The organism is Fictibacillus arsenicus (assembly GCF_001999465.1).
Taxonomy (GTDB): domain Bacteria; phylum Bacillota; class Bacilli; order Bacillales; family Fictibacillaceae; genus Fictibacillus; species Fictibacillus arsenicus.
In genome coordinates this window covers 1-115,343 of the sequence record NZ_MQMF01000003.1, presented here as the reverse complement: position 1 = coordinate 115,343, position 115,343 = coordinate 1, and the positions used below count along the sequence as shown (strand labels likewise).

The window sequence follows — 115,343 nt, the reverse complement described above, 5'->3', positions numbered from 1 at the left end:
ATCTAAAGGGCGCTCAATAATATACCGCATAGCTCGCCTCCTTTTATCTCTTTAAGACAAGCTATGATTCTATTATAAAATATATGATAAAAGGAGGATTATTTCTAAAGGCTGTTTTCGCAAACTTTGTTGCTCTGGAAAGTAGTTGATTTCCGCTCCAGGTTGCTTCGCTTTCCGCGGAGCGTGCGGTGAGCCCCTTGCCGCTTTGCGCCATTAAGGGTCTCACCTGACCGCTCGTCCCGCAGGAGTCTCACACCTTCCACTCCAATCAACTAGTCCATGTAGAAAAAACAAAATAACCAAATACAACAACCCTAAGAAAAGAGCTTTAAATAAAATGAGGAAAAATAAACAAAAAAAGTCCTGACATGTAAGCGTTGTCAGGAAAGAATAATATGGATAGGAGTGGAGAGAAACCATATTAACTACATTATAAATAGAGTATTCTGAAAATGCAACACTTTTTTGAAAATTATGAAAATAACCCGAGTGTCTGATCGACACCGGGCTATAAATCAGTTCAAACTTTCTACGAGGGATTCTATATATGCTTCAAGATGTCCTATTATTTCTTTGTTATGTTCTTCTTCACCAATCGTGATTCGAATCATCCTTGGAAAGCCAAGCGCATTTCCTGAACGGACAATGTAGCCTTTCTTCAATAAATAATTAAATGCTGAATCCGCGTCAGATTTTACATCAAGTAATATAAAGTTAGCCTCAGACGGGTAGTAAAGAAGGTCTTTTCTTTCACAGAAAGAATAGAAGAGTTCTAGCCCCTCCCTGTTCTTTTGTTTACACTCAGTGATAAAGCCCTCATCCTCTAATGCTCCTATTGCAGCTGCTTGAGCAAGTCTCGATGTATTAAATGGTTCTCGAGCAGGCTCAATACCTTTAATAATAGATCTATCGGCTATACCGTATCCAATACGCAGCGCAGCTAGTCCATGTGCTTTAGAAAACGTACGCAAAATTACAAGATTAGTATAATCTTTTAAATAATCAATGGTATTCGGATAATCATTTGCCGAAACATATTCAAAGTATGCTTCATCACTAACCACTATGACATCAGATGGGACCTTTTTCATAAATTGAACAAAATCATTTTCGGGTATATAGTTCCCCGTAGGATTGTTTGGATTACAGAGCCAGACAATCTTTGTCTTGTGGTCAATTTCATTAAGCATTGAATCTAAATCATGATTACCGTTAATTAACGGCACCTCTCGAATTTCTGCTCCTTCAATAACTGCATTGTGACGGTATTGAGGAAAAGTGGGAGCAGCCATTACGGTGTTCGTTTCAGGAGATAAATAAGCTCGGCATAGAATTTGAACAACTTCATCTGAACCATTTCCAAAAATAAGCTGTTCTTGTTTAACCCCTAAATAACCAGATAATTTTTCTCTAATCTCAGCTGCATATCCATCCGGATAAACTTGAAGATTTGAAAGTTCTTCAGTTATCTTTTCCTTGGCTAATTTAGAACACCCATATGGATTCTCATTGGAAGCGAGTTTGACTATTTTTTCTAAACCTAACTCACGCTTCACTTCCTCTACGGGTTTACCTGGTTTGTATGGCTGTAGTGATAACAACTGTTCTTTCGGCTGCATTTTCCCACTCCTTTTCTAACTGCTATAAACAGGCAGCATCGATTCTACAAACTGCTTAAATTCTCTAATCGCTTCTTCTCTGTTATTAATAAGTTCATTCTCCAAAGATTCAATCTTCTGAACAATAGCGCTTCCTATGATAAATCCATCACTTGTTCCTTCAAATTGTTCGATTTGATTTCTTTTTGACAATCCAAATCCTACTAAGACAGGAACAGCTGCATTTTCTTTAGCAGCTCTTAAGAAATCGTTCAATCCATCACGGAAGTCACTTCTAACTCCAGTCACCCCAAGTGAAGAAATGCAATAAAGAAAACCTTCTGCTTCTTTTGATAGTTTATTAAGCTTTTCTTTATGTGTAGTTGGAGCTACTAATGAGATTAAAGCGAGGTGATAAACTGAGCACATTTCTTTTAAGTAAGAGCTTTCTTCATAAGGAAGATCCGGGACCAAGAGACCATCAACGCCATTTTCTTCTGCAAGTGACATGAAGCGATTTTCTCCTAATTGTAACAAAAGATTATAATAAGTAAAGATGATTACGGGAATCTTTAAGCCTCTTTCCCTCAGCTTTGAAACAAGTTTAATCGTTTTCTCAAGGTTCATTTGCTGCTTTAATCCCCTCATGCCTGCCCGTTGGATAACCGGTCCGTCAGCTAGAGGATCCGAATAGGGCACACCAAGTTCCAGGGCAGCTGCACCGCAATCTTCTAATGCTAAAGAAAGTTCTATTGTAGCCTCTTCACACGGGTCTCCTGCCATAATATAAGGAACAAATCGATAATCAGCCGAATTATGAAAAGCTCTCCATCTCTTATTCATGCTGATTCCCTCCTTCGGCTTTTTCCATAAGTGTATGAACATCCTTATCTCCTCTGCCCGATAGACAGACGACCACTGCTTCATCTTTGCTCATATTCTTTGCAAGTTTAAGGCTATACGCCACCGCATGGGCACTCTCTAGCGCACATAGGATACCTTCGTTCAAGCATAGAGACTGTAATGCTTCTAAGGACTCCTGATCGGTTACAGCTTCATATTTTACTCTTCCGGTTTCATGAAGATAAGCATGTTCGGGTCCGATTCCAGGGTAGTCCAATCCTGCAGAAATCGAATAAGGCTCTGTAATCTGACCTTCTTCCGTTTGCAGAAGTTTTGTCAGGGATCCATGTATCACGCCGTTTGTACCCTTTGATAGGGTAGCTGCATGCTCATTCGTTTCAACTCCTTTGCCTGCAGCTTCTACACCGTAAAGCGGAACATCTTTTTCGATGAACGGAGCAAACATGCCGATCGCATTGCTTCCGCCGCCAACACACGCAACAACAGCGTCTGGTAATCCCCCTTCATTTTCCCGGATAAACTGATCTTTCGTTTCAAAACCGATTACCTGCTGAAAATTCTTCACCATTTTAGGATAAGGATGGGGGCCGACAGCTGAACCGATAAGATAAAACGTATCTTCAACAGATGCCACCCATTCTCTTATTGCTTCATTCGTAGCGTCTTTTAGCGTTTGACTTCCGCTCGTTACCTCGATTACCTCTGCCCCCAGAAGTTTCATACGAAAAACATTCAACGCTTGTCTTCTTATATCCTCTTTGCCCATATAGACTTTGCATGAAAGGCCATATTTCGCGGCTACGGTCGCTGCTGCAACTCCATGCTGTCCTGCTCCAGTTTCAGCAATAATTTTTTTCTTGCCCATCCTTACAGCTAAGAGTGCCTGTCCGATCGCATTATTTATTTTATGAGCCCCTGTGTGATTAAGATCCTCACGCTTCAAATAGATCTTGGCACCTCCATTAACCTCACTTAATCGTTCAGCTAAGGTTAGAGGCGTTGGTCTTCCTGAATACACCGCAAGTTCATTTTGAAACTGCTTCTGAAACTCCTTGTCGTTTATAGCTTCTTCAAATGATTTTTCAAGTTCTTCAAGGGCAAACATGATTGTTTCAGGCACATATTTTCCGCCAAAATCACCATATCTTCCTCGATGATCAGGTACGATCGCTGTTGGCATGTAAAATCATCCTTTCTAGTTTTTTTATCCGATCACTGCTTTTTTTTCCTTCGTATTCTATGCCACCGCTAAGGTCCACTCCGTATGGATCATAATCAAGCAAAGTATTTATGTTTTCCGGATTGATTCCACCCGCTATGAAACATGGAACATTTTCTTTTTTTGCTTCTTTTAAAATTGCCGGCACCTGATTCCAAGAAAACGAAATTCCAGTACCGCCAAATTGCCCTTTCGATTCAGAGTCAACCACAATTGCATCTGCGTATTTTGCATATACTGAAATCTGTTCAGAGATTGTATCATTATAAGGAATTGCTTTAAAGATTAGCTTTTTTGTAAGTTTCTTCAGATTGATAATGGTACTAACCGATTCATTTCCGTGACATTGAATAATATCGAGGGGAACTTTCTCTGCCGCAGAAACCATCTCTTCTATTGAACTGTTCTGAAATACACCTGCTATCAGTTTTCGTTTCTCGTGAGAACCAACCCATGACGAGACTTCCTCAATCGTTACCTTTCTTTTGCTATCAGCAAAAATAAAACCGATAATATCAGCTCTGGATGTAGAAAGAAGCAGGTAGTCATCCTCTGTCTGGCAGCCGCAATATTTAACGTACATACCCATAAAGCTCCGATAATTTCTTTTCGATAGAATCAGCACGCATAAGTGATTCCCCTATCAGCATTCCGTTCACACCATGCTCTAAGAGACTTTTCACATCAGCACCCGATTTAATTCCGCTTTCACTAATCACTATGGTTTCTTTTTTTATGAAAGGAAGCAGCGAAAAAGTATGATTGATGCTCGTTGTAAAGTTTTTTAAGTCACGGTTGTTTATTCCGATCATAGAAGGATTACAAACTTCATAGACTTGATCGATTTCCTTTTTCGAGTGGACTTCTACTAAGCACTCAAGACCGCATTCCTCAGCAAATTTATAAAGTGATTTAAACTTTTCTTTCGTTAAACAAGCTGCAATCAGCAATATTGCATCTGCTCCATGTTCAACACTCTCAACAATTTGCCTTTCATCGATTATAAAATCTTTTCTCAGCAACGGAATGGAAACGTGCTTTCGAATTTCTTTTAAATATTTTAGGCTTCCTTGAAAGAATTCAGTATCTGTTAAAACCGATAAGCAAGCTGCTCCAGCTTCTTCATATTCTTTAGCAATACTTACAGGATCAAAATTTTCCTTAATAATACCTTTAGATGGAGATGCTTTCTTCACTTCTGCAATCAATGCTGGCTTATTTTCAGATTTAAGCAGATTCAAGGCAAATGGACGATGGTCTTTTTCAGTAAAATCTATATTTCTTGATCTTGTGATCGGAGGAAGAACATCAATCTCTTTTTCTTTTTGCTGGATGATTTTAGTTAACAAGAGCTTTCTCCTCCTCTTTATTAATCGATAAGAGATGTTTATATGCTGTGCCCGAGCTCAGGCAGTTCTCTATCACTTCTACACCTTCTTTGATCCTGTGAACACGGTTTGAGGCAAATAATGCTGCTGCAGCATTTAGTATGACGATATTTCTTGCTGATTCATTTCCTTGGCCTTTTAATATAGAAATAATTAATTCTGCACTTTCTTTTTTATCATTTACAGTAATATCTTTTAATGAGCCTCTTTTCAGTCCTGCTTCTTCAGGTGTAAATGTAAACTCAGTAATTTCTCCGTTTTCAACTAAAAACATTTTTGTTTCGCCTGTAATCGAACATTCATCCAGCCCATCTTTTCCTGTAACTAAAAGTGCTTTCTTAATACCGAGTTTTTTAATAGCTTCTGCCATCGCTGCAGCGGCATTTTCATCACTTACACCAATCAGCTGATAAGCTGGGGACATCGGGTTTACTAACGGACCGATTATATTAAAAATAGTCCTAAAAGATAGCTGCCGTCTTAAGTGTGCGACTTTTTTCAAAGATGGATGAAAATAAGGTGCATGCAAAAATGCAATGTCATAATTATCTAACTGGGAATTTGCTTCGTAACTGTTTGTAGCCACATTAATGCCGAGAGCTTCTAATACGTCAGAACTGCCGCTTTTAGATGTGACTGCTTTATTGCCATGCTTTGCTACTTTAATGCCAAGAGAGGACAAGATGATGCTTACCGCGGTAGAAATATTAAAGGTGGATGCTCCATCACCGCCCGTACCGCAAGTATCCATTATTTCTTCGGTGGACTTTCTGCTGACCTGTTTTGAAAGTTTTCTTATCGCCTTTACAAAACCTGTGATTTCTTCAGCAGTCTCACCTCGATAGCTCATTATACTAAGAATAGAAATGGCTTCAGCGTCAGTTACACTCCCATTAACGAGACTTTCCATAAAATAAAAAGCTTCATTCTCTGTCATCGTTTCATTTTTTACTAATTTTTTATTGAGTGATTGAATCATAAGAACGCCCCTTTAAACGTATTGTTTTATTCTGCACTGTGAAAAAACAATCGTTCAAGGCGGGTTATGAAAGGAAAAAAACATAAAGTACACCTCCGCAGATTACGGAGAGTGAGGGGTAAATAAGAGGACGATTCTTCTATGGACCATGTACTCCTTAATAAAAAAGGATACAAAAAAGCCATGCAGAAATAACCCGCATGGCATATGTACATTTCCATTCTCGGCTCTGCTCCACTCAAACTCTCTCAACTTGTCTCAACTAAGCTCTAAATACTCTAAACTATTGCTCTAAACTTATCAGTTACATTAAACCATTCATATTAATCTGTCAACCATTAGAAAGTAAAATCCATATAATAAATTTTATTATTTTTTTCTGTAAAAGAATGGTTCTTCTGATTCTAATGCGTACAAACCAGGATTAAAGATCTGTTCTGTGCTTCCAACAAATAATACTCCTCCTGGACGCAGTGCTTTACTGAATTTTTCATATAAAACCGTTTTTGCCTCTTCTGTAAAATAAATCATTACATTCCGGCAAACGATTAAATCAAAATCATTTCCGAATGGATCGGAAAGAAGGTTCTGCTTTCTAAATGTTACATGTTTTTTTATATCATCACTTACTTTTAGACCTAATTCCTGCTTTGAAAAATATCGCTTCTTTTTCACAACAGGGACATCTTGAACTGCTTTTTCAAAATAAAAACCGTTTTTAGCGTGTTCAATAACTTGTTCATCTAAATCTGTCGCCAAAACAGAAAAGTTGGTGATCCCTTTAAATTCTGATAGCATTATCGAAAGCGTATATGGCTCTTCCCCTGTCGAACATGCTGCACTCCATACTTTTATAGAGGAACGTTCAGTTAAGAGTCTTGGTAAGATCTTTTGTTCAAGCACTTCCCATCGAGAAGGATTTCGATAGAACTCAGAAACATTAATCGTCATTCTATCTAAAAATTCATCCAGCATATTCCTGTCATTTGATAATGCTTGATAATAGTCAGAGAAGGAACCGAAAGCTCTTTTTTCTCTTAACGCGATAAGCCGCCGTTTCATTTGAGCTTCTTTATATTTTGAAAGATCAATTCCCGTTTTTAGCAAAATATTCTTTTTAAATCCTTCATAGTCCAAATCCATAAATTTCTCTCCCGTTAGTCATATGCTGCTTTGTTCATGATTCATATCCCTTATATCGGCGGACTTTAAACTTTTTTCATAAAAGGACATTTCTAAAAGATTGCTGCCTAAGATTATTTTTCATTCACTTCATTAATAAGTAAATTGAATTGAAAGGTGCGTGCCTTATACATGAAAAGCTTCTCGCTAGGCATGCGACGAGGAAGCTCACTTCGGTAGCATTTACTCTGTAGACGCAGGAACAAGAATCTTCTCTGAAACGACAGCGAGTACCTGAAGAAGAAAGCAACGACTTCTAATAACTACTGGGGTTTGTGACAAAAGTCTAATAAATAAAAAACCGGCACAACGGCCGGCTAAAACGCTTTCATTTTTAAAAAAATTAGATCCAAACAGAAACAGCTTTATCGTAAGAAACTAGTTCTTCTTCTTTAAAGAATAAACCGATTTCGCGCTCTGCACTTTCAGCAGAATCTGAACCATGGATGATATTGTTGCTTACTTGTACAGCATAGTCACCGCGGATTGAACCAGGAGCTGCTTCAGCAGGGTTCGTTTTGCCCATCATGTTGCGAGCAGTTAAGATAACGTCTTTACCTTCCCAAACCATTGCAAATACAGGTCCAGAAGTAATAAAGTCTACAAGCTCTCCGAAGAACGGACGCTCTTTGTGCTCACCGTAATGTTCTTTAGCAAGATCCTCAGAAATGTTCATTAATTTCGCACCAACTAATTGAAAACCTTTCTTTTCAAAACGGGATACGATTTCTCCGATTAACGCACGTTGAACGCCATCTGGTTTAACCATTAAAAACGTTTTTTCCATGTATTCCCTCTCCTATCATCTATGTATAGTATATGCGGGACAAGTTCCCCAGAGAAATCGTACCAAAAATTTTAAAAATTAGCAATGGTTCAAAATTTCCGGCCAGCAATATAATCCGCTACTTTCAGCAAGCTGTCCCTTGCATCCGTTTCAGGTAATGATCGTGCAGCATTTTTAGCACGATTCAGGTACTTTTCGGAGATTTGAGATGCATACTCAATCCCGCCAAGGGTTTTAATATCTTTTAATAGCTCTCTAAGCAGTTCAGAATTTTCATTTTGATAGTAGAGGTTCAGCTTCTCTTTCACTTCAGGATAATTGCGGATCGTGAATAGCGCCGGAAGTGTAATGTTCCCTTGCTTCAAATCACTTCCTGCAGGTTTTCCAAGCTGCTTTTCTGATGATGTAAAATCTAAGATATCATCCGTAATCTGAAAAGCCATGCCGACACAATAGCCAAACTCATAAAGCAGCTTCTGAAGGGAAACATCCGCTTTTGATGTGATCGCTCCTAATTGACAGCTTAAAGCAATCAGCAAAGCGGTCTTACGCTTGATCCGCTTAAAATACTTTCTTATGTTCTGATCAGTATCAAATTGTTCGTTTATCTGTTCGATCTCGCCGAGGCACATCTCTTTCATTCCTTGCGCCAGAATCTGATGTGCACGCGGAATTTCAATATCTGTCATTAACTTTAGAGCAGAAGCAAAAATATAATCACCCGTGTACATGGCGATCTTATTGTCATACTTTGCCTTAACAGTCTCTCTTCCTCTTCTCATGTCAGCATCATCTACGACATCATCATGGACAAGCGAGGCCATGTGGATTAATTCTAACGCTGCTGCAGGCTTTTTAACTTGGTGGATGTTATATGTACCAAACTGAGCAGAAAGCAGAACAAATACAGGGCGGATTCTTTTTCCCCCTGCTTTTAATAACTCCATGCCTGCTGTATGAATCATAGGCTGGTCAGAACTAACCGACACTGCGAGTTGATCTTCTATTTGCTGTAAATCTTTCTTTAAAAATGAGTATAAGTCTTTTAACTTCACTTTTATTTCACCCTATCGCCTGTTACTTATACGAAAACTTTAAGATAGAGGGTATTGTCTGCAACAATCCACACTCTTTAGCAAGCTGAAAATAAACACTAAGTCCTTTTTCATGTTCGCCATTAAATCCGTAATTTAACCCGTTAAAATATGATTCCCAAAATGCAGAAGTGCCGCCATGCTCAATGACTGAACGTTCAACAACAGGTGCAAAATTTTCTCGCAGACAGCGTTCTTTGCTTTCTGTCATACTTTGACCAACATAAGAGAGCAATTCTCTCTTTTCTGTTTCCATTTCTTTACGATAGGCCATCACAGCAAAAACCATCGGAAGTCCTGTCTCTTTATACCAGATTTCTCCTAAGTCATACACATGATAGCTTCTGTTCTTTCTTTTGGCTGAAATTGCATCATCACCAATCAGGAGACATGCATCATACAGCTCTATCATTTTTTCGAAATTCGGTGTTTCTACTTCGAAAGAAGGCTCAATTCTGTAAAATTGCTGCATGATGATCTTCAACAAGGCAACAGACGTTTCAGAACTGGACGTTAAAGCGATCTTTTTTCCGCCCAACTCTTCTAACCGGTATTTCGAAAACAAAAAAATAGAATTTACTTTTCCGAAAGCTGAAACCGATAAGTCTGGGATAAGACTATAACGGTCTGCATTTTTTCCAAAAGAAAAAGAGGAGATCCCTCCTATGTCTAACTTTTTTTCTTCCATAAGCCGGTTAATTCTAGAAGGAACAGCATCTGTTATTGATACACCGTTCTCCTTTAATCGTTCTCTGTCTAAATAAAAGTATAGGGGTATGATGTTTGTATAGCTTATTTCCCCAATGTTCATAGTCTATCAGTCTCCCCAGCGTGTAAACAATTCATGATGAACACCTAAGTTATCCAAGACTTTTCCTACGAGGAAATTTACTAAATCGTCGATCGACTTAGGCAGATGATAAAAGCCAGGCATTGCGGGTACGATCTTACCCCCAGCGTCAGTAACTTTGATCATATTTTCCAGGTGGATCTTATGAAGAGGTGTTTCTCTTGGAACTAAGATGAGTTTTCTGCTTTCCTTCAGCATAACATCTGCCGTACGCTCCAGCAGATTTCCAGAGGCTCCATGCGCGATACCAGACAAAGTACCCATCGAACAAGGTATGATAACCATTCCGTCATTCTGATAAGAACCACTCGCGATAGGTGCATTAAAATCGCGGAGTGTATGGTAATGGAAACGTTCACTGCCAAATGAAGCAAAGTGTTCTTCCAGACAAGCTTCCCGGTCCTCTGTATTCCAAAGAAGCTCTTCTCTAAATACTTGCCATCCTGCTTCAGTCACAACAAGATGCACTTTGTGTCCGCTCTTCAGAATTTCCTGTACAAGTCTAATACCATATACAGCGCCGCTTGCCCCGGTAATCCCTATTGTAAAAGTTTTCATAATAAAAGGTCCCCTATTGAAAAAATAAACATAACTACACTTAAAACACCGTTCATCGTAAAGAAAGCAACATCTAGCTTTGATAGATCATGTGGCTTTACCAATGAATGTTCATATATCATAATAGCGCCTGAAATAAAGACGCCGAGATAATAAATCCACCCCATACCTGATACTGCACCAAGTGTAATGAAAGCTATGAAACTAGCAGCATGAAGCCATCTGGCAGTTATCAGTCCTTTTGCAATGCCAAATGCAGACGGAATAGAATATAAACCATGTGACTTGTCATATTCCGCATCTTGGGTTGCATAAATCACATCAAAACCTGCCGTCCAAAAAAGCACGCCGAAGAATAATAGAAACGCTTCCTGACTTAATGTACCAGTTGCACCAACCCATCCGCCGAGCGGTGCGAGTGCAATTGTAATCCCCAGGACAATGTGGCACAGGTAAGTAAAACGCTTCGTATAAGAATAAATTACAAGAAAAAAGACAGCCAGCGGAAGCAGTTTTACAGAAAGTATATTAAGCTGGTACGCACTAACAAACAATAACGCTAGAGACACTGCTATAAATAAGTATACTTCACCTATTTTTAAGAGTTTTGCTGGAATTGCGCGTGTCTTTGTTCTCGGATTTGCTCCATCAATCTCTGAATCTATCGCCCGGTTTAGGGCCATTGCAGAACTTCTTGCACCTACCATTGCTAACGTAATCCATACCCATTCGAACAATGATGGCATGGTTCCTTCTTCAACAATGTTCCCCATTATTGCACCTAAATAGGCAAAAGGCAGAGCAAAAATGGTATGTTCAAACTTAATCATTTCTAAAATAATCTTAAATTTTTTCCACACACTTCAACGCTCTCTTCTATTGCGGTTTTTTGCCTGTATGCATAGCAGCTGCACCTAATGCATATGATTTTACTTCTACTTCGGTCAAACCTGATTTTTGAAAAAGATCTTTCAGTTCTTCCTTAGTCAAAAAAGCTTCAGTTGACTCTTGCAGCCAAGAGTATTCTTGATAGCTTTTTGCGAAAAGTTTACCAAAGACAGGCATGATATACGTAAAATAAAATTTGAAAACCTGTTTGAAAATTGGAACTGTCGGATGTGACGTTTCCAGACAAACTACTCTTCCTCCAGGCTTCACTACTCTTGCCATTTCTTTTAGCGCCTGAAAATAGTCAGGTACGTTTCTGAGGCCAAAACCAATTGTTACAACATCAAAGGTGTTATCTCCAAAAGGCAGCTCCATTGCATTTCCATGTAAAAACGTTATGTTGGGAAAAGAGCGTTTCTTCAATTTTTCCTGTCCGACCTTCAACATGTTCTCGCTAAAGTCCAGTCCTGTCACATTACCTTTTTCACCTGCAGCTTCCGCAAGCGCAAATGTCCATTCTCCAGTTCCGCAGCAGACGTCCAAACAATTGTCGCCCGGTTTAACACTGATTCGTTTCATTGTGTCATTTCGCCATCTGTTATGCTGTTTGAAGCTGATAAGATCATTCATATAATCATATTGATCTGATATCTTTTCAAAAACAGAGTGAACCCGTTCTTCTTTACTCAACATCGGATTAACCCTCTCCTAACATTAAGTCATTTTCAATACATTTATAAATGCTGCAGTCTTCCCGCTGAAAGACGTGAGGCATATCTATCCTTTTTTCTCGCAAATCTGTTTCACACGAATTTAAAAATTCTAATTGATCTTCGTTCAGCGACATTCTCTTTTCTTTGCTCTGATAGAGGGATATGAGAAGATAGCGTTCTATAAACGGAATATATTTTTGCATACCAAATGATTCAGCAGCTTTTATATACAATAAGCTTTCAATTTGGCCTGTGGTTTTTATGTATTCCACATTGCTTTTTTCGATTTGATGATGCATATAAGATTTATGTTCATTTATTTTTTGGACCGCATTTGAGAGCTTTGATATCAAATTTAAATTTTCGCACCTGGATAATAACAGATAGTAGAGGCTGCTAAAATAGTCGCCGGATAAAACAACGAGCTGCCTTCTCTTTTTATGTGAAACGATGTCTTCATCGAGGATATCTTCATGCCGGTCAAGTGCAGACTGTATCAAAAGTATTGAACTGAAATATTCTGCTTTAACAGCTTCATCCAATTCAAGTTCACTAAGCAGACAGTATGCTATATACACTTTCGCTTCATCAAAAACTGGAGGTGTCAGAAACTTATTGACATAACTATGCTGCATCAATAAAAGTGTATGCTCTTTTAAACGTTGGATTTTTTCCCTGTTGTTCATCATATACCTCCAAAGATACAGTGAAATGCGCCTCATTATTATAACATAGTCGCCAATTATTTATGGATTCAATCGTTATTTCGGACATAAAGAAAACTAGGCTGACCGCCTAGCCTATCCACCAGCACGTATTTATCAACATTCCTGCCAACGGTAAGTTAATTTCACTTTTAAGCTATTCTTATGATTCTGTATCTACTTCACCGTGCTTAGTGTATATAACTGCTTTGCCTCTTACTTTTACAGCTGAAGTATGCTCGGTAAATTGCGCGATCATCACTTCACCTTTGTCCAATTTTTCTGAGTGGTGAAATCTTGTTTCTGTTCCCCGGGTTAATCCAATTACATTTACACCATTTTCTTTTGCTTTTATAACAAAAAAGTCAAATTCTGATTTCATTATTGGAAACCCTCCTTAGTTTTTAATCAGACTTAATACTTCTGCCCTAGCTGCAGCATCTTTCTCAAAAACACCTCTAACTGCAGAAGTAACTGTCATGGAGCCAGGCTTTTTTACTCCGCGCATCGTCATACACATATGCTCTGCTTCGATAACAACAATTACACCATGCGGTTCAAGTGTTTCAAGCAGGCTGTTTGCAATCGTCGAAGTAATTCTTTCTTGCAGCTGCGGTCTTTTTGTTACAGCTTCCACTGCTCTGGCTAGTTTGCTCAGTCCTGTAACTTTACCGCCTTTTGGTATGTAGCCTATGTGAGCCTTGCCAAAGAAAGGTACAAGGTGATGTTCACACATTGAATAAAAAGGTATATCTTTCACGAGTACTAATTCTTCGTGATCTTCTCCAAAAATAGTTGCAAAGTGCTCTTTTGGATCTTGATTCAATCCTTGAAAGACTTCTTCATACATTTTTGCTACTCGTTTCGGAGTATCTATTAAACCCTCTCTTTCAGGGTCTTCTCCAATAGCTTCAAGTATCATTTTTACTGCGGTTTCAATTTTCTCACGTTGAACTTCTGCCACGCTCTTTGTCCTCCAATTCCAATAACACAATAGCAAAATTTTAGCATACTGCTGAAAGAATAGCAAAAGGAGAAACCCCTTACAGTAAGAGTGGAAGATGAAGAGATTAGCAGTTAGATGTAGTATGATATAAAATGTATAAAAGAGAAATTTCAAATATTAAAATGATTGTTGCTGCTAATAGTAACTCAAGAGACCCAAGCTGAACTCATCATGACATAAAAAAGGCTCTTTTCTAAAAGATTGTTGCTGTTTGGGTATTTTCTTTTTTTCTACCTGTGCAAGTTGATTGAAGCGTAAGGTGCGAGACTCCTATGGGACGAGCGGTCAGGTGGAGTCTCCTAGTGGCGCAAAGCGGCAGGAGGCTCACCGTACGCCCCATGGAAAGCGAGCAACCTGAAGCGGAAATTAACTACTATCGAGAGCAACAATGTATACGAAAACATCGTAAAAAAAAGACCGTGAACGAATCACGGTCTTTTTGCCCTATGTATTGATTATTTTACAGCGTCCTTAAGGGCTTTCCCTGGTTTGAAAGCAGGAACTTTGCTTGCAGAGATTTCGATTTCTTGTCCAGTTTGCGGGTTGCGGCCTTTACGAGCTGCACGCTCACGAACTTCAAAGTTACCAAAACCGATAAGCTGCACCTTGCTTCCGCTTTGAAGAGTGCCAGTGATCGCTTCGAAAACAGCGTCAACTGCTTTAGATGCATCTTTCTTAGAAAGCTGAGCTTGCTCAGATACTGCGTTGATAAGATCAGTCTTGTTCATTCCATTCACCTCCTCTCAAGGAATTCTCTACAGGTATATCGGTAGTGAAATATTTTTTTAAAGTATTAATTTCATATGTAATATACAGGATTTTACTTATTTTATCTGTAACAAGCCTTATATTATACGATTCGTTTAAAGAATTCAATCTTTTTTCGACGTTTTTAGCGTTTCAACCCTTAAATTTCCTTATTTTTTGACCTTTTTTTACAAAAAACGAGTTTTAGAGGTATAAAAGTCTGTCTTTCTTTCCGAATCTTTTTTCTATTTTCATATGAAATAGTCCGTAATGTTTAAGGTATAAAGTGTTACGCATGCAGCAAGTGAGACACGTAATGGCGCAATGTGCTAGGCAGCTCACCGCATGCCTTGCGGAAAGCGAACACCTGGAGCGGAGAACAAATGCTTTTAAATAAAAAAAAGACTCCTGGTTATAGGAGTCTCAAAGTTATAAAATAATAGCAATTAAACCGCCTGATCCCTCATTAATAATACGTTCAAGCGTCTCTTTTAATTTATATCTTGCATTTTCCGGCATTAATGAAATCTTTCCTTGTATTCCTTCTCTTACGATAGAGTTTAAGGAGCGTCCAAAGATATCAGAATTCCAGATTGATAGCGGATCTTCTTCAAAATCCTGCATTAAATATCTTAGCATTTCTTCACTTTGTTTTTCTGTTCCGATGATTGGTGCGAATTCAGATTCCACATCAACTTTGATCATATGAATCGAAGGTGCGATAGCCTTAAGTCTAACCCCGAATCTTGAGCCCTGTCTAATTATTTCCGGCTCATCCAAGCTCATATCGGTGATAGCAGGAGCAGCAATTCCATATCCTGTTTGCTTCACCATTCTTAGCGCATCCGCCACTTGATCATACTCTGTCTTTGCATATGCAAATTCCTGCATAAGTTGAAGAAGATGATCTTTCCCTCGAATTTCGACCCCAACAACCTCTTTTAAGATCTGATCGTACAAGTAATCCGGTGCAAAAAGATCGATTTCTGCAATCCCTTGCCCCATCTCAATCCCAGCGAGTCTTGCATCATCAATAAAGTCATAGTTTGCGAAGAATCCTACCACTTTATCAACATCGCGCAGACGCTTAATATCTTGAACGGTTTCTCTTACTGCTTCTTCATAGCTTTCACGCAGCCAATGATTCTCTCTTAGCACCATAACCCAGCTTGGAAGATTTACATTTACTTCTAATACAGGGAACTCGTATAAAGCTTCACGAAGGACATTGTTAATATCGTGTTCCGTCATCCCCTCAACACTCATAGCAAGTACAGGAATGTCATATTTCTCACATAGTTCATTACGCAGCTGCTGTGTATCCGGATGATGCGGATGAGTTGAATTGATCAGCATAATGAACGGTTTCCCTACCTCTTTTAACTCATTTACAACACGTTCTTCTGAATCTACATAATCATATCTCGGAATTTCTCCGATAGAGCCATCCGTAGTCACGACAACTCCAAGTGTAGAATGTTCCTGGATAACTTTCCTTGTTCCTATCTCGGCCGCTTCATGAAACGGAATCGGCTCGTCATACCAAGGTGTATGAATCATTCTAGGGCCGTTTTCATCCTCGTACCCTTTTGCACTCGGAACAGCGTATCCAACACTGTCTACGAGACGGATATTTACATCAAGACCTTCCCCAACATTAATCTTTACCGCATTGTTTGGAACAAATTTGGGTTCAGTGGTCATAATGGTGCGTCCAGCTGCACTTTGCGGCAATTCATCTTGAGCTCGCTGACGTTCTGCTTCATTTTCAATGTTAGGCAGGACTACTAGCTCCATAAATTTCTTAATGAATGTAGACTTACCCGTTCTTACTGCTCCTACTACTCCTAAGTAGATATCTCCGCCCGTCCTTTCGGCGATATCTTTAAAAATATCGATTTTTTCCATTCGTTTCCCTCCCGATCCAAATAAAGTTCCGGATGCTAGTCTTGGACAATACATCGTATGATTTTGTCCTATTGATTATGACAAAGGAACGGAAATTTTTATTGGAACCTCTTTTTCTCTGTTGTATAGTTCCATTAAAACGGGAGGGCGCACTAAAGTGCCTACCGATGAAACTATAAAGCTTGTTTCGTTATAAGGATTTCCAAAAAAAATCTCTCCGCCTTTTCTATGAATGTATTAGAAAAAGGGAGAGTTCATGCCTATTTTATTAAAAAAACAGGCTCTTTGTTTTCAACTTTATAAGGAACAGAATAGACTGGTACAAAAAAGGAATGTTCTGCTAGCAGATGGCGGATATCTTCGTGCTTGTCCAACTCATCATTATAGCTCTCGATCGCAGGCTTTAAGTCTTTTCTATAATCTATAAAAATTTTCGCATCGCCGTTTACCATCATAGGCAATTTCTTACCTGTAAAAGGACTGGTAACGAAAGGATCCTTTTTAAATCCTAATTTTTTATAATCAAGCGTGTATCTTCCTTGTTCCTCAATCTTCTTAAACGGCGGATAACGGTGTTTATCCATATAGATGTTTAACGCAACCTGTACATCCTGAACTTTATCAGTTAAAACAAGATCTGCCAGTTTAACAGTTGGTTTTGTTTCGACATCTATCAGTACATATTGAAATGTTCCGCCTTTTTCATAAGAATTGCCTGGCGGTTCCTGCATATATTTTGGAATGAGTTTATTAAAATCGATTAAATATTTTTGATAGATATCTGTGTCTGCTTCTTTTGTTTTAATAGGCAATACACCAGTATCTTTCTGAAAGTTGTCAACCGCTGTCTGTACAGCTGTGATCTGATCCTGATAAGGCATGCGGTTTTGCAGCTTTCGTTCTTCAGGATAGAGACATCCTGAGAGAGTAAAAAGGATAAGCAGTAAAGGAATCAGCCATTTTTTTTGCAAATTGATCTCCTCCTCTACCCTTGTACTGGCCCGCTAAAAACGACGATTATAATTAGTATTCCAGCCACTATCATACAGATCCAGGCGAAAAAAGAAACGATTCCCCGAATAACACCAGATAGTTTAGAACGGCTGAACATGATTGAAAAAACTGCAATAAACATTAGACCGATGGCCGCTAATGCCACCCACATTTTCAATAAACCTTCACTCATATGTATCCTCCTTGTCCACAGCGTACATTATAGCATAATTTGTTCAATTTCTTTAAAATTCATTTCGTATAGATATAAAACTGGTTTGATCTCATACACTCGTAATAGTCAGTTGACATAACCCTTGCTTAGAATGCCGTTTCTCCTATTGAAACTGCATTATGCAAGATACCCCTTAGATACCCCTGCAGGTAGTAGAACGAGAATTCCCACGGTAACATACCTTAATCCCACGTTTGTTCATTTTTTTCTCACGTTAATTAAATTAATCCCACGTAAAATGAAAAATAACCACGAACCGACACATCCTGACAATTTCTGCATATATGATACCCTTCACCTTATGGTCAAACGACAAAAAAACACCCGGCTCTGACCGGGTGTTTGACTAAATACTCCCTTAATTACGTTCAGTAACTTATCAAACAGACGCAGAATTAACTGTTAACAGCTTCACTGCTGCCGCCTATTTTCCATCGAACATTTTAGATAGAGTTGCCAGGTCTAGAGGGATGTTATTATTCAAAACAGCCTGAACGATCTGGTCTTCTTTCTGTTTCGTGACAGCTACCCCAGCCATAGAAGATACTTGGGAAATCAGCATTCGAATCGTGCGCTCATCACGTAAATTAGAACCGCTTACGGATTGTGCAAGTTTAAAAATATCGTCCTTTTTAACACTCGTTTTTTTCTCGATCTTGTCAAAAAATTGTTGTTCACGTTCCACCTGAAGTCCTCCTCCCACTTCCTTTTCATCCCTATCGTATGCAGCATTGCAAGAAGGGTGAAAAGAAAAAAGGCGATTGCCTAAATTTATTTAGACACCCGCCTATTCAGACTAGCTTTTTAAGGATGAAACATCCTCAACTTCATGTGTGCGTGAGCGCTGCATCAGCTCATCAACAGCTTGCTTTGCGCCTTTATTGTTGAAGAGAACATCGTAAAGGACTTGTGTGATCGGCATTTCAACTTGCTCCCTCTTGCTTAATTCGAAAGCCGCTTGGGTGGTTCTGACTCCTTCAACGACCATTCCCATATTATCTAGGACATCATCGAGTGCCATCCCTTTTCCAAGCATATTCCCTGCACGCCAGTTTCTGCTATGTACACTCGTACAAGTTACAATTAAATCGCCAATGCCCGTTAAACCTGAAAAAGTAAGAGGATTAGCTCCCATATGCGTTCCGAGCCGTGCAATTTCCGCAAGTCCTCTGGTGATTAATGCTGCCTTAGCGTTATCTCCGTATCCTAATCCATCAGATAGACCTGCCCCTAAAGCGATAATATTCTTTAGTGCACCGCCAAGCTCAACACCGATTACATCAGGGTTTGTGTAGACACGGAAATTTTGGTTAATAAACAAATCTTGGACTTTTTCTGATGCTTCTACCTTTTCAGAAGAAACAGTAACAGTCGTTGGCTGTCTTAAAGATACTTCCTCTGCATGGCTTGGGCCGGAAAGCACAACCACTGCTTCTAGAAGCGACGAAGGCAGCTCCTCTTGAATGATCTCTGAAATTCTCTTATATGTACCAGGTTCAATACCTTTGCTCGCATGAACAATCGTGACTTTTCGAGTTAATGAATTCTTCAGCTGGCCGAGAACATCCCTCATCGCTTTTGTAGGGGTAACGAGAACGATGATATCTGCACCTTCTATACATTCTTCAAGCTTTACAGAAGCATTTATGCTATTCGGAAGCTCAATGCCAGGCAAGTATTTCTCGTTGCGATGCTCTTCGTTAATTTCGGATACTTGTTCTTCTCTCCGTCCCCACAAGCGGACATTGTGACCATTATCAGCTAATACGATAGCAAGAGCTGTTCCCCAGCTTCCAGCACCTAATACAGCAACGTTATCCATATATGTCACACTCCAAATTATTAAATTTTGCGTTCGGTCCCTTTTATCAGCCTTTGTATGTTTCCCCTATGACGCCAGATTGAAACAGCAGAGATACAGCCTCCCGTTAAAATCGCAATAATTGGCAGGCTGTATTGATATAGCATGAAGAAAGGTGTAAGGATTAAAAAAACGATTGATCCTAAAGAAACAAACCGGCTTATCCAAATCGTAAGAATAGCAATTATACCTGCTATTAGAGATGGGAAGAAAGATATAGCTGCAAAAACACCGATTGTTGTTGCAACTCCCTTTCCTCCCTTGAATCCAAAAAAGACTGGATAATTATGACCAATTACAGCTGCAAAACCGCACAGTATTGCGATGTTTGGACTAAATCCTAGCCATAAAGGTACAAAAACAGACAATATCCCTTTCAAACTGTCTAAAAGAAGGACAGCAATGGCAGGTCCCTTTCCAAGCACTCTTAATGTGTTGGTGGCACCTGCATTGCCGCTTCCATGGTTCCTGATATCTTCATTTTTCAACAGCTTTGTAAGCAAATAACTAAAGCTGATAGAACCTAAACAATAAGATAATAAGATGAGGAGGATCCACATCATACTATTACCTTAATCATTTTTCTTTCTTGCAAAAATTTTGATTGGTGTACCTACAAATCCGAATGTTTCACGAATCCTGTTCTCTAAAAATCTCTTATAAGAGAAGTGAAAAAGCTCAGGATCATTAACGAAAATAACAAATGTAGGCGGTTTAGAAGCTACTTGAGTTGCATAGTTTATCTTTAACCGTTTTCCATTATCCATTGGTGCAGGATTCATCGCAACTGCATCCATGATAACCTCATTCAAAATATTTGTTTGAACTCTTAATGAATGGTTTTCAGCAACCTGATTAATCACCGGGAACAAATGATGAAGTCTCTGTTTAGTTAATGCAGATACGAAAACGATCGGTGCATATGATAAGTAGAGGAAATGATCACGAATCTTCTGCTCGAATTTTTGCATCGTTTTATCATCTTTTTCGATGGCATCCCATTTATTCACTACGATAACGACCGCTTTTCCTGCTTCATGAGCAAACCCAGCGACTTTTTTATCCTGCTCGATGATACCTTCTTCTGCATCAATGACCATCAAGACGACATCTGAACGTTCAATTGCTTTCATCGCTCGCATAACGCTGTATTTTTCAGTAGTCTCGTATACTTTTCCGCGCTTGCGCATTCCTGCTGTATCGATAATTACATACTTTTGATCTTCCTTCTCGAAGCTTGAGTCAATAGCATCACGAGTTGTACCTGCAATGTTGCTTACGATTACGCGCTCTTTCCCTAAAATCGCGTTTACTAAAGAAGATTTACCAACATTTGGTCTTCCGATTAAGGAGAAATAGATCGTATCATCGTCTTTTTCTTCTTCAACCGTTTCAGGAAAATGACTGATAACTTGATCCAAAAGATCTCCAAGTCCGATTCCATGAGTACCAGACACTCCGATGGGTTCACCCATTCCTAGGCTGTAAAATTCATATAACAATTCTTTTCTTTCCGGATTATCAATTTTGTTCACACCTAAAACAACAGGCTTTTTTGAACGAAAAAGCATTTTAGCTACTTCTTCATCAGCCGCTGTAATACCATTCATACCATCTACTAAGAACAAGATAACGTCGGCTTCTTCAATAGCCAGTTCTGCTTGTTCCTTCATCTGGCTCATGAACGGTGCATCACTGATTTCTATTCCGCCTGTATCGATTAAGTTAAATTCGGTATTCAGCCATTCCGCTGAACTATAGATGCGGTCACGGGTAACACCTGGCATATCTTCTACAATGGATATGCGGTCTCCGGCAATTCTGTTAAATATAGTAGATTTCCCTACATTTGGTCTTCCTACTATGGCTAAAACTGGTTTAGTCATGTTGACACTTCCCTTTTTTCCTGATCAAATCAATCATTTCTTTATGAATTCATCATTACTTTGTTAAGTTGCAATAAAATTAGACAAGTCCACTTATTTTAGCAAATTCTTGATAGCTTAGACAACTTAATAATAATAGGTTTCCATTATATCGGCTTTGCTGGATTAACCTTTTTATAAGAGACACGCCTTAATTTTTTGAACATATCTACCAATATTACCATACAAAACAGAATCATTGTAGTTGAAGCGAGCAAATCCAATACAAACAAAGAACCTATTTCTAAGTATCCGGTAAGCCTGAAGATCAATAACTGATATAAAGAATCTCCAATAAAAATACCAATTAAGGGAATATAGAATAAATCGATATTTCTTTTTGAAATAAGAAACAGCACAGCTGCAAGAAAGATAATCAGCAAATACTTTTTATCGATAAACAGTTTAGCAGGATCATAAAGTGCAAAAATCTGAAGAACTGCATAGCTTACACCTATAATAAAACTTACAGTTAAAAAATAGTGAAGCTCACCTGTACTTCGAATAACATGGACAAGCCCGATAATTAAAAAGTAGAGAAAAGCTGCATTAACAGTTCCCAATGTAAAAGGAATATTATAACCTGACATGACTATCCCTGGCAGCAAAATGAAAATCACTGCATTTCTAAATGGATTTTTTTTAATTAAAAAGGTTGTTACAACCCAACCGATCCACATGAACCAATAAAAAAGTATGCCATCATTCATGAATTTCACCTCGATAGCATTATGCCACTTTCTTCACGTGCTTAATCGCAGAAAAAAAGCCCCCGATGATAATCGGGAGCTTTCAATAAAAATCACTTGTATTCTTTTAGCTGATCGCCAATCATTTCAGCTAACGAAAATCCTTTTTCTTCTTTCGGAAGGTTTTGTTTAAGATTTTCTTTATCTTTTTCATCTTGAACGGCTTTCATACTTAAGCTCATTCTTTTTTCTTTGCTGTTTACATCAAGTACTTTTACAGATACTTGCTGTCCTTCTTTAACAACTTCACTCGGGTTGCCGATATGGCGGTTTGCCATCTCTGAAATGTGCACAAGGCCTTCAATCCCAGGTGCCACTTCAACAAATGCACCAAAAGCAACGATTCGTTTTACTGTACCTTCAATGACACTTCCGGGTGTAATAGAAGAACTAGCTTCTTCCCACGGTCCAGGCTGTGTTTCTTTAATTGATAGCGAGATTCTGTCATTATCGCGGTCTACAGAAAGAACTTTCACTTTAACTGTTTGGCCTTCACTTAATACTTCAGAAGGGTTATCTACACGATTATGAGAAAGCTGAGATACGTGAACTAATCCGTCGACGCCTCCAATATCAACAAAGGCTCCAAAGTCCGTAAGACGCTGAACTTTACCTTCAATAATTTCTCCTGGAGCGAGGCGGTCTAAAATCTCCTGCTTTCTTCCCGCTTCTTCCTCTTCAGTTACGGCACGGTGTGATAATATTACACGCCCTTTTTCAGTATCAAGCTCAACAATTTTAACCGAAAGCTTCTTGCCTTTATAATCTGAAAAGTCCTCTACAAAATGTGATTCAACCATTGAGGCAGGAATAAATGCGCGTACTCCTAAATCTACAACAAGACCGCCTTTTACTACTTCGTGAACTGTAACTTCAAACGTTTCTTTCGCTTCGTATTTTTCTTGAAGCTCAGACCAGGATTTTTCACTGTCAACCGCTTTTTTTGAAACAAGCAGTTTGTCCTCTGTATGAGAAAGCACTTTAACAGTGATTTGATCTCCTTCATTTAATACATCACTTACCTTTTCAATAAAAAGACTTGAAACCTCATTAATCGGCAAAAATGCGTCTTGTTTAGCGCTGATATCAACTAACGCATGTTTGTCTTCTACTTTCAGAACCGTACCTTTTACGATTTCGCCTGTTTCAGCTTGAGTAGCATTTGTTAAACTTGTGCTCATTTCCTCTGTCATGTTCGTGGCCTCCTCAAAAAATTAAAAAATAATTTATTGAACTTTCACTTTGAAAGAACATTAACATTGTAAAGAACAAACCTATTCGTTATCTTTTTTCAACTGTGCTATATGATTCATTATAAGCTCTGTAGCTTCTTTTGCGGAAGCTTTTTGCTCGCGTAAATGTGTAAAGTCAATCGGCTTGCCAAAGATAATTTTCAAACTTTTTCCTTTTTTATACTGACCGACAATTGCACAAGGGACGATATGAGCTTCAGATTTAAGCGCAAAGAACCCTGCACCCGCCAAACCTTCGCCGATCTCACCTGTTTTGCTTCTGGTCCCTTCTGGGAAAAGGCCGACTACCTTTCCTTCTTTTAAAAGGTTCATACCTGTTTTTAAAGCTGTCTTATCGCTCATTCCCCTTTTTACAGGAAACGCGTTAATTTTAGGCAAAACATGTTTCAATACTGGCACCGAAAAGAGTTCTGCTTTCGCCATGAAGTGAACATCCCTTGGTGAAGCAACACCAACAAGTGGGGGATCATAATTGTGAATATGATTCGTACAGAGCAATACCCCGCCAGTATCTGGCATATTTTCCGCCCCGATTATTTCAGGTTTAAATGAACTCTTAAAATAAGTACCGCAAAGCCATTTTCCGAAAGAATAAAGCTTCATAATTAGCGTGCCCTTTCCTCTGCAAAATTAAGAATGCTTGAGACTACTTCTTCGATGGTCATGCTAGTTGTATCCAGTTCAATAGCATCTTCTGCTTTTCTTAATGGAGCAGCTTCTCTTTCGCTGTCTCTTTTGTCCCGAAGTGAAATTTCACTTTTTAACAATTCAAAATCTGCCGGGAATCCTTTTGCAAGATTTTCTTCATATCTTCTTCGAGCGCGTTCATCTACTGACGCGATCAAGAAGATTTTCAGTTCAGCATTTGGCATCACATGTGTACCGATATCCCGGCCATCCATGACTACTCCGCCTGATTCGGCAAGCTGCTGCTGTCTTTTCACCATTTCAATCCGTACTTCTTTTTGCCGTGCAACAAAAGAAACATTATTTGTTACTTCTGCTGACCTGATTGCTTCTGATACGTCCTTTCCATCAAGATACACTGCTTGACCTGTTTCGATTTTCACCAATTCGATCTTTGTTGTCTGAAGAACTGATTCAAGAGCGATTCCATCATTTAAGTCCGCCCCTAACGAAAGAGCTTTATAAGTTAATGCCCTGTACATGGCACCAGTGTCAATATAAATAAAAGAAAGTCGCTCAGCTACTTGCTTTGCTACCGTGCTTTTTCCTGCACCTGCAGGACCATCAATAGCAATCGATAATAATTTTTTCATGTTTCCTCCTACCCCATACCTATGACAATGAATACATAACAATAAAAGCAGGTAAACTTTCCCCTGCTTTTTCTGTACATAATCTAAAAATGACAGATTAATTCTATATCTATCTTATCACAATTCCTGCTTAACGGTCTATCGTTTCCAAGGCAGGTTCTCTTTCCCCTTTTATGACTCCTTCATAATGAATGCTTTTATTCGTGTACATCTTAAACGAAGGAATCTCTAGAAAAACTTGTGCGATCAATAATAATATAAAATGAGCAATAGCAAGCTGAATTAATAACTTTTCTAGTCTTTTAATCTTCGTCACCTTCTTTTCGGGAGTATTATTCCCCAAAAAAAGATAGCTATTCTAGATGGTTGTTTCCTTTTTTTTCATTAAAAGCTGTTGTTCAAAACAGAATCTTATAATATGCTGTCTTGATTTTTGATCAATCGATTCGAACTGAAGCGGTGCTCTTTGTCTATCCTTCGCATGTCCATCTAAGATCCTCAACACTTTACAATGAAGATCCAGGTAAATTTTCTCACCTGATTGCATAGGAAGAACTGTTAAACATTCCAGTATATCTCCTTTTGACACATTATGTTTTACCGGCAAAGATAAAAGCATTCCCCCAGCACTAAGGTCAAGCACGACAGAATTAAATGGAGGGTAAGAATCATCCATATTTCTCACCGCTGTATCCAATAATGTTTCAACACGGACAAATTCTCTTCGCTGAATCTTATGTATTTCTTCCTCTTTCGGTGAGGCAATGATTAATACTGGAATCTTCTCGATCTTCCTGCCAAGCAGTTCAGTGCGAAATGTAAAAACATTCTTTTCCTTGTCCACAAATGATGCTTTAAACTGGGTGCCATCAAAAAAATATTCTGTACGATTTGTTTTTTCATTACTTGGATAATCGATATAAATGCGATCATCTTTCACTTCACAAATTTTGCACCTGTATTTATCCTTTTTATCTGAAAATAACGGTTGCAAATATAACGGTTCCCCTACAGCAATCATAAAATCTTCCCCCAAAAATTGCGTTTCTGTAGCCTTTACCTTATTATGACAGTTATTTAAAAAAAGAAAAAGCAAAATTTCAAAAAGCGAAATTTTGCTTGTTTTATGCTTTTCTAAAAGATAGTTGGGACAGAGAGATTTTTAAGAAATTCTTCATCGATAGTAAATTGGAGCGAGGGCGAGACCATTCGATGTCGCAAGGTGACGAATTGGCTCACCGCACACCATGCGGAAAGCGAGTCTCATCGAGAGCAACAAAGCTTACGAAAACAGCATTTTATTTAGATCTCATTATAAGAAGGTTCTGCTTCTTTCAGCTTTTTAACTTCTTCTTCGTTTCCGTTCTCTGCATTGATGAACACTTGATATGTTTCATTTCCGAGTACCCCAAGGAATTCATAGCAGAAAACCTCTTCATTAATATCATTTCTAATCAAAGCCCTGCTTACTTCCTTTACTTCAAACTTCGGATTCAGATTAGTTCTTGCTTCTTTCTCCGTAATTTTGAATTCTGGAATACGTCTATCCTGATGAGCCAGCAGGAAGTCAGTACCTTCATAACCCATAATATCACCGTTATCGAGGGCGACTTTTACAGTAACCACTTCTGGATAGATTCGAACATCATCTTCAAGCCTTGCATAGGTGAATACAGCAATATTGTCATATTGATCACTCGATACCATTTCCATCTTGCTCTCCATGTGTTTTTTTAAGAAGTCTTCAGCCTGGAACATGGCATCATTCAGTGATATTTTCGGCTTGCCTACACTGCGGTCATAGAGCACATAAAGCGGGTAACCGCCTTTCTGTGTAATGTCCATATAAGTTGTACCTTTAGTGTCTGGGTTGTAAAGAGTTAGTGAATAGGCATCGTATTTCGCATCTTTACCTGATTTTTCAACTGTTATCTTTACATTTTTCTTAAGATCGAAAAACTCGATAGCAATCTTTTTAGCTTCTTCTTTCGTAATCTTTTTTCCTTTTAACTGGCTTAGATCACGGTTTTTCATCTTCATCATGTTGGATACTTCAGGACCGAAATTCACTTCTGAATATCCTTCAACATTCTTATCTACAGTTTTAAAACCATCGATTATCGTATTATCTTCCTGCGTCTTATTTGTTGCCAGTGCCATCTCTACATCCATCCAGCGGAGATTGTTTTTTTGAGCCAATGATTCTGTTCTTCGCAGTTCATTCTGTATTTCTTTTGCGTTAGCGTACAAGTCCTTCAAAGTCTTATATTCTTTATCAGATAATGGATTTTTATCTAGATCTCGAACTGCTGTTCTGTAACTGAATTCTCCCATTTTAGCTAAGAATTCTTCTGTTTTATTGAATGGAAGCAGCGCTAATGGGAGCTGTCCTACATCATTATGAGCTTCAGATGTTAATCTCCAAACTTGAGCTAATGCAGGTGAAAGCTGATTTCTGGAGTTCATAGCCAGCGTTTCTCCAATCTTGTCATGAAGTGAATCAACATGGAAATTCAGATCATGGAAAGCCCGCTGATAGTTATTTTCTGCCTGCAGAAGAATAGCATTCTTTTCTTGGTGCTCTGTATAGCCCCAATATCCTGTCCCTGCTACAGCAACGAACAACAGTGCAATAAGGATTGTGCGTATCATTATATGTTCACCCCTTTATTAGTTACAAAAAATGTGCTTTCCGATTTTCTTGATTTGAGGACGTCCCCAGATCCAGCCTGAAGTTGCTGTATCAGGGTTAAAGTAATAAATGGCTTCACCCGTTGGATCCCAGCCATTTAAAGCGTCCATTACAGCTTTTTTGGCCTGTTTATTAGGGGTTAGGTAAATTTGTCCGTCAGCAACTGCTGTAAAAGCTCCGGGTTCAAAAATAACACCAGAAACAGTGTTTGGAAAAGCTGAATCTTCAACACGGTTAATGATTACAGCTGCTACTGCTACTTGTCCGATGTAAGGTTCACCGCGTGCTTCGCCATAAACAGCATTTGACATTAAAGCAATGTCATTTTGCGAGTAGCCATCTGGGATGTTTTTAGCAGGTTTTACTTGTGCTGGTTTAGCTGTTGCTTGCCCGCCTCCAGCTTTGCCTTGTGCTGTGCCCTTCGATGTACCTTTTGCAGCCCCGCCTTTGGCACCTCCGCTTTTTGTCTGTTTGCTCTTTTGAACTCCGCCATAGTATGAAAATTTCTTGCCTGAATTAATTTGCTTATTCACCCAGGCTTTATCATACTTAGAAGCTTTCACAAGTTTTTGCTTCGTTGTCGTTCCAGCTAAGCCGTCTATATCCATACCAAATTCATATTGGAAGTTTCGTAATGCCCAATAGGTTCTCCACCCAAAAACACCGTCAATGTTTCCTGTGTAAAAGCCTAAATATTGAAGACGGGATTGAAGTTCAACAACATCGTCTCCAGTTGCTCCTTTTTGTATGACTTGGTTCGAAAACGCATGTGCATTGTTTTGACCAAATCCAGCAAATAACCCAAAACAAAGGGCGATTGCAAAAAACGCTCCCTTTATGTAAGCTGAATTTCTTTTCATGAGAAAGTTAGCCTCCTGTAATTTTAATCTCCATTTCTTGTTATACATGTATCATTTGTAATCCGGTTTTTTTTATTCAATTTCAAAGTCACAGTGTAGAAGAAAACAAAAAAAGACCGGTTAAATACCAGTCTTAGCATCAGCATTTCGATATGGGTTTAATGAAGAATTAGCAATTCTTACTTTTCTTAAAGCGAACCACCATAGGAAAATCATGAACGGGAACATATAGAAGAAGATATATTTAGTGCTTGATAGAAGCAAGGAATTAAAAATTCCATGAAGAAGAACAGGGATGATTAGAGAAAGACTTAAATAAATGACTTTTTTCTTTCCAGTAGAAAATTTCCCTTTTCCTAGATAAAAACCCATGATAACTCCAAACAGAGCATGCCCGCTTACTGGAAGAAGCGCACGAATCAATGCTTCTTCGATCCCGAACGTGTACAGATAAAAAATGTTTTCCAAGGATGCAAAGCCGAGTGATAACGCGGTTGCATAAACGATTCCATCATATGGTTCATTAAATTCTTCATGAAGGTAAGCACCATAAAAAACTAAGAACCATTTTAAAAATTCCTCGAGAGTTCCGCTGACAAAAAAAGCATCAGCAAATAAAGGGACGTCCATCTCTTCCTTAAATCCAAATTGCAGGACCATCACAGGAAAAACGAGAAGAACTCCAAATATATAGACCTTTACTACTAACGATAAAGGTTCAGTTTCATATTTATCCTTAAGGTAAAAAAATGATAATAGAGCAATAGCCGGAGCCACCGCTGCAGAAATTACAGCTAGCATGTCCTGCCTCTTTTCTACTGTTTTTTTCTATCGTAACATGATATTTTAAGAAGTGGAATAGAGAACAATAAGAACAAGGAGGGCGGCAATATTGAAAAAAATATTACTGATTCATACAGGCGGAACAATTGCAATGGAAGAGAATAAGAACACAGGCGGTGTCAACACGAAAGAGACACATCCACTTGAAGCCACAATCTCAGAACTGTCTGATATAGCCGAAATCGTGGTAAAGAACTACGTTAACCTGCCTTCTCCTCATATTACTCCTTTTCACATGCTTGAACTTGCTTCATTCATTAATGAACAGACAGAAGCAGATCAATATGATGGGCTAGTTATCACACATGGTACGGATACATTGGAAGAAACAGCTTACGTTCTTGACCTAATTTTAGAAACTCCGATCCCGGTAATCATTACTGGCGCTATGAGGTCCAGCAATGAACACGGCTCTGATGGACCTTATAATCTTATTTCTTCGGTAAGAGTCGCCTGCGAACAACAATCATTAGGCAAAGGTGTTCTCGTCGTATTTAATGATGAAATCCACGCTGCAAAAAATGTGACAAAAACGCATACGAGCAATATTGCTACTTTTCAAAGCCCGCAGTATGGACCAATCGGAATCGTTACAAAAAGAGGAGTGCTCTTTCATCATACCCCTCTGCGTTCAAGCCGTTTTCAAGTAAAACAATTTTCTAAGAACGTCATATTATTAAAAGCCTATGCAGGAATGGATGGAGAATTGATAAAGGCCGCATCAAAAACTGCTGACGGTGTTGTGATCGAAGCACTTGGACAGGGAAATTTGCCCCCAGCAACTGTTCCTGCCATCCAAGAGCTCATCTCCCGTAAAATTCCTGTCGTGCTTGTGTCCAGATGCTTTAACGGTATTGCACAAGATATCTATTCATATGAAGGCGGCGGAAAACATCTTAAAGAGCTTGGTGTTGTTTTCTCAAACGGTTTAAATGGACAAAAAGCTAGACTGAAACTGATGATTGCACTTGAGCATACAAACTCACCCGAGAGATTGCAGCAGTTGTTTTTGACTTAAACTTTAACTTTAATTTTAGCGTGAATGATCGCGTGTGTTTCTGTCGAATTTTCTATAAATATCAGATTACCGTGGATTAAAACTCGATTACCGTGCATATAACATGAGTCACCGTGCATAAAAAATAAATTACCGTGCATAAAACCTTGCATGTCCAATAAAAATGAACAACCGTACGATAAGTATACCTTTGATGGACGATCTAAGATATCAACCTTGCCATAAATAAAAACCAAGAAAAGATTCTGGTTTTTATACTCAACTATTTAACAAAAAAGCCATAACCCATTTAAGGATTATTGGCTTTTTTCGCGTTTTTCAATGGTGCTGGCTATTATTTCTCCATGAAATCTTCCATTCTCGATGAAGATTTCATTTGCATTGTTGCCAGCAGCAATTACACCTGCAATAAAGAGTCCTTCAACATTTGTTTCCATCGTGTCTTCAGAGAAAAATGGCCGGCCAGTCTCAGAATCAATACTTACACCCATATTTGAGATAAAATCGTGGTCAGGATGGTATCCTGTCATTGCGAAAACTGCTTGAACTGAGAACACAGCTTCTTCTCCATCGATCTCCACAATAATTTCATCTTCATTAATCTCTTTGACACATGATTCAAACGTCATCTTGATCGTGCCTGCTTTGACACACGCTTCAAACTCAGGAAGAACCCATGGTTTGATGCTAGGCGAGTATTCACTTCCCCGATAAAAGACATGAGGACGCGCCCCTGCTTTTTGCAGTTCCAATGCAGCATCGATGGCAGAATTTTTGCCTCCGATCACAGCGACATCCAAATTATAGTAGGGATGTCCTTCATGGAAGTAGTGATAGACATGAGGCAGATCTTCTCCTTTAATATTCATTAAGTTCGGATTATCATAGTACCCAGTTGCGATAATAACGTACTTTGCTTCATAGTTCGTTTCTTCATTTTTTCGGTTCAACGTTCTTACCGAAAATGTACCTTCATTATTCTTTTCAACAGATACAGCTTTTTCTAAAGTGCGCAATTTTAAATTGTTTCTTTTTACAACTTCTCTATAATATGTCAGAGCATGAATTCTCTTTGGTTTTCTTTGTTCATGAACAAAAGGAAAACCTCCGATCTCCAGCTTTTCACTAGTGCTAAAAAACGTTTGATGCGTGGGGTAATTGTAAATGGTGTTAACCACATTTCCCTTTTCAATCACACAATATGTTATGCCCTTATTCTGAAGCGCCAACGCAGCCGCCAAGCCGCATGGTCCTCCTCCAATTATACAAACATCTACTTTCACTTTTTCACCACTCCAAAAAACACGTCATATCTTTATGTTGCCAAATAAAAAAATCTCCTATCATCATATGATAGGAGATTTAGATTTCAATTGCAAAATATTAAATCCAGCCTCTGAATCGGGAAGCCTCAGCCATCTTACGAACACCGACCATATAAGCGGCTAGTCTCATGTTAACTTTTCTGTTCATAGCTGTTGTATAAACCGTATCAAACGATTTAACCATAACTTTTTCAAGCTTCTGTTCAACTTCTTCTTCAGTCCAATAATACCCTTGGTTATTCTGAACCCATTCAAAGTAAGAAACTGTTACTCCACCAGCACTTGCTAGTACGTCAGGAACAAGGAGGACTCCTCTTTCTGATAAGATACGAGTTGCCTCAAGAGTTGTTGGTCCATTTGCAGCTTCAACTACAATTGTAGCTTTAATCTGGTGAGCATTTTTTTCTGTAATCTGATTTTCAATCGCAGCAGGTACTAAAATATCGCAATCAAGTTCTAACAGTTCTTGATTTGTTATTGTGTCTTTAAATAATTTTGTAACCGTACCAAAGCTGTCTCTGCGTTCAAGAAGATAATCGATATCAAGTCCTTCAGGGTCATGAAGACCGCCATAAGCGTCTGAAATCGCGATTACTCTCGCTCCAGCATCGTGCATGAATTTAGCAAGGAAGCTTCCTGCATTACCAAATCCTTGTACAACGACACGAGCGCCTTCAAGCTGAATACCTTTTTTTGCAGCAGCTTCTCGAATACAGATTGTAACACCTTTTGCAGTCGCTGTTTCACGTCCGTGAGATCCACCAAGTACAAGAGGTTTTCCAGTAATGAAACCTGGAGAGTCAAACTCTCTGATTCTGCTGTATTCATCCATCATCCAAGCCATGATCTGCGAATTTGTAAATACATCTGGGGCAGGTATATCTTTTGTAGGTCCTACGAGCTGACTGATAGCTCGTACATATCCGCGGCTTAATCTCTCAAGCTCTCTGAAAGACATCGTACGCGGATCACAGATGATTCCGCCTTTACCGCCGCCGTATGGCAGATCTACAATTCCTGCTTTTAAACTCATCCAAATTGATAGCGCTTTAACTTCTGTTTCTGATACATTCGGATGAAAACGAACGCCGCCCTTTGTTGGACCAACAGCATCATTGTGCTGGGCACGATATCCTGTAAAAATTTTAGTGCTTCCATCATCCATTTTAACCGGTATGCGGACAGTAAGCATACGGATTGGCTCTTTAAGCAACTCAAAAACTTCGGAAGAATATCCTAATTTATCGAGCGCATCCGCTATAACGGATTGCGTGGATTGGAGCACATTGTCATTTTCCTGATGATTGTCGGATTTTTGGTCTGTAGTATTTTGGGCTGTCATTTGTTTACCTCCCATATTTGTCACCTCTAAAGTTTAGTCAAGCTTCAGTGACAGTATACACCTTTGCAAGACTGTTGAGAAGAAAAATTTAGTGAATTTCACCTAAAAAGAAAACGCTTTCTTAATCACATACTGTTACGAAAATACCTAATATTCTGCCAATATACCTATTGTCATTGTTTGTCCAGTTTCGCAGGAATCAACCCCACCATTCATTAACAGATGGGGTATTGATTTTAATCATTATTTTTTTAAAGATAACTCAATTAATTTTTCAATCATAGCAGGATAATCCATGCCTATTTCCTTCGCTGCATCTGGAAAAAGACTTGTCGGTGTCATGCCAGGAAGAGTATTTACTTCCAAAATAACAGGCTCTGTACCATCGTGAGGAACGATAAAATCTACACGGGAGTAAACTTCGCACCCTAGAACTTCATGCGCAGCAACAGCCTGTTTCTGTAATAATGCAGTTGTTTCTTCATCTAGTCTCGCAGGAACATAGTGTATACTTCCACCCTCAGCATATTTCGATTCATAATCATAATAGGCATTTTTAGGCTCAATTTCAACGACCGGCAATGCTTGCATCTTGCCATGCTCACCCATTACAGCAACTGTTACCTCTTTACCGCTTACGAATTGCTCCACTAGGACCGTATCATCATGCATGAATGCCTCAGCGATCCCTTTAAGAAGTTCTTCCCTGTTTTGAGCAATTGTTAACCCAATTGTTGATCCCTCTCTATTCGGCTTAACTACAGCTGGAAAATCGAAAGTTAATTCTGTCTGATCTTCCTTATAAGATTTTTTGTATAATACCTTTTCTTTTGCAATATTGATGCCTGCTTCTTTAAAGAACTGTTTTGATTTTGCTTTATCCATTGCAATTCCTGATGCTAAAGCACCAGATCCGACATATGGAATATTCATCATATCTAAAAGTCCCTGAAGACGTCCGTCCTCTCCATACTTGCCGTGAAGCCCTAAAAAGACAACATCTGCTTCCATATCGAGCAACTCATGTAATCGCGATGGGTGAAAATCGATACCGATAACATCATGTCCCTTGCTTTCAAGAGCAGCAATAATTTGTTTTCCTGTAGATAATGAAACTTCCCTTTCAGCAGATACTCCGCCATATAAGACTGCAATTTTCATTAATGGTCACTCCTAGCCCAAAAGTTTATGTATTTATTATATTCCCTGACTTTTTTACTGTTCAGCAATAAAAAAATATTACTAATCATAACACGATTTTTAAGAAATCAGGTAGGTAAAACATAAATGAGGACGCAGAAATTTTGCGCCCTCCTTCCTGTTTTGTTATTTAAAATAACGATGAAGCTCTTCTACTGCTTCAGTCTTCATTAGTTCTTTTCCATATTCGATTACTCTATAGCTTGTAATAGTTGAGGAACTCCCGAATTCAGCAAGAATTGCAATAAATAAATCCAGATCAAGTGGTTTAACTTCTTCCTCTTCAAATTTTAAGTAAAAATGATTATTAAAAGAGAACAACCTGCCACCCTTTATTTCTAGTGAATAAAGACGGTTCGCTAGGAGGATAACATCTTCAAAGGATGAAAACTCATAAAAAATTTCATCATTCTCGTCCAAAGTTACTTGCATCTCTATATAATCTTCATCATATTCTTCTTCCAGATCATACTCATTGATACCTTTTGTAACAATAACAACCATACCTTGAGCAGGAAGTGAAAATACTTCAACCGCAATAGGACCGTCAGCTTTAAATCCTACCTCATCATCAGCTTCAGTCATCATATCACGGAAAAGCTGATGTACTTTCGGAATGTCTTGCCATATTTCTTCTTTTGAAATACCACGTTCATTCAAATCATCAAAAGTTAGGAAGATCTTTATTTTATTATAGGTTAACCGTTCTACCCGCATCTCTGGTCCCCCTTACGATCGGCGCTATTATGTCTTAATTACAATATATGAGTTTGTGAAAAGTTGGTGATTAACAAACAAGCCAATTATATCTGCCATCATTATTTATTTTTAAGCTTCTTAGAAATCCAGTCTTCCCATTCTGCTTTTGTGCCGCCGATTAACAGCTCGCTGTATGTCTCCTGAACTTCTGAAGACAGATGGCTAACTGCGGATCCCCCCACACCAAAAGAAGTTTCAGGGAATTTCCCATTAAGATCTTTAGCCCATCCTAATGTTTTTATCGCGGGATCCACAATTGTACACGATAAAAATACCATCCTAGGCCCCACTTCCTTTAAAACAACTTCAAAGTCTTTCTCTGGAATTCCATGACCTAAATAGATCACTTCGAATCCTTTACGTCTTAAGAACAATGTAAACATCAAGAGACCTAATTCATGTTCCTCTTCTATACCGCAGCTTGCAATAACCTTAGGCAAATAAGGGTCAGAAGGAAGCCATTGCATAAGTTGTCCAATTTTAGTTCGGAGAAAGGATGAAGTAAAGTGTTCGTGTGCAACTGTTATTTTTTGATCTTCCCAAAGATGGCCTACCTGTACTAATAATGTACCCAAAATATCAATTATGACTTTTTCCAAATTATACATGCTGAATGCCTGACTCAATAGATCGTTAGCTTTCTTTTCCTGAAACGAAAGCAAAGCATCTAAAATCATTTTGGACATTTCAGCAGCACGATCTGTATTTTCAATTGAAAAAGGTGCTGCTTCTTTATAAAGTTCCCCGTTTTGGGCAACATCGACCGCTTGGCTTATTGTGAATCCTTGATTTACTTTATTCACTAGCCATTTTAATATGTATACTTGTTCATCGGTATATAATCGGTGCCCAGCTTCATTTCTATGAGGCTGAACAATAGAATAGCGTCTTTCCCAGGCTCTTAGAGTACCAGCTTGTATACCAAGCATTTTGGAGACCGCTTTAATGTTGTACTTCCCTTCACAAGACATCTGCACTTCCTCCAAAAAATAAGTTAAGAAGAGTATATCTGAAAAAACATTGCACTGTAAACTTTTTACCTTAACCGAGAGTAATCAGATGTGCCTCACAAGGTGCACCCAATCGGAGAGGCATATGTGTTGCACCAAAGCCATTGCTGACTAAAAGCTTGTAATACCCTTCATCATACCATCCGCCTCTTTTAGCGATCCCCAATGGTCCCAGCCTGATTTGGCCGCCGTGTGTATGCCCCGAAAGCACTAAGCGAACTTGATACTCTTCCCTGATTTTTCTTGATATATCTGGATTGTGACTGATGAGGATACGGCATGAAGAACTGCAATTCCTTACCGCATCTTCCAATCTGTCTCTTCCAAAAGAAAGATCGTTTATTCCTGCAATATCAAGAACTTCATTGTTTCTTTTCAAGGAAATATTAGTATTATCTAAAATGATTGCGCCATTATTTAAAATGGTGTTCTTTAACAAAGTAATATCTACGTCGTAATCATTGTTTCCCCATACAAAATGAACAGGTCCAATTTTAGACAGCATTTTTATATTATCTTCCACCCTATCCATCGTAACTCCTTTTTCTACTAAGTCCCCTCCGATTATTACAATGTCAGCTTTTCCTGCTATTTCAATAAGTTTTTTTGAAATTGTTCTTCGATGGATGTCAGAAATGAAAAAGATTTTAAAATTCTTAAAAGAACCAGGGAGTTTGTCTATGTTTATGGTATCTAAACTGACACTATTTCTGTGTGCTTCAATATACATAAATACTGTAAGTGTAAATACAGCTAATAAGAAAATGTAAATCATTACTGCCTCCTGCAATTGTTTAAATGATCATAACACAAAACTGTTTAAAGCTAATAAAATGGATATATACGGGTTAATTTTTTGAATATTTAAAAAGTATTAGTTGAAAAATTTGTAAATTTAACGTATGATAATTAATAAGAATAACAAAAATATAGAGAGGACTAACATCATGACATTAACTAAATTAAAGAACAAATCTCTCGTTACTGACCATGATTTATCATATAGCATGCGACTTGGTTTGCCTATAGAAGTTTATTGCCCAGAATCACACCAAACCATTGCCTTTGGCAGAATAGATCATTTTTGTGAAATGACTGTAAGCATACAAGGTCAGCACCATGATAGAGATTCTGTATTATTTTTCGGATGTCCATGCCAATAACCTTTTATTTATGAAAGATATTAATGTTGTACTCTTTTTTCATAAATTCAAATACGATATGCCTCTGATCCCATTGTTCCTCATCGCTCCACCATTCTTCATTTCGATCAATAAAATCTGAACGGATCGCTTCGAAATCATCATCTGCTTTTTTGTATTTTTTTTTCATCCAAATCATATGAAAACTAGAGAAAATGATAAAGACAGTACAGATCCAAACCATCTCATCGGCGAAAATAAGGGTTAATGGATTTTCAAAGGGTGATGCTTCAGGAAGTTTTAAAAAATATAGATAAACAAACGTGGCAATTACAACAAAAATCATTGACAATCCCCATTGATTAATTGCTTTTTTCCATCTGTCTTTTTCTGCTTTCTTCTCTACGAGCTGTGCTAATACGATACTTGTCAGCTGATTAACAAAAGGCTTTATCCTCCAGTGATTCAATGCGTTCATACACAAAACCTCCTATAGAATAATTATGCCTATACAAAGAGATTCATGCTTTCAAATAAAATAAAGACCGTCAGGAATCAATTGAGTCCCGACGGTCTTTATCGTTCGATCTCCACTTGCTCAACACCCTTTTTATCTTCACTGTGGACTGGCGTGGATACTTTCTGTGACCAATATTTATAAGTCACAGTCACACCAATCAATAAAATAAAAGAAAAAAGCAGCAGTCTTGTCACCCAAAACATAGACATTTTTCTCTGTTTCCGGTGATTCTCTTTCTTTTTTTTGACCTCTTTCTTCTTTCCATGCACTTCACTTCTCGATGGAAGTGTACTTGTTTGAAATCCGCTTATATCTGAGGCTTTCATTCTAAGATTTTCTGCCTGATCTTTCTCCATTTAAGTCACACTCCATTTTCGTTGTCTTTCCTGCCTTTTTTATGTTCTCGGGCAATCCAGCAGCCCGAAATAAAATCAATTAAGAAATGAGCAAGAAACGGAACCCATATTGTTTCAGTCAACTCATATAAAAGGCCAAGCCAAAAACTTAAAAGGGTAACAATACTGAATAATATTGGCTTTCTAATATATCGGACATGAAGAAGTGAAAAAATAAGACTTGTAAGAACTAAACCTAATAAAGATTGTAATACTCCGCGGAATAGCCATTCCTCTGTAAATGCAATTATACCTGTCAAAATAAAGATATGAGGATACGATAAGGAGCTGAAGATTTTTTCATTAATTCCTCCATCGTCCAAATAATGAGGAGGAAGTCTTTTTTTTAATTCTATAGATAAAAAAGGTAAAAACAATCCTGTTGCTCCTGCTAATACTAGATCTTTACTTGTTAGTGTACTATCCATATTCCAGGGAAAAGGAACATCAAAGAAAAAAGCAATAACACAAGCGATAACTAAAAATAAACCTTGCGAGATATAAACATTCAATAATAATTCTTTTGGGGTAAAATCATTTATCAAGTTTCTGTCATGAGAATTGTTCATATTTGTTGTTACACTTCCTGTCTAAATAACCGTTTGAGCTCATCTTCCCATACTTGATAAATATGGGTCTCTTTTTCTTCTTTTCCGTAAAAGCGGGTCAATTCATCTTGACAGCCGCTGCAGCAATAGTCCTTCTCTGCTATTTCTTCTTCTCCGAAATATTTCAGCATCATGCTTCGTTTACAGCCTTCATCCATTATCCACTTTTCAATCATTCTTAATGAATTTAACTTTTCTCTTTTTCTTTCCTCTATCTTTTTCTTAAGTATTTTTTTCAACGATTCTCTTTTCACTTCTGGTACACATTTTTCGTACAATACGCCTGAGTTATTAAGATGGTATTCCATAAATCTTTGCCCTGTTTCAGAGATACCTGCTAACTGCAAACGTTCAGATAAGGTCTGTTCGGCAAGTACATCGTAATCTGATAAAATGTAATCTATTTGATTATCATCAGGAAGCTCATTTTCAATAAAGTGAAATGGAATCTCTAGATCGGATGGATGATAAAGAAGAATCGCTGCTGATGGCTGCAAATCCCTTCCAGCACGTCCTATTTCCTGAACGTACCCTTCTACATTTGCTGGAGCATTATAATGAATCACAAACCTGATATCAGGTTTGTTTATACCCATCCCAAATGCATTTGTGCATACGATCAGCTGCAGCTGCGAATTTAGAAATTGCTTCTGCACTAGCAATCTCTCATCTTGATCCATACCCCCGTGATAATATGAAACATCTTGTATCCCTCTTTCATGAAGTACAGTGACAAGCTGTTCAGCGCCTCTTCTCGTATTTGTATAAACAATTCCAGGACCTTTTAGTTCTGTTATTAGCTCTAAAGCTCTGTCTAGTTTTTGTTCTACATCTGAAAAGGATTCAACAAAAATAGAGATATTCGGTCGATTCACACTATGTATATGAACTTTTGCATCTTTCATTTCCAAATACTTCAGGATATCTTCTTGCACTTTTACTGCAGCTGTTGCCGTTAATGCAAGACATACAGGGTTTCCGAGTTTTTTTCTAATAAATGCTAAATCCAAATAATATGGCCTGAATTCATGTCCCCATTGAGAAATACAATGCGCTTCATCTACGACAAAGAGCGACCAGTTGACTGATAATAAAGCAGATCGTATATATTTGTTTTGCATGATCTCAGGACTTACAAAAACAAACTGGTAATCTTTTAAGTGATTCAAAACCGATTGTTTATCTGAATGATCCAAGAAACTATTTAACGCCACTGTTCTCTTAAAGCCAGTTTGTTTAAACTGATCAACTTGGTCCTGCATAAGAGACACTAGCGGAGAAACAATTAAAGCTCTGCCTTTCAATAAAACGGTTGCCAACTGATAAATCAGTGTTTTCCCCGTTCCAGTGGGAAGCATTCCTAGTACATCATGACCGGAAAGAATATCTTCTAATATTTCTTTTTGTCCCGGTCTGAAATCATCAAAACCGTAGTACTGTTTAAGCGCCGCTTCCAACTGCATTTTTCCCACCCTCTTTTGCTAGAACAAGCCGTATTTGCAAATATGTTAAATGTGGAAATGCTTCTTTTATCGGCCTGAGCTTAAATTTTTTTGTTTTATTATAAAAAAGGATAACTCTTTCTTTTTCTTCCTCGCTTATGTAAGGATGAATCGAAAACTCAGGAATCTCCCGAGCGATTTCTACGAGGTGATCTTCCATTGTACTCAATTTTAAGTTCCTGATTTTCATAATTTCTTTTATGTCTTTTTCTTTTTTCAGCAGATGATACGTCTGCAAAGCGGATTTGGTTAAGGCGGGTACAACTATAAAATCCCCTATAAGTGAATTTAATACAAGATGCCTCTCGGGCTGTTCTCTAATTGACTTGAAAATTTGATGCAGCACGGAACGGAAGCGAAGAACGGTTTCAGTTCTTGTTGATCCCCACTCTCTGGCAGACTGTTCAAATGTATTTCCAATACGTTTGTAACCTGACAATTTTTTAACAAAGATTTCAGCACCACCGGGATCGCATGTTTGCAATACTGTATTTAACTCATTGTACAAAAGAGATGCAATATGGTTTCTTTGCTGTTCAGATCTTGGAAAGAGGATTTTTACTTTTTCAGCTGCTTCACTTTCTCTAATTACTGGAGAAAAATCAAAGTTATTATAAAGAGAGTTTGATAAAGACTGTACAAATAAAGTAATGATCTGCCAGCATTTATGTTCGATCGCAGCATATTTTAGACCATTGAGCTTTCCAATGAATAAATAACGGTCCTTGGTCTCCTCGAGGAACTCTTCGCCTTTTTTAGTTACAACAAAGACATTGTTTTCTTTAGGCATAATCAGTTCTTCCGTATATAGTTGATCAATGATTGAGTTAAAATCGTCTAGCGTTAATCCTTTTAGCGATGCATAATATTGTTCTATCTCAAACCATTGACTATCTGACAATGATTGTGAGGTTTTCTTCCCGGTTACTATGTAATAAATGCCGGAGCATTTTCGGCTGCCATCTACTTTTCGCAGAATGTCCATGATTATGGCAAAATAAATATCCATACTTTATCACCACTCTATTTTCTTATATCTATTTTATCAGATTATAGGGAATTGAGAGTAAAAGTGTTATATTTTGAAGGAAGCTGGGTATAAAAGATAAAATGAGGATACTAATTTTCTATTGAAATGTAGAGGGATACTTATTACAATATGATTAGAAGACCCTTTAATAAAAAATGGTTAAATATGTATGACCGGATTAGTTTTCCAATTCCTTAGGAGGTATTCATTATGCCAAAGTATACGATTGTTGACAAAGAAACTTGTATCGCATGTGGAGCATGCGGAGCTGCAGCACCAGACATTTACGATTATGACGATGAAGGAATTGCATTTGTAACACTAGACGAGAACCAAGGAATCGTTGAAATTCCAGACGTTTTGTTAGAAGATATGCAAGACGCTTTTGAAGGCTGCCCGACTGATTCAATTAAGGTTGCCGATGAGCCTTTTGATGGCGATGCATTAAAATACGAATAGACTAAGTTCCGAGCCCTCTTTTAAGAGGGTTTTTTTATTTATTTTATTAAGGATGATTCTCATTGTCAATTAGTTTCTTTGTTTTATGAAACCGCTATCTTAAAAAACATGGTTGTACCCTTATTCAGAATGTGTTAAATTATCAAAATATTGATGCAACTTATAAAGAACTCGAGGGGTGGAAACGTGACAGCAACCGTATTAGTGTGTGATGGCATTACAAGCGATGGAATCGAACCTTTAGTAAAACTCGAAGGTGTAAAACTCATCTTCGGAAAGGTTGATGATATCGAAGATCCTGAAATGATTGAGGGAATAATGGTAAGAAGCGCGACTAAAATTACCGAATCAGTTCTAGAAAGATTTTCCGGATTAAAGATTATTGCCCGTGCTGGTGTTGGAGTAGATAACATCGACCTTACCGCAGCGACCAAAAAAGGGGTTCTGGTTGTTAATGCTCCTGAAGGCAATACGATTTCAACTGCTGAACATACATGGGCAATGATGATGTCCCTTGTACGTAATATCCCGCAAGCTAACCAGTCTGTTAAGACCGGTGAATGGGATAGAAAAAAATATACCGGCCAGGAACTTTACCAAAAAACCCTTGGAATTATTGGAATGGGCCGCATAGGTTCTGAACTTGCAAAACGTGCTAAAAGTTTTTCTATGAATGTACTTGTTTTCGATCCTTACTTTTCATTAGAAAAACAAAAAGAATTATCTGTTACTTCTGTTGACCTTGATACGCTCATTCAGCAAAGTGATATTATTACTGTTCATACCCCGCTTACCAAAGATACTCGCAAACTGTTAAATTACGATAACCTTAAAAATACTAAAAAAGGAGCTTATATCCTCAACTGTGCCCGAGGGGGAATCATTGATGAAGAAGCTCTCTTGCACTATTTGAACACTGGCCACCTATCAGGCTGTGCACTGGATGTATTTGAACAAGAGCCTCCAGTTAACCGTTCATTGATTGATCACCCTAATGTTATCGTCACTCCCCATATTGCCGCTTCAACCATACAGGCTCAAAAAAATGTAGCTTATATGGCGAGCGATGAGATTAAGTCGTTTATATTAAACAAACCTTTAAAACATGCTGTTAACTTTCCGTCATTATCTAAAGATACTTATGAAAAACTTATAGCCTATTATGACTTTTCACATGTACTTGGGTCGTTTACCACACAATTTTTCAAAGAGCCAGTCACTGAAATTTCCATCGGATATGGCGGTTCACTCTCTGAAACAGATACGACATCACTTACCAGAAGCTTCCTTTGCGGTTTCTTAAAAACGAGACTCGGCAGACCTGTCAACGATGTCAACAGTATGGTGGCTGCCAACGAACGCGGAATTGTAGTAGGAGAAAAACGAGGTACAGATGACTACGGCTACCCAAATATTATTCATGTTAAAGTTACCGGACAAAACAGGACATTCACACTATCCGCTACTTTAGTTAAAGGGTTTGGCGGACGCATTATACAACTGAATGGATATACAGTAGATTTTGTTCCCCAAGGATCTCTTTTATATATTGAACATCGTGATACACCCGGTATTATAGGAAAAGTAGGTGCATTTTTAGGGGAAAGGAAAATAAATATCGCAACGATGCACGTAGGAAGAAAATCAGCAGGCGGTGAAGCAATGATGGTATTAACATTTGATTCACAGCTGCCAGAAGAGATTCAAAAAGAACTAGTCAGTATTGACGATCTGCTCGTCTGTAAACCCCTAGACTTGTAAATTACACTTAAAAAACTTGGCTCTGACGAGCCAAGTTTTTTTATTTATCCCAATTCAACTTCTTTTCGTACTCCATCCTTAAAAGTCATAAGAGTTGTATATCCTGTCTTTTTTGCAAGCTTTATAGAAGATTCATAGTTTTCCCCAACTTGGTGAGGTTCATGAGCATCAGAAGATAATACAATTGGAATACCTTTTTTATAGCATAGTGAGAGAAGCTCAGGTTCAGGGTATAATCTTCCTACAGGCTTGCGCAAACCAGCTGAAGATATTTCCACACATGTTTTTGAATTTTTCAAAGCGTCTGTTACCCTCTCATACTGCTCCATTAAAAATTCCTCGTCTTTTGGAACGTGATTAAAAATTTTCACCAAGTCAATATGTCCTACAATATCAAAAAGATTTGATTGTGCAAGCGTTATGATTTGGTCGTAATAGGCTCTATATGTTTCGTAAAGATCCCTTCGATCCCATTCTTTTCTAAATTCTGCAAGATCGATTCCAAAATCTTCAACCCAGTGAACAGAGCCAATCACGTAATCAAAGGGATAAGATGAAATGAAGGATTCCATCTCTTCGTGGCTGCCTGGGGTATAATCCATTTCAATAGACATCCTTACGTCTAGATCTAACTTTTCAGCTTTCTTAAACAGATTTACATAGTCGTCCATCGCATAATAGCGTCTTTCTTCCATCCAAGGTTTAGAAACAATGTTTTTCGTTTCATAAAAATGATAAGCGTGTTCAGAAATCCCAAATTCTTCTATTCCTTTTTGTTTTGCTGTTTCTACAAATTTCGTTAAGTAATCAATCGTCAAAGTACCTTTTTCGAGATGAGCATGGTAATCCGTCAGCATTTTGATCTCCTTTTAAAAACGTTTTACCATATGTACCACGAATATCTCCCTCAATCAAGCATTTATGCTCCGAGTTTTCCTCCTATAAAAAGTACACTGATACAGAGTGTTAAAAATAACACCGCAAACAAGCGATTAAGATAGTCTCTCATTTTGTCCTCCTATGGTTCCTAGAATCAACTTTACTATCCTATTCAAGTAATCAAATTTTTGAACTCTATTTTTAAAAATTATGGTGTATTATTTTGGCAGAGCGATTTTACACTATATAAAAAACCGCCTTAATAGGCGGCTGTTTTGTTAATATTGTTGTTAAGCTGCTTCTCCATAATATATAGGAGCGGTTTGTATAGCACTACAAAGAATACGGCATTTCCAATCGCATGATTCACATCAAATGGAAGACCTGCCAGATAATAAGGCCAGAATTTTTGTGTAATGACCCCACCCATTATTACCGACATTATGAAACCGAACAAAAAGCCGCAGAAGCATACATATAAGCTCATGACCCACCATGGCATTCTATGTCGGTATTTTCCGAGCAGACCGCTTAAAACTGCGATAATCCCCCAAGCGATCATCTGTCCAAATGACCATAGACCGTGACCTAAAAATAGGTTTGTAGTTAAAGTGCTTAATATAGCTAGAATAAGTCCTTGAACAGGTCCAAGTACAAATGATGCTAATATTAGTATCGTTGTGTTTGGCTGAACGTTTGGAATCATTGCAAATGCGAGGCGTCCTACAGTTAAGATTGCTGCAAGCAAAGCAATGATCGTAATCCTTCTGATCGTCAGTTTATTCATATTTGTGGAAGTCAAATTCAACGGTATCACCAGGTTTCAATGTGATTTCTTTTGCACCTTTCATTGCTTCTTCACCATTAACAGAAAAGAACCATGATGTTTTATCCTGTTCGCTTCCGGCAATCCCTTCAATACTGCTGATAAAAGAATCATCAAACTGAGTTTCAATCTTAAAGTTATCCTTCATAACATCCATAATTGTTGTTTCTTCCGTAATTGCTACTTTCTTTTCTGCTACTTTCTCTTTGCCGTTATCTTTTGTAATTTGAACGGTTACTTGTTCTTTTTTGTTTTCTTCAGTTTTCGGCTGATCAGAAGCCTTCTTTGTCTCAGATGTTCCACACCCAGCCATTAACATCATTAATGCTGCAAATACTAAAATCAGCTTTTTCATCATAAAACCTCTTTCTTGTTGATAATTTTTTTCTTTCAGGCTGTTTTCTAAAAGATTGTTGTTTTTCCCGCTTCATTTGCAAGTTGATAGGGGCGCAAGGTGCGAGACTCCTACTGGACAAGCGGTCAGGTGGAGACTCCTAATGGCGCATAGCGGCAGGAGGCTCACCTCACGCCCCGTGGAAAGCGAGCAGCCTGGAGCGGAAATCAACTTCTTTCAAAAGCAACAAGGGTTACGAAAACAGCTTTCATTTAAATCACCAAACAAAAAAATCCCCTTCGTCTACGAAGGAGATTGATAATTTGGTATACAGGCAGAAAACAGCGGCCTTTTAACGGCACTGCTTTAACACCCCCCTATCCTCGTAGGTCATGTCATGTACAAAACAGGCAGGTCTCCTGGCTCTTGATCATCGTCCCCTAACGCCTTCCCGTTTTCACAGTGGCAGATCAATTAGGTTTCTCACAATTACAGTGGCGGGACCGCAACGGAATTTAACCGTCTTCCCTATTATGCTTGTCCGATTAGGACAGCACCTGTTTAAACACTTATGAAATTTTCTTTTTACAAATCAATTATAACCGACTGGAGAAAATTGTGAAATCATTTTTTCGATCTGTTCGCTGTTCCTTATGGAACAAGATTAATCGGGAAAGTATGATAATTTATTTCACAGTTCGAGGTATTACGAATGAGAATGTCGTACCTTCATTATTTTTACTATGAACATTAATTTGACCGCCATGTGCTTCAACAATGTTTCTGGCGATTGCGAGGCCAAGACCAGTACCTCCTGATTTCCCTCTTGTTCTTGCTTTATCGCCTTTATAAAAACGTTCAAAAACAAACGGAAGATCTTCCTCTTTAATTCCTGACCCGTTATCTTTAATGAAAAACTTAACTGTCTTTTCACTAGATTCTATTGACAGACGAACAAAGCCTCCATGTGAAGTGTGGCGAATCGCATTATCTATTAAGTTCGTTAAAACTTGCTCAATTCGGTCAGGATCGATTTCCATCTCATTCTGGATACCAGAAATTTCGAGTGTTAGCTGTATATCTCTATCTTTAGCAGGGCCTTGAAACTTTCGGACGATACGTTCGGCAAATGGCGGAATAGGTAGATGTGTATAATGGAGCTTCATATGCCCTGCTTCTAATCTGGCAAGATCAAGCAGTTCATTAACAAGCCTTCCCATTCTTTTTGATTCGTCCAAAATAATACCTGCTAATTCTTTCTTTTCTTCTTCTGATTCTGCAACATCATCTACAATAGCTTCACTGTAACCCTGAAGCATCGCTATTGGTGTCTTAAGCTCATGTGAAACGTTTGCAACAAAATCCTCTCGCAATTTGTCCATACGGCGCTCTTCTGTCATGTCACGAAGGACCGCAACCGCACCGCGAATTACCGCGTGATCATATAAAGGTGTCATAACGATAACCCATGAACGTCCCTGAATGTCAATTTCGGTCATCTGCTCGCTTTCAAGTGAAACAACTTGCTGAAAAAGCTGAGTGACAGCTATTGGAACATTTCCTTTAACTTCACTCTTCATTCCTGATTCATAATAAAAGGCTTGTAAAAAGCGGTCAGCCGGAGGATTAGTTACAAGGATATTCATCTTTCTGTCAAACGTAATAACACCATCAGCCATTGAACTCAAGATGCTTGTAAGCTGTTCTTTTTCCTGGTTCAACGCTGTAATATTATTTTTAAGCTGACGTCCCATCCGGTTAAACGTCATTCCTAGTTCACCAATCTCATCATGTGTTAAGATCGGCACTTTCATATCAAATTCACCTTTTGCAACAGATGTGGCTGCTTCTCTCATTTTTCTAAGAGGAGCTGTTATGCGTGTGGATAAAAAGAAAGCAAATATGATCGTAAGTATAATCGCTATACCTGCCGCTAAAAAGATAAGGTATTTCGTATGGTTTGTAGTTTTTGTAATATTCTCGATCGATTGGTAAACATATACGCCGCCTTTACCGTTTTCTGTTTCGTAAGGTTCACCGTAAACGATCATTGTATGGGCAGATTCATTATTATTGGATATGATCGGAAATTCTCCATTTGTATAAATCTTTTTCGCCTCATCCACTACTGAAGATAATTGTTCGTTATCACTAAAAACAGAAACAGGAATGTAAGGAGCATCACTAAAAGATTTTGTATCCATAAATGATTCCTGATTTTCGTCAATAATCATAATAGACATTGAATAAGCTTCTGCCATTTCACTTGTGATCCTAATGGCTTCTTCTTTATTTTCATCGTTCTCCATGATCAGGACAAGCCTGTCTGCCATTTTTGTTAGTTGTTCTCTTGCCTGATTATCATAAAAATTTTCGAAAAACTGGGTAAGCAATATTGTCAGCACAGTCAGTACAACTAAGACCAGCAACAAAATGGTTACCGAAAGTTTGCCTACAACACTTCTCCAAATCATTCATTTCCCGCCTCAAATTTATATCCAACTCCCCAAACCGTTGCAATCATTGAGGCTGCATCTGGAGAGACTTTGTTTAATTTTTCACGAAGTCTTTTAACATGTGTATCTACCGTTCTTAAATCACCAAAAAACTCATAATTCCATACATCCTTCAATAGCTGCTCACGAGCATAAACTTTATCTGGTGTCTTGGCTAAATAGTACAGAAGCTCATATTCTTTAGGTGTTAAGTTTACTTCTTTACCACCTGCTGTAACACGATGAGCGTCATGATCGATTGTTAGATGCTTGAACACAACCACATTTTTTGCAACGGTTTCCGTTTGAAGGAATTTTGTTGGTGAAGATCTTCTTAAAAGTGCTTTAACACGCAGGATGACTTCTCTTGGACTGAATGGTTTAGCGATATAATCATCTGTACCAGCTTCAAATCCTTGGATCCTATTTAGCTCTTCCCCTTTTGCTGTCAGCATAATTACTGGAGTGGCTTTCTTTTCTCTTAGTTTTTCACACACCTCAATACCGTCCATACCCGGAAGCATCAAATCAAGCAGAATAAGATCAAAATTAATGGATACTGCCATTTGAAGTGCTTCTTCTCCATTTTCTGCTTCATGAACTTCATAGTTTTCTCTTTCAAGATACATTGTTAATAATTTGCGAATTCGTTCTTCATCGTCAACCACTAAAATTTTTGCTTCTGTATTCATTTTTCAAGCCTCCACATGAATTCATAGTGAAAAATTTTTCATATCATATCTATCCTGTATCTATCATACATGAATACTTCCTCTTGGAACAAACAGGATACTCTTCATTTACTTTATAAAAAAGCCCCTCTTATATAAAGAGAGACTTTTATGAAACTTCAATTATGCGTATGAGTGCAATCCTACTAATACGAGATTTACTGCAATCAGGTTAAATGTAATGATCCAGAAACCGAGCACACAGAGCCATGCAGACTTTTCACCATGCCAGCCTCTTGAAAGCCTTAGGTGGAGATAAGCAGCATAGAACAAGAAAGTGATTAATGCCCAAACTTCTTTAGGATCCCAGCCCCAAAACCTCGACCATGCCTCCTGAGCCCAAATCATCGCAAAAATCAACGCACCCAATGTAAATATTGGAAATCCGATTGCTACCGCACGATAGCTGATTTCATCAAGAAGATCAGGATTTATTTTCACCTTCGGCTGAAGTGCGGCCGCGATTCTTTTTCTTAATATCAGCCTTAGCAATCCATATAAAATTGCCCCTGAGAGAAGTGACCATATAAACGTGTTTAATTTAATTGATGCATTGGCACCATTCATCCATGATGGTGTGGAAAAAAGCGGATTGAAAGTATCATCCAACTGTTCTCCGTTAGCTGGCCCTGCGATTGCAGGCATATCATAAACAATCTTTTCCGGCTGGTTCTGATCGTTCATGATTTCAAAGCTTGCTTCATAACCTGCACCTTTGAAAGCCAAGGAAATTATTATGAAACCTACTACACTTATTAAACTGTACAAAACGATCTCGATCCACTTTGTCTTTTTAGAAGAAACCGATTGATCGACAGTACGAATTAAATAAATTAAACCTGAAACGAATGAAATAGCGAGTATTCCTTCACCTAGAGCCGCTGTAGTAACATGAATCTTGAGCCAGTCACTTTGAAGAGCTGGAATAAGTGGTGAAATATCTTTCGGAAACATACTTGCATAAGCAATAACAAGCAAAGCCACCGGCATCGCGAAAACACCTAATCCATTCGTACGGTAAATCGCATATAAAATAATAAATGCAAGTACCATCATCATTCCAAAGAAAGTTGTAAATTCAAATAAGTTACTTACGGGAGCATGTCCGCTAGCTATCCATCTAGTAATGAAATACCCAAGCTGCGCTGCAAATCCAACACACGCAGTTATGAATCCTATTTTACCCCATTTTTTTGTATGAGCTGCTTTTTCATTTTTTTTATCTGAAATGGACATTGCAAAAAACAGGGTAGAAAATAAATAAATCATGAATGCGCTATACAAAAGCGTACTGCTAATTTCAGCCATCCTAAACCCTCCTGCTCGAACGGTACTCTTCTTTTGTATCAGATTCCTTATCAACTAAAGCTGCTAAGCTTGTCTTTTCACTAAGGAAATCTAAATCTTTTTTCAAGCCATACCAGTTCTTATTCGTGTGAGCTGCTGCCCACACTCCATCTTGATTTTGTTTAATCCAAATTCTTCTATAGTTCCAATATAAACCTTGCGTAACACCAATCATAAAAATAAATCCGCCAAGAGCAATGATCCAGAGCGTATGGTCTTTCCTAACCGTTAAGGCTGTTAAGTCCTTTGTCTCGATTCCTGCAAACGACATTTTAAATAGATTCTCACCAGCTTCAATGTTCTTTTGAATACCTACAAATGCTTTTTCGCCTTTTGGTGTATCAGGAGAATACATCGAAAATACAAAAGCAGGGTTATCAGGCAAATTGTTTACAGTTGATGGCTGCTTTTGCTCATTAAGAATAAAGTTTGGAAAATACTCTTCGATCTCAACTCTATAGCCATTTCCCAAATCATACTTTTTCTCAGGTTCATGCAGATCAACTGTCAGCTTGCCAAACTTCTTGCCAGTTGCCTTCTCTTCTAATTCAAAACTCATCTTATTGAATTCATTCAGCTTAAAATCAGTCTGATAGAGTGCGAAGGAATCAAATTTAAACGGTTCATTTACACGGATCTCACCGTCTTTTACTTTTACAAGTTCAGGATCCTCACCAATTGTATGATTAGGCTTCGTCTTGTATAGTGTCACGTTGCTTTGATAGTTTTTTGCTACTTCTCCATCCACTGAACTTAGTGCACTATTAAACTTCTTTTCTTCCTTATCATACATTTCGAGAATAAATTCTTTGTTTTCTAAGTAATATTGTCCATCTTCACTCTTAGTACCTGGTATTGACGCTTTTTCTCCTTCTCTGACCCATAGAATTTCATCGACATACATTCCTGGGAAGAATCTAAGCATCGCACCAGTTAAGAAGATGATTAATCCAACATGGTTCACATACGCGCCCCACCTTGAAAACCGTCCTTTTTCTGCAAAAAGATTGCCCTTTTCTTCACGAACTTTATAGCGCAATGATTCAAGTGTATATTTGATCTCTTCTAACTCTGCTTCTTTACTAACCGAGAACAAACGCTGTTTTTTCATAAATTGATCATGTCTTGTAACTCTTTGTGTTTTTAAGGCTTTATAAAGCGGTATTCCCCGATCGAGGCTGGCAATAATAATAGAAAGCCCTAACATTCCAAGCAGAATGATAAACCACCATGACCCATAAAGTTTATGGAAGCCCAACAAATAATAAATTAATCCAAGTGTTCCGTATTCGCTTTCATAATGAGTCGCAGGATCAACATTTGGCGGGATAAACGTTTCTTGAGGAAAAATAGTCCCTATTGCAGCAGCGACCAGTATGATGATTATCAGCCACACTCCAACTCTTACAGACGAAAAGAAGTTCCAGGTACGATCTACAAACGTTTTATTATACGTTTGCGATCGTCTGGCGCTTCCTTCATAACGCATGCTTGATAGCACTTCAACGTCGTTATCCAGTGGCTTCCCACAGGCTTGGCAAAGACTTGTACCGTATGGATTGGAGTGGCCGCATTCACATGTTATTGATTGCATTTTTTCACCCCGTTACGGTTTAATTTTTTCCATAAAGGAAATAATTTTCTCTTCAGACAGTGATTCACTCGTTCGTCCCACTACTTTCCCGTTCTTATCGATTAGAATCGTAGTTGGAATAGGACCAATACCGTATGCTTTCGTTACTTCTCTTTGTTTATCCATCGGTATTTGAAAGGTTAAACGATAGCGATCCACAAAGTTTTTTACTGATACATTTGTTTCACTAACATTTACAGCAAGAATTTCTACATCTTGTTCTTTATAGGTTTCATATTGCCTTTGCATGTAGGGCATTTCCCGTTCACAAGGCTTGCACCATGTTCCCCAAAAATTTAAGAAGACACCTTTACCCCGGTAATCTTCAAGTTCAACCCGGTTGCCATTAAGATCAGTAAGTACAAAATTAGGAGCCGCGTCTCCCTTTTTTATGTAAGTACCACTTTCTTCAAAGATACTATTATAGATTGTATAACCGATCGCTATAACTAAGATGGCAAGCAAAGCAGAGCGAAACCATAATCTTTTTTTCTTCAACGTTATCCGCTCCTTTAGCCGCTTCCATTTTACTATAACTTGAAAAAAAAGCCTATCTACGGCTTTTTTTTGACGTTTGTGTGACAGCCATATTTCTTAGCTGCTTTATTTCATGTGGAGTTAATTCTCTAAACTCACCTGGATTAAGCCCTCTAAGATCAAGAAATCCGTATCTTTCTCGCTTCAGCTTCATAACGGGACATCCGATTGCTTCTAGCATTCGCTTTACCTGACGGTTCTTTCCTTCATGAATCGTTAATTCTACGATGGCAGTTCCTTTTTTCTTATCGATAGAAGTAACTTTCACTTTTGCAGGTGCTGTCATACCATCTTCCAGGCGAATTCCTCGTTCAAGCTGTTTAATCTTTTCTCTTGGAGGAATTCCTTTCACTTTAGCAATATACACTTTATCCAACTGGTAACGTGGATGCATAAGCACATTTGCAAATTCTCCGTCATTGGTCATGATAAGGACACCTGTCGTGTCATAGTCTAATCTACCAACCGGAAAAACTCGCTGTTCAATGATATCTTTAAAATAATCAGCAACTGTTTTACGTCCTTTATCATCAGATACTGCTGTTATTACTCCAGAAGGTTTATACATCAAAAAGTAAACGGGTTGTTCCCGTTGAATTTGAATTTCGTTCACTTCAATTTTATCTTTTGTTCCAACTTTTGTGCCAAGTTCAGTCACTACACTTCCGTTTACTTTTACTTTGCCTTCACGGATTAATTCCTCTGCTTTTCTTCGGGAAGTTATACCGCTCTGAGCAATCACTTTTTGCAATCGTTCCATGATTTCACCTCATGTCTCATCATACCTTCATTATTCGTAATACTCAACCACGATAAACGTAAAAAAGAGCCTAAATGGCTCTTTTTGTTCGTTTTAGGAGTAAAAAAGGAGTGAAATTGCTGCGATGGATGCTAAAAAACCTATTAAGTCTGCTAAAAGTCCAACCTTTAAAGCATATTTCATTTTTTTAATTCCGACCGCTCCAAAATATACTGTCAGTACATAAAATGTCGTATCCGTACTTCCTTGTATCGTTGAAGCCAATCTGCCAATAAAGGAGTCTGGTCCATGAGTTGCAATAAGATCAGAAGTCATACCAAGCGCACCTGTACCAGAAATCGTTCTCATCAATCCAAGCGGAACGACTTCTGCTGGTATATGAAACAATGAAAATAGGGGTCGCATAGCGAGCATAACATAATCCAACGCGCCAGAAGCTCTAAAAACAGATATGGCTACCAGCATACCAACCAAGAATGGAATAATATTAATCGCAATAGAAAACCCTTCTTTCCCTCCTTCTACAAATGTTTCATAAGTGGGAACTTTTTTATAGGTTCCATAGAGCAATATAAAACCAATCAATAGGGGAATAAACCAAATCGAGAATGATTGAACGAAATTCATCTATTTACCTCCCTTTTGCAAGGAGCGGTAGTAGTAATATCTGTCGATTAGGATGGCACCAACTGTTGCAACGGCTGTCGCTAAAAGTGTCGGTGCAACGATATCAGTTGGAGATTGAGAGTTATAGCTCATTCTAATAGCGATGATTGTAGTCGGAATTAATGTAATGCTTGATGTATTTATCGCAAGTAATGTGATCATTGAACGGCTTGCTTCGTTCTTTCCGCCATTGAGGATCTTTAGCTGTTCCATTGCTTTTATACCCATTGGTGTGGCTGCGTTTCCAAGACCCAACAGGTTCGCTGCCATATTTGATAAAATGTATCCTTGTGCTGGATGATCTTTTGGAATATCAGGAAAAAGCCATTTGACAATTGGACGGAAAAGGTATGCAAGCACTTCTAACAGTCCGCCTTTTTCTGCTATTTTCATAATTCCAAGCCAAAACACAAGGATACTTATCATAGCAAAACTCAAAGTTACTGCTTCTTTCGCACTTGTAAAAATTGCTGCATTTACCTTATCCATGTTGCCATTAATAGCTGCAACAAAAAATCCGATCACCATCATACCGACCCAAATGTAATTCACCATGAGCCATTATGCTCCCTTGCGGCAAAGAAAAGCTGGTTCAGCATGTCTTTAAATGTTGTCCAGATGCCCTCTTTGTGAGGCTTTATCAATGCTTTCCCATCATAATAAAGAGGTAAATCTGCTATTCTTAAACCATTTAAATCTATAAAATACCTACCTACTGGCTTAGGAATATCTTCATCCTTCCATTCACCAGATTTGGGCAATTTATATAAATGAATGGAAGAAGAGATCTGCTTAATCTCTTCTTTCATTAACGGATAAGAAAAAGTACGGTTTGCCTCAACTTTCCCTTTATAGCCTTTATCTTTAATGCTGGATACTTTGCCTTCTTTTATAAGCTGGGTCATTTGAAAAGAGTGAAATCCCCACTCGAACATATTTCTGTGATCTTCCCAGTCATCAGGATCATTTAAAGTAACTGCGATAAGCTCCATTCCATCTTTCTCTGCCGTTGAAACCAGTGTTCTTTTCGCACGTTTTGTATATCCTGTTTTTCCGCCGGTGGCATTCTCATAAAACTTCAGCATTTTATTTTTGTTACGCCATACTCTGTCCCACTTTTCACCCGTTTGCTCAGAACGGTATACCTTCGTTGCTGAAATATCTTTAAACATATCGTTGTTCATAGCATACTTAGTCAGAAGTGCCATATCATAGGCGGTTGAATAATGATCTTCGTGCGTATCGAGGCCATGAGGATTTCTAAAGCGAGTATGTTTCATTCCTATTTCTTCTGCTTTTTGATTCATAAGATAGGAAAATCCATCTAAGCTTCCGCCTACATGTTCTGCGATTGCAACTGCAGAATCGTTTCCTGATCTCAGCATCAATCCGTAAACCAGGTCTGTCAAAGGGATTTTCTCACCAGGTTTTAAATAAAGAGAAGATCCTTCAGTTCTCGCAGCATGTTCGGTTATGGTCACACTATCCTGCATCTTTCCTGATTCAATGGCAAGGATAGCTGTCATGATTTTCGTTATACTTGCGATTCTCATGGGACGGTGTTCATTCCGTCCATATAAAACCCTTCCTGATGATTGTTCCATCAGTACAGCTGCTTTTGCTGATACACCAGGTTCAGCTTTAGCTTCTTGCGGGAAAACTGCAAGGATAAGCGAGCATATTACAATATAAATAAGAGGTGAAATGATTTGTTTCATTCAAAATCCCGCCCTTTAGGTGTTTTGTAAAAGTTTATGCAAACAAGGACAGGTTATGAATGGGATTTACTTCCGCTCTATTATTGACTAGGAAAGAAACGCTGTTTTTCACCGTGCCTATATTCATAATCAGTAAGCTCGATTAATGCTTTTTCTTCTGCTGGTATTCGTACACGGAGCATCAAAATATTTAAGATAGTAAAAAGCAACGCGGTAACATAAGCGCCAAAAATAAGCGGAATGACTAGAAGTTCCAAAGATACGACTAAGTAATTAGGATGCCTTATAAAACGATAAGGTCCTTTAGCCACAACTTCAGCACCTGGAAGAAGAATAATTTTTGTATTCCAAAAAACCCCTAAAGAGGTAATCGCCCAAACTCGAATTACTTGTGCAATTAAAAACAAGACAAATGGAATCACCCACCATGAAGGAGAAATAGCACCAAAGAACATTACTTCAGTAAATAAAAAAGAAAAAATGAGGTATGCATAGTTACCATCCATTTATAATGGCTGCTCCCTGCCTCAACGGCTCCCTTGGACAAGAGAATTTCTTCGTTCTTTTTGGCGATTTTTACTTCTGCAAGTCTCTGTATTATTAAAAAAGTCCAAAAAACGAGAAACCAATTCACCGTTATTTCCTCCATTCTACTAACAAGAGTTCTGATGAGAAGCCAGGACCAAGTGCTGCCATAATTCCTAAATCACCTTCATTCTGTTTTAACTCCATAAATTGTTTTAAAACATAGAAGACAGTAGCAGAAGACATGTTGCCATTTGACATAAGCACATCCCGTGAAATATCAGTTTTGGAAAGAGGCAGCCCAAGAGCATCAACATATGCCTGAAGAACTTTCTTACCTCCTGGATGGGCTATAAAATTTTTAATCTGTTCTCCGGTTAAATGATTTCGGTTTAGAAACTCATCAACGTTCGGTTTCAGCCAAGTACGGATCACATTAGGGATATCACGTGAAAAAACAACATAAAGACCTGTATCTTTTACCTCCCATCCCATTACATCTTCTGAATGAGGCTTTAATGTGGACATTGTATCTAAAATATATGGTTTTAGTTCTCCTGATTTACCTGTGTCTGATTCGTCTCCGCAGATAAGTGCACAAGCAACTCCATCAGCAAAAAGGGAAGTCCCTACAAGATTGCTTTTAGAAAAATCCTCATGCTGAAATGTCAGACTGCATAATTCAACACTCAATACGAGCACGTTTGACTTCGGGTATGCCTTACAATAATCAAAAGCTCTCGAAAAGCCGGATGCACCACCTGCACATCCTAAGCCCCAAATAGGTATTCGTTTCGTATGAGAGGAAAACGGAAGCATATTCATGATTCTGGCTTCAATACTTGGTGTTGATAACCCGGAACTAGAAATAAAAAAGATTGCGTCAATATTTTCATAAGGGATTATAGGTCTGTCTGCTGGACCCATGCATTTTTGGATGCATTCTGCTCCGAGATTCGTAGCAAAGTCTATGTATAAATCATTTTTTTCCTGAAAACTTCTTTTTTCTTTGAACCATTCAATGGGCATTACAAAATATCTAGATGATATCTCACCATTCTGAAAAACTTTTAATAATCGTTCTAAATCTGAAAATGCATCCTGAAATAAGTTTCTTGCAAATTCCATCGTTTCTTTTTGCGAAAGTTTGTGCGGGGGATTAACGGTTTCGACTGCTGCTATTTTGGGCAAAAGATCTCTCTCCTTCGACTCGTTATACTTATTTTTTAATTTACCCTTAACCCTCTATTTAAAACAGAACGAGTAAGAAATAAAAGGCTGTTTTCGTAAACTTTGCTGCTTTTGTAAGTGGTTGATTTCCGTTACAGGACTCGCTTTCCGCAGAATGTGCGGTTAGCCCATTCACTCCAATCAACGATTGCTTGAAGAATTTCTTAGTTATCTCTTTGTGGCAACATCTTTAGAAATCTATAAACTATTTACGTAATTCTTGCTGGTCTTGAAGGTAGTTAATTTCCGCTGCAGGGCTCCCTTTCCGCAGGGTGTGCGGTGAGCCCATCCGCCGCTTTGCGGCATTGAATGGTCTCATCTGTCCCACTCATCCTGCTGGAGTCTCGCCCTTCCGCTCCAATTAACTATTCAATGTAGAATTTCGTACGTACTCTTTGGTGCACCCCTTGGAAAGCGAGCATCCTGGAGAGGAAATCATCTGCTAACAAAAGCAACCTTGTATACGAAGGCTTCTTTTGAAAAGGCTTCCTATGCAAATGATTGAAGCGCAAGGTGCGAGACTCCTACGGGACGAGCGGTCAGGTGGAGACTCCTAATGGCGCAAAGCGGCAGGAGGCTCACCGCACGCCCCGTGGAAAGCGAGTATCCTGGAGCGGAAATCATCTACTAACTAAAGCAACTCTGAATAATAAGGCTTCTTTAAGAAAGGCCATTTTCTCCATTTTGAAGTTTTCTTTTTTATTTCTAAAATCGAAAATAGCCAAATAAAAAACAGCCAAAGGCTTGGCTGCTTAAAAAATTATTCAAATGGTTTTAGAAGATTGGTTAATGTTTTTTCATCAGGATTCATAAATAGACTCTTAAAGTCTTCATATTCGTTAATATAAACTCTTTTTCTTTTCAAATATGAATCATTTTTGCTAAGTGCTGCTAATGCAGCTAATTCACGGATTTTATATTTTTGAAGATGCTGTTTCCAGAAATCATGCTGAGTTAATTCTTCTTCAAGTTTTTCTTCAAAGTAACGTACATAGAGAAGATGAAAGGTTTGTTTTACACCATTTATTTCGTAAGATGCTTCTGAACGATTGAAGAAATCCTCTGATGTATTCGGTTTTTCTTTTTCTAATTCAATACCTTCGATATGATGAATCAGCAAAACAGCTACCCCCTTACTTAGTTATCTTCAAAAGATATAGATTCCTGAAACTTTGAAAAGAATAGATCTGCTTCTTGTTCAACACTTTCTTCTTGAATGTTCTCAGGCAGAGGAGGCAGCTCTTTGATCGTCTGAAGGCCAAAATGATCTAAAAACGCTTTGGTAGTACCGTATAAAATAGCTCTCCCAGTCCCTTCTGCCCTTCCTACTTCTTTAACAAGTCCTTTTGCAGACAGAGTTTGAAGAGGCTTTTCTGTCTTCACACCTCTGACTTCTTCAATCTCAGCCCTTGTAATAGGCTGTTTATAGGCAATAATCGCCAAAGTTTCAAGAGCTGCTTGTGAAAGCGTGGAATGACCCGGAGTTTCAACAAGACGTTCGTAATAAACCGCATGATCTGGTTTTGTTACTAACTGAAGTGATCCTGCATATTCAACGATCGTCATCCCTCTGTCGGGTGATAGGTAGCTTTCTTTCAGCTCATTAATGATCTCATCTATTTCTTTGCTGTCTTTTTCAAGCACTTGTGCAATCTGTTTTCGGTCGATGCCTTCGTCTCCGCTGACAAAAAGCAGACCTTCAATAACCGCTTTTATTTCATTTCGTTCCAAATCCACTTACTCCTCTATCATGGTAATATAAATTTCACTAAAATGGTCCTGCTGCTCACAGTTAATACTTTTTACTTTCATTAATTCTAAAATGGCCAAAAACGTAACAACCACATGCTCTTTTGAGCTTTTATCAAATAGATCGGTAAAACGGCGTTTGCCTCCAACCGAAAGAAGTGATTGTTTAATCTGGTCCATTCTGGTCTCAATCGGTATTTCCTGTCGTTCTATCGTTGTTTGTCTTGGTGAACGAGTTACTTTTTCCTGAAAGACTTTCTGCATTGCCTGCAGCATGTCATAAAGGGTTACATTCGTTACCTGCTGAGCTGTTTCTTCTTTTTCGAACTGACTAAGATCGAGCGGTTCTCTCGTATAAACTAAGCTTCTTGCCGCTTCCCTCTCTTTTAATTCGTCTGCTGCAAACTTATATTTCCGGTATTCGATTAACCTTCTCACCAGTTCATCTCTCGGATCTTCTTCAACGTCTAATTCCATCTGCTGATCGAGAAAATCATCCTCGTGCTTCGGCAAAAGCATCTTGCTTTTTATCGCAAGTAAAGTTGCAGCCATGACTAGATATTCACTGGCAACATCCAGTTTAAGCTCTTTCATCGTATGTATATATTGCAAGTACTGCTCAGTAATTATTGCTACAGGTATATCATAAATATCTACTTCGTAAGTTTGAATTAAATGAAGCAGCAAATCAAGCGGACCTTCAAATCCATCGAGCTTCACACTATATTGCATAACATTTCCCCAGTTTTATCAACGTTTTTTGTATTATAAAATTATATCATATTTTCAACATACAAAAGCTGTATTTTTATTAGTCAGCGACCTATGATAAACTAAATCCGTAAAAGCAAAGGGGTGTGGGCACAAGTTGAATTATCCGGACGCATGGATTGACTATTTAATTTATTTCCATACTGATCAAGATTTTTTTGAGTGTCATGAAGTACTCGAGGAGCATTGGAAGAACGAAGGAATGAAAGGAAACCTTTGGCCGGGGCTCATCCAGATTGCTGTAGCTCTCTACCATCAAAGACGCGGTAATTTGAATGGTGCAAAAAGAATGATAACAAGCGGTATTGAAAAACTTTACACAGAAAAAGCGGCATTGAGAGATTTAGGTATTGAACTCGAACCATTTTTTAATGTTGTCGAGAATCGAAAACGTGAGATTGAACAACATAAAGAGTTCCAGCCGTTCTCATTGCCTTTAACATCCGATTTATTTAAAGTATGTCTGTTAAAGACAGCTAAAACTGAAGCAGATTGGAGCATCAAGGACATTCCAGGTGAGAATATAATTCACAAGCATAGATTAAGAGACAGAACTTCTGTAATTGAAGAAAGAAAAAAGCAAAAACTTAACAAAAAAAGATTTAATTAAAATAAAATGCCTAAAACTCTTACCCGTTTGTATGCTGGCAAGTTTTTTTTATAGATTACATACCGTATTTGGATTTATAAACGGTAAATCGATTTTTAGGCACGGTAAATCTAAATTATTTCACGGTAATTTCTTGTTTATTCACGGTAATATAGATTTTATAGAAAATTCGACAAATTGACGTTAAACCCCACTTAAGAAAACAGGCTGATTCCCCTTCAAATAGCGTGAGGTTTCAGTTGACCGCAAAAGTCGAACATCATCATGCATACTAGTTATACCTTCTTAGAATACAAAAAAGCCCCGGGTAACGGGGCTGCTTCATATTACTCTTCCCAAACTTTAACTTCTTTCATTACATCGCCTTGCTTAATGCGCAAAACAGTGTCCATTCCTTCAGTAACTTGTCCGAAAACTGTGTGTACGCCATTCAGATGCGGCTGAGGCTCGTGTACGATAAAGAACTGGCTTCCACCAGTGTCACGGCCAGCGTGAGCCATTGATAGAGATCCTGCTACATGTTTGTGAGGATTCCCTTCTGTTTCACAAGGAATTGAGTAACCAGGACCGCCTGCGCCAGTTCCAGTTGGATCTCCGCCTTGTGCTACGAAACCAGGGATTACACGGTGGAATGTTACTCCGTTATAAAACCCCTCGTTTGCAAGCTTTTCAAAGTTTTCAACAGTTCCAGGTGCTTCTTCTTGATATAGATCAAATAAAATCTTTTCGCCATTTTCAAATTCGATTGAACCTTTTTTCATTCAAATAGGCCTCCTTATGTTTCATTCACCTACCATTGTACGGTGAAATGACTGACTCGTAAACTAATTTACACAAAAACCTTTGATTTTAAGGGTACATCCTGTCTGACTAAGTCTTCGTACGTTTCACGCTTGATAACAAGCTGTTCTTCGCCATTTTCAACAAAAACAACAGCTGGCCGCTGAATTCGGTTATAGTTGTTGGCCATACTGTAACCATATGCTCCTGTACAAGACACAGCGAGATAATCTTGATCCGTCACTTCAGGCAGCTCTAAATCCCAAATGAGCATATCCCCGCTCTCACAGCACTTTCCTGCAATTGATACTTTTTGGGCAGGCTTATCGTTCATCTTGTTTGCTGTGTATGCGTCATATTTTGCCTGATAGAGAGCTGGACGGATATTATCTGTCATACCCCCATCAACAGAAACATAATGTCTAACACCTTCAATCTCTTTTTGAGAGCCGATTGAATAGATCGTAGTTCCAGCATCTCCAACGAGTGATCTTCCTGGTTCAATCCATAATTCAGGCATCGATTTCCCATTGAATTGAGCCATTTTACGATTAACCTCATCGATCATAGCCATAACATACTGCTCTGGCTCAAGAGGTGTGTCATCAGAAGTATATTGAATACCAAAGCCACCGCCTAGATTCACTACGCGAGGAAAATATTGGAATCTTCCCTCCCAAATCTTAAAGTGACTAAAGAGCTTATCAATTGCTAAAGTAAAACCTTCCGTTTCAAAAATCTGAGAGCCTATGTGACAATGTATGCCGAGAACCTCGAAAAACTCTGACTTTAGAACTTCTTGCAATGCTTTATCTGCTTGCCCGCTTCCTAAGTCGAAACCAAATTTAGAATCTTCCTGACCAGTTATGATGTAATCATGTGTATGTGCTTCAATACCAGGTGTAAGGCGCAATAAAATTTTGACTTTCTTATTTAGTTTTCTGCAAAGCGTCTTTAACAGGTTTATTTCATAAAAATTGTCTACTACAATACACCCTACTCCTGCTGTTAGTGCGAATTCTAATTCCTCAGCGCTCTTGTTGTTCCCATGAAAATGGATACGTTCTGCAGGAAATTCTGCTTGGATTGCTGTATAAAGTTCCCCGCCTGAAACAACGTCCAAACTTAGCCCTTCTTGATCCATAAGCTGAATGATCGCAATGGAAGAAAATGCTTTGCTGGCGTATGCTACCTGATATCCAACACCTTTTTCTTCGAATGCTTTCTTGAATCCTCTTGCTCTAGTTCTTATTAATTCAACATCATATAGATATAGCGGTGTGCCATACTTTTTTGCTAGTTCGACCGTATCTGCCCCGCCTATCCAAAGATGATTGTTTTTTCCGATTTTAGCTGTGCCATGTAAATTCACAATTAATCCCCTCTCCATGATGATGGAGAATTCAATCCCGACAATAATAAAAAACAGCCGCAATTAAGGCAGGCTGTCATGACCGTGCCCTCATGTCGGAATAGCTCTCCACTACTGTTGTAGTGACAGTCCGCTGCTTGTTCAGCAACGGCCCAGCATAAAAAGAAATGGATCTCCTTTTACACTTCGGCAAATTGACCTTTCGACATATTTCATCGTCTTCCATGAACTCCATATGCTACTTATTCGTTTTGCGCCTCTACCTCAAATGAGGCATATATTGAATTAGTTATGAATTTTAGCACAATTTTTGTTAATCCACAAGGGACAGATACATTAGTTTGGCTGCTTTTTTCTATTCTGCGGATGTACGATGCTAGGACGCACTTTTGAAAGCGGCACGGCAACCCGTACAAGAATCTGCAAAAACGCTTTTGGATTAAATGGTATGAACGGCCATAGATATGGCGTGTTTAAATTTTTTATGGTGCTTAAGTAAAGAATAAACAACGTTACTCCAATCATGTAGCCTGGGACCTTAAACAGTACCACTAATACTATAAGAACAAGTCTGACTACTTTATTCGCTACACTAAGTTCATAACTTGGGGTCGAGAATCCACCAATTGCTGCTATGGCCACGTACAACATAACCTCAGGAACAAACAAACCAACATCTATCGCAATTTGACCGATCAGAATTGCAGCAATCAGCCCCATTGCCGTTGAAAGTGAGCTTGGAGTATGAATGGCGGCCAGCCTTAGTATATCAATCCCAATTTCAGCAAACAAAATTTGCAGGAACAATGGAATATTCGTTGTTTTATTAGGTCCAATAAAGTCTATAAAGTCAGGCAGCAGCTGTTGTTGCATTGAAAATAAAAGCCACATCGGCACCAAAAAAACGGACATGATTATCCCGCTAAAACGAATCCATCTTAAGAAGGCACCGATAAATGGTGTTTGCCGATATTCTTCTGCGTGCTGGACGTGATGAAAAAGTGTAGTCGGTGTGATCATTACACTTGGTGTAGTATCCGTGATGATTAATACATGCCCTTCCATTAAATGCTGCGCGGCAACATCTGGTCTTTCTGTATACCGTACGAGTGGAAACGGGTTCCAGCCTTGCTTTACGATAAACTCTTCAATGGTCTTGTCCGCCATGGGAATCCCATCTATTTCAATTTTACTTAGTTCTTTTCTGATAAGATCTACCAGACCAGGGTCAGCAACATCCTGGATATATGAAATGCAGATATCCGTCTTTGATCGTTCGCCTACTTGCAGAATTTCATGTCTAAGTCTTTCATCCCGTATTCTTCTTCTCGTAAGAGCTGTATTAATAATGATGTTTTCTGTATAGCCGTCACGAGCTCCCCTTACAACTTTTTCGATATCCGGTTCTTCAGGTGACCTTCCTGGATAGCTTCTCACGTCTACTATGAACGCTTCTTCCTCACCATCAAGAAAAATGACTATCAATCCTGAAAGCATACGGTCTACCGCTTCATCTAGTGATTTTGTAAGCTCAACCTGCTGATGAGCAAGGTGATTATGTACAAGATCTTTTACTTTCCCTGGAGATCTGTGGCCATGGTCCATGTCCATAAGCTCGCGATACAGCATAATGATAAATTCACTGTCACAAAGACCGGTACAATAATATAGCTGAAGCTCTTTTTTGAGTACAAATATTTTTCGGACACCTACATCAAAACTTACCCCGATGCCAAGGCGGTCTTTTAAGAACTTTTCATTCTCTTCTATATTTTTACTGATCGGTGTTTTGTTCTTTGTATTTGCCATGCATTTCGCTCCTTTCTAGAATGAGATTGATTGCCTTTAAGGTTATAGGGGCTCCTTTTTCAACAGAATCGAAACCTGCCATCTTTCCTATATCGCCTACCCCTATAACAAAAGGGAGATTCAGCTCGTCTAATATATAGACTGTATCTCCATTGATCCTTCCAGTTTCCAAATCAGGCAATCCGCTTTTGTCAATCCCAAACTCAGTGAGTTCACCATATCTGTCCATCGAACAATGAACCTTTGTCCATTCTGCAAAATGCGTTTTAGATGCGACTGCTACAGCTCCTATAACATCAAAATCCTCTTGCTTATGAATAATTCTCATAGCCTGCTCCCCAGGACCTTCACCTTTAAAGCCACAATCATCAAACATGACAAGCACAGGATCATGAGGGGTTTTACGGATCATTTCAACAAGTTCTTCTCCGCTTTTTTTCGTCGGATTTCCCCAGGACTGTGAAATACAGCGTCCGCCAATAATTTTGGCAGCATGTTCTACAACCCTAAGCGCATAGAGATCTCCATCCGTTATGAAAATAATCCGTTTTTTCACCCTCAATCACCCCTTTGGTTCGAAGATAACTGCAACTAAAAATCCAAAAAGTATCGCAGAGGATATTCCTGCAGAAGTTAACTCGAAAATTCCCATTGCTATACCGATAAATCCATGTTCATCAGCTGCTGCCATTGCTCCGTGCAGCAATGAGTGTCCGAAGCTGGTAATTGGAACAGTAGCTCCTGCTCCTGCAAATTTAATGAGGTTGTCATAAATACCGAAAGCATCCAGTAAAGCTCCAATTACAACAAATGATGTTGTAACATGGGCAGGTGTCAATTTTAAAATGTCCATCATTAATTGACCAACTACACAAATTAGTCCCCCTACAATAAAGGCCCATAGAAATTCCATCTTACATACCTCCTTCCGCCCGCTCTAAAACTACTGCATGAGCGACAGTTGGAATTGTTTCTTTTTGCTGAACCATCACAGGATTTAACAGAGCACCTGTAGCGACCATCATTACCTTCTTTAAATTCCCTTTTCGTATTTCATCCAGGATATAGCCATAAGTTACGACTGCTGAACATGCACATCCGCTTCCTCCGGCAAACACTTGCTGATCTGACCGATAGACCATTAAGCCGCAGTCACGGTGATTATCAGAAATGTCATATCCCTGTTCTTTAAGAAGCATTTTTAAAATTGGAGCTCCGACACCTGACAAATCTCCCGTAGCAATAAGATCGTACTCGTCAGGAGATACATTCATTTCTTTAAAATGTGCTGCAATTGTATCAGCGGCTGCAGGAGCCATAGCTGAGCCCATATCAAAAGGGTCTTTAATACCTAGATCTACAACTTTCCCGACAGTAGCTGATGTAATCTTTATGTCTGATACCTCTTTACTTACGAGCGCTGCACCTGCTCCAGTTACGGTAAATGTAGCTGTATCTGGTTTTTGTCCTCCATATTCAGTTGGATATCTAAATTGCCTCTCAGCAGTAGCATTATGTGAACTGACCGCAGCAATAACCCGGTTTGCATAACCGCCATCTACCAAGGCGGCTCCTAATGCAAGAGATTCCATCGAGGTTGAACAAGCTCCAAATACCCCTAAAAAAGGAATACCATTTCCTCTGGCTGTGTAATTCGAGGATACTATCTGATTTAAAAGATCTCCTGCAAGCAAAAAATTAATGTCTTCAGGGTTAAGCTTTGACTTCTTTAAACAGAAATCAATTGCATCTTCCATCAGCTGCCTTTCAGCCAGCTCCCAATTTTTTTGTCCGCAATGAAGATTGTTATAAGTTTTATCAAAATAGCTACCGAGAGGACCTTCACTTTCCATAGGACCTACGGCAGTACCTGTAGCGTTCAAATAAATGCTGTTCGCGAATTTCCATGTTTGTCTGCCTAATAAATTCATGAGCTCACTCCTCACATCACATGCTGAAATATATATCTGATCATTCCAAAAACGTAAGCGGCAACCGCTCCAAAAACAATAACGGCTCCGGCCAGTTTAAACAGATTTGTTGCGACTCCCAATACTAGCCCTTCGCTTTTATGTTCCAGAGCAGCACTCGTTACAGCGTTGGCAAAACCAGTTACTGGCACTATAGATCCGGCTCCAGCAAACTGACCGATCTTATCATATACACCAAGACCCGTCAGAAGAGCAGCGATTAAAATGAGCGTTGCTACAGTTGGATTACCTGCAGTTTCTTGTGAAAAGTTAAAGAACGTCATATAAAAATTTTGTATCCCTTGACCGATCAAACAGATTAATCCGCCAACAAAAAATGCTTTTAAACAATTGATTACATATGGCGGTTTTGGCTGTATCGGTTTAATTTTTTCAGCATAAGCTTGTTGTTCCTCTTTTGTTGCCATGTTGTTTCACTCCACTTCTTAATGATTGATATAATAGATCCAATGAAACAAGGACCCCGTAATTTTTCCAAATACAATAGCCATCAAAATAATGATGATTTTTTCCCCAAAGCCCACTCGTTTTGCTAAAATCGGCAAAACATTTAATACTTCTGTTAATGCAGCGGCAAGCATTCCTACAAAAATACCAGCAAACAATCCAACCGGAGCAAGAATAATCGGCGAAAATGAGAATGATGCATTTCTCAAGTTCAGCCATCCGCCTAAAACGGCACCAAGAATTATGCTTATCTCGTAACTTCTTATGAAGCTGTAAGTTTTTGAAAGCTGCATCAGCCTGGGTACAATCCCCAAAACCGTTATCAATGCAACGAGGCCTGAACCGACAGTTATTCCTCCGCCGAATCCAATAAACGCGATAAGCAACACTTTAATTGTCATTGATCTTCTTCTCTGTTTCTTTATTTTCATGGACTATTACATACTGATCGAGGTCTTGCTGGTAATTGAACATTTCTACTTCGAGCGGACTTGGTTCTTCATTAAGCCTTTTTCGAAACAAATGATTAAAAAATAGGATCATTCCTAGCCCCAGGCCAAATGAATAAGGAACCTGCAGCAGCAGCGGCTGCTCCTTATAATGCCCAGTAATCATGTAATAAATTTTCTGATGAACAAGCTGCATGCTGACATCTTCATGAAAATTCATGATAGCAAGAGCCGAGCCCGTAAAGAGAAGAAGCCACACGAGTACAAAATATACAGGAGCCAGTGATTTTTGTTTCATCTGGATTTCCAAGATGGACTGGGCCGGTCCGATCGTCTGAACATCGATTTCCGTATTACTTTTTTGAATCTTGCCTATCACCTTCATTACATCGATTACGATTAAATGTTTATCTTCTGGTGTTACCTCGTGAATGATATATTCTTTAATCTTCCTTTCGTTTTCATCTGATGCGACGATTTGCGCTACATCTCCAATCGTTACTCTCTGATGCTGAAGGACTTGTACGCGTTGCCGCATTCGAAGGTATATGACTTTATCCATCTTACTTCGCCTCTTTTCATCAGCGCATTTGTGTTTAGTATGCGATTTGCTATTTCTAATCATGCTTAACAACAAAAAACATCCAAAAACTACCACCAAAAATTAAAAAACCAGATGGAGACTTATTAAGTCTCCATCTGGTTTTTCATAAATAACAATATTTTCTTTTCTAGCCTTGATACTTGAACTTGCGAAATAGCAAGCCGTTCAGCTACTTCAGATTGCGTCTGGTCTTTAAAATAGCGCAGATACACGATTAGACGCTCACGCTCATCAAGCTTGTCCATAATATCTTTTAAAGCAATTTTATCAAACCACTTACTTTCTGCGTGGTCTGAAATTTGGTCTAAAAGTGTTATTGGGTCACCATCATTTTCATAAACAGTCTCATGAATGGACTGAGGTGCTCTTACAGCGTCTTGTGCCATAATAACATCTTCCACCGCTACCTCTAAATATTGAGCAACTTCATTAATCGTCGGTGTCCGTCCAAGAGATTTAGATAACTCGTCTTTAGCTTTTCGAACCTTGTTGCCAGTCTCTTTCAGAGAACGGCTAACTTTTACTGTTCCGTCGTCACGTATGAAGCGCTGGATCTCGCCGATAATCATCGGAACAGCGTATGTCGAGAATCTTACATCGTATGACAAATCAAATTTATCCACTGATTTTAACAAACCAATACTGCCGATTTGGAAAAGGTCATCTGCCTCATAACCTCTGTTTAAAAAGCGCTGAACCACAGACCAGACAAGCCGCATGTTTTTTTCAACAATCGTATCGCGGGCGTGCTGATCACCTTCCTGGCTTTGTTTAATTAATAATTTTATCTCTTCATCCTTAAGAAACGGTTCGCTTTTGCTGCCTTTCACCTCGACATCCATAGGCATACTCCCTTAATTACACATAGCTTTATTTTTGGTTAAGTATTTTGTCAAATGAATTGTAGTTCCGTACGACGGTTCTGAGATGACTTCAACTTCGTCCATAAAATTCTCCATGATGGTAAAGCCCATTCCTGAACGTTCCAGCTCTGGCTTAGAAGTATATAAAGGCTGTCTCGCCTGATCCAGATCTGGTATCCCTAATCCTTCGTCACGAATCGTTAGGTGGATCGTGTCCTCTTCTATCGCTGCTTCAATGTAAACCATGCCCGTTGCTTTATTTTCATAGCCATGAATAATTGCATTTGTAACGGCTTCAGATACCACAGTTTTGATTTCAGTTAATTCGTCCACTGTAGGATCCACTTGCGCTATAAATGCTGCAACAGTCACACGGGCAAAGGATTCATTCTGACTTAATGCTGAAAACTGAATCTTCATTTCATTTCTCATATTAAGCCACCCCCAAAGCCTGCAGTGCAAGCTCTTCATCTTCTTCCAGCCTGATTATTTTAAATAAGCCTGACATTTCAAAAAGTCTTTTTACAGCAGGCGAAATAGCGCATACCACCATTTCTCCATTCTGATTCTTTATTTGTTTATAACGGCCTAAAATGACACCAAGACCAGAGCTATCCATAAAACTTAATCCTTCTAAATTAAGAACAATGTGGTTTACGGTATGCTTTTTCAAGTAATCTTCCACTTGTGATCTGAGCAAGTCTGCTGTATGGTGATCAAGTTCTCCGTCTAAGCGGATACACAAAACGCTGTGTTTAAGTTCCAGATTGACAGCTAATCCCACGCTATCCTCTCCTTCTTTTTTGGATAACGTGATTTTCTATAAAAATAGACGAATTCCTTCACCGATGACAAAACTAGTGGGAATTCGCCTTTAAATGTCAAGAATTACGATGGTTTATAGGGATTTTGACATTTGTCCTGCTGTACGTTTAAATAATTTCCACCAGGAAGCTTTCTTTATCGTTTCCGAAGCCAATACTGGGCTTACTGTAATAAGATCTTTGCCGTTCCATATCTTTAAAGTTCCAATCTGCTGGCCCTTTTTAACAGGCATTTTCAAATCTTTATCAACAGTGACCTCTGTTTTTATCTTTTTAGCACTTTCTCCTTTTTTCAATAAAAGAGATATATTCTCAGAAGTAACCACTGGAAGTTTAGGTTTGTCCGCCTTTTGAACTTTCACTTCTTTCACGATTTCATGGCGATCAAACAATTTTTTTGTTGAGAATTGAGTAAATGCATAATCAAGCATAGAAGTAACCTGTGCGTTTCTATCTTTCGGTGTCGGTGCTCCCATTACAACAGCTATAACTCTCATTCCATTTTTATTTGCTGTAGCGGTTAAACAATATTTCGCCTCATTCGTAAATCCTGTTTTTAATCCATCCACACCAGGATAAAACTTAACAAGGCGGTTTGTGTTCACAAGCCAAAATTTCTTGTCAGTATCTTCACGCAAATAATCTTCATATAGTCCAGTAAATTTTGTTACCTCTTCATGTTTAAGAAGCTCTTTCCCCATGATCGCCATATCATGTGCAGATGTATAATGACCAGCTGCCGGCAGCCCTGTTGCATTCTTAAAGAAGGTATCTTTTAATCCTAATTTTTTTGCTTTATCGTTCATCAAACCTACGAATGAATCTGCAGATCCCGCAATATGCTCTGCCATTGCAACGGATGCATCGTTGGCACTTCCAATTGCAATTCCTTTAACCATATCCTCTACTCGCATTTCTTCTCCAGGTTCCAGGAATATTTGCGATCCGCCCATGCTTGCAGCATACTCACTTACACGAATTTTATCGTTCCAGCTGATCTTGCCTTTATCAATTGATTCCATAACTAAAATTAACGTCATAATTTTAGTCATACTCGCTGGCGGAAGCTTCTCGTGGCTGTTCTTTTCATACAATACAGTTCCACTGTCTTGTTCCATTAAAATAGCAGAATGACTTTTTTCCGCTAATTTTACTTTTTCTTTTTCTGCAGCATCCGCTTTTGGAACGGAAAATGACGCTAACAGACACAAACTTAATAAACCTGAAATCAAGGCTTTCATACTTTTCCCTCCATTCATATAGTTTTATTTTTTCCATAATTTTTCACTTTATACCGTATTTTCCATCTGTGATAAATAAGAAAAATTAGTTTTTACAGTAACTTTGTCCGGAATAATTATGGACGTTACATCGCTTATCAATTTTGTCGAAAGTTCCATATATTAAAAATAACGTACAATTTTTTTTCAAAAACAAAAAAGAGACCAGAACTCATTGATTTTATTCAATGAGCCAGCCTCTTTTTCTATAATTATTGTTTAATTTCTTTATAAATCAAAGGTGGTGCATCAACAGCGTTTTTCGATATTGTATAGGCGCTGCGGATTCTATTTTTAACATCTTCAACATTTTCCGTGTTGCTGTAGATGGTTACAAGAGAATCACCTTTAGAAACTTGGTCTCCAACTTTTTTGTTCAGCATTAATCCTACTGCTAAATCGATTTCCGATTCTTTCGTTGCTCTTCCGGCACCTAAGATCATCGCTGCAGTTCCAATTTCATCTGCAATGATCTCGGACACATAACCGTCTTCATCTGCTGTTAATTCAAAAGTATGCGCAGCTTGAGGGAGGTTTTCAGGATTATCAACAACTGAATCGTCGCCTCCTTGAGCTTTTAAGAAAACTTTTAATGTTTCAAGCGCTTTTCCTGAAGAGATCGCGTCTTTTAACATTTCTCGTGCTTCTTCAAGTGAGCTTGCTTTTTTAGCCAAGTAAACCATATGAGACCCTAATGTTAAGCAAAGCTCTTCAAGATCCTTAGGGCCTTTACCGTTTAGCGTATCAATCGCTTCCTTGATTTCAAGCGCATTACCAATTGCAAGTCCAAGCGGCTGACTCATGTCTGAAATTACTGCCATTGTATTTCTGCCTACAGCATTTCCGATCTTAACCATTGCATTTGCCAGCTCTTCCGCTTCTTCAGGTGTTTTCATAAAGGCACCCGCACCTGTTTTAACATCAAGTACGATCGCATCTGCACCTGCAGCGATCTTCTTACTCATGATTGAGCTCGCAATAAGCGGGATTGAATTTACAGTTGCAGTTACATCTCGCAGACCGTACAGCTTTTTATCAGCCGGTGTTAAATTTCCGCTTTGACCGATAACAGCCAGTTTGTTTTTATTTACTAATTCAATAAACTGTTTATTATCGATCTCTACGTGAAACCCTGGAACAGCTTCAAGCTTATCGATCGTACCTCCAGTGTGTCCTAACCCGCGGCCTGACATCTTCGCAACCGGTACACCTAGAGCTGCAACTAATGGAGCGAGTACAAGTGTTGTAGTATCGCCAACACCGCCAGTGGAGTGCTTATCAACTTTAATGCCTTCAATTGCAGAAAGGTCGATCTGATCCCCAGACTCTACCATAGCCATTGTGAAGTTAGCACGTTCTTCAGTTGTCATATCTTTAAAATATACAGCCATCGCGAAAGCTGACATTTGATAATCAGGAATTTCACCTTTCGTATAGTTTTGAATAATATGATCGATCTCATCTTTCGTCAGTTCTTTTCCATCACGTTTTTTTTGTATTAAATCAACCATTCTCATGTAAAAACACCACTTTCTTTTTACGATAACATCTGATACATACAAATCATTTAACCAGCTGTATTTAATTAGTTTTGTTTGATTGTTTAAATTTCTTTTACAATTCCTTTAACTAACGAAAGGAAATTAGCTTTTACCATCTCTGTTGTTTCCATTACTTCGTCGTGAGTAAGCGGCTGATCTAAAATTCCAGCTGCCATATTCGAGATACAAGAGATTCCAAGTACCTTCATTCCCGCATGGCGAGCGATGATTACTTCAGGGACTGTAGACATTCCAACTGCATCTGCCCCAAGAACACGAAGCATTCTTACTTCAGCTGGAGTTTCATATGAAGGGCCTGTATTCCCTGCGTATACCCCTTCTTTCAGTTTGATGCTAAGCTCTTTCGATACATTTCTAGCAACGTCCTGCAATGATTTCGTATATGCTTCACTCATATCAGGAAAACGAACGCCAAATGAATGATCGTTTGCTCCTATCAAAGGGTTATCCCCCATGTTGTTGATATGATCAGTAATCAGCATGAGATCACCAGCTTCGAAGTCTTTGTTTACTCCGCCTGCTGCATTTGTAACAACGATTGTTTCTACACCGATGAGCTTCATTACTCGAACAGGAAACGTTACTTTTTCCATGGAATAGCCTTCATAATAATGAAAGCGCCCCTGCATGGCTACTACTTGTTTTCCAGCAAGCTCACCGATCACAAGCTGACCTGCATGTCCTTCAACTGTTGATACAGGGAACTCAGGAATTTCTGAGTAAGGTATTACAACAGGATTTTTAATTTCTTCAGCTAAAATTCCTAATCCCGATCCTAGGATCAGTCCGATTTTAGGTGAAGAATCTAATTTTGATTGAATAAATTCCGCTGATGTTTGTAATTTAGTTGACATTTCTTTTCCCCCTTAAAGCTGGCTTAAAAAGCTTTTTCCAATCTCTGGTTTTTTCACATTATAGTTTTCTGCGATTGTAGCACCAATATCTGCAAATGTATTTCCTGTATTTAGTTCTTTTCCTTTTTTAATTCCATTGTGATAGACCAATAAAGGTACATATTCACGCGTATGATCAGTCCCAGGATGAACCGGATCGTTTCCATGATCCGCTGTAATAATGAGCAGATCATCATCTTTTAATTTATTTAATACTTCAGGCAGCCGAAGGTCGAATTCTTGAAGCGCTTCACCATACCCCTTTGGGTCCCTTCTATGGCCAAACAGTGCATCAAAATCTACTAGATTTAAGAAATTAAGACCCGTGAAATCTTCTTCCATTGATTGAACCAGCTTGTCCATCCCATCCATATTTGATTTCGTACGGATTGCTTTAGTTACACCCTCACCATCAAAGATGTCTGAGATCTTACCTAAGGCGATGCTGTCAAAGCCGCCGTCTTGAAGTTCATTCATAACCGTTCTGCCAAATGGCTTTAATGCATAATCGTGACGGTTTGCCGTTCTTTCAAACGCACCTGGTTTCCCAGTAAAAGGACGAGCAATGATTCGGCCAAGCATATACTTGCCTTCGCGTGTCATTTCTCTCGCTGTTTCGCAAATTTCATATAACTCTTCGATTGGAACAATATCTTCGTGCGCTGCGATCTGCAAAACCGAATCGGCAGATGTATATACGATTAGTTTTCCAGTGTTCATATGTTCTTCTCCAAGCTCAGAAATAATCTCCGTTCCTGAAGCTGCTTTGTTTCCAAGAATGCCTCTTCCCCACTTTTCAGTCAGCTGGTTTATTAGCTCATCAGGGAAACCTTCCGGAAACGTTTGAAATGGTTCCTGAATGTGAAGACCCATGATCTCCCAATGTCCTGTCATTGTATCTTTTCCATTTGATAGTTCAGGAAGTTTTGCAAAATGTGCGAGCGGGTTTTCCGCTTTTTCAATACCTTTCATTGTTGAATCAATATTTCCAAGACCCAATTTTTCTAAATTTGGCACCTGCAGTCCATTCATATGTTCTGCGATATGACCTAGGGTATGAGCCCCTTTATCACCAAACTTGTCAGCATCAGGTGCTTCACCGATACCGACAGAATCCATTACGATTAGAAATGTGCGTTTAAAACGTGATTGTTCCATTTTTTCCTCCTGAAGTTCTTATCTACATTCTATTTACTATTTCCTTTTAAACCGTGCAGCAAACAGATCCTTTATGATGTCAGAAGTCTGACAACTAAAAACAAAAAAGATGCTCACGCCCTTGGATGAAAGGCGGAGTAAACATCTTTTAATCTAGTTTTAGTCACATGAGTATAAATCTGTGTGGTTGAAATGTCAGCGTGTCCGAGCATTTCTTGTACTGCACGCAAATCTGCACCATTCTCTAAGAGATGTGTTGCGAAAGAATGACGAAGAGTATGCGGCGTTAAATCCTTCTCTATTCTAGCCTTTTTCGCTAACTGTTTCAATATTTTCCAAAAGCCTTGTCTGGATAATCGATTACCATGATGGTTCAGAAACAGTGCTTCCGTTTTCTTGCCTTTTAACATTTCCGATCGGCCGCTATTAACATAACGTTCTATCGCTGTTTGAGCCATTTTTCCAAGCGGAATTATTCTCTCTTTGCTTCCTTTACCCATACAGCGTATGAACCCCATATTTAGGTGGATATCACTTATGTTTAATTGAACTAATTCAGAGACCCGAATCCCTGTAGCGTATAGAAGTTCGAGCATTGCTTTATCTCTTTGCGAGAAAGGATCATTCGAAGCTGGCGTCTCGAGCAATGCCTCAACTTCTTGGGGAGACAGCACTTTTGGCAATTTTCTTTCTGTTTTTGGTGTTTCAATATGTACAGAAGGATCTTGAAGCGAAACCTTCTCTCTGAACAAAAACTGATGGAATGAACGTATAGATGCAATATTGCGTGCTAACGTTGTGGAAGCCTTACCATTTTCTTTTAAAAATAAAAGATATCCCATAATATTATTGCGTTCAATCTGATTAATTGTTTCTATAGATTCCACTTTTTCTAAAAAAAGAACATATTGAGTCAAGTCTCTTCTGTAAGAGTCTATCGTATTTTTTGAAAGGGCTCGTTCAACAATGATATATTGAAGAAAATCCTGAACATGATCGTTCACTGTACCCCTCCTTATTCACCCGTTTGATAGAAATAAAAAAGCCGTTTTAGTATATTCGAATCTTTATCCGTACTCAAATTGAAAACTTTAACCGCTTTCCCTTTAGGTTCGTCATATTTATGGTAATTTTCATATTCCTGATTAATCCAAAGCAAACCAAAATAGAAAACAAGCGTGCATAAAGAAAAAACTAAAAAAACTTTCGCCGTATTCCAAACGATTTTCATCCAGGAAACCATCGTGTCCACCCCTGTCCCTCTAATAGTACAGGTTATGCCCACATGTTCCTATATTATACGTAAAAGTTAAAACTACACCTCATACGTTACCTGATTCATAAACTTTTGTAAATATTTCTTTCCATTAGAAAAGTAATGAATAATGATAAAAAAGGAAGCGCTACTCTCCGCTTCCTTCACCTTCATTATTATCGTCTGAGTGACATCTATGACAAATACCATGAAATGTCAGCCTGTGATCTTTGATTTTAAAATTCCAGCCCTCTTCAACAACTTTTTCCACATCGCCAAGAAGGTCTTCTTGTATTTCATCAACAGCTCCACACTCAATACATACCAAATGGTGATGAAAGTGATCCGCACCTTCTGTTCTAAGATCATAACGGGAAACACCGTCACCAAAGTTTATTTTATCCACTACTTTAAGTTCTGTTAAAAGTTCCAGTGTACGGTAGACTGTCGCAAGGCCAATTTCTGGCGCTTTTTCTTTGACAAGTAAATAGACATCTTCCGCACTTAAATGATCTTCTTCATTTTCGAGGAGGACTCTCACGGTCGCCTCACGCTGTGGAGTCAGCTTGTAACTTTGTGAATGCAGCTGTTTTTTGATACGGTCGATTCTGCTTTCCATACCCGTTTCCTCCTTATGTATACACAACATAATTATAAGCATGGAAAAAAAAGTTGTCAATTTAAAGTCATTTTAATTAACGATTTAAACTTATTATCAAAAAATAATTATTATCGCCTATTGAATTGACCACTTTATGACTTGTTCCATTAAAGCCGGCGTAAAAAACGCTTCTAGAGTTGAGGCTAAAAATACCATGATACCAACTCCTGCTACCAGCAAGGAATAACGCAGCAACTGCGGCAAAAAAGGAACATGATGTCTTTTGAAAGCAAGTTGGCGGATCATTTTAATAGAAAAAGAAATCGCTGCTACTGAAACAATAATAAAAGCAGGAATTAATAGTACGTTTTGAGGCAGCACCGAAACAAATGATAATAAAAAACCATACCAGCCCATCTGATTAACAAGGAATCCTACAGTGAACCCGATCACTACACCTTTTAAAAACAGCATGATCAAAATGACAGGCAGCCCGATAACAGATAAACCTAAAAGCCACATAAGCCCCATATATTTTAAATAATGTCCAAAACTTTGAAAGAACATATCTGATCTACTTGTAAACCCGCCTTCTGATGCTTGGATAAAAAAACGGGATAAATACGTATAAAGATCCTGCTTTTGATTAAGGCTTAAGGAATTAACGATGATTGCTCCAAAAATTACTCCCATTAAAAATAAAACGCCAACAAAAGCGTAAAGCGTTTTATTTTCCTGCAAGTGCTGATGCATATAGTAACGAAGATTATCCATGTTGCCTTCCTCCTCTACCAAAACTCTTATTTCTATTCTATGAATCAGCAGAGGAGGTATGTCTCTTTTTTATGAATTAATAGGTTTACCCGTTACAATCTTGCCGTAAGTTCCCCCTCCGCCCATCTGGATAGAAAGTTCTCCAGAACGCGCAGAAAGGATATGAGCTGCAAGTGAAGGTTTTACGATTTTTTTCAGCTGTTCAGCAGGGGCAGCATGAATGATATCCATATCAGTACCGAATGCTTCTCGTAATTTATGAAGTGTCTTAGGACCAAGGCCAGGTATAAACTCTAGTGGAATTTGATGTATATATGGCGGGCGGTTTATAGAAATTTGTTCTGAATTGCCTTTCAGCTCTTGGATTCTGTCATGAACTCCTTTAATAAACCTGCTGCTGCCGCATTTTCCGCAAGTATTCATGTTTTTATAATCGAAAGCATCCAAACATTTTTCACATACTGAGTTATAATACTTTCCCAGGTAAGGATTTAACCCGTAGTTTGCGATGATTCCTCTTCCATCTTTACCTTCTAAAGCCATTTTAAATTCCTTAAAAGAAGGTTCAGCTAGAGAAATCATCTGATACTCACGGGCAATCTTCTCTAAAGAATGAGCATCTGAGTTAGATAAAAACGGATAAGGCGACAGTTCATTTAACCAAGATGCCATTTCTGTGTTTGAGCTTAGTCCCAGCTCAACAGCGTCTATTAAATTCGGATCTAGAATTTCATTGATAGAAGATTTAACCCCTTTTCCATACAAACTTTTAAATGGAGTAAAAATATGAGCGGGGATAAATAATCCTCCTAATTGATGAACTGTATTTTGCAGCTCTTTTGCACTCCCGTACATTCGCTGTGAACTCAAATTAATATTTTTCATCCGAGCACCCAGCCAAGAGCTTAATGATTCCATTTTGTTTAAATCAGGCATATATACTAAGACATGAAGAGGGCCTTGACAGTTTTCATCATTAATTTCAATTTCAGTACCGGGAATGAGAGTGAGTCCGTTCACTTCTAATCCACCGCCCTGGTGTTCATTCAACTGCCCGTTATCCTTCATTTCTTTCAATTCATCTAAAACTTCCGGTGCATGACAATCAATAATTCCGATGATATCCATACCTTTTTTGTATTTTGCTTCATATAAAATATTCAAAAGTGTTAAATTACGAGAACCTGTTATCTTAACAGGTCTTCCTGTTCGTGATGCACCGATATGAATATGCATATCGGCAAAAAATGGACGAAGATTATCTGCCTGCTGCACGAGCAAGCTCCATATACATTACACCGTAGGCCGTTTTTGCATCATGAATTCTTTCGTCTCTTACCATTTGTCTCGCTTCATCAACACTTACTTCCATAACATTTAAAAATTCATCTTCGTCTGTCATCTGTGCACCTTTTTTTATTAGTGAGTCTGTAAAATATAAATGAATCAGCTCATCAGCAAAACCTGGAGAAGTGTAAAATGAACCGATAGCCTCCATCTTTTCGCAGCTGTACCCTGTCTCTTCAAGCAGTTCCCTTTTTGCACATTCCAGCGTATCTTCTCCCATTTCTAGTTTACCTGCAGGAATCTCAATGATGGTCTTCTCTAGAGGTTTGCGGAATTGTTCCACCATGAGGATTTTCCCTTCATCTGTAACAGCCAGTATTGCTACTGCCCCTGGATGCTTAACGATCTCACGTTTTCCGATTTTTTTGTTAGGCAGTTCCACTTCTTCTACAAATAAATCTATAATCTTTCCATTATATATCTGTTTTTTGCTTATCGTTTTCTCTGTCAAATTTTCCATTTCACACACTCCAATGGTCTATTTATTTCTTTTGCTACATAAAGTCTATCATACTTTGGAATACTTCCATTACTAGTAAGTAAAAGGGGGGTAATAATGAAGATCTATTTGCAGCCAAAAGGAATTACTTTAGTAGGGAAAGCATGGCAGATCAAATATATGTTGAGAAACTATATGCGCCAGCACGAGCTTGTCCAAGACTGGATTAATGCAACAGCACCTAAAAAGTAGCTTCCCAGAAATCGGGAAGTTTTTATTTTTGTGTATTTATGTGATACGTTTAATAAACAAAAATTCCGGTAAAATACCATTGGAGGAGAATAAGATGATCGACAAAAGAAGAATAGGCACATCTGAACTTTATGCAAGTGAACTTGGCTTTGGCTGCATGTCCCTTTCTCCTGACCTTGGGAAGGAAAACGAGAACATTGTGAAGACAGCTCTCGATCATGGCATAAATTATTTTGACACCGCTGATTTATATAACTTTGGCTGGAATGAAGAATTAATAGGAAAGCTTTTAAAAGATGTTAGACAAGATGTTATCCTTGCAACCAAAGGCGGTAATGAATGGAATGAATCTAAGGATAGCTGGAATTGGAATCCATCTAAAAAGTACATAAAATCTGCTCTTAAAGAAAGCCTCCGCCGTTTACAAACAGATTACATCGATCTTTATCAGCTGCATGGCGGAACAATCGAAGATCCGATGGATGAAACAATTGAAGCTTTTGAAGAACTAGTGTCTGAAGGATTGATCCGTTATTATGGCATATCGTCCATCCGCCCGAATACGATTTCATATTATGCTGAGCATTCTAACATCCAAAGTGTGATGATGCAGTACAGCCTTTTAGACAGAAGACCCGAAGAACTTTTCCCGTACTTAAAAACTAAAGGAATTAGTGTTGTAGCAAGGGGACCTGTCGCAAAAGGATGGCTTAGCGAGAAGGCGTTTAAGAAGAATCGCAGCGACAAGTTTCTATCTTATACTGGATCCGATATTCAGCAACAGTTAGAAAAGGTTAAGACGCTCATCCCGCAAGACGAAAAACTTACTCAAACAGCATTAAAATTTATTCTAAGTCACTCAATTGTAGCAACCGCTGCAGCTGGAGCGAGTTCTACTGAACAACTCTTAGAAAATATCAATACATTTAATTCACCGAAGCTGACAGAAAGTGAAAGAAAAGAACTTGAGGCTTTGTTTCCAGCAGAAAAGTATGAAACTCACAGGACATAACTTATTAGCAAAAAAAGGATGACACCAATATATTTTGGGTCATCCTTTCTTTTATTTCGCCAGTTTCAAAATCATTGCAATCCCCTGGCCACCGCCGATACAAAGACTCGCAACGCCGTAAGTTTCATTCCTCTTCTTCATTTCGTATGCAAGTGTTAACAAAAGTCTCGCACCGCTTGCTCCAACAGGATGACCTAATGCAATAGCTCCTCCATTTACATTTGTACGGCTGCGGTCAAGCTTTAGCTCTTTTTCTACAGCTAAGTACTGGGAGCTGAATGCTTCATTGATTTCAAACAATCCAATATCACCTATAGACAGGCCTGCTCTTTCCAAAGCCATCCCAACCGCTGGAACAGGACCGATTCCCATGACGTTAGGGTCTACACCTGTAACAGCCCATGAAACAATCTCTGCCAAAGGTTTTAATTTCTTTTCCCGTATGTCATTCTCATGAGCAAGTATTAAAGAAACAGCACCGTCATTAATAGATGAAGAGTTTCCTGCTGTCACTGTTCCATCTTTTTGGAAAGAAGGACGCAGCTGTCCAAGCTTTGAAGAAGATGTTTGCGGTTTAATTCCTTCATCCTCAGTAAAGTGCTCACCATTTCTTAAAGTTACTGGCGTGATTTCATCTTTAAATCGGCCGCTTTCACGTGCTTCTGCAGCTTTTTGATGGCTATGACTTGCATATTCATCTTGTTCTTCTCTTGAGATGTTATACTGTTGTGCTAAATTTTCTGCAGTAATCCCCATCCCGCATCCTATATACTCATCACTTAATGTTTTAAGCAGCATATCTTCAAAAGAGATTGCACCAAACTTTTGATTATGAAACCGGTGAGTAAATGAAGCGTGAGGAGATTGGGACATGTTTTCAATTCCACCGCATAAAGCTATGCCCCCTTCATGATCTCGTAGATTCTGCATGGCAGAGACAACAGCTTGCAGCCCCGATCCGCATAGCCGATTGACCAGCATTGCGGGAACACTTGCAGGGACACCTGCCTTTAGCGCTGTATGACGCGCCACATAAGCTGCATTCTTACTAGAGTGAATAACATTTCCGTATACAACATCTGTTACATCCGAAGGAGTTACATTGGCACGCTTCATCGCTTCAACTGCCGTTGTTTCTCCTAGGTGTGTTGGAGATATATCTGTTAAAGATTTGCCAAAAGAACCAAATGCCGTTCTAGCACCATCAATTAAATAGATAGTCATGTCAACTCTGCACCTCTTTTAAAAGATTAAGAACCCTGCACAAATGATGATCCCGCTGACAATTAGTGCTATTAGGCAGAATCCCATAATATCCTTTGCTTTTAATCCTGCAATCGCAAGCGCAGGAAGTGCCCAGAATGGCTGGATCAGGTTCGTCCAAGCATCACCCCAAGCCACAGCCATTGCAGTCTTGGCTTGAGATACACCAAGTGCATTTGCCGCATCAAGGACTACATGTGCTTGAACAGCCCACTGTCCTCCGCCTGACGGAACAAAAATATTTACAATTCCTGCACTTAAAAACGTAAATAATGGAAGTGTGTATTCGTTTGAAATAGCTACAAACCATTCCGACATTTCAGTAACAAGCCCTGAGCCAACCATCATCCCCATGATACCTGCGTAAAAGGGAAACTGAATGATTATCCCGCTTGCTCCTTTAACGGCCTCTGCAACACTATTAATATAGTTTCTTGGTGTTTTATGAAGAAGAATACCTATAAATAAAAAGAGGAAATTAACAAAATTAATATTTAAATTAAAGCCGCTAGTTGCAAAGAAATAAACCATATAAGCAATACCTAAAATTCCGATAATCATCGAGAGCCACATGCTGTTTTCAAGCTTTTCAGCTGGTGTACCCGCTTCAGCTAACGTTGCAGCTTCAACACTGTCATCCAGCAATGAAGGGTCAATTTGATATGCTGATTCTTTACTCATCATAAGCCTGTTTGTTATCGGTAAAATGATAAACAATGCAGCAACAATAAATAGATTAAAAGGGGCAAATAATGTTTCACTTGTCGAAATGATACCCATCGATTCTTCCATAAAGTGTCCTGGAGTAGCAATCGTAAGCGGGATCGATCCCGACAATCCAGCATGCCATACAACGAATCCGCTGTAAGCACTCGCAATCAGCAGACGATAATCAGTGTTCTTTACCTGCCGTGCTAGCTCTTTAGAAAAAATAGCTCCAATTACTAAACCGAATCCCCAATTGATCCAGCTCGCCAATAGTGCTACAAGTGTAACGCTGATGATGGCCTGTCCTGGAGTGCGTGCGAATGAAGCTAGTTTTCTTAACACCCTTTTAAAGAATGGAGAACTCGCCAATACATACCCAGTAACTAAAATAAGTACCATCTGCATTGAAAATTCTAGAAGCTTCCAAAACCCGTCTCCCCAGAATGAAACCATTTTTACCGGAGACTGACCAGTAATGGCCAGTCCGGGTAAAAATACAACTCCTGTAAGTAAAATAACGAATATAAAAGGGTCGGGTAAGTACCGCTGCATTAATTTATTTGAAGCACGGGTCAATGCTTGGAACATTGTACACCCTCCTTTTAATAGGCGTTTAGTTTAATATCATCTGAGACTGTAAGTTTAGCTTCTGTTGAATTTAAAACATCATCAACAGAGTATCCTTCTGCAACTTCTCTTAAAACAAGACCATTTTCGGATACATCCATTACAGCCCTGTCAGTAATGATTCGCTCAACTACGCCTTTTCCTGTCAAAGGAAGCTGGCAGCTCTTTAAGATTTTGCTTTCTCCTGCTTTATTTACATGTTCCATGATTACGATGATTTTTTTCGCGCCATGAACAAGATCCATCGCTCCGCCCATTCCTTTAATCATCTTGCCTGGAATCATCCAGTTAGCAAGGTCGCCATCCTCTGAAACTTCCATTCCGCCTAAAATGGCAATGTCAATATGACCGCCGCGGATCATAGCAAATGATTCAGAGCTGTCAAAATAAGATGCGCCTTTAATGGCCGTTACTGTCTCTTTCCCAGCATTGATCAGGTCAGGATCTACTTCGCTTTCAAGAGGATACGGTCCAATTCCGAGGAGCCCGTTCTCCGATTGAAGCACAACCTCCTTGTTATCCGAAATGAAGTTAGCTACCATCGTTGGCATTCCTATTCCTAAGTTTACATAAAAGCCTGATTCAATCTCTTTTTCTGCACGCTTCGCGATTCTTTCTCTGATATTCATTACGGTTCCCCTCCTCTAACCTTGTTTTACTGTTAAGCGTTCAATACGCTTTTCTTGAGTTCCCACGATTAACTTTTGCACGTACACACCAGGTGTATGTATGTAGTCGGGATGAAGATCTCCAATTTCAACAATCTCTTCTACCTCTGCAATCGTTACTTTACCTGCAGCAGCGATCATCGGGTTGAAGTTACGAGCTGTTTTGTTATAGATCAGATTTCCTGCTTTGTCTCCTTTTGCAGCACGAATTAAGCTGAAATCTGCAATAATCCCTTCTTCAAGCAGATATTCTTTTCCGTTGAACGTACGTGTTTCTTTTCCTTCAGCGATCGGTGTTCCAACTCCAGCTGGTGTATAGAATGCAGGAATTCCAGCACCGCCTGCGCGAATTCTTTCAGCAAGCGTTCCTTGCGGGATAAGTTCTACTTCAATTTCACCTGATAGCACTTGTCTTTCAAACTCTTTATTCTCACCAACGTATGACCCTATCATTTTCTTAATCTGTTTGTTTTTAAGAAGGAGACCTAAACCCCAGTCATCCACTCCGCAGTTGTTTGAAATCACTGTAAGATCTTTTGTTCCTTTTTCTACTAAAGCAAGAATTAAATTTTCGGGAATGCCGACTAATCCAAAACCGCCTACTAAAAGAGTTGATCCATCTTTAATGTCCGCTACAGCTTCTATAGCTGAATTTAATATTGGTTTCATGACCTATCTCTCCTTTTCTAATGTTTTACAAATGTAGAATCTGTCTTCTTCCTTCGAAAACATTAATTTTCTTCGTTTTCAAAGATAGAGGCTACTCCCTGGCCCCCGCCGATACAAAGCGTTGCTAAACCGCTTTTCGATTTTCTTCTTTTCATCTCGTGAAGCAAAGTAACGACAATTCTTGCACCGCTGGCTCCGATCGGATGTCCAAGGGCAATCGCTCCGCCATTAACGTTTAATTTCTCTTTATCAAAACCAAGATCTTTACCTACAGCAAGTGACTGACTTGCAAAAGCTTCGTTTGCCTCGACAAGATCAATATCATCCATGTTCATATTCGTTTTCTTCAGCACTTTTTGCACTGCTTCTACAGGCCCTATGCCCATTACTTCTGGTGCTACACCCGCACTAGCGTTCGCCTTCACGACAGCAAGTGGTTTTACTCCAAGTTCTTCTGCCTTTTTTCTGCTCATTACAACAAGCGCAGCTGCTCCATCATTGATTCCTGAAGCGTTCCCTGCTGTAACCATTCCGTCTTTTTTGAAGGCAGGTCTTAATTTGGCAAGCTTTTCACTTGTAGAGCCTGCTTTCGGATATTCATCCTTATCTATGATCAATGGATCTCCTTTTCTTTGAGGAATCTCCACTGCTGTAATTTCATCGTTAAACTTTCCTTGTTCTTGAGCTTCAGCACACTTTCTTTGACTTTCAGCTGCGAATTCATCCAGTTCCTCACGGGAAAGCGAATGCGTTTCACATAAATTTTCAGCTGTAATTCCCATATGATAATCGCCAAACGCGCACCATAAGCCGTCATTAATCATAGAATCGACCATAGGGGCATTGCCCATGCGCAATCCATCTCTAGCTCCGTTCAGCAAATAAGGAGCCTGGCTCATATTTTCCATTCCACCGCATACGATTACATCGGCTTCGTCCAGCCAAATTGCCTGGCAAGCAAGATGAAGTGCTTTTAATCCAGAGCCGCATACTTTATTGATTGTCATGCTTGATACACCGATCGGCAGTCCTGCTTTAATCGCTGCTTGACGAGCTGGATTCTGTCCCAACCCGGCTTGGAGAACATTCCCCATGATGACTTCATCTACTGCATCATGCGGGATACCAGCCTTTTTTAAAGAGTCTTTGATTGCAATTGCTCCTAATTCTGTCGCTGCTACCGTTTTTAAACTTCCCATGAAGCTTCCAATCGGCGTTCTGACAGCGCTTACAATGACAGCTTCTCTCTCTCTTGAAACCATTTGTAGTCTCCTCCTCTTTAAAACGTAAAAATTTCTGAAAATTCCTTTATATCATACCATAACAATTCAAAAGTATTGCAACCTGTGATTTTTTACAGTTAAAATATAATAAGAAAACGGTTTCAAGGAGGGGTTTTAACAAAGATGGAATTACCCGAGAGAGTGACTCTGATCGAAGTCGGCCCGCGGGACGGACTTCAAAACGAGAAAAATTTTATAACAGCAAAGGATAAGATTCAATTTATTTCTCTATTAAAAAATGCTGGTTTTCAAGAGATGGAGCTCACCTCTTTCGTTTCGCCAAAGTGGGTTCCTCAGATGCAGGACGCTGGGGCGGTTATTGAACATTGCATGGATGACCTGCGCAACTTTGTTCTCGCACCGAATAAAAAAGGGATTGATATGGCAGTCGAAGCCGGTGTGAAGCATATTGCTGTTTTTGTAGGTGTAAGTGATTCATTTAACAAAAAAAATATCAATAAGACTACAGAAGAAAGCATGAACGAGTTACGACCACTGATCGAGGACCTGAAACGCAGAGGTTATTTTGTAAGAGCTTGTATCTCTACCAGCTTTTATTGTCCATTTGAAGGAAAGATAGATGAGTATGCTGTTCTAAAGGTTTGCCAGGACTTTGAGGAAATGGGTGTTGATGAACTAAGCGTGGCTGATACGATCGGAATGGCAAATCCTGTTGAATGTTTTGAACTGTTTACTTTATTAAAGCATCACCTGCGCTCTACTACACTTATAACAGGACATTTTCATGATACGCGCGGAATGGCACTTGCGAACATTTTTGCGAGTATGCAAGCTGGCATAGATCGCTTTGACACATCTGCAGGAGGACTTGGAGGATGCCCTTTCGCACCTGGCGCCTCAGGAAACGTTGCCTCTGAAGATGTAGTCTACATGCTGTCCCAGATGGGAATCTCTACAGGCATACAGCTTGATAAACTCTTAGAAGCATCTGCGTTTATCTCACCGCTTCTTTCAAAACCAGTATCAAGCAAGCAATTCTGTCTACTTAAGAATGTTCTTCACGGATAATGAACAAATTGTAGCTTTTAGAAGTAGTTGATTTCCGTTTCAGGTGCTCCCTTTCCGCGGGTGTGCGGTGAGCCTCCTTGGCACTATGCACCATTAGGAGTCTCACCTGTCCCACTGATCCCGCAGGAGTCTCGCACCTTACACTCCAATCAACTAGCAATGAAGCGACTTCAATAAAAACTTTTGCAATATCAATGTAAGGATACAAAAAAAACACGGGCTTATTAGCTGCCCGTGTTTTGCTCTGTTTTATCGTAATATTTCATCGCAGGATTTAAGATCTCGCTTGGGCTTTTTAAGGAAAAATGATTGCCAGCAGGTGCATCGATCGTCATCTTTTCATCGAAGAAAACCTCCGTGTTGTAATCCAAATAAAGATCAGGCCCGTTGGTCATGATTCTCGTATCATTATCCTCTGGTTTATCAATCAGCCATAGTGCTGCAACACCGCTCACAACACATCCGCATCCTTCTGTATCATGCTTCAGTTTTACGAATCCCTTTTTGCCTTGTATTCTGTTTTGCAGTCTTTCCAGCCCTGCATCAGTAAACACACATTTCATAAAATTAAAACTCACCTTTCTTTTTTAAAACTTCTATCGCCCACTCACACCAGGACAGCCAGCTCTCCATATACCGAACCCCAAATTCACTCGTTAAATATTCTCCAAGCTCATTTTCTTTATAAGTACCATTTGGGAAATGTTCATCTTGCCATTTTTTCGTCATCATGAGTCCCATCTGGTGATGCTCTTTGCTTTTTTCAAGAAAAGCTATTGCCTGTTCACCCGGTATAAAATGAAACATCGAAACTCTTAAGAGCAAATCATCTTTCAGTTTAGGAACATTTACTGGTTTATTCAGCATCCATTCGAGCAGCTGCTCAAATCCTCTGTCAGTAATTTTATATATTTTCTTATCTGGATAATCAGTTTGTTGAATAACTTTGGATTCTGCCAGCCTCTCTTCTTCCATTTTAAGAAGTTCACGGTAAATCTGAGTATGATGGGCTGTCCAAAAATGGATAACTGTTTCTTTAAATTGCTGTGTAAGCTCATAACCTGTTGCTTCATTTTTTGCTAATAAACCTAACAGCGCATACCTTAACGCCATTTGTTACCCTTCTTTCTAACTATACTGATTTGAATTGTAACATACTTTTCACAAATTCTTTATTCAATTTACTTGATATAAAACTGATACTTTTATTATATTATAGTTAAACATATGTGAAAATACACATATTAATCTAAACGTGGGAGAGGAACCTATGAACTGGCTAACAAAATTTAGTTTAAAAAACCCGGTAGCAATATTTATCTTTTCTTTTTTATTGATTGTGAGCGGTGTTTTTTCGTTCACAAATTTAAAAGTGGATTTGCTTCCTAATGTTGAGTTTCCGCAGCTAACGATCCAGACTGTATACCCTGGAGCTTCACCTGAGGATGTAAATAAGCAAGTAACTGACAAGCTTGAAACTCAATTACAACAAGTAGAAGATGTAAAGACGGTGAAAAGTTCTTCCTTGGAAAGTGTTTCAATCATCAGTATGGATTTTCCTTTTTCTGCAAACATGGATGATGTTGAAGATCAAGTGAAATCCATTATTTCAGAAACTGATCTGCCTGACTCTGTTGAGCCGGACGTTAGCCGCTTTTCTTTTGGTACTATTCCGATCTATAACATCTCCTTGTTCCCTGAAAAAGAAAACGAAGATATTCAAGCCTTTGTTGACAAAGAACTGATACCTGAACTAAAGAAGATTCAAGGTGTAAATAACGTATCTGTCGGCGGTGTAAAAGAAACATTCGTATCCATTACACTCGATCGTGTGAAAGCAAAGCAAGCTGGTGTTTCACTTAACGCTGTCAAAGATGCCATTAAAGGCCGAGATCTATCATTTCCAGCAGGAACCGTTACAGATGATTCTATTACTGTTCCTGTCCGTGTAGAAGAAGTGGTTGATACGATTGCAGAATTAAAACAAATATCGATTCCGGGTGCTGCTGCAGCTCCATCAGGAAGCCAAGGCGGAGCAAACGGTCCTGGAGAAGGCGGCGGACCTCCTGCTACCGGTGGCCAAGGAGCTCCTGCGCAAGCACAGGCATTTGGATCTTCTCCTCGCGTAAAGCTTGGAGATATTGCTGAAATTAAAGAAACCGAAGATATAAATGAAATTACACGCTACAACCAAAAATCTTCTCTATCTATGGCTGTTACTAAAAAACAAGATGCAAATACCGTTGAAGTAGCAGAGAAAGTTATAGAAGTTCTCAACAAAGAAAAATATGACGATAAATTAAATTATGCAATTGGGTTCGGACAGGCAGAAGGCATTAAAGATTCTGTGAATACTCTCGTTAAAGAAGGTCTTTACGGTGCCATATTCGCTTCTCTTGCTGTACTCATCTTCTTAAGAAACTTCCGTGCAACAATAATTGCGATTATATCTATACCGCTCTCATTGTTAGTTTCAGCAATTTTCTTAGACCGTCTTGATATTACGCTTAACATTATGACTCTTGGCGGAATGGCCGTAGCTGTCGGCCGTGTAGTAGATGATAGTATCGTAGTTATCGAAAATATTTTCAGACGAATCAGAAAGGCCGATGGCACATTTGACCGTAATGAATTAATCATTGATTCTACACGGGAAATTTTAAAAGCAATCGTGTCTTCTACCATTACAACAGTAGTAGTTTTCTTACCGCTTGGTCTAGTTGGCGGTGTCACGGGAGAATTCTTCCTTCCATTTGCATTAACCGTTGTTTTTGCTTTATTAGCTTCACTTATTGTAGCCGTTACAATTGTACCTATTCTTGCAAAATATGCTTTTAAAAAGGTAAAGCCTGAAAAAAATGACGGTCCAGTGCAGCGCGTATATGAAAAACTGATTAAAGCATCACTAAATCATAAAATTATCGTTCTGTTAACGTCCTTTATTCTCCTTGGAGGATCATTCTTCCTTGCTACAAAACTTGGAATGGTATTCCTTCCAAACGAAGAGCAGAAAACATTAACAGTCAACGTTGAACTTCCAGCAAGTACGAATGTTTCTAAAACGAATGAAATTTCCTTGGAAGTAGAAGAATATTTAGCTGGACGCGATACGATTAAAGACGTTACTGCAGGTATCGGTTCCCGTGATTTCCAAACCGGTCTTAAACGTCAGAACGTAGCAAACTATTTTATTAATCTTGAAAAAGAAACAAACGTTGAAAAAGAATTGAAAGAATTAGAATCCGGTATAAAAGAAATTACAGACGAAAAATCAAAAGGAACAGTTCTTAGCGTACAAGAAGTTTCTAGCGGAGGACCTCCTTCTAACAATGAAGTCAACATCGATCTTTATTCGAATGATTTAGATGATCTTCAACAAGCAGCAGCTGAAGTTGAAGAATATATGAAGACCCTTGATTCCATAAAATATGTTTCAAATAACTTCAAAGACACACAAAAGCAATGGGCTGTTAATATCGATACTGAAAAGGCAGCTGAAAAGGGTGTCTCAGGATTCGCTGTCCTTGGTGCAGTCTCTGATGTTACGAAGCCAGTTGAAGTCGGAGAATTGACTCTTGATGGCGACGAAAAGAATGTAAGAGTTGAATATGATGAAGCTGTAAAAACTCTTGAGGAAATTAAAGATCTAACTGTGTTTGGAACATCTGGCCCTGTAAAGGTGTCTGAGGTCGCAGATGTATCTGAAAAAGAAACGGTAACTGCTATCCAGAAGCTTGATGGAAAAGTCTATGCCCAAGTTTCTGCACAAGTAAAAGGTGATAATGTTCAAAAAGTAACTCAAGAAGTAATAAAAGGTGTAGAAGATAGTGTTGATCTGCCATCATCTGTATCAACAGAAGTCGGCGGCGGAAGCGAAGAAACAATGGATACGTTTAAAGACCTGGGTCTAGCGATGCTTGTTGCAATCGGTCTCGTATACTTAACGATGCTGATTACGTTTGGCCGTGCACGTATACCGTTTATTATTCTTTCTTCTCTATTATTTGTGCCAATCGGAGCAATCGGCGGATTATTCTTAATCAATGAACCGCTTTCTGTGAGTGCTATGATTGGAATATTGATGCTTATCGGTATCGTAACAACAAACGCGATCGTACTAGTTGACCGTATTGGACAGAACAGAGAAGTCAAGGGCATGCCAGTGCGAGAAGCACTGCTTGAAGCAGGTAAAACTCGTTTAAGACCGATCTTAATGACGGCCTTTGCTACAATTGCAGCACTTATACCGCTCGCATTGACTACTTCTTCTGGAACATTAATCTCAAAAGGACTTGCAATTGTGGTTATCGGAGGACTTACTACTTCCACTCTGCTTACATTAATTATTGTTCCAGTGCTTTACGAACTATTTTTTAGAAGACAGGCAAAACGCGAAAAAGCAAATAATATTGGTTAATTTTAAAAGAGTACCGCCTCTCCCAGAAGAGACGGTACTCTTTTTATATGAGCCTTATTGCTGTTATTTTAGTCAGAAGAAAAAAATTAGGGACTTTAGTCCATGTTTCGCTTTTAAAATTAATGGGAAATATATCAGCAATTCACAACCTCAGGAGGCTATAAAAATGAAACAGATTTGTTCAAAAAAAGTTAAAGTTACAGCTAAATATACCGTAAATAAAGCTCTTGAAATTATGCAGTCTGCTAAATCTATTAACAGTCAGCTTTTTTTGTCCAAAAACGGCCATACCGTTCACGCATCAGGACTTTCCCAGCTCGTATCATTTTTCCTTACTTTAAAAGAAGGCGATTCTTTTCTGTATATCGTTGAAGGAGCAGATGCTGAATCAGCTCTAAATGTCATTACTAAAGATACAGCTTTTTAATCAATTATACTTTTTTATAATCCAATCCTTGCCTTCATCTTCTTTTTGAATATAAGAGGTAATCCCACAATAACAAAAAGCAAGGTTGTTCCGATCCAGATGACTTCCTTGCTTTGAGATGTCATAGAAGTACCAAGATAGGTATAAGCTATCGTTCCGGGAATTATTCCGATTGCTGTTGCAATTGCGTAATCTTTGAATTTCACTTTTGTAATCGAAGTTAAATAGCTTACAAGATCATAATTTAATACAGGAAGCAGCCTCAACAGCAGTACGTAACGAAACCCTTCTCTCTCAATATTGCTGCGTATTTTATTATACCTTTCATTTTTCCATTGCTTACTTTTCTTAAATCGGCCTAACTGGTTAACAGCATAATAAGTGACTAGCCCTCCTCCAAGCGAGCCGAGATATGTATACAAACAACCCCAGTAGAAACCAAACGAAAGACCGCTTGTTATTGCAAATATAGACGATGGAAATAATACAAAAGGTCTCACTGTATAGAGCAGTATAAAAAGAAACGGTGCTACCAGTCCCCATTGCATGATCCAATTTCTAAATTCTTCAGGACTAAATCCTTTATAATTTTTTTGCAGCCACAAAACTAATAAGACTATAATAGCCGCACTTATCATGATGAACAGCCACTTTTTTGTGATTTTCATATTTCCTCCATGAGAAATCTAATTTAGTATGCATTTTTCCTTCTTCTGCACATATCCATACATATGTGTGATGGTAAAGGAGGTTATATTGTGATTGTAAAAGCAACAGCACCCATTTTTGCAGACCGTGCTGCGAAACTTGTAGAGCTTACAGGCAGTTTTCAAGAATCTATTTATATAAAAAAAGGAGACCGCACAGCTGATGGAAAGAGTTTCTTAGGCATTATTGCTCTTTCCATCTATCCAGATGATCCGATTGAAATTATTTGTGATCCGCCCAGTACTTACCTGAAAGAGAAGGTTCTCTCATCAGGGCTTTTTGCTTCCTGTAACGCGTGATATTAAATTTAGCAATTTCTATTATATAATCTTCCCACTCTATTGGCTATTTTTTCCTATAATCAAAAAAAGCCGGGAAATAATCCGGCTTTATATTTCTTTTAGTTGCTTGTCTATTTGATTTACTCTTTCTTGCAAATGTGCTTTTGTTTCATTGAGCATTAATTTATAGATTTCGAGAATCATATTGCTGTAATTTGTACCTGGAACTGCCCACTTCCCGTTTAATTGATTCCATGCCTTTGCGCTACCTCTTTGAACAAGATCGAATCTCGGGTCAACCAAAGGATATTGCGGAGGTAAAGGCTCTGTGGAACTATATGCATATAGATGCTGTATGTGAGCCAATACACCTTCTTCTGGTGTTTTAAACGCTGCTCCTTCTGTCTTCCCGGTTGCGCCAATTCCAGCAAAATTATTTTGAGATGCTTTTACACTGCCCTGAAAGCGGAAATATCCTGTTTCATGAATAGCTTGTGCATATGCCGCGTCTCCTCTAATTCCGTATACTTGTCCGATTTGAACATATAATGCAGCTAATTCTGGCGCATTCGGATTTACTTTACGAACAAATCTTTCTATTTCATCGGCAGCAAGCAATATTGTTCCTTGTATTGTTAGGCCAGCTGGAGGTACTGGTTTTGGAGGTACTGGTTTTGGAGGTTCCGGTTTTGGAGGCTCTGGAGCTGGTCCTTGCCCATTATCTTCTCCTTTTACTATTACATAGGCATCCTTTATTCCTAAAGCGCGTATCTTCATGACGTGAGCTTCAGCATTGTCTCTTTTTTGAAAAGCTCCAGCTTGTACTCTGTAATATTTTTTATTGCTTATTGTCTCTTCATCAATAAATGCTGAAATCTTCTTATCTGCTAAAAAACGAACTCTTGCTTCAGCATTTTCTTTTTGTTCAAAGGCACCAGCTATCGTGATAAAAAGATCTTTCGTTTCTTGCTGTTTTTGTTTTAATGAAAGCCCCGCGGCAACCCCTGATGCAATGGCAGCAGATACTTCATTTTGGAAATCCTGTCTGTTTAATAGAGCAAGGTTCGCAGCGTTATCGATAAATAAAACCTCCAGCAGCACAGCTGGCATCTTTGTTTCACGAAGCACATGAAAATTCGCCTTCTTCTGTCCTCTGTTTCTAGCTCCATATTTATTTATTACTGCTGATGTACGAGCATGTATTGCATTTTGTATTTTTTTTGTTTCAGCTCCAACGTTTATATATACATAACTTTCGAAACCTTCCCCGCCACCACTGTTTTGGTGAATCGATAAATAGAAATCCGCCATTTGCTTGTTAGCATAATCTGTTCTTTCATCTAATGAAACCGTTGCATCTGAGCTGCGGGTCATCAATACTTTCACTTCATAGTTATTCTGCAGATAAGATTGAATTTTCTTGGCGATTGCCAGGTTATATGTTTTTTCAAAACTGTTCTTATTTACCGCTCCCGGATCATTCCCGCCATGGCCCGGATCAATAATAATGACTTTCAAAGTGTCACCTTCTTTTAATCCATTTCAAACGCTTTCGTTGCGCTTACTTCTATTAAAAACGAAAAGAAGGTATACTAAAAGAGCCATATGACTATTTTCATCAAAAATGGATATTTGACTAAGGTGGGTAACTGAATGGAAGCTGCTTTATTGGGAAGTGTTTTATCTGCATTAGCAACCGGCTTTGGTGCATTACCTGTTCTTTTCTGGTCTCAGGTGACACACCGGTTCCGTGATATACTGCTTGCGCTTACCGCAGGTATCATGGTCGCTGCATCAACTTTTAGTTTAATACCTCAAGCGCTTGAACTATCAAACTTAACTGTGCTTACAGTCGGTATTACTCTTGGCACACTGACTCTGATGATCTTAGAAAGATTCGTACCGCATGTAGACTTAGATCATACTAGAATCCTTAAAGGCATTGATGCGAAAGCAGCTTTAGTTATTGCTGCCATTACGCTTCATAACCTTCCCGAAGGGCTATCAGTAGGTGTAAGCTACGCGAGTGATGATGCAGGTCTCGGAGGATTGATCGCTTTTGCGATTGGTTTGCAGAATGCTCCTGAAGGTTTGCTTGTTGCACTCTTTTTAATACATCAAAAGATGAACAGACTAAAAGCATTTTTCATAGCCACTTTAACTGGAGCTGTTGAAATCGTTACGGCTATGATTGGTTATGCTTTAACTTCATACGTTGAAAATCTTGTGCCTTATGGGCTCTCTTTTGCTGCTGGTGCGATGCTGTTTATTGTTTATAAAGAGCTGATTCCTGAAAGCCATGGTGACGGACATGCCCGCTCAGCAACATTATCATTTATTGCCGGACTTTTAATCATGATCTATTTAACACAGATTTTTGGCTGATGCACATAGAAGCTGGCTCAGAGTTTTGAGCCAGCTTCTTTCAATATACGTATTCGATATCCACGATGTCCATCACTTTTAGAAGATGCATCATGTTCATTTTATCCATCACGCGCAGTTCTTTTTTTATTTCGTCCACATAATGAACATGGCCGGCGAGCTCGGCTATCTTTCCTTTTTGATAATACATGAATTTCAGTAGCCGGTTCTCCTCCATCGCCACACAGATGATTTCATTAAATTCTTCATACCTTTGTTCATCAAGCTCTGGTTTTCTTCCGTAATCCAGACCATCCTGATGTTCTCTTAACATTTTCACGTGTTCTGGAAGCATCATAGCAGTCCATTTTATCGTTCCTCTGTCACGAATCACCGTTTCTCCCTCCTATGCCTTATGTCCGCCTAAGAGACGGCTTCTGTATAGTGCAGTCCCTCCCTTTGTATAAGAAACAGCCCGCAAGAGAGAATTCGAACCATATTTTTGCCTGATTTCGTCCATAACATAGCCGATTTGTCTTTTTTTCGGATGATCTAAAGAAAAGAGAGTGAGCTGTGTTTCCGTATCCTCACACACGTTTGACAAAGCAATCGATATTTTCCGTACAGTCTGCCCCTGATAAAAGGTGCGAAACAATTCCAGACAAACTTGATAAAGCTCCATCGTAATATTAGATGGCTGCTCGATCGTCTTAGAGCGGTAAAAACCTCCGCCTCCTTCATCTTTGCTGTATCCTACTCCAAAGCTTATCGTCCTCCCTGCTTTCCCTGCTCTTCTTGCGCGTCTTGCCACCTCTTCACACATCTCTAAAATGACATGTTTGATCTCGGTGATATCTGTATAGTCTCTGAGCAAAATCTGGCTTTTCCCATAGCTGATTTGTCCCTGCATGATAGGAGCACCAATTTCGGATAAATCGATTCCCCATGCATGATAGAAAAGCTGATTTCCCATGATGCCGAATTTTTTCTCTAAAAGTTCGAGCGGATAATGTGCCAGGTCACCCACTGTCACAATCCCCATCCTGTTTAAGGTCCGCTCCACTCTTGACCCGATTCCCCACATTTTGCTTAAGGGAGATAGAGGCCAAAGTTTCGTTTCAACATCTTTATACCCCCACTCGGCAACACCTTTTTTCTTCGCCTCAAGATCTAAGCAAAGCTTTGACATCAGCATGTTCGGTCCAATTCCGATCGCACACGGCAATCCGAACTCTCTCCAGATATCCCGTCGGATTTTTTTAGCTAATTCCTGAGGATTTCCCCATAACTTTTCCGTTCCGTCTGCTTGAAGAAAACTTTCATCCACGCTGTATGTGTGGATGGATTCAGGCGGGACATAACGATGCAGCAGCTTTGTAATTTCCATTGATCTTTCGAGAAAAAAGGACATTTGAGCGTTTACTACAATGATGTCTTTATTTTTAGGAATTTCAAACAAGCGGTTTCCAGTGCGGATACCGAAATCTGCTTTTAATCGCGGAGAGGCAGCAAGAACGACACTTCCCTGCCGTTCTGTATCTCCCACCACTGCTAAATAACATGTGAGCGGGTTTAACCCTAAGCGAACAGCTGCACAGCTTGCGTAAAAGCTTTTCATATCCATACACAAAATGGTACGCTCTGGCATATCTTCATAGTTCATTTGTCACAGACCCCCTTACCAAAATACGAACATCTGTTCTTTATATGTATACCCATTTTAACCGAATATATGTTCTTATCACAATGGTAATTTTTTCAGCAATTTTTGCAGATTGACGTTTTGGGCTCATAAGTCTAGGATTTATAAGGGAAAGGCAGGTGCTAAAAATGAATCGCTCATTGCTTCGCAAAATGATTTTACGGGCATTAAAGGATTATTTATGGGATGAAGAGGATTGCATGCTGACCGAACAAGAATGGAGTCAGCTGGAAATGAAAATAATGAAGCAAATCAAAGAGGAAGATCAGGAAGAAGCGCTGTACGCTATCATTCAGGACGTTGTTTATGACTATTTTACAAATAAATAACAGGCTCTGCTTTAGTAAACAGAACCTGCTACTATGTGAGGAATTCCAGATCGTTTCCCATAGGATTTGGACCCTAATCAACAAGTTTCGGATGCCAATCCAAAAATTTTGGACTACAATCCACGAGTTTTGGTTGTTAATTTACAAATCTTAGTTTTGATCCTGAATCGACATACAATTCATCCATCTAGTTTACATAACAAAATTACGGTAACTTATTTTTGCCGGAATGATTTTCCGCCGAGTCTTTCTACTAATCGCGGCATAACTTGATAAGCTGTACTGCCAATATTCATCCACCATGGCAGATTAATCTCGCGTACAGGTCGCTGCATAGCCTCTAAGATCTTTTGTGAAACGTGAGAAGGCTGAAGCATAAACTTTTGAATATTTTTTACATAATTGCCCGATTTGTCAGCAAGCGTGAAAAAATCTGTAGCGATCGGGCCTGGATTAACTGTTGTTATGTGAACACCTTTATGCGCTACTTCAAGCCGCAGCCCGTTGGAGAACCCAAGAACAGCATGTTTTGTTGCTGCATACACACTTGATTTTGGTGTTGAAATCTTTCCGGCCTGTGATGCGATATTGATGATGTGCCCGCTCCCTCTTTCGAGCATATGCGGCAAAACCGCACGAGTACAGGCCATCAAGCCTAAGACATTTGTAGAGAACATCCCCTCAATATTTTTCCAAGGAGCATCTGCAAATTCTTCAAAGACTCCAAAGCCAGCATTATTCACTAAAATATGTACGTTCTTTTGATCATTTAAAACTTGGGTAAAAACTTGCTCAACGCTATCAGGATTTGAAACATCCAATGTATAGAAAGGGGCTTTTATTCCAGTTTCATTAAGGATTGTGTCTTGAACAATTTTCAGCTGGTCTTCCCTTCTTGCGAACAATACCGGCAAAGCCCCCTTCTTTGCAGCATCCATCGCAAGGTGTGCTCCGAGTCCGCCTGAAGCTCCTGTAATTGCAACCACTTTATTTTTAAGTATACTCATCGAACTGCCCCTGTCTGTCTAAAATAAAATAGCCCTTCTTCTTCCACTTTTATAATTCTTCCCTCTTCTTGAAGAAGGTCAAGATGTCCTGATACTTCAGATACGACTAAACCAAGCTGCTTTTCATACAGTTTTGGAAAAAGACGGATACACAATTCAAATACAGTTAATGGCTCATCACTTAACAGCTTTTCAATTGCCTTAGCGCGCTCGTTCTGATCGTGCAGCCTTTTACGTATCAATTCATGCGCATTTTTAAAGGGCTCTCCATGCCCAGGATAAACGGTTTCGAGATTTAAAGTTAATAGATTTTGAAGTGTCTCACGGTACTGAAGCAAAGTTTTTGGCCGTTCCTTTTCATGAAGTGGCGGCGGCTCCAGGAGTGCATTTGATGAAATATGCGGCAAAAGAACATCTCCCCCGATAAAAACTCCTTGCACCTCATTGTAAAGCGACAAATGATCAGGAGCATGTCCCGGCGTTTTTAAAAAAATAAAACCTTCATGTCCTGGAACACCTTCCCCTGGCAATGGTGTCAGATCAGGCATGAAAGGAGAAATAAACTCCCGGTATTTTTTCAGTTTCAATAGTTCCAGTCTTCCTAATGAATCTGGCACACCGAAAGAACGATAAAGGTCTATATAAAATGAATCAGCCCATTTCAAAAAATCGCTGTCGCCGCTGACATAAGGTACAGCTTCTTTGAGCATCAGTGTATCCACACCTGCCTGCTGAATTTCTTTAGAGAGACCAGCATGATCAGGATGATAATGTGTGCATATGTATTGATCCAGATCTTTTAATGAGAGTCTGTTTTCTTTTAAAAAAGATAGGAGGACCTCTCTTGCTTCATCAGTTTTTGGACCAGAATCGATAAGAGTAACCGCATCACCTATAAGGAGGCAGCAATTGACAGGACCTACATCAAATGGTGTAGGCAGGGTAATCGGAATAATAGTTGCAGCTTTTGTCATGATTTCCTCCAAATAATTACTTGTTGACATACATATAGAAATCATAGCATAATGTTTTTTAAAATATAAAAGATTTGGATAATATAATTTGCGTTGAAAGGGATCAGTAAGTATTCTCCCCCGCTCAGAGAGTGAAATCCAAAGGCTGCAAGATTTCACCGGAAAAGGAAATACTGAACCTGCCCTCAGAGCATCTGGAGAAATCCAGCGCAGTTCTGCGATACAGGCGTTTCGAGCGGGCAAGAACTTTTTGCCAATAAAGGTGGTACCACGGATCACTCCCATCCGTCCTTTAAACAGGACTTGGGAGTTTTTTTATACTCAAAAAATTGAGGGAGGGATCTGTCGTGAAAAAAGAAAAAATCACATTTATTGGTGCAGGAGCTATGGCGGAAGCGATTATGGAAGGGCTTATTAAAACAAATAAATGGCAGGCAAATCTTATCACGATTAAAAACCGCAGCAATTCTGAGAGGCTAAAAGAGCTTCAGACAAAGTACGGTGTAATCCCTGCTCCAACTTTAAAGGAAGCAGTATCAGAGGCTGACATTATCCTTTTAGCAGTTAAGCCTAAGGATGCTTCGCAAGCTGTTAAAAGTCTTGAACCTTTTATTCAGAAAGAGCAGCTCATTATTTCTGTTATGGCTGGAATATCAACAAGCACTATTACAGAATGGACGAATAAGAATAATCCTGTACTTCGAGCGATGCCAAATACATCAGCATCAATCGGATACTCTGCAACCGCTCTTTCCAAAGGTTTATTTGCTGCAGATGTTCATGTACAAAAAGCAGTTGAACTTTTTGAAACGATCGGAACCGTAACACTTGTGCCAGAAGATAAGCTTCATATCGTCACAGGGCTTTCCGGCAGCGGACCAGCTTATATTTATTATATTGCAGAAGCGATGCAAAAAGCGGCTGAAGAATTAAGTCTGTCCCATGAAGAAGCCAAAACATTAATTTCTCAAACACTCCTCGGCGCTTCTCTAATGCTGAAGAACACATCAGAATCTCCAATAGAGCTTCGAAAAAAAGTAACAAGCCCCGGCGGAACGACTGAAGCGGGTATAGGAAAGCTGGACCAATATCAAGTACAAGATGCTTTTTTAGCTTGTATTAAAAAAGCAGTAAGTCGATCCGAAGAATTAGGCAATGTTAAGTAATTTAACGGTCCGTTTCTTGAAAGGCTATTGTTTTAAATACACCATTAGGAGTCAGTGTAATCGTTATAATAACTCCTTTTTCAGAGGAACCTTTTTTGAGCCACAGCTTAAACTTTTCGACAATATCTTCATTTTGAGCTAAATTTCGACCCAAATATAAATAATCAACAATATCGTAATCTGGATAGCGCTTCCCCGTTTCGAAAACAGCCAGTCTCCCCCATTTTGCATAGGCTGGCTCCTGCATGCCAGGATATGCCGCGTGTACAGCGGGTGGAATATAAGTAGATACTATGACCGCGGCTAACAGCAGCGGAAATAATTTAAGAAATATTTTCATTTCGAATCAGCTCCTTTCGTTTATTTTGTTCAAAATTCCTTATTTTCCTGCGAAAATTGCCGATTAGAAAAAATTGACAAGCCCAGTCCCTGACTCTTATCATTTAAAGAAGAGCTAGATTTAGGGAGGGATTTATGTGGTAGAAACGGAAATTTCCCAAAGATACCTTGAATTGCGCATTCAGTTTGAAAAATTTACGAAACGATCTCTTACAGAGAAAGAGCTGGTTTTTATCCGCTGGCTTACTGAAAAAGGTGCTAAAGTTGAAGAACATAAAAGACAAGAACCAAAAAAGCGGTCAAAACGCCGAAAATAATTATTCCCCCTCCTTGCGACAGGAGGGGTTTATTTTATTTCACTTGCCAATTATTTTCGCCTATACTATCAATAACAAAAATGAACTGTCGAGGAAGGAGCTCATTTAAATGACTTATATTTTTGCCCATAGAGGCTCATGCAAAGATTGTCCTGAGAATACGATGGCAGCATTTAAAAAAGCTTTTGAAGACGGCGCAGATGGCATCGAGCTCGATGTACAGCTCTCAAAAGACGGTGTTCCTGTTATTATCCATGATGAGAAACTCGATCGAACTACAAATACAAAGGGCAATGTTGCAGATTTTTCATATGAAGAACTTACAAAAATTGATGCGGGCAGCTGGTTTTCAAAGAAGTTTAGCAATGAACATGTTCCATCACTGCAAATGTTCTTAGAATGGATCGCTCCCCTGCCTATGCTTCTTAATATAGAATTAAAAAACAACGTGATAGAATACAGCGGTCTTGAAGAAAAGACATTGCAGCTCTTATACCAATATGGAATGGAAAAGCAGACGGTCATTTCATCGTTTAATCATTACAGCCTGGTAAATATCAGGAAAATGAACCCGTACATAGAAACTGCACCGCTTTATTCTTCAGGTATTTTTGAACCTTGGGAGTATGTAAAAGCTGTATGTTCACAATCCGCTCATCCAAACTACAAGTCTTTACATCCATATATTTTGGAAGGATTTAAACGACATAATATACCGATACGTCCTTATACGGTAAACAGCCAAAAATGGATGGCATATCTGTTTGAATGGGGGATCGAAGCAATTATTACGGATTATCCGATAATCGCAAGAAATGTACGAAATGGCGATGGACCAGCTCCAAAAGGCAGATTTCTTCAAAAATGGTGGTAATTCGTTTTACAATGTATGAAACTAAAGTTTCATTTTAGCAGATAAAGGAGATGTTTATTATTCAACCGTTATTATTTGAACCCTATTCGATCCGGGGTGTCACTTTAAAAAACCGTATCGTTATGTCACCTATGTGCATGTATTCATGCTATGAACAAGATGGAATAGTAACACCATGGCATTTGACACATTACACGTCCAGAGCAGTTGGACAGACTGGTCTGATCATGACAGAAGCAGCAGCGGTAAGTCCTCAAGGAAGAATCAGTCCAGAAGACCTCGGTATCTGGGATGACAGTCATATTGAAGGGCTGTCTTCTCTTGTAAAATCTATTCACGAAAATGGCTCTAAAGCTGCCATTCAGATTGCGCATGCTGGCCGTAAAGCAATGATTGACGGACCGATTATCGCTCCTTCAGCAATTGCGTTTTCGGATAAAATGAAAACTCCAGAAGAAATGACTTTGGAGCAAATTGAAGAAACTGTAAATCAATTTAGAGCTGCAGCAAAAAGAGCCAAGACTGCAGGATTTGATGTTATAGAGATCCACGGAGCTCACGGATATTTGATTAACGAATTCCTGTCTCCGCTATCAAATAGAAGAACAGATTCTTATGGCGGGAATCAGCAAAAAAGATACCGTTTCCTGCAGGAGATTATTGCAGCAATGAGACTTGAATGGGACGGACCGCTATTTGTAAGGATTTCAGCAAATGACTATCATCCTGAAGGAAACTCTCCAGAAGACTTTGTAATCTATGCTTCCTGGATGAAAGAGGATGGAATCGATTTGATCGACTGCAGCTCCGGCGCAGTTGTTCCGGCAAAGATTAATGTATACCCTGGCTATCAAGTACCTTTTGCAGAAAAGATTAGGAGTGCAGCAGATATCCCCACAGCTGCTGTTGGACTAATTACAACAGGACGCCAAGCAGAAGAAATTCTGCAGAACCAGAGGGCCGACTTAATCTTTATCGCACGTGCGTTTTTAAGAGATCCTTATTGGCCTCGATCAGCAGCCGAAGAGCTAGGAGTAGACATCCAGAGCCCGAAACAGTATGAGCGCGGCTGGTAAATGAGTGTAAGAAGATAAGAAAACTGGCATCCACACCAATTTAGTAGGTGAAGAGATGCCAGTTTTTTTGTGTAAGCTATTATCTAATGCAGCGCAGCAAGGAGATTCACCGTACGCCCCGCGGAAAGCGAGCATCCTGAAACGGAGATCAACTACCTTCAATCTCTAAGATGCCTTCAATTTAAATAATCCCACGGTTATCGCAAATAATCCCACGTTAATTTAAATAATTCCACGAAAGGTAAACAAAATCCCACGATAAATCACTAAAAAACCACGAGTCGACAAAGTGGCAGCATAATGCTCTCTTCAACTTCAGACGCTCCATCTCATCTTTAACCATTTATAGATGAGTACACATACAAGCAGCCAAGTCCCACCTGCAAGATAACCCCCAAACACATCCGTTGGATAGTGTACACCTAAATAAACACGGCTGAATCCCACCATAAAAATAAATAAACCCGTAATGATATAGATTATTATTTTATAGGATTGCAGAAAAGTATAATTTTGAACAAGTAAGTATGATAGCATTCCAAAAAAAGCAAGGGAGATCATCGCATGGCCGCTCGGGAAGCTATAGCCTGTTATTTCGATCACACGGTCAAATTCGGGTCTGATCCTCTCAAACGATACCTTAAACCAATGGTTTCCGTATCTTACTCCGATCAAACATATCCATAAAACTAGCGGTTCTCTCCATTTCCTTTCAGCTATTAGCCAAAAAACAGAAAAGAAAATCAAGATTCCATATTGATACGGCCGGGAAGCTGCATCAGTAATAAATATAAAGAATGAGTTTAATCGTGCCTGATGCAAGTCTGATACGTTTTTCATCGACCACACATCCACGGCTTCTATAAAGGGCTTATGATACAGATAGGCGAACATCATAAAGAAAGCCATAAAGATTGTAATTAAAATGAATGTTCTTTTAACGCTGTTTTTTAGAGTCATTAAAGTCTCCAGCTCCTATTTATTTTTTCCCCTTTTTATTATTCCTTCACCATGTTTTCTTTCGATCGATGATAGCACGTCATGCAGTAAAGCTTGTTTTTCATTTTTCTCAACAGAAAATAGATCGAGCTGATAAGTAGCATTCTCTCTTTCTACAACTTCTGTTGCTGTTATTCCTAGAAGTCTTACCGGTTCTCTGTTCCAGTGTTGCTTAAACAATTGTAAGGCTGTTTTTGAAATGTCATGTTGATCCTGAGTAGCATTTAGAAGCATCTTGCTGCGTGTAATTGTTTTCCTGTCACTGTATCTAATTGTAATAGCAATAGTTAAAGCCACATAGCCTTTTGTCTTTAGACGAGTCACAACTTTTTCAGCCAATCTTTTAAAAACCGGTTCTGCTTCACCTGTGCTTATAATATCCTCACTTAATGTTGTGGAACTTCCGATTGAACGATAATCACTTGCAGAACTTGGATCGACGGGACGCGGATCAATGCCGTTGGCCCTTTCTTTCATTTTAAGACCATTGATGCCAAAACGCTGTTTAATTTCATAATCTGCCGCTTCCGCTAAGTCTTTAACCGTAATGATTCCGTATTTATTTAGTTTTTCTTCTGTTTTCTTTCCAATGCCATGCAGATCTCCTACATTTAGCGGCCATAGTTTTTGAGCAAGATCTCTTTTTCTTAGAACGGTTATACCTAACGGCTTCTTCATATCGGAAGCCATCTTGGCCAGAAATTTATTAGGTCCGATACCAATCGAACAAGGCAGATTCAACTCATTCAAAAGCCTGTTCTGAATTTCTTCAGCTGTCTCCAACGGCAGTTTGCATTCCGTAACATCCATATAGCCTTCATCAATTGAAACAGGTTCAACCCATTCTGTGTATTCTTGCAGAAGCTGAAACATTCTTGAAGAATAACTTTTATATGTTTCAAAGTCAGGTGGAACAACAATCAGGTTTGGACATAGCTTTCTAGCCTGCCACAGCGGCATCGTCGTCTTGACTCCTTTTTCTCTTGCTTCATAGCTGCAGGTTACGATGATTCCTTTACGTTCCTCCACATTACCTGCCACAGCAAGCGGTTTTCCTCGCAGATCTGGATTTTCTGCCATTTCAACAGAGGCATAGAAGCTGTTCATGTCAACATGAAAAATGATTCTTCTTTTTGACGCGGGGGTTTGATACAACATGAAAACTCCTTTTTTCGAAACTATGTTTATTAGTATATGTTAGCGAATGAGCTTTAAAAACAAAAGAAAAAGACAAGGTATCTACCTTGCCTCATGCAGTCTTTTTCCCGTATCCTGAACCCATTCAACAAATTCTTCGCCATGAAAATGTTTATTTAAATCCTTATGTAATTGAATAAGATCCCGATAAAATTCACGTTTGTCTCCATCTTCGAGCCACTTTTGCAGGAAACCATATATTTTGCAATTAAAGCTTGTTGATTCCTTATGCTTTTCAACACCTTTTTCAGTTAAATAAACATAAGAGATACGGCGGTCGTCATTCTTTTTCTCTAGTGTAACGAGACCTTTGTCTTTTAACCGTTTTATCACCTGCATTACAGTAGAAACATCCCATAATCCATAATAGGCGATTTTAGAGATTGTAATATCCTCTTCAAGAGAAACAATCCATAAAATATGCTGTTCTGCTTGTGTTAATCCGATTGCTTTTGCATTTTTTTGCCAGTCCTCTTCAAGGACTTTATACACACCACGCATATAATTAACCATCATATGCATGTCCGATAACTGACTCATCCCATTTCCTCCCCCGAAATAAGATTTTAAAATAATTACCAATATTTTCTTTTACATGATAAAAACATCTTACATAATGCTTAATTAGACTGTCAACTTTAAAAGATAAATTTGTTAATTTTTATGACAAAAACAGGCATCCTGACCTATATAAAAACAAAAACTTGACGAAAATTCGCCAAGTTTCGTCATTGTTATTTATTTTCCAGAAGCAACTTCAATTACTGCGAGAACCATTTCTGCCGTTTTTGTCAGTTCTTCAAGAGGCATTCTTTCATTGGTTGTATGAATTTCCTCATAGCCTACAGCAAGGTTTACTGTCGGAATCCCGTGACCGGCAATTATGTTAGCATCACTGCCGCCACCGCTATGAAGAAGTCTGTGCGGACGTCCAATTTTTTCAGCTGCTTTTTTAGCAATCTCGACAACATGGTCTCCATCACTAAACTTAAATCCAGGGTACATGACTTCAACCTTAACATCAGCTCGTCCGCCCATTTCAGCCGCAGCAGATTCATAAGCTTCCTTCATCTTTTGAGTTTGCGCTTCCATCTTTTCATGAATCAAAGAGCGCGCTTCTGCTAAAACAAATACTGTGTCGCAAACGATATTTGTTTGTTCACCGTGACCTCCGCCATGGAAGTGGCCGATGTTTGCTGTTGTTTCCTCATCAATTCTGCCTAAAGGCATGCGTGAGATCGCCTTGGCTGCGATTGTTATAGCCGAGACACCTTTTTCAGGTGCAACACCAGCATGTGCAGATTTACCGTAGATCGTGGCTCGTACTTTTGCCTGAGTAGGAGCGGCTACTATAATATCGCCAACAGGTCCGTCGCTATCTAGAGCAAACCCGTATTTTGCTGTGATTTTGGAAGCGTCCATTGCTTTTGCTCCGACTAAACCGGATTCTTCACCAACTGTGATGATGAACTGTATATCACCATGTGAAATATTGTTTTCTTTTAGAACTTTAATCGCTTCAAACATAGCAGCAAGACCCGCTTTATCATCTGCGCCGAGGATCGTTGTACCGTCTGTTACAACGTAGCCGTCTTTAATAGAAGGCTTAATTCCTTTACCTGGAGTTACGGTGTCCATATGAGAAGTGAAATAAATGGTATCCACTCCCTCTTTGTTTCCTTTTAACGTACAGATTAAATTCCCTGCCGCATGATCTGTTTTAGATTCAGCGTCATCTTCATATACTTCGACTCCAAGCTCTTCAAACTTTTTCTTAAGTACGATTGATATTTCTTTTTCATATCTTGTTTCAGAATCAATTTGAACAAGCTCTAAAAACTCGTTTAATAAACGATCCGCGTTTACCATATGTATTCCCTCGTTTCTTATAGTGGTATGTTTCCATGCTTTTTGTAAGGTCTGTCTTCTTTCTTGTTGCGCAGCATGTCCAACGCCTGAATACACTTGATTCTTGTTTCTCTTGGATCAATTACATCATCAACCATCCCATTTGCAGCTGCAATATAAGGATTAGCAAACTTCGTGCGATACTCTTCAATTTTTGCTGCTCTCGTTTCCTCAGGGTCTTCACTGTTTTCTATTTCTCTAGCGAAGATAATATTAGCAGCTCCCTGAGGTCCCATTACTGCAATCTCAGCGTTCGGCCAAGCGAAAACCAAATCTGCACCGATAGATTTACTATTGAGTGCAACATATGCTCCGCCATATGCTTTACGAAGAATAATCGTGATCTTCGGTACAGTAGCTTCCGAATACGCGTATAAAATCTTTGCTCCATGCCGTATAATTCCACCGTGTTCTTGTTTAACTCCAGGGAAAAATCCGGTCACATCTTCAAATGTGATGATCGGAATGTTAAATGAATCACATAACCGTATAAAACGGGATGCTTTATCAGATGAATCAATATCAAGTCCTCCAGCCATGACTTTTGGCTGATTACATACTAATCCTATCACTTCGCCCTTGATTCTTGCAAAACCTACAACTATATTTTTTGCGAATTGAGCATGCACTTCCATAAATGAATCTTTATCTACAACTTCATTTATAACCGTTCTGACATCATAAGGTCTTGTTGAATCAAAAGGAATGATCTCAGTAAGTTCAGGACGGTAATCTTTTTCATCGCCCCAAGGAAGTACAGGCGTCTTCTCTTTATTATTCTGCGGAAGATATGAAATTAATCTTCTAACATCTTCTAGTACTTCAGCTTCAGATGGTGCTGTAAAGTGCGCGTTCCCGCTTTTAGATCCATGGACTTCAGCCCCTCCTAAATCCTCAGAAGAGATCTTCTCTCCTGTTACCGTTTCAATTACTTTTGGACCGGTGATAAACATTTGACTTGTCTTTTCAACCATAAAAACAAAATCGGTGATCGCCGGAGAATATACGGCTCCCCCTGCACAAGGTCCCATAATAACAGAGATCTGCGGAATTACTCCTGAATAGATGCTGTTCCTATAAAAGATATGCCCATAGCCATCAAGCGACATAACACCTTCCTGAATTCGCGCACCGCCCGAATCATTAAGCCCTATAAAAGGAGTACCGTTCTTAGCGGCAAGGTCCATTACAGCAGCGATTTTTTTTGCATGCATCTCACCTAGCGCACCGCCAAACACTGTGAAATCCTGTGCGAATAAGTAAACAGGACGGCCATGTATTTTTCCATAGCCTGTTACAACCCCTTCGCCTGGTGCTTTCATACCCGAAAGCCCGAAGTCATGAGTACGGTGTTCCATAAAAGGATTAAGTTCAACAAAGGTATCTTCATCCAATAAAAGGTCGATTCGTTCACGTGCCGTCAGTTTTCCCCGTTCATGCTGTTTATCAATGCGGTCATCTCCGCCGCCTAGTTCAATCTCAGTCTTTTTGTCGTAAAGTTCATTTATCTTTTCATAGATGTCCATTTTTAAGCCTCCTCCTTTTTACTCTTTTCACAAAGTTCGAACAGCACTTTATGGGAAGAAGAAGGATGCATAAATGCAACTTGAGCCCCTCCTGCACCGATAACTGGAGTTTCATTAATCATTTTGATGCCATTAGATTTCAATTCCTCTATACGGTTTTGAATATTGGAAACTCCTAACGCGACATGATGTACTCCCTGACCCCTCTTCTCAATGAATTGAGCAATCGGGCTGTCATCAGACATTGCTTCTAATAATTCAAGGCGTGTTTCCCCAATTTTAATAAAAGCCACCTTTACTCTTTGTGAAGGAACCTCTTCGATCGCTTCAAGAGTAAGTCCTAATTGGTTCACATAAAAAGGCAAAGTTTCGTCTAGTGAAGATACAGCAATGCCTATATGATCGATTTTTTCAGGAGGTTGTGCGGAAACTTTAGAAGAAGAAATCCCATCGCGTTCAAACACCGTTTTCTCAATAAATTTAGCCGTTTCTATAGTCGGTGTTCCAGGGGTGAATACTTTTTTAATTCCTTTTGACTCTAAAAAAGGTATATCTTCCCATGGAATGACACCTCCGCCCACGACAATGATATCATCTGCTCCTCTCTCTTGTAGAAGACGCATCACTTCTGGAAAGAGTTCGTTATGTGCTCCAGAAAGACAAGACAGCCCAATCGCATCCACATCTTCTTGTATGGCTGCTGCTGCAATCTGTTCTGGTGTTTGTCTTAAGCCTGTATAGATAACTTCCATTCCATAATCTCTAAGTGCCTGTGATATTACAAGGGCACCTCGGTCATGACCATCCAGTCCTGGTTTCGCAATTAAAACACGGATTGTTTTTTTCATCTCTCTCCACTCCTCCTATTTCTTAGACGCCGGTATATTCTCCAAATTCCTCACGAAGTACACCACATATTTCTCCCACTGTACAATAGGATTTTACACACTCTAAAATGACAGGCATTAAGTTGTCTTGACCTTTTGCGGCCGATCGCAGCATTTCCAACTGAGCGCTCACTCGGTCCTGGTCTCTAGTAAACTTTAATGCTTTAAGTTTTTCTTTCTGTTTTTCACCTAATTCAGGATCTACTCTTAAAAGCTCTGGCTGATGCTCATTATCTATCGTAAATTTGTTCATGCCAACGATAATTTCTTGGCCATTTTCAATTTTTTTCTGTGTTTCATAAGAAGTATGGTGAATCTCACGCTGCATATATCCTTGTTCAACAGCCGAAACTGCTCCGCCCATCTGCTCAATCTTATTCAGATACTCGTTTGCTTTACTCTCTAGTTCATCTGTAAGACTTTCTACATAATACGACCCAGCAAGAGGATCTACCGTATCAGCTACTCCCGTTTCATGTGCTAGAATCTGCTGTGTCCGAAGAGCTATTCTTGCTGATTCTTCTGTAGGAAGGGCAAGTGCCTCATCTCTTGAATTTGTATGCAGACTTTGCGTTCCTCCAAGTATGGCTGACAATGCTTGTGTCGTCACTCTGACAATATTGTTATCGGGCTGCTGTGCTGTAAGAGTAGAGCCGCCAGTTTGTGTATGAAAACGAAGCTGCCATGATTTTTGATTTTTTGCCCCATAGCGCTCTTTCATTAATTTTGCCCACATTCTTCGTGCTGCTCTGAATTTAGCAGCCTCTTCAAAAAATTGATTATGAGCATTAAAGAAAAATGCTAAACGCGGTGCAAAGTCATCGATCTTTAGACCAGCTTCCAGTGCCGCGTCAACATATGCAAGACCATTAGCGATCGTGAAAGCCAGCTCCTGAGCCGCATTGGCTCCTGCTTCTCGTATGTGATAGCCAGATATGCTGATCGTGTTCCATTTTGGGACATGTGACTGGCAATACGCGAAAATGTCAGTAATTAAACGCATTGACGGCTTTGGCGGAAATATGTAAGTACCGCGGGCGATATACTCTTTTAAAATGTCATTTTGAATCGTTCCAGAAAGCTGATCTGCCTCTACTCCTTGCTTTTGTGCAACCGCTATATACATAGCGAGCAGAACTGACGCAGGTGCGTTGATCGTCATGGAAGTACTGACTTTATCAAGCGGTATATCTTTTAATAGAGCTTCCATATCCTCCAATGAATCGATAGCCACTCCCACTTTACCTACTTCGCCGCGTGCCATCGAGTGATCTGAGTCATAGCCGATCTGTGTTGGCAGATCAAAAGCAACAGAAAGACCTGTCTGACCTTGTTCTAACAAATAGCGAAATCGTTTATTCGTCTCTTCTGCAGAACCGAACCCTGCATACTGTCTCATCGTCCAAAAACGAGCTCGGTACATTGTAGATTGAGAGCCGCGTGTATATGGATATTCTCCAGGGAGCCCTAAGGTATCAAAAGGATAGTTTTCATCCTCAGCACCATAAAGGCGTTTAATTTCAATATCAGATGATGTATGAAACCGTTCTTTTCGTTCAGGAAATCTATTCATTGACTGCTCAGTTTTTTCTTGCCAGTTCTTTAAACGCTGTTGTTTATCCATTAGAGGCCTCCTGTTAACAAAGAAAAATATTCTCAACATAACATCTTTCGTTTTGAAAGCGCTTTTTCCTGCTTGAATCCGCAAATTTTCGACGAAAATTGCAAGTGTCTGTTTATAGAATTCTTGTTTCTCATTTGCAAAAACGATACAATTGAAAAGGAAAAGCTATAGGAGGGAATCTGCTGTGTCTCAAAAAATGATGAAAACGATAGTATATGTAATGATTATTTCTCTTGTATTAAGCAGTCTGCTTACTGGAGTAGCATTGTTCTTATAAATAAGCTGTTTTCATAAACATAGGTGCTTTTGAATGTGGTTCATTTCCGCTGCAGGGCTCGCTTTCCGCAGGGCTTGCGGTGAGCCCACTCCGTACTGCGTACATCGAGTGGTCTCACCTGCCCCGCTCGTCCTGCAGGAGTCTCGCCCTTCCGCTCCAATGAACTATCCAATGAAGACTTTGAAAATCTCTCAATGGCATCAATCACATAGAAAAGAGCCTATAGTTCACAAAAACCCCAGTCAGCAGACTGGGGTTTGTTCGTTTTTTATTCCGTGCGTTCTTTTATATATTCCTGAAAGCTCTTATCGGTTGAGATGACTTTAATCTTTGTGCCTATTTTAATTTTGCTGTAAATTTTCTGTACGTCTTTTTCATACATCCTGATGCAGCCGGCCGTTACAAATCTTCCGATGGAGGAAGGGTTATTGTTTCCGTGAATCCCAAATGTACGTCCGTCTGTGTTATTTGCATCAAATCCAATCCACCGAGTTCCGAGTGGATTGGATTTGTCCCCTCCAGGAATATCTTTTTTGCGATAATAAGGGTCTACAGCCTTAACTGTAATCGTAAATAGTCCCTGTGGGGTTAATTCACTCGATTTACCTGTTGCCACTTTATAGACTTCTTTTACTTTTCCTTCTTGTATAATAGCCAATCTGTTGCTGGCTTTGTTAACAATTACGTATGGATCACCCAGATCTTCGGGATTTCCTAATGGCCACAAAGGTGATAAAAACAAAAGAAAAACAATTTTGAAGTTTATCATGGCATCCACCCTGTCTTTTTACTTAGTATTTGCTTTTACAGGGTTTCTCATGAATTTGCAGCATCATTTTTTTTGAATCTCTTTTTAATAAGCAAATAATCCTCTATATCTTGAAGCAATTGATATAATTTGGACCGTGTTTCAAATTCCTGCCTGTCTTTTGGCAGATGCATCTCCCTAAATTCCTGCCGCATTCTTTCAAGTTCATCTAAAAATAATGCTGCCGTATTACCTGGATGGACCGCTGCTCCCAGACGTTCGAAAAACTCACCCAATTTTTCTCCTTGTATGTACGTTTTATCGATAGAGGAAAGAATAGGCAGCATTCGCTGAATGATCTCAAATTGTTTTTCTCTCATTTTAAAATAGTGATAATACTGATTCTCATAACGCAAAAAATGATTTTCAACATCACGAAACGCAAGACTTTTCGCACTAGAGATTAAATCTGCACATTCTGTAATTTCTTTCCCGTCCCACTCATGGTTATTATGAGCGAGATAAAGATGAAATTCATAAAAAATTTTCTTATATTTAGTCTCAAGCTCTTTCTGCATATTTAAAAGGCTCTTCTCCATAGAAGGCATGTACAAATTCATAATAAGACCCATTCCAATTCCAATGACTATGATACTCACTTCGTTTAAAACGATAGACCAGGAGATTTTCTGCAGAGTATACAGATGCAAAATGATGACTGAAGAAGTGATAATACCTTCTTTCAGGTTAAAGGCTACGATTGTTGGTATAAATAAGATCAACAGCAAAGTTAATGCATAAAAATGATAGCCTATCAGAGTAAATAAGCCAGCTGCGAACAAGATACCTAAAAGACATGCCGCAAACCGCTCCCATGAACTGATCACAGAGCGTTTTTTTGTGATTTTAATACAAAGAATCGTTAATATACCAGCTGACGTGTAAAAGTCGAGCTTTAGCCATTCTGCAATAGCAATTGCAAGACCTGCACCAACTGCAGTTTTTAAAGTCCGGTATCCAATCGTAAATTTCATGAATAGACGCCCTTTCATGCTACTTTCTTCATGTTTTCCCATATTCCAATACTTTAATTACCTTTAATAACAAAAGGCTGTTTTCGTAAACATTGTTGCTTTTTCAAGTAGTTGATCTCCGCTCCAGGATGCTCGCTTTCCACGGGGAGTGCGGTGAGCCTCCTGCCGCTCTGGGCCATTAGGAGTCTCCATCTGACCGCTTCATGGAAGTATTCTTGCTCCTGCGTCTACAAGTAAATGCTGCCGATGTGAGCTTTCTCGTCGCATGCCAAGCGAGAAGCTTCTCAGGTTGTAGGCACGCACCTTGCGCTCCAATCAACTTGCAAATGATGAAAATAGAAAAAGCCAAAAGCAATAATCCTTTAGAAAAGAGCGTTTTGAATGAAACAAATTAAAAAAAGGACCTCGACAGAAGTCCTTTCGTCATTATAGCACTTTTTCTAAGAAAACTTGAGCTCTCTCTGTTTTCGGATTTTCAAAAAATATCGCAGGTTGTTCATCTTCTACCAATCTTCCGTCGTCCATGAATAGAACACGGTCTGCTACTTCTTTAGCAAATCCCATTTCATGCGTCACGATAACCATCGTCATGCCCGTTTTTACAAGGTTCTTCATAACTTGAAGCACTTCTTTTACCATCTCAGGATCTAATGCGGAAGTCGGTTCATCGAAGAGCATAATTTCCGGGTTCATGGCTAAAGCCCGAGCAATTGCGACACGCTGTTTCTGCCCGCCTGATAGTCTTGAGGGGTAAGCATCCGCTTTATCAGAAAGCCCGACAGCTTGGAGCAGTTCAAGAGCATTTTTCTCAGCTTCTTTCTTACTGGTCTTCAAGACTTGCTGTGGTGCAAAAGTGATGTTTTCTAAAACCGTTAGATGGGGAAAGAGGTTAAAATGCTGGAATACCATTCCTATCTTTTTCCGAAGATTACTTTCCAGCTGTCCTATCTCTTTTCCGTCAATTTTGATTGAACCGGCATTATGTGTTTCAAGCAGGTTCAAACAGCGAAGAAAAGTTGACTTCCCAGATCCAGAAGGACCGATTACCGCAATAACTTCACCCTTGCTGATCTTAGTAGTAATGCCTTTTAAAACTTCATTGTGTCCGAAGCTTTTTCTTAATCCATTAACATCAATCACTTTTGGCGAGCCTCCTCTCCATTACACGACCTGCTAAGGTTAACAGCATGACAAGCAGATAGTAGATCAATCCTGCAAGCAGCAATGGTTCAAAAAAGCGATAGTTGCTTGCTCCAACGATTTGAGCACGTCTCATAATATCGAGCGCACCAATGACGGATACGATCGCAGATTCTTTCGTCAGTGTAATAAATTCATTCATAAGTGCTGGTAAAATATTTTTCATCGCTTGAGGCAGAATAATTTTCAGCATCATAGAACGGTATGGAACACCTAAAGCGATTGCAGCTTCTTTTTGCCCCTTATCAACAGCATTGATCCCTGCTCGAATGATTTCTGAGATATATGCCGCAGAATTTAATGCAAATGTGAGTACCCCTGCTGTAAATGCGCCGATATCCATTCCTGTCAGCTGCGGGACTGCATAATAAATGATCAGCATTTGTAAAATTAAAGGCGTTCCTCTGAAGACTGATGTATAAGCATCTGCAAACCACCGCATTATCTTTACTTTTCCAATCTTAAATAAGGAAAGTACTGTTCCCCACAAGAAACCAAGTACTAACGAAACCGCCACAAACTGCAACGTAACCCATATTCCATACAATATATAGGGAATAGAAGGCACGAGCTGGGCAAAATCCAAGTTCATGCCTATCACTCTCTTTCTCTACTATTTTTTTACTCCAAACCATTTTTCAATGAGTTTGTCCAATGTACCGTCTTCTTTCATCTTCTTTAACTCTTTGTTAAACTCGCTAGTCAGTTCGCTATCTTTCGGGAATGCGATAGCTGAACCTGCAGCATCTGTATTCGGCAAAGCAAATGATGAAAGTTCTTTGTTTTTCTTTAAAAATTCATACGCTACAGCATCTTCAATAATCGCTGCATCTACTCGGTTTGATTTCATTTCTTGTACCAATTCAGTTACTTTGTTTCGCTGTACTACTTCGAATTTATGTTCCTTTAATAGCTTGTCCGCTTCTTTTTCTTGAATGGATGCCAGCTGCACACCCAATGTTTTGCCTTCAAGATCTTCAACAGACTTAATTGATTTATCTTTTGTTACGATTAATTGCTGTGCTGCATAATATTCATCCGAGAAATCTACAGTTTTTTTGCGCTCTTCATTAGGTGTCATACCTGCAATGACAAAGTCCGCTTTTCCGCTGTCCAAAGCTGGAATAAGCCCATTAAAGTCCATATCTTTAATCTCTAGTTCATAACCTAACTCTTTTGCAATATGATTAGCTATATCAATATCAAATCCTACTACATCTCCACCTTTAGCTGTATCAACAAATTCATATGGCGGATAATCTGCAGAAGTAGCCATGATCAATTTTTTTCCGGAAGAATCACTACCTGTGTCAGATGAACTTTTTTCTTCTACTGCACCACATCCCGCAAGAATAGCGATGATTATGATAAAATAAATGCTTAAGAAATTACGTTTCATTTTGCATATCCCCTTATACAATATAGTTATATTTATTCGTTAAAATGAATATTAACACAAAAAGGTTCGAAACTAAGTATTTTAATAATTCTGAATGTATTATTATTCAAAAGGGCGGTGTTCATAATGGACTTCGGCGAAGTTATTCCGGGGATCGAGTATCGAAAAAGAGATGCCGTTTATGCTGTAATTCTGAATGCTGATAGAAAAAAAGTCGCTATAATAGAGCAGAACGGAAAAGGCTTTCTGCCAGGCGGAGGAATGGAAAAAGCAGAAGAACAACAGTTGTCTCTTATGAGGGAATGTGTAGAAGAAACAGGTTTTCAGATAAATATTGAAAGCTATATTGGGAATGCGAAACAATATTTTCAATCAAGTCAAAATGAGTACATAATGAATAATGGGTATTTTTATGCAGAGAAGTTCGGAAATTATGTAAAATCTTCTGAAGAGGATGATCATGAACTTGTGTGGATGGATTTTGCTGAAGCGAAAATAATGCTTTTTCATTCATCGTACCTATGGGCTGTGGAGAAACATTTAATC

At 39.0% G+C, this 115,343-nt stretch carries 129 protein-coding genes, 1 pseudogene, 2 riboswitches and 1 other annotated feature (1 of these 133 running past the window's edge); of the genes and pseudogenes, 20 read left to right on the top strand and 110 right to left on the bottom strand.

From position 1 onward, the window contains the following. The 34 genes from UN64_RS14585 to prsW all read right to left on the bottom strand — a co-directional run. Nucleotides 1-30 carry the 5' end (the start) of a hypothetical protein gene (locus UN64_RS14585; RefSeq protein ID WP_077364049.1) on the bottom strand. The gene continues 843 nt to the left of window position 1, outside the view, so only the first 30 of its 873 coding nucleotides appear in the window; it begins with the start codon at nt 28-30; the stop codon falls past the left edge of the window. A gap of 485 nt (nt 31-515) precedes the next feature. Next, nucleotides 516-1,619 (bottom strand): histidinol-phosphate transaminase, encoded by a 1,104-nt coding sequence (gene hisC / locus UN64_RS14580; protein WP_077364047.1) that lies wholly within the window; start codon nt 1,617-1,619, stop codon nt 516-518. Between the two features lie 15 nt (nt 1,620-1,634). Further along, nucleotides 1,635-2,441: a tryptophan synthase subunit alpha gene (gene trpA / locus UN64_RS14575; RefSeq protein WP_077364045.1), complete on the bottom strand. Its 807-nt coding sequence runs from the start codon at nt 2,439-2,441 to the stop codon at nt 1,635-1,637. Next, entirely contained in the window at nt 2,434-3,642 is a 1,209-nt protein-coding gene (gene trpB / locus UN64_RS14570) for a tryptophan synthase subunit beta (protein ID WP_077364043.1), read from the bottom strand. The genes trpA and trpB overlap by 8 nt, the downstream gene beginning before the upstream one ends. Further along, the gene (locus tag UN64_RS14565; protein WP_171978930.1) at nt 3,620-4,264 is read right to left on the bottom strand and encodes a phosphoribosylanthranilate isomerase; all 645 of its coding nucleotides are present in this window, start codon (nt 4,262-4,264) and stop codon (nt 3,620-3,622) included. The genes trpB and UN64_RS14565 overlap by 23 nt, the downstream gene beginning before the upstream one ends. Then, entirely contained in the window at nt 4,254-5,030 is a 777-nt protein-coding gene (gene trpC, locus UN64_RS14560; RefSeq protein WP_077364038.1) for an indole-3-glycerol phosphate synthase TrpC, read from the bottom strand. The genes UN64_RS14565 and trpC overlap by 11 nt, the downstream gene beginning before the upstream one ends. Next, nucleotides 5,020-6,048: an anthranilate phosphoribosyltransferase gene (trpD, locus tag UN64_RS14555; protein WP_077364036.1), complete on the bottom strand. Its 1,029-nt coding sequence runs from the start codon at nt 6,046-6,048 to the stop codon at nt 5,020-5,022. Before trpD ends, trpC begins: the two co-directional genes overlap by 11 nt. 369 nt (nt 6,049-6,417) lie before the next feature. Further along, the gene (locus UN64_RS14550; protein ID WP_077364034.1) at nt 6,418-7,191 is read right to left on the bottom strand and encodes a CheR family methyltransferase; all 774 of its coding nucleotides are present in this window, start codon (nt 7,189-7,191) and stop codon (nt 6,418-6,420) included. 382 nt (nt 7,192-7,573) lie between these two features. Further along, nucleotides 7,574-8,017 (bottom strand): nucleoside-diphosphate kinase, encoded by a 444-nt coding sequence (gene ndk, locus UN64_RS14545; protein WP_066290459.1) that lies wholly within the window; start codon nt 8,015-8,017, stop codon nt 7,574-7,576. Nucleotides 8,018-8,106: 89 nt separating this feature from the next. Beyond that, a complete protein-coding gene (gene hepT, locus UN64_RS14540) occupies nt 8,107-9,072 on the bottom strand; it encodes a heptaprenyl diphosphate synthase component II (RefSeq protein WP_077364032.1) in 966 nt (321 codons plus the stop codon). Between the two features lie 22 nt (nt 9,073-9,094). Beyond that, nucleotides 9,095-9,922, bottom strand: coding sequence for a menaquinone biosynthetic enzyme MqnA/MqnD family protein (locus UN64_RS14535; protein ID WP_077364030.1), 828 nt, complete (start codon nt 9,920-9,922; stop codon nt 9,095-9,097). A gap of 6 nt (nt 9,923-9,928) precedes the next feature. Next, nucleotides 9,929-10,519 carry a UbiX family flavin prenyltransferase gene (locus tag UN64_RS14530; RefSeq protein WP_077364028.1) on the bottom strand — a complete coding sequence of 197 codons (591 nt, stop codon included), beginning with the start codon at nt 10,517-10,519 and terminating at the stop codon, nt 9,929-9,931. Further along, nucleotides 10,516-11,379 carry a UbiA-like polyprenyltransferase gene (locus UN64_RS14525; protein ID WP_077364026.1) on the bottom strand — a complete coding sequence of 288 codons (864 nt, stop codon included), beginning with the start codon at nt 11,377-11,379 and terminating at the stop codon, nt 10,516-10,518. The genes UN64_RS14530 and UN64_RS14525 overlap by 4 nt, the downstream gene beginning before the upstream one ends. 16 nt (nt 11,380-11,395) lie before the next feature. Continuing rightward, nucleotides 11,396-12,100 carry a demethylmenaquinone methyltransferase gene (locus tag UN64_RS14520; protein WP_077364024.1) on the bottom strand — a complete coding sequence of 235 codons (705 nt, stop codon included), beginning with the start codon at nt 12,098-12,100 and terminating at the stop codon, nt 11,396-11,398. 4 nt (nt 12,101-12,104) lie between these two features. Then, nucleotides 12,105-12,806, bottom strand: a complete 702-nt coding sequence (locus tag UN64_RS14515) for a heptaprenyl diphosphate synthase component 1 (protein WP_171978929.1) — start codon at nt 12,804-12,806, stop codon at nt 12,105-12,107. 181 nt (nt 12,807-12,987) lie between these two features. After that, nucleotides 12,988-13,206 carry a trp RNA-binding attenuation protein MtrB gene (gene mtrB / locus UN64_RS14510; protein WP_066241872.1) on the bottom strand — a complete coding sequence of 73 codons (219 nt, stop codon included), beginning with the start codon at nt 13,204-13,206 and terminating at the stop codon, nt 12,988-12,990. 15 nt (nt 13,207-13,221) lie between these two features. Continuing rightward, nucleotides 13,222-13,788: a GTP cyclohydrolase I FolE gene (folE, locus tag UN64_RS14505; RefSeq protein WP_066290471.1), complete on the bottom strand. Its 567-nt coding sequence runs from the start codon at nt 13,786-13,788 to the stop codon at nt 13,222-13,224. A gap of 497 nt (nt 13,789-14,285) precedes the next feature. Beyond that, nucleotides 14,286-14,558, bottom strand: a complete 273-nt coding sequence (locus tag UN64_RS14500; protein ID WP_066290474.1) for an HU family DNA-binding protein — start codon at nt 14,556-14,558, stop codon at nt 14,286-14,288. Nucleotides 14,559-15,006: 448 nt separating this feature from the next. Beyond that, complete coding sequence (gene spoIVA, locus UN64_RS14495; RefSeq protein WP_077364020.1) at nt 15,007-16,485, bottom strand: stage IV sporulation protein A; 1,479 nt, start codon at nt 16,483-16,485, stop codon at nt 15,007-15,009. A 260-nt stretch (nt 16,486-16,745) separates the two neighbouring features. After that, the gene (locus UN64_RS14490) at nt 16,746-17,456 is read right to left on the bottom strand and encodes a hypothetical protein (RefSeq protein WP_077364018.1); all 711 of its coding nucleotides are present in this window, start codon (nt 17,454-17,456) and stop codon (nt 16,746-16,748) included. 14 nt (nt 17,457-17,470) lie between these two features. After that, the gene (locus UN64_RS14485) at nt 17,471-17,671 is read right to left on the bottom strand and encodes a DUF2768 domain-containing protein (RefSeq protein ID WP_077364016.1); all 201 of its coding nucleotides are present in this window, start codon (nt 17,669-17,671) and stop codon (nt 17,471-17,473) included. Nucleotides 17,672-18,137: 466 nt separating this feature from the next. Continuing rightward, on the bottom strand, nt 18,138-18,398 hold the full coding sequence (locus tag UN64_RS14480) for a stage VI sporulation protein F (RefSeq protein WP_077364014.1): 261 nt from the start codon (nt 18,396-18,398) through the stop codon (nt 18,138-18,140). A gap of 111 nt (nt 18,399-18,509) precedes the next feature. Beyond that, nucleotides 18,510-19,535 (bottom strand): NAD(P)H-dependent glycerol-3-phosphate dehydrogenase, encoded by a 1,026-nt coding sequence (locus UN64_RS14475; protein ID WP_077364012.1) that lies wholly within the window; start codon nt 19,533-19,535, stop codon nt 18,510-18,512. A gap of 20 nt (nt 19,536-19,555) precedes the next feature. Further along, on the bottom strand, nt 19,556-20,137 hold the full coding sequence (plsY, locus tag UN64_RS14470) for a glycerol-3-phosphate 1-O-acyltransferase PlsY (protein ID WP_077364010.1): 582 nt from the start codon (nt 20,135-20,137) through the stop codon (nt 19,556-19,558). 9 nt (nt 20,138-20,146) lie between these two features. Further along, the gene (gene der / locus UN64_RS14465; RefSeq protein WP_077364008.1) at nt 20,147-21,460 is read right to left on the bottom strand and encodes a ribosome biogenesis GTPase Der; all 1,314 of its coding nucleotides are present in this window, start codon (nt 21,458-21,460) and stop codon (nt 20,147-20,149) included. Between the two features lie 146 nt (nt 21,461-21,606). Continuing rightward, nucleotides 21,607-22,209 (bottom strand): YphA family membrane protein, encoded by a 603-nt coding sequence (locus UN64_RS14460; protein ID WP_077364006.1) that lies wholly within the window; start codon nt 22,207-22,209, stop codon nt 21,607-21,609. Nucleotides 22,210-22,301: 92 nt separating this feature from the next. Further along, on the bottom strand, nt 22,302-23,441 hold the full coding sequence (gene rpsA, locus UN64_RS14455; protein ID WP_077364004.1) for a 30S ribosomal protein S1: 1,140 nt from the start codon (nt 23,439-23,441) through the stop codon (nt 22,302-22,304). Between the two features lie 81 nt (nt 23,442-23,522). Then, nucleotides 23,523-24,104, bottom strand: coding sequence for a lysophospholipid acyltransferase family protein (locus tag UN64_RS14450; RefSeq protein ID WP_077364002.1), 582 nt, complete (start codon nt 24,102-24,104; stop codon nt 23,523-23,525). 2 nt (nt 24,105-24,106) lie between these two features. Next, nucleotides 24,107-24,781, bottom strand: a complete 675-nt coding sequence (cmk, locus tag UN64_RS14445; RefSeq protein ID WP_077364000.1) for a (d)CMP kinase — start codon at nt 24,779-24,781, stop codon at nt 24,107-24,109. Between the two features lie 130 nt (nt 24,782-24,911). After that, entirely contained in the window at nt 24,912-25,097 is a 186-nt protein-coding gene (locus UN64_RS14440; protein ID WP_077363998.1) for a DUF5359 family protein, read from the bottom strand. Between the two features lie 42 nt (nt 25,098-25,139). Then, the gene (locus tag UN64_RS14435) at nt 25,140-25,802 is read right to left on the bottom strand and encodes a flagellar brake protein (protein WP_077363996.1); all 663 of its coding nucleotides are present in this window, start codon (nt 25,800-25,802) and stop codon (nt 25,140-25,142) included. A 281-nt stretch (nt 25,803-26,083) separates the two neighbouring features. Next, entirely contained in the window at nt 26,084-27,433 is a 1,350-nt protein-coding gene (gene ypeB, locus UN64_RS14430; protein ID WP_077363994.1) for a germination protein YpeB, read from the bottom strand. Nucleotides 27,434-27,451: 18 nt separating this feature from the next. After that, nucleotides 27,452-28,333, bottom strand: coding sequence for a spore cortex-lytic enzyme (gene sleB / locus UN64_RS14425; protein WP_077363992.1), 882 nt, complete (start codon nt 28,331-28,333; stop codon nt 27,452-27,454). Nucleotides 28,334-28,453: 120 nt separating this feature from the next. After that, a complete protein-coding gene (prsW, locus tag UN64_RS14420) occupies nt 28,454-29,134 on the bottom strand; it encodes a glutamic-type intramembrane protease PrsW (RefSeq protein ID WP_077363990.1) in 681 nt (226 codons plus the stop codon). Nucleotides 29,135-29,225: 91 nt separating this feature from the next. On the opposite strand from prsW, the gene UN64_RS14415 reads away from it, so the two are divergent. Then, nucleotides 29,226-30,194 carry an asparaginase gene (locus UN64_RS14415; protein ID WP_077363988.1) on the top strand — a complete coding sequence of 323 codons (969 nt, stop codon included), beginning with the start codon at nt 29,226-29,228 and terminating at the stop codon, nt 30,192-30,194. A 296-nt stretch (nt 30,195-30,490) separates the two neighbouring features. Here the strand turns inward: UN64_RS14415 and UN64_RS14410 are convergent, their stop codons facing one another. From UN64_RS14410 to UN64_RS14385, 6 genes are all read right to left on the bottom strand, one after another. Then, nucleotides 30,491-31,477, bottom strand: coding sequence for a YpdA family putative bacillithiol disulfide reductase (locus UN64_RS14410; protein WP_077363986.1), 987 nt, complete (start codon nt 31,475-31,477; stop codon nt 30,491-30,493). Nucleotides 31,478-31,577: 100 nt separating this feature from the next. Next, a complete protein-coding gene (locus UN64_RS14405; protein ID WP_077363984.1) occupies nt 31,578-32,861 on the bottom strand; it encodes a Glu/Leu/Phe/Val family dehydrogenase in 1,284 nt (427 codons plus the stop codon). Between the two features lie 243 nt (nt 32,862-33,104). Then, nucleotides 33,105-34,022: a D-alanine--D-alanine ligase family protein gene (locus UN64_RS14400; protein WP_077363982.1), complete on the bottom strand. Its 918-nt coding sequence runs from the start codon at nt 34,020-34,022 to the stop codon at nt 33,105-33,107. Nucleotides 34,023-34,187: 165 nt separating this feature from the next. Continuing rightward, on the bottom strand, nt 34,188-34,778 hold the full coding sequence (locus tag UN64_RS14395; RefSeq protein WP_077363980.1) for a genetic competence negative regulator: 591 nt from the start codon (nt 34,776-34,778) through the stop codon (nt 34,188-34,190). A gap of 101 nt (nt 34,779-34,879) precedes the next feature. Further along, complete coding sequence (locus UN64_RS14390; RefSeq protein WP_077363978.1) at nt 34,880-35,791, bottom strand: MerR family transcriptional regulator; 912 nt, start codon at nt 35,789-35,791, stop codon at nt 34,880-34,882. 70 nt (nt 35,792-35,861) lie between these two features. Further along, the gene (locus UN64_RS14385) at nt 35,862-36,605 is read right to left on the bottom strand and encodes a metallophosphoesterase (protein WP_077363976.1); all 744 of its coding nucleotides are present in this window, start codon (nt 36,603-36,605) and stop codon (nt 35,862-35,864) included. 172 nt (nt 36,606-36,777) lie between these two features. Between UN64_RS14385 and UN64_RS14380 the strand changes: the two genes are divergently transcribed. Further along, entirely contained in the window at nt 36,778-36,993 is a 216-nt protein-coding gene (locus tag UN64_RS14380) for a hypothetical protein (protein ID WP_077363974.1), read from the top strand. Between the two features lie 4 nt (nt 36,994-36,997). On the opposite strand, the gene UN64_RS14375 is transcribed toward UN64_RS14380, so the two are convergent. From UN64_RS14375 to UN64_RS14355, 5 genes are all read right to left on the bottom strand, one after another. Then, a complete protein-coding gene (locus UN64_RS14375; RefSeq protein ID WP_077363972.1) occupies nt 36,998-37,450 on the bottom strand; it encodes a DUF2663 family protein in 453 nt (150 codons plus the stop codon). Nucleotides 37,451-37,548: 98 nt separating this feature from the next. Then, nucleotides 37,549-37,848, bottom strand: coding sequence for a hypothetical protein (locus tag UN64_RS14370; protein WP_077363970.1), 300 nt, complete (start codon nt 37,846-37,848; stop codon nt 37,549-37,551). A 5-nt stretch (nt 37,849-37,853) separates the two neighbouring features. After that, nucleotides 37,854-38,456: a CPBP family intramembrane glutamic endopeptidase gene (locus UN64_RS14365; protein ID WP_077363968.1), complete on the bottom strand. Its 603-nt coding sequence runs from the start codon at nt 38,454-38,456 to the stop codon at nt 37,854-37,856. Between the two features lie 8 nt (nt 38,457-38,464). Beyond that, nucleotides 38,465-39,958, bottom strand: coding sequence for a RecQ family ATP-dependent DNA helicase (locus UN64_RS14360; RefSeq protein WP_077363966.1), 1,494 nt, complete (start codon nt 39,956-39,958; stop codon nt 38,465-38,467). Further along, complete coding sequence (locus tag UN64_RS14355) at nt 39,936-41,006, bottom strand: YpbB family protein (RefSeq protein WP_077363964.1); 1,071 nt, start codon at nt 41,004-41,006, stop codon at nt 39,936-39,938. Before UN64_RS14355 ends, UN64_RS14360 begins: the two co-directional genes overlap by 23 nt. Nucleotides 41,007-41,237: 231 nt before the next feature. Here UN64_RS14355 and UN64_RS14350 point away from each other — a divergent pair, with 231 nt between their 5' ends. Beyond that, a complete protein-coding gene (locus UN64_RS14350; protein ID WP_066290559.1) occupies nt 41,238-41,486 on the top strand; it encodes a ferredoxin in 249 nt (82 codons plus the stop codon). Between the two features lie 186 nt (nt 41,487-41,672). Then, nucleotides 41,673-43,247: a phosphoglycerate dehydrogenase gene (gene serA / locus UN64_RS14345; RefSeq protein ID WP_245802045.1), complete on the top strand. Its 1,575-nt coding sequence runs from the start codon at nt 41,673-41,675 to the stop codon at nt 43,245-43,247. 44 nt (nt 43,248-43,291) lie between these two features. Here the strand turns inward: serA and UN64_RS14340 are convergent, their stop codons facing one another. From UN64_RS14340 to UN64_RS14330, 3 genes are all read right to left on the bottom strand, one after another. Next, nucleotides 43,292-44,104 (bottom strand): histidinol-phosphatase, encoded by an 813-nt coding sequence (locus UN64_RS14340; protein WP_077363960.1) that lies wholly within the window; start codon nt 44,102-44,104, stop codon nt 43,292-43,294. Nucleotides 44,105-44,385: 281 nt separating this feature from the next. Further along, complete coding sequence (locus UN64_RS14335; RefSeq protein ID WP_245802044.1) at nt 44,386-44,934, bottom strand: ECF transporter S component; 549 nt, start codon at nt 44,932-44,934, stop codon at nt 44,386-44,388. After that, nucleotides 44,906-45,307, bottom strand: coding sequence for a DUF4430 domain-containing protein (locus UN64_RS14330; protein ID WP_066294815.1), 402 nt, complete (start codon nt 45,305-45,307; stop codon nt 44,906-44,908). Before UN64_RS14330 ends, UN64_RS14335 begins: the two co-directional genes overlap by 29 nt. A 142-nt stretch (nt 45,308-45,449) precedes the next feature. Between UN64_RS14330 and UN64_RS20965 the strand changes: the two genes are divergently transcribed. Then, nucleotides 45,450-45,605, top strand: coding sequence for a hypothetical protein (locus UN64_RS20965; RefSeq protein WP_171978928.1), 156 nt, complete (start codon nt 45,450-45,452; stop codon nt 45,603-45,605). Between the two features lie 73 nt (nt 45,606-45,678). Then, a riboswitch (cobalamin riboswitch) is annotated at nt 45,679-45,862 on the bottom strand. Between the two features lie 110 nt (nt 45,863-45,972). Here the strand turns inward: UN64_RS20965 and UN64_RS14325 are convergent. The 14 genes and pseudogenes from UN64_RS14325 to UN64_RS14260 all read right to left on the bottom strand — a co-directional run bounded on the left by UN64_RS14325 (nt 45,973) and on the right by UN64_RS14260 (nt 59,409). Beyond that, the gene (locus UN64_RS14325) at nt 45,973-47,760 is read right to left on the bottom strand and encodes an ATP-binding protein (protein ID WP_077363954.1); all 1,788 of its coding nucleotides are present in this window, start codon (nt 47,758-47,760) and stop codon (nt 45,973-45,975) included. Then, nucleotides 47,757-48,473 (bottom strand): response regulator transcription factor, encoded by a 717-nt coding sequence (locus UN64_RS14320; RefSeq protein WP_066290571.1) that lies wholly within the window; start codon nt 48,471-48,473, stop codon nt 47,757-47,759. The genes UN64_RS14325 and UN64_RS14320 overlap by 4 nt, the downstream gene beginning before the upstream one ends. Nucleotides 48,474-48,635: 162 nt before the next feature. Next, nucleotides 48,636-49,820: a c-type cytochrome biogenesis protein CcsB gene (gene ccsB, locus UN64_RS14315; protein WP_077363952.1), complete on the bottom strand. Its 1,185-nt coding sequence runs from the start codon at nt 49,818-49,820 to the stop codon at nt 48,636-48,638. A gap of 1 nt (nt 49,821) precedes the next feature. Further along, the gene (gene resB, locus UN64_RS14310) at nt 49,822-51,453 is read right to left on the bottom strand and encodes a cytochrome c biogenesis protein ResB (RefSeq protein WP_077363950.1); all 1,632 of its coding nucleotides are present in this window, start codon (nt 51,451-51,453) and stop codon (nt 49,822-49,824) included. Nucleotides 51,454-51,465: 12 nt separating this feature from the next. Continuing rightward, nucleotides 51,466-51,990, bottom strand: coding sequence for a thiol-disulfide oxidoreductase ResA (gene resA, locus UN64_RS14305; protein ID WP_077363948.1), 525 nt, complete (start codon nt 51,988-51,990; stop codon nt 51,466-51,468). Nucleotides 51,991-52,042: 52 nt separating this feature from the next. Continuing rightward, on the bottom strand, nt 52,043-52,789 hold the full coding sequence (locus tag UN64_RS14300) for a pseudouridine synthase (protein ID WP_077363946.1): 747 nt from the start codon (nt 52,787-52,789) through the stop codon (nt 52,043-52,045). A gap of 93 nt (nt 52,790-52,882) precedes the next feature. Then, complete coding sequence (locus tag UN64_RS14295) at nt 52,883-53,416, bottom strand: spore maturation protein (protein WP_077363944.1); 534 nt, start codon at nt 53,414-53,416, stop codon at nt 52,883-52,885. Further along, entirely contained in the window at nt 53,417-54,010 is a 594-nt protein-coding gene (locus tag UN64_RS14290; RefSeq protein WP_077363942.1) for a nucleoside recognition domain-containing protein, read from the bottom strand. After that, the gene (locus tag UN64_RS14285; RefSeq protein WP_077363940.1) at nt 54,004-55,173 is read right to left on the bottom strand and encodes a D-alanyl-D-alanine carboxypeptidase family protein; all 1,170 of its coding nucleotides are present in this window, start codon (nt 55,171-55,173) and stop codon (nt 54,004-54,006) included. The genes UN64_RS14290 and UN64_RS14285 overlap by 7 nt, the downstream gene beginning before the upstream one ends. An 80-nt stretch (nt 55,174-55,253) precedes the next feature. Beyond that, nucleotides 55,254-55,822: pseudogene (locus UN64_RS14280) on the bottom strand (isoprenylcysteine carboxyl methyltransferase family protein). After that, nucleotides 55,810-56,889, bottom strand: coding sequence for a type III polyketide synthase (locus UN64_RS14275; RefSeq protein ID WP_077363938.1), 1,080 nt, complete (start codon nt 56,887-56,889; stop codon nt 55,810-55,812). Before UN64_RS14275 ends, UN64_RS14280 begins: the two are co-directional and overlap by 13 nt. 799 nt (nt 56,890-57,688) lie before the next feature. Then, nucleotides 57,689-58,048 carry a hypothetical protein gene (locus UN64_RS14270; RefSeq protein ID WP_077363936.1) on the bottom strand — a complete coding sequence of 120 codons (360 nt, stop codon included), beginning with the start codon at nt 58,046-58,048 and terminating at the stop codon, nt 57,689-57,691. A 17-nt stretch (nt 58,049-58,065) separates the two neighbouring features. Next, nucleotides 58,066-58,659, bottom strand: coding sequence for an SMC-Scp complex subunit ScpB (gene scpB, locus UN64_RS14265; RefSeq protein ID WP_077363934.1), 594 nt, complete (start codon nt 58,657-58,659; stop codon nt 58,066-58,068). 6 nt (nt 58,660-58,665) lie between these two features. Next, nucleotides 58,666-59,409 (bottom strand): segregation/condensation protein A, encoded by a 744-nt coding sequence (locus UN64_RS14260; RefSeq protein WP_077363932.1) that lies wholly within the window; start codon nt 59,407-59,409, stop codon nt 58,666-58,668. A 136-nt stretch (nt 59,410-59,545) separates the two neighbouring features. Between UN64_RS14260 and UN64_RS14255 the strand changes: the two genes are divergently transcribed. Further along, a complete protein-coding gene (locus UN64_RS14255; protein ID WP_077363930.1) occupies nt 59,546-60,058 on the top strand; it encodes a DUF309 domain-containing protein in 513 nt (170 codons plus the stop codon). A 326-nt stretch (nt 60,059-60,384) separates the two neighbouring features. On the opposite strand, the gene UN64_RS14250 is transcribed toward UN64_RS14255, so the two are convergent. The 22 genes from UN64_RS14250 to UN64_RS14145 form a co-directional block, all read right to left on the bottom strand. Beyond that, on the bottom strand, nt 60,385-60,819 hold the full coding sequence (locus UN64_RS14250; protein ID WP_066290613.1) for a peptidylprolyl isomerase: 435 nt from the start codon (nt 60,817-60,819) through the stop codon (nt 60,385-60,387). Between the two features lie 68 nt (nt 60,820-60,887). After that, nucleotides 60,888-62,210: a diaminopimelate decarboxylase gene (gene lysA, locus UN64_RS14245; RefSeq protein ID WP_139343130.1), complete on the bottom strand. Its 1,323-nt coding sequence runs from the start codon at nt 62,208-62,210 to the stop codon at nt 60,888-60,890. Between the two features lie 93 nt (nt 62,211-62,303). After that, nucleotides 62,304-62,480, bottom strand: a riboswitch (Lysine riboswitch). 66 nt (nt 62,481-62,546) lie between these two features. Beyond that, nucleotides 62,547-64,019 (bottom strand): spore germination protein, encoded by a 1,473-nt coding sequence (locus UN64_RS14240; RefSeq protein ID WP_077363928.1) that lies wholly within the window; start codon nt 64,017-64,019, stop codon nt 62,547-62,549. Next, entirely contained in the window at nt 63,985-64,581 is a 597-nt protein-coding gene (spoVAEA, locus tag UN64_RS14235) for a stage V sporulation protein SpoVABEA (protein WP_139343128.1), read from the bottom strand. The genes UN64_RS14240 and spoVAEA overlap by 35 nt, the downstream gene beginning before the upstream one ends. Further along, nucleotides 64,582-64,932: a stage V sporulation protein AE gene (gene spoVAE, locus UN64_RS14230; protein ID WP_077363924.1), complete on the bottom strand. Its 351-nt coding sequence runs from the start codon at nt 64,930-64,932 to the stop codon at nt 64,582-64,584. It abuts the gene before it with no gap. A gap of 1 nt (nt 64,933) precedes the next feature. After that, entirely contained in the window at nt 64,934-65,950 is a 1,017-nt protein-coding gene (gene spoVAD / locus UN64_RS14225; protein ID WP_077363922.1) for a stage V sporulation protein AD, read from the bottom strand. 11 nt (nt 65,951-65,961) lie between these two features. Continuing rightward, a complete protein-coding gene (spoVAC, locus tag UN64_RS14220) occupies nt 65,962-66,417 on the bottom strand; it encodes a stage V sporulation protein AC (protein ID WP_077363920.1) in 456 nt (151 codons plus the stop codon). 18 nt (nt 66,418-66,435) lie between these two features. Then, nucleotides 66,436-66,858, bottom strand: coding sequence for a stage V sporulation protein AB (locus UN64_RS14215; protein ID WP_077363918.1), 423 nt, complete (start codon nt 66,856-66,858; stop codon nt 66,436-66,438). Then, complete coding sequence (locus tag UN64_RS14210; protein ID WP_077363916.1) at nt 66,848-67,468, bottom strand: stage V sporulation protein AA; 621 nt, start codon at nt 67,466-67,468, stop codon at nt 66,848-66,850. The genes UN64_RS14215 and UN64_RS14210 overlap by 11 nt, the downstream gene beginning before the upstream one ends. A gap of 125 nt (nt 67,469-67,593) precedes the next feature. After that, complete coding sequence (sigF, locus tag UN64_RS14205) at nt 67,594-68,352, bottom strand: RNA polymerase sporulation sigma factor SigF (RefSeq protein ID WP_066290631.1); 759 nt, start codon at nt 68,350-68,352, stop codon at nt 67,594-67,596. Nucleotides 68,353-68,364: 12 nt separating this feature from the next. Then, nucleotides 68,365-68,805, bottom strand: a complete 441-nt coding sequence (spoIIAB, locus tag UN64_RS14200) for an anti-sigma F factor (RefSeq protein WP_066290632.1) — start codon at nt 68,803-68,805, stop codon at nt 68,365-68,367. Nucleotide 68,806: 1 nt separating this feature from the next. Further along, nucleotides 68,807-69,157 carry an anti-sigma F factor antagonist gene (gene spoIIAA, locus UN64_RS14195; RefSeq protein WP_077363914.1) on the bottom strand — a complete coding sequence of 117 codons (351 nt, stop codon included), beginning with the start codon at nt 69,155-69,157 and terminating at the stop codon, nt 68,807-68,809. A 114-nt stretch (nt 69,158-69,271) separates the two neighbouring features. After that, nucleotides 69,272-70,438, bottom strand: a complete 1,167-nt coding sequence (locus UN64_RS14190) for a D-alanyl-D-alanine carboxypeptidase family protein (RefSeq protein WP_077363912.1) — start codon at nt 70,436-70,438, stop codon at nt 69,272-69,274. A 251-nt stretch (nt 70,439-70,689) separates the two neighbouring features. Further along, entirely contained in the window at nt 70,690-71,994 is a 1,305-nt protein-coding gene (locus UN64_RS14185) for a pyrimidine-nucleoside phosphorylase (protein WP_077363910.1), read from the bottom strand. Between the two features lie 86 nt (nt 71,995-72,080). After that, nucleotides 72,081-72,893: a purine-nucleoside phosphorylase gene (locus tag UN64_RS14180; RefSeq protein WP_077363908.1), complete on the bottom strand. Its 813-nt coding sequence runs from the start codon at nt 72,891-72,893 to the stop codon at nt 72,081-72,083. A gap of 12 nt (nt 72,894-72,905) precedes the next feature. Continuing rightward, entirely contained in the window at nt 72,906-74,090 is a 1,185-nt protein-coding gene (gene deoB / locus UN64_RS14175) for a phosphopentomutase (protein ID WP_077363906.1), read from the bottom strand. A gap of 113 nt (nt 74,091-74,203) precedes the next feature. Next, a complete protein-coding gene (gene xerD, locus UN64_RS14170) occupies nt 74,204-75,094 on the bottom strand; it encodes a site-specific tyrosine recombinase XerD (RefSeq protein WP_077363904.1) in 891 nt (296 codons plus the stop codon). 11 nt (nt 75,095-75,105) lie between these two features. Beyond that, nucleotides 75,106-75,321, bottom strand: a complete 216-nt coding sequence (locus tag UN64_RS14165) for a YqzK family protein (RefSeq protein ID WP_306460380.1) — start codon at nt 75,319-75,321, stop codon at nt 75,106-75,108. Nucleotides 75,322-75,493: 172 nt separating this feature from the next. Next, complete coding sequence (gene fur / locus UN64_RS14160; protein ID WP_077363900.1) at nt 75,494-75,964, bottom strand: ferric iron uptake transcriptional regulator; 471 nt, start codon at nt 75,962-75,964, stop codon at nt 75,494-75,496. Between the two features lie 117 nt (nt 75,965-76,081). Beyond that, nucleotides 76,082-76,720, bottom strand: a complete 639-nt coding sequence (gene spoIIM / locus UN64_RS14155; protein ID WP_077363898.1) for a stage II sporulation protein M — start codon at nt 76,718-76,720, stop codon at nt 76,082-76,084. 69 nt (nt 76,721-76,789) lie between these two features. Continuing rightward, a complete protein-coding gene (locus tag UN64_RS14150) occupies nt 76,790-77,995 on the bottom strand; it encodes an endonuclease Q family protein (RefSeq protein WP_306460373.1) in 1,206 nt (401 codons plus the stop codon). Next, nucleotides 77,979-78,527, bottom strand: a complete 549-nt coding sequence (locus UN64_RS14145) for an NUDIX hydrolase (protein ID WP_077363896.1) — start codon at nt 78,525-78,527, stop codon at nt 77,979-77,981. The genes UN64_RS14150 and UN64_RS14145 overlap by 17 nt, the downstream gene beginning before the upstream one ends. A gap of 96 nt (nt 78,528-78,623) precedes the next feature. On the opposite strand from UN64_RS14145, the gene mciZ reads away from it, so the two are divergent. Together mciZ and UN64_RS14135 are read left to right on the top strand one after the other, a co-directional pair. Continuing rightward, a complete protein-coding gene (gene mciZ / locus UN64_RS14140; protein ID WP_077363894.1) occupies nt 78,624-78,758 on the top strand; it encodes a Z-ring formation inhibitor MciZ in 135 nt (44 codons plus the stop codon). 97 nt (nt 78,759-78,855) lie between these two features. Beyond that, a complete protein-coding gene (locus UN64_RS14135; protein ID WP_077364631.1) occupies nt 78,856-79,770 on the top strand; it encodes an aldo/keto reductase in 915 nt (304 codons plus the stop codon). Between the two features lie 51 nt (nt 79,771-79,821). Here the strand turns inward: UN64_RS14135 and UN64_RS14130 are convergent, their stop codons facing one another. The 5 genes from UN64_RS14130 to UN64_RS14110 form a co-directional block, all read right to left on the bottom strand. Then, nucleotides 79,822-80,994, bottom strand: coding sequence for a thiolase family protein (locus UN64_RS14130; RefSeq protein ID WP_077363892.1), 1,173 nt, complete (start codon nt 80,992-80,994; stop codon nt 79,822-79,824). Between the two features lie 18 nt (nt 80,995-81,012). Continuing rightward, a complete protein-coding gene (locus UN64_RS14125; RefSeq protein ID WP_077363890.1) occupies nt 81,013-82,329 on the bottom strand; it encodes a short-chain fatty acid transporter in 1,317 nt (438 codons plus the stop codon). 14 nt (nt 82,330-82,343) lie between these two features. After that, complete coding sequence (locus UN64_RS14120; RefSeq protein ID WP_077363888.1) at nt 82,344-82,997, bottom strand: CoA transferase subunit B; 654 nt, start codon at nt 82,995-82,997, stop codon at nt 82,344-82,346. 15 nt (nt 82,998-83,012) lie between these two features. Beyond that, nucleotides 83,013-83,705, bottom strand: a complete 693-nt coding sequence (locus UN64_RS14115; RefSeq protein WP_077363886.1) for a CoA transferase subunit A — start codon at nt 83,703-83,705, stop codon at nt 83,013-83,015. Nucleotides 83,706-83,767: 62 nt separating this feature from the next. Further along, nucleotides 83,768-84,967: an acetyl-CoA C-acetyltransferase gene (locus UN64_RS14110; protein WP_077363884.1), complete on the bottom strand. Its 1,200-nt coding sequence runs from the start codon at nt 84,965-84,967 to the stop codon at nt 83,768-83,770. Nucleotides 84,968-85,111: 144 nt separating this feature from the next. Between UN64_RS14110 and UN64_RS14105 the strand changes: the two genes are divergently transcribed. After that, the gene (locus UN64_RS14105) at nt 85,112-86,017 is read left to right on the top strand and encodes a hydroxymethylglutaryl-CoA lyase (protein ID WP_077363882.1); all 906 of its coding nucleotides are present in this window, start codon (nt 85,112-85,114) and stop codon (nt 86,015-86,017) included. 224 nt (nt 86,018-86,241) lie between these two features. Here UN64_RS14105 and UN64_RS14100 read toward each other — a convergent pair whose 3' ends face one another. Together UN64_RS14100 and UN64_RS14095 are read right to left on the bottom strand one after the other, a co-directional pair. Further along, a complete protein-coding gene (locus UN64_RS14100) occupies nt 86,242-86,580 on the bottom strand; it encodes an iron-sulfur cluster biosynthesis family protein (protein ID WP_077363880.1) in 339 nt (112 codons plus the stop codon). Between the two features lie 4 nt (nt 86,581-86,584). Beyond that, nucleotides 86,585-87,130, bottom strand: coding sequence for a PadR family transcriptional regulator (locus UN64_RS14095; protein WP_077363878.1), 546 nt, complete (start codon nt 87,128-87,130; stop codon nt 86,585-86,587). 157 nt (nt 87,131-87,287) lie between these two features. Here UN64_RS14095 and UN64_RS14090 point away from each other — a divergent pair, with 157 nt between their 5' ends. Both UN64_RS14090 and UN64_RS14085 read left to right on the top strand, forming a co-directional pair. Next, nucleotides 87,288-90,434, top strand: coding sequence for an efflux RND transporter permease subunit (locus tag UN64_RS14090; RefSeq protein ID WP_077363876.1), 3,147 nt, complete (start codon nt 87,288-87,290; stop codon nt 90,432-90,434). Nucleotides 90,435-90,600: 166 nt separating this feature from the next. Next, nucleotides 90,601-90,861, top strand: a complete 261-nt coding sequence (locus UN64_RS14085; RefSeq protein WP_077363874.1) for an HPr family phosphocarrier protein — start codon at nt 90,601-90,603, stop codon at nt 90,859-90,861. Between the two features lie 14 nt (nt 90,862-90,875). Here the strand turns inward: UN64_RS14085 and UN64_RS14080 are convergent, their stop codons facing one another. Next, nucleotides 90,876-91,529: a TVP38/TMEM64 family protein gene (locus tag UN64_RS14080; protein WP_077363872.1), complete on the bottom strand. Its 654-nt coding sequence runs from the start codon at nt 91,527-91,529 to the stop codon at nt 90,876-90,878. Nucleotides 91,530-91,619: 90 nt separating this feature from the next. On the opposite strand from UN64_RS14080, the gene UN64_RS14075 reads away from it, so the two are divergent. Beyond that, nucleotides 91,620-91,868, top strand: a complete 249-nt coding sequence (locus UN64_RS14075; protein ID WP_171978927.1) for an HPr family phosphocarrier protein — start codon at nt 91,620-91,622, stop codon at nt 91,866-91,868. A gap of 90 nt (nt 91,869-91,958) precedes the next feature. On the opposite strand, the gene UN64_RS14070 is transcribed toward UN64_RS14075, so the two are convergent. Continuing rightward, nucleotides 91,959-93,368: an N-acetylmuramoyl-L-alanine amidase gene (locus UN64_RS14070; protein ID WP_077363868.1), complete on the bottom strand. Its 1,410-nt coding sequence runs from the start codon at nt 93,366-93,368 to the stop codon at nt 91,959-91,961. 135 nt (nt 93,369-93,503) lie between these two features. Between UN64_RS14070 and UN64_RS14065 the strand changes: the two genes are divergently transcribed. Continuing rightward, the gene (locus UN64_RS14065) at nt 93,504-94,235 is read left to right on the top strand and encodes a ZIP family metal transporter (protein ID WP_077363866.1); all 732 of its coding nucleotides are present in this window, start codon (nt 93,504-93,506) and stop codon (nt 94,233-94,235) included. Nucleotides 94,236-94,275: 40 nt separating this feature from the next. Here the strand turns inward: UN64_RS14065 and UN64_RS14060 are convergent, their stop codons facing one another. Together UN64_RS14060 and UN64_RS14055 are read right to left on the bottom strand one after the other, a co-directional pair. Then, nucleotides 94,276-94,608, bottom strand: a complete 333-nt coding sequence (locus UN64_RS14060; RefSeq protein WP_077363864.1) for a YolD-like family protein — start codon at nt 94,606-94,608, stop codon at nt 94,276-94,278. 12 nt (nt 94,609-94,620) lie between these two features. Further along, nucleotides 94,621-95,877 (bottom strand): Y-family DNA polymerase, encoded by a 1,257-nt coding sequence (locus UN64_RS14055; protein WP_077363862.1) that lies wholly within the window; start codon nt 95,875-95,877, stop codon nt 94,621-94,623. A gap of 167 nt (nt 95,878-96,044) precedes the next feature. Between UN64_RS14055 and UN64_RS14050 the strand changes: the two genes are divergently transcribed. Then, nucleotides 96,045-96,245, top strand: a complete 201-nt coding sequence (locus UN64_RS14050; RefSeq protein ID WP_077363860.1) for a YqzH family protein — start codon at nt 96,045-96,047, stop codon at nt 96,243-96,245. 215 nt (nt 96,246-96,460) lie between these two features. On the opposite strand, the gene UN64_RS14045 is transcribed toward UN64_RS14050, so the two are convergent. Both UN64_RS14045 and UN64_RS14040 read right to left on the bottom strand, forming a co-directional pair. Further along, nucleotides 96,461-97,252, bottom strand: a complete 792-nt coding sequence (locus UN64_RS14045; protein ID WP_077363858.1) for an SDR family NAD(P)-dependent oxidoreductase — start codon at nt 97,250-97,252, stop codon at nt 96,461-96,463. Beyond that, complete coding sequence (locus UN64_RS14040; protein ID WP_171978926.1) at nt 97,249-98,226, bottom strand: MBL fold metallo-hydrolase; 978 nt, start codon at nt 98,224-98,226, stop codon at nt 97,249-97,251. The genes UN64_RS14045 and UN64_RS14040 overlap by 4 nt, the downstream gene beginning before the upstream one ends. Before the next feature lie 84 nt (nt 98,227-98,310). After that, nucleotides 98,311-98,522 (top strand) — a binding site (T-box leader). Between the two features lie 51 nt (nt 98,523-98,573). Between UN64_RS14040 and proC the strand changes: the two genes are divergently transcribed. Continuing rightward, nucleotides 98,574-99,392, top strand: coding sequence for a pyrroline-5-carboxylate reductase (gene proC / locus UN64_RS14035; protein ID WP_077363854.1), 819 nt, complete (start codon nt 98,574-98,576; stop codon nt 99,390-99,392). A 1-nt stretch (nt 99,393) separates the two neighbouring features. Here proC and UN64_RS14030 read toward each other — a convergent pair whose 3' ends face one another. Next, nucleotides 99,394-99,732, bottom strand: coding sequence for a DUF3889 domain-containing protein (locus UN64_RS14030; RefSeq protein ID WP_077363852.1), 339 nt, complete (start codon nt 99,730-99,732; stop codon nt 99,394-99,396). 136 nt (nt 99,733-99,868) lie between these two features. On the opposite strand from UN64_RS14030, the gene UN64_RS14025 reads away from it, so the two are divergent. The 3 genes from UN64_RS14025 (at nt 99,869) to namA (ending at nt 101,998) form a co-directional block, all read left to right on the top strand. Then, nucleotides 99,869-100,048, top strand: a complete 180-nt coding sequence (locus UN64_RS14025) for a hypothetical protein (protein ID WP_077363850.1) — start codon at nt 99,869-99,871, stop codon at nt 100,046-100,048. A gap of 109 nt (nt 100,049-100,157) precedes the next feature. Next, a complete protein-coding gene (locus UN64_RS14020; protein ID WP_077363848.1) occupies nt 100,158-100,922 on the top strand; it encodes a glycerophosphodiester phosphodiesterase in 765 nt (254 codons plus the stop codon). 50 nt (nt 100,923-100,972) lie between these two features. After that, nucleotides 100,973-101,998: an NADPH dehydrogenase NamA gene (gene namA / locus UN64_RS14015; protein WP_425590119.1), complete on the top strand. Its 1,026-nt coding sequence runs from the start codon at nt 100,973-100,975 to the stop codon at nt 101,996-101,998. A 315-nt stretch (nt 101,999-102,313) separates the two neighbouring features. Here the strand turns inward: namA and UN64_RS14010 are convergent, their stop codons facing one another. The 7 genes from UN64_RS14010 to UN64_RS13980 form a co-directional block, all read right to left on the bottom strand. Then, nucleotides 102,314-102,958: a phosphatase PAP2 family protein gene (locus tag UN64_RS14010; protein WP_077363846.1), complete on the bottom strand. Its 645-nt coding sequence runs from the start codon at nt 102,956-102,958 to the stop codon at nt 102,314-102,316. Between the two features lie 15 nt (nt 102,959-102,973). Continuing rightward, nucleotides 102,974-104,155, bottom strand: a complete 1,182-nt coding sequence (locus tag UN64_RS14005; RefSeq protein WP_077363844.1) for a DNA polymerase IV — start codon at nt 104,153-104,155, stop codon at nt 102,974-102,976. 81 nt (nt 104,156-104,236) lie between these two features. Next, nucleotides 104,237-104,734: a MarR family transcriptional regulator gene (locus tag UN64_RS14000; protein ID WP_077363842.1), complete on the bottom strand. Its 498-nt coding sequence runs from the start codon at nt 104,732-104,734 to the stop codon at nt 104,237-104,239. A 198-nt stretch (nt 104,735-104,932) separates the two neighbouring features. Then, the gene (locus UN64_RS13995; RefSeq protein WP_077363840.1) at nt 104,933-106,063 is read right to left on the bottom strand and encodes a M20/M25/M40 family metallo-hydrolase; all 1,131 of its coding nucleotides are present in this window, start codon (nt 106,061-106,063) and stop codon (nt 104,933-104,935) included. A 17-nt stretch (nt 106,064-106,080) separates the two neighbouring features. Then, entirely contained in the window at nt 106,081-107,628 is a 1,548-nt protein-coding gene (locus UN64_RS13990) for an acyl-CoA carboxylase subunit beta (protein WP_077363838.1), read from the bottom strand. 2 nt (nt 107,629-107,630) lie between these two features. Next, nucleotides 107,631-108,476, bottom strand: coding sequence for a methylmalonyl-CoA epimerase (gene mce, locus UN64_RS13985; protein WP_077363836.1), 846 nt, complete (start codon nt 108,474-108,476; stop codon nt 107,631-107,633). 22 nt (nt 108,477-108,498) lie between these two features. Then, complete coding sequence (locus UN64_RS13980) at nt 108,499-110,139, bottom strand: acyl-CoA mutase large subunit family protein (RefSeq protein ID WP_077363834.1); 1,641 nt, start codon at nt 110,137-110,139, stop codon at nt 108,499-108,501. A 184-nt stretch (nt 110,140-110,323) separates the two neighbouring features. On the opposite strand from UN64_RS13980, the gene prli42 reads away from it, so the two are divergent. Continuing rightward, a complete protein-coding gene (gene prli42, locus UN64_RS20960; RefSeq protein WP_226535063.1) occupies nt 110,324-110,416 on the top strand; it encodes a stressosome-associated protein Prli42 in 93 nt (30 codons plus the stop codon). Nucleotides 110,417-110,684: 268 nt separating this feature from the next. Here prli42 and UN64_RS13975 read toward each other — a convergent pair whose 3' ends face one another. The 5 genes from UN64_RS13975 to UN64_RS13950 form a co-directional block, all read right to left on the bottom strand. Then, nucleotides 110,685-111,185, bottom strand: a complete 501-nt coding sequence (locus tag UN64_RS13975; RefSeq protein WP_077363832.1) for a L,D-transpeptidase — start codon at nt 111,183-111,185, stop codon at nt 110,685-110,687. A 47-nt stretch (nt 111,186-111,232) separates the two neighbouring features. Continuing rightward, a complete protein-coding gene (locus UN64_RS13970) occupies nt 111,233-112,198 on the bottom strand; it encodes an aromatic acid exporter family protein (protein ID WP_077363830.1) in 966 nt (321 codons plus the stop codon). 426 nt (nt 112,199-112,624) lie between these two features. After that, complete coding sequence (locus UN64_RS13960; protein ID WP_077363826.1) at nt 112,625-113,338, bottom strand: amino acid ABC transporter ATP-binding protein; 714 nt, start codon at nt 113,336-113,338, stop codon at nt 112,625-112,627. Then, complete coding sequence (locus tag UN64_RS13955) at nt 113,331-113,990, bottom strand: amino acid ABC transporter permease (protein ID WP_077363824.1); 660 nt, start codon at nt 113,988-113,990, stop codon at nt 113,331-113,333. Before UN64_RS13955 ends, UN64_RS13960 begins: the two co-directional genes overlap by 8 nt. Before the next feature lie 21 nt (nt 113,991-114,011). Further along, complete coding sequence (locus UN64_RS13950; protein WP_077363822.1) at nt 114,012-114,797, bottom strand: transporter substrate-binding domain-containing protein; 786 nt, start codon at nt 114,795-114,797, stop codon at nt 114,012-114,014. 126 nt (nt 114,798-114,923) lie between these two features. On the opposite strand from UN64_RS13950, the gene UN64_RS13945 reads away from it, so the two are divergent. Then, the coding region (locus UN64_RS13945; RefSeq protein ID WP_077363821.1) for an NUDIX domain-containing protein at nt 114,924-115,343 on the top strand (420 nt) is incomplete at its 3' end.

What these genes read in the sequence shown, in the direction of transcription:
- hisC (WP_077364047.1), bottom strand. Translation starts at nt 1,619, where the DNA reads ATGCAGCCGAAAGAACAGTTGTTATCACTACAGCCATACAAACCAGGT.
- trpA (WP_077364045.1), bottom strand. Translation starts at nt 2,441, where the DNA reads ATGAATAAGAGATGGAGAGCTTTTCATAATTCGGCTGATTATCGATTT.
- trpB (WP_077364043.1), bottom strand. Translation starts at nt 3,642, where the DNA reads ATGCCAACAGCGATCGTACCTGATCATCGAGGAAGATATGGTGATTTT.
- UN64_RS14565 (WP_171978930.1), bottom strand. Translation starts at nt 4,264, where the DNA reads ATGTACGTTAAATATTGCGGCTGCCAGACAGAGGATGACTACCTGCTT.
- trpD (WP_077364036.1), bottom strand. Translation starts at nt 6,048, where the DNA reads ATGATTCAATCACTCAATAAAAAATTAGTAAAAAATGAAACGATGACA.
- UN64_RS14550 (WP_077364034.1), bottom strand. Translation starts at nt 7,191, where the DNA reads ATGGATTTGGACTATGAAGGATTTAAAAAGAATATTTTGCTAAAAACG.
- ndk (WP_066290459.1), bottom strand. Translation starts at nt 8,017, where the DNA reads ATGGAAAAAACGTTTTTAATGGTTAAACCAGATGGCGTTCAACGTGCG.
- UN64_RS14535 (WP_077364030.1), bottom strand. Translation starts at nt 9,922, where the DNA reads ATGAACATTGGGGAAATAAGCTATACAAACATCATACCCCTATACTTT.
- UN64_RS14530 (WP_077364028.1), bottom strand. Translation starts at nt 10,519, where the DNA reads ATGAAAACTTTTACAATAGGGATTACCGGGGCAAGCGGCGCTGTATAT.
- UN64_RS14520 (WP_077364024.1), bottom strand. Translation starts at nt 12,100, where the DNA reads ATGTTGAGTAAAGAAGAACGGGTTCACTCTGTTTTTGAAAAGATATCA.
- UN64_RS14515 (WP_171978929.1), bottom strand. Translation starts at nt 12,806, where the DNA reads ATGAACAACAGGGAAAAAATCCAACGTTTAAAAGAGCATACACTTTTA.
- mtrB (WP_066241872.1), bottom strand. Translation starts at nt 13,206, where the DNA reads ATGAAATCAGAATTTGACTTTTTTGTTATAAAAGCAAAAGAAAATGGT.
- UN64_RS14500 (WP_066290474.1), bottom strand. Translation starts at nt 14,558, where the DNA reads ATGAACAAGACTGATCTTATCAACGCAGTATCTGAGCAAGCTCAGCTT.
- spoIVA (WP_077364020.1), bottom strand. Translation starts at nt 16,485, where the DNA reads ATGGAAAAAATCGATATTTTTAAAGATATCGCCGAAAGGACGGGCGGA.
- UN64_RS14485 (WP_077364016.1), bottom strand. Translation starts at nt 17,671, where the DNA reads ATGAGTGAAGGTTTATTGAAAATGTGGGTGGCATTAGCGGCCATCGGT.
- UN64_RS14475 (WP_077364012.1), bottom strand. Translation starts at nt 19,535, where the DNA reads ATGGATAACGTTGCTGTATTAGGTGCTGGAAGCTGGGGAACAGCTCTT.
- plsY (WP_077364010.1), bottom strand. Translation starts at nt 20,137, where the DNA reads ATGATGTGGATCCTCCTCATCTTATTATCTTATTGTTTAGGTTCTATC.
- der (WP_077364008.1), bottom strand. Translation starts at nt 21,460, where the DNA reads ATGACTAAACCAGTTTTAGCCATAGTAGGAAGACCAAATGTAGGGAAA.
- UN64_RS14460 (WP_077364006.1), bottom strand. Translation starts at nt 22,209, where the DNA reads ATGAATGATGGCATACTTTTTTATTGGTTCATGTGGATCGGTTGGGTT.
- rpsA (WP_077364004.1), bottom strand. Translation starts at nt 23,441, where the DNA reads ATGACAGAGGAAATGAGCACAAGTTTAACAAATGCTACTCAAGCTGAA.
- UN64_RS14450 (WP_077364002.1), bottom strand. Translation starts at nt 24,104, where the DNA reads ATGAAGCTTTATTCTTTCGGAAAATGGCTTTGCGGTACTTATTTTAAG.
- cmk (WP_077364000.1), bottom strand. Translation starts at nt 24,781, where the DNA reads ATGAAAAAATTATTATCGATTGCTATTGATGGTCCTGCAGGTGCAGGA.
- UN64_RS14435 (WP_077363996.1), bottom strand. Translation starts at nt 25,802, where the DNA reads ATGATTGCTGTAGGGGAACCGTTATATTTGCAACCGTTATTTTCAGAT.
- ypeB (WP_077363994.1), bottom strand. Translation starts at nt 27,433, where the DNA reads ATGATACGCACAATCCTTATTGCACTGTTGTTCGTTGCTGTAGCAGGG.
- sleB (WP_077363992.1), bottom strand. Translation starts at nt 28,333, where the DNA reads ATGAAAAGAAATTCAGCTTACATAAAGGGAGCGTTTTTTGCAATCGCC.
- prsW (WP_077363990.1), bottom strand. Translation starts at nt 29,134, where the DNA reads ATGCTAGCTGTAATTTCTGCAGCGGTGGCTCCGGCTATTGCTCTATTA.
- UN64_RS14405 (WP_077363984.1), bottom strand. Translation starts at nt 32,861, where the DNA reads ATGACAGCCCAAAATACTACAGACCAAAAATCCGACAATCATCAGGAA.
- UN64_RS14400 (WP_077363982.1), bottom strand. Translation starts at nt 34,022, where the DNA reads ATGAAAATTGCAGTCTTATATGGCGGAGTATCTGCTGAAAGGGAAGTT.
- UN64_RS14395 (WP_077363980.1), bottom strand. Translation starts at nt 34,778, where the DNA reads ATGCGGGTAGAACGGTTAACCTATAATAAAATAAAGATCTTCCTAACT.
- UN64_RS14390 (WP_077363978.1), bottom strand. Translation starts at nt 35,791, where the DNA reads ATGTCTTGTGAAGGGAAGTACAACATTAAAGCGGTCTCCAAAATGCTT.
- UN64_RS14385 (WP_077363976.1), bottom strand. Translation starts at nt 36,605, where the DNA reads ATGATTTACATTTTCTTATTAGCTGTATTTACACTTACAGTATTTATG.
- UN64_RS14380 (WP_077363974.1), top strand. Translation starts at nt 36,778, where the DNA reads ATGACATTAACTAAATTAAAGAACAAATCTCTCGTTACTGACCATGAT.
- UN64_RS14375 (WP_077363972.1), bottom strand. Translation starts at nt 37,450, where the DNA reads ATGAACGCATTGAATCACTGGAGGATAAAGCCTTTTGTTAATCAGCTG.
- UN64_RS14370 (WP_077363970.1), bottom strand. Translation starts at nt 37,848, where the DNA reads ATGGAGAAAGATCAGGCAGAAAATCTTAGAATGAAAGCCTCAGATATA.
- UN64_RS14365 (WP_077363968.1), bottom strand. Translation starts at nt 38,456, where the DNA reads ATGAACAATTCTCATGACAGAAACTTGATAAATGATTTTACCCCAAAA.
- UN64_RS14360 (WP_077363966.1), bottom strand. Translation starts at nt 39,958, where the DNA reads ATGCAGTTGGAAGCGGCGCTTAAACAGTACTACGGTTTTGATGATTTC.
- UN64_RS14355 (WP_077363964.1), bottom strand. Translation starts at nt 41,006, where the DNA reads ATGGATATTTATTTTGCCATAATCATGGACATTCTGCGAAAAGTAGAT.
- UN64_RS14350 (WP_066290559.1), top strand. Translation starts at nt 41,238, where the DNA reads ATGCCAAAGTATACGATTGTTGACAAAGAAACTTGTATCGCATGTGGA.
- UN64_RS14340 (WP_077363960.1), bottom strand. Translation starts at nt 44,104, where the DNA reads ATGCTGACGGATTACCATGCTCATCTCGAAAAAGGTACTTTGACGATT.
- UN64_RS14330 (WP_066294815.1), bottom strand. Translation starts at nt 45,307, where the DNA reads ATGAAAAAGCTGATTTTAGTATTTGCAGCATTAATGATGTTAATGGCT.
- UN64_RS20965 (WP_171978928.1), top strand. Translation starts at nt 45,450, where the DNA reads ATGGCGCATAGCGGCAGGAGGCTCACCTCACGCCCCGTGGAAAGCGAG.
- UN64_RS14325 (WP_077363954.1), bottom strand. Translation starts at nt 47,760, where the DNA reads ATGATTTGGAGAAGTGTTGTAGGCAAACTTTCGGTAACCATTTTGTTG.
- UN64_RS14320 (WP_066290571.1), bottom strand. Translation starts at nt 48,473, where the DNA reads ATGAATACAGAAGCAAAAATTTTAGTGGTTGACGATGAAGAACGAATT.
- ccsB (WP_077363952.1), bottom strand. Translation starts at nt 49,820, where the DNA reads ATGGCTGAAATTAGCAGTACGCTTTTGTATAGCGCATTCATGATTTAT.
- resB (WP_077363950.1), bottom strand. Translation starts at nt 51,453, where the DNA reads ATGCAATCAATAACATGTGAATGCGGCCACTCCAATCCATACGGTACA.
- UN64_RS14300 (WP_077363946.1), bottom strand. Translation starts at nt 52,789, where the DNA reads ATGGAACGATTGCAAAAAGTGATTGCTCAGAGCGGTATAACTTCCCGA.
- UN64_RS14295 (WP_077363944.1), bottom strand. Translation starts at nt 53,416, where the DNA reads ATGAATTTCGTTCAATCATTCTCGATTTGGTTTATTCCCCTATTGATT.
- UN64_RS14290 (WP_077363942.1), bottom strand. Translation starts at nt 54,010, where the DNA reads ATGGTGAATTACATTTGGGTCGGTATGATGGTGATCGGATTTTTTGTT.
- UN64_RS14285 (WP_077363940.1), bottom strand. Translation starts at nt 55,173, where the DNA reads ATGAAACAAATCATTTCACCTCTTATTTATATTGTAATATGCTCGCTT.
- UN64_RS14260 (WP_077363932.1), bottom strand. Translation starts at nt 59,409, where the DNA reads ATGCAATATAGTGTGAAGCTCGATGGATTTGAAGGTCCGCTTGATTTG.
- UN64_RS14250 (WP_066290613.1), bottom strand. Translation starts at nt 60,819, where the DNA reads ATGAAAAAAGGTTCAATCGAATTTGAAAATGGCGAAAAGATTTTATTT.
- UN64_RS14240 (WP_077363928.1), bottom strand. Translation starts at nt 64,019, where the DNA reads ATGGCAAATACAAAGAACAAAACACCGATCAGTAAAAATATAGAAGAG.
- spoVAE (WP_077363924.1), bottom strand. Translation starts at nt 64,932, where the DNA reads ATGGAATTTCTATGGGCCTTTATTGTAGGGGGACTAATTTGTGTAGTT.
- spoVAD (WP_077363922.1), bottom strand. Translation starts at nt 65,950, where the DNA reads ATGAATTTATTAGGCAGACAAACATGGAAATTCGCGAACAGCATTTAT.
- spoVAC (WP_077363920.1), bottom strand. Translation starts at nt 66,417, where the DNA reads ATGGCAACAAAAGAGGAACAACAAGCTTATGCTGAAAAAATTAAACCG.
- UN64_RS14215 (WP_077363918.1), bottom strand. Translation starts at nt 66,858, where the DNA reads ATGACAATTAAAGTGTTGCTTATCGCGTTTATTGGATTCGGCGGAGGA.
- UN64_RS14210 (WP_077363916.1), bottom strand. Translation starts at nt 67,468, where the DNA reads ATGGATAAAGTCATATACCTTCGAATGCGGCAACGCGTACAAGTCCTT.
- sigF (WP_066290631.1), bottom strand. Translation starts at nt 68,352, where the DNA reads ATGGATGTCGAGGTGAAAGGCAGCAAAAGCGAACCGTTTCTTAAGGAT.
- spoIIAB (WP_066290632.1), bottom strand. Translation starts at nt 68,805, where the DNA reads ATGAGAAATGAAATGAAGATTCAGTTTTCAGCATTAAGTCAGAATGAA.
- UN64_RS14190 (WP_077363912.1), bottom strand. Translation starts at nt 70,438, where the DNA reads ATGAAAGCCTTGATTTCAGGTTTATTAAGTTTGTGTCTGTTAGCGTCA.
- UN64_RS14185 (WP_077363910.1), bottom strand. Translation starts at nt 71,994, where the DNA reads ATGAGAATGGTTGATTTAATACAAAAAAAACGTGATGGAAAAGAACTG.
- UN64_RS14180 (WP_077363908.1), bottom strand. Translation starts at nt 72,893, where the DNA reads ATGTCAACTAAATTACAAACATCAGCGGAATTTATTCAATCAAAATTA.
- deoB (WP_077363906.1), bottom strand. Translation starts at nt 74,090, where the DNA reads ATGGAACAATCACGTTTTAAACGCACATTTCTAATCGTAATGGATTCT.
- UN64_RS14165 (WP_306460380.1), bottom strand. Translation starts at nt 75,321, where the DNA reads ATGAAAATCGTTTGGAATACGGCGAAAGTTTTTTTAGTTTTTTCTTTA.
- fur (WP_077363900.1), bottom strand. Translation starts at nt 75,964, where the DNA reads ATGGAAAGCAGAATCGACCGTATCAAAAAACAGCTGCATTCACAAAGT.
- spoIIM (WP_077363898.1), bottom strand. Translation starts at nt 76,720, where the DNA reads ATGGATAATCTTCGTTACTATATGCATCAGCACTTGCAGGAAAATAAA.
- UN64_RS14145 (WP_077363896.1), bottom strand. Translation starts at nt 78,527, where the DNA reads ATGGAAAATTTGACAGAGAAAACGATAAGCAAAAAACAGATATATAAT.
- mciZ (WP_077363894.1), top strand. Translation starts at nt 78,624, where the DNA reads ATGAAGATCTATTTGCAGCCAAAAGGAATTACTTTAGTAGGGAAAGCA.
- UN64_RS14130 (WP_077363892.1), bottom strand. Translation starts at nt 80,994, where the DNA reads ATGACTATCTATTTAATTGATGGTGCTAGAACGGCATTTGGTTCTTTT.
- UN64_RS14125 (WP_077363890.1), bottom strand. Translation starts at nt 82,329, where the DNA reads ATGTTCCAAGCATTGACCCGTGCTTCAAATAAATTAATGCAGCGGTAC.
- UN64_RS14120 (WP_077363888.1), bottom strand. Translation starts at nt 82,997, where the DNA reads ATGAATATCAGAGAAAGAATCGCGAAGCGTGCAGAAAAAGAGATTGAA.
- UN64_RS14115 (WP_077363886.1), bottom strand. Translation starts at nt 83,705, where the DNA reads ATGAAACCAATATTAAATTCAGCTATAGAAGCTGTAGCGGACATTAAA.
- UN64_RS14110 (WP_077363884.1), bottom strand. Translation starts at nt 84,967, where the DNA reads ATGGTTTCAAGAGAGAGAGAAGCTGTCATTGTAAGCGCTGTCAGAACG.
- UN64_RS14105 (WP_077363882.1), top strand. Translation starts at nt 85,112, where the DNA reads ATGGAATTACCCGAGAGAGTGACTCTGATCGAAGTCGGCCCGCGGGAC.
- UN64_RS14100 (WP_077363880.1), bottom strand. Translation starts at nt 86,580, where the DNA reads ATGAAATGTGTGTTTACTGATGCAGGGCTGGAAAGACTGCAAAACAGA.
- UN64_RS14095 (WP_077363878.1), bottom strand. Translation starts at nt 87,130, where the DNA reads ATGGCGTTAAGGTATGCGCTGTTAGGTTTATTAGCAAAAAATGAAGCA.
- UN64_RS14090 (WP_077363876.1), top strand. Translation starts at nt 87,288, where the DNA reads ATGAACTGGCTAACAAAATTTAGTTTAAAAAACCCGGTAGCAATATTT.
- UN64_RS14085 (WP_077363874.1), top strand. Translation starts at nt 90,601, where the DNA reads ATGAAACAGATTTGTTCAAAAAAAGTTAAAGTTACAGCTAAATATACC.
- UN64_RS14080 (WP_077363872.1), bottom strand. Translation starts at nt 91,529, where the DNA reads ATGAAAATCACAAAAAAGTGGCTGTTCATCATGATAAGTGCGGCTATT.
- UN64_RS14065 (WP_077363866.1), top strand. Translation starts at nt 93,504, where the DNA reads ATGGAAGCTGCTTTATTGGGAAGTGTTTTATCTGCATTAGCAACCGGC.
- UN64_RS14055 (WP_077363862.1), bottom strand. Translation starts at nt 95,877, where the DNA reads ATGAACTATGAAGATATGCCAGAGCGTACCATTTTGTGTATGGATATG.
- UN64_RS14050 (WP_077363860.1), top strand. Translation starts at nt 96,045, where the DNA reads ATGAATCGCTCATTGCTTCGCAAAATGATTTTACGGGCATTAAAGGAT.
- UN64_RS14045 (WP_077363858.1), bottom strand. Translation starts at nt 97,252, where the DNA reads ATGAGTATACTTAAAAATAAAGTGGTTGCAATTACAGGAGCTTCAGGC.
- UN64_RS14040 (WP_171978926.1), bottom strand. Translation starts at nt 98,226, where the DNA reads ATGACAAAAGCTGCAACTATTATTCCGATTACCCTGCCTACACCATTT.
- UN64_RS14030 (WP_077363852.1), bottom strand. Translation starts at nt 99,732, where the DNA reads ATGAAAATATTTCTTAAATTATTTCCGCTGCTGTTAGCCGCGGTCATA.
- UN64_RS14020 (WP_077363848.1), top strand. Translation starts at nt 100,158, where the DNA reads ATGACTTATATTTTTGCCCATAGAGGCTCATGCAAAGATTGTCCTGAG.
- namA (WP_425590119.1), top strand. Translation starts at nt 100,973, where the DNA reads ATGTTTATTATTCAACCGTTATTATTTGAACCCTATTCGATCCGGGGT.
- UN64_RS14010 (WP_077363846.1), bottom strand. Translation starts at nt 102,958, where the DNA reads ATGACTCTAAAAAACAGCGTTAAAAGAACATTCATTTTAATTACAATC.
- UN64_RS14005 (WP_077363844.1), bottom strand. Translation starts at nt 104,155, where the DNA reads ATGTTGTATCAAACCCCCGCGTCAAAAAGAAGAATCATTTTTCATGTT.
- UN64_RS14000 (WP_077363842.1), bottom strand. Translation starts at nt 104,734, where the DNA reads ATGAGTCAGTTATCGGACATGCATATGATGGTTAATTATATGCGTGGT.
- UN64_RS13995 (WP_077363840.1), bottom strand. Translation starts at nt 106,063, where the DNA reads ATGGTAAACGCGGATCGTTTATTAAACGAGTTTTTAGAGCTTGTTCAA.
- UN64_RS13990 (WP_077363838.1), bottom strand. Translation starts at nt 107,628, where the DNA reads ATGGACATCTATGAAAAGATAAATGAACTTTACGACAAAAAGACTGAG.
- mce (WP_077363836.1), bottom strand. Translation starts at nt 108,476, where the DNA reads ATGAAAAAAACAATCCGTGTTTTAATTGCGAAACCAGGACTGGATGGT.
- UN64_RS13980 (WP_077363834.1), bottom strand. Translation starts at nt 110,139, where the DNA reads ATGGATAAACAACAGCGTTTAAAGAACTGGCAAGAAAAAACTGAGCAG.
- UN64_RS13975 (WP_077363832.1), bottom strand. Translation starts at nt 111,185, where the DNA reads ATGATAAACTTCAAAATTGTTTTTCTTTTGTTTTTATCACCTTTGTGG.
- UN64_RS13970 (WP_077363830.1), bottom strand. Translation starts at nt 112,198, where the DNA reads ATGAAATTTACGATTGGATACCGGACTTTAAAAACTGCAGTTGGTGCA.
- UN64_RS13955 (WP_077363824.1), bottom strand. Translation starts at nt 113,990, where the DNA reads ATGAACTTGGATTTTGCCCAGCTCGTGCCTTCTATTCCCTATATATTG.
- UN64_RS13950 (WP_077363822.1), bottom strand. Translation starts at nt 114,797, where the DNA reads ATGAAACGTAATTTCTTAAGCATTTATTTTATCATAATCATCGCTATT.